67 protein-coding genes, 1 tRNA gene and 2 pseudogenes are annotated in these 82,587 nt (G+C 73.7%); 39 read left to right on the top strand and 31 right to left on the bottom strand.

Going from position 1 to position 82,587, the window contains the following annotated elements; translation table 11 throughout:
- Positions 1-68: 68 nt before the first annotated feature.
- From JN535_RS16595 to JN535_RS16610, 4 genes are all read left to right on the top strand, one after another.
- Complete coding sequence (locus tag JN535_RS16595) at positions 69-1,169, top strand: thiamine ABC transporter substrate-binding protein (protein ID WP_205206753.1); 1,101 nt, start codon at positions 69-71, stop codon at positions 1,167-1,169.
- Positions 1,170-1,290: 121 nt separating this feature from the next.
- Positions 1,291-3,006 (top strand): ABC transporter permease, encoded by a 1,716-nt coding sequence (locus JN535_RS16600; RefSeq protein ID WP_307868852.1) that lies wholly within the window; start codon positions 1,291-1,293, stop codon positions 3,004-3,006.
- Positions 3,006-4,100, top strand: coding sequence for an ABC transporter ATP-binding protein (locus tag JN535_RS16605; protein WP_445082671.1), 1,095 nt, complete (start codon positions 3,006-3,008; stop codon positions 4,098-4,100). Before JN535_RS16600 ends, JN535_RS16605 begins: the two co-directional genes overlap by 1 nt.
- Before the next feature lie 68 nt (positions 4,101-4,168).
- Positions 4,169-4,492, top strand: coding sequence for a DUF4235 domain-containing protein (locus tag JN535_RS16610; RefSeq protein ID WP_205206757.1), 324 nt, complete (start codon positions 4,169-4,171; stop codon positions 4,490-4,492).
- 3 nt (positions 4,493-4,495) lie between these two features.
- On the opposite strand, the gene JN535_RS16615 is transcribed toward JN535_RS16610, so the two are convergent.
- The gene (locus tag JN535_RS16615) at positions 4,496-5,128 is read right to left on the bottom strand and encodes a response regulator transcription factor (protein WP_205206759.1); all 633 of its coding nucleotides are present in this window, start codon (positions 5,126-5,128) and stop codon (positions 4,496-4,498) included.
- Between the two features lie 85 nt (positions 5,129-5,213).
- Positions 5,214-6,452 carry a sensor histidine kinase gene (locus JN535_RS16620; RefSeq protein WP_205206761.1) on the bottom strand — a complete coding sequence of 413 codons (1,239 nt, stop codon included), beginning with the start codon at positions 6,450-6,452 and terminating at the stop codon, positions 5,214-5,216.
- Between the two features lie 225 nt (positions 6,453-6,677).
- Between JN535_RS16620 and JN535_RS16625 the strand changes: the two genes are divergently transcribed.
- Positions 6,678-6,896 (top strand): hypothetical protein, encoded by a 219-nt coding sequence (locus JN535_RS16625; RefSeq protein WP_205206762.1) that lies wholly within the window; start codon positions 6,678-6,680, stop codon positions 6,894-6,896.
- A gap of 134 nt (positions 6,897-7,030) precedes the next feature.
- Here JN535_RS16625 and JN535_RS16630 read toward each other — a convergent pair whose 3' ends face one another.
- Positions 7,031-10,042, bottom strand: a complete 3,012-nt coding sequence (locus JN535_RS16630) for a CBM35 domain-containing protein (protein ID WP_205206764.1) — start codon at positions 10,040-10,042, stop codon at positions 7,031-7,033.
- 258 nt (positions 10,043-10,300) lie between these two features.
- Between JN535_RS16630 and JN535_RS16635 the strand changes: the two genes are divergently transcribed.
- A complete protein-coding gene (locus tag JN535_RS16635) occupies positions 10,301-10,924 on the top strand; it encodes a dihydrofolate reductase family protein (RefSeq protein WP_205206766.1) in 624 nt (207 codons plus the stop codon).
- A gap of 110 nt (positions 10,925-11,034) precedes the next feature.
- Positions 11,035-11,490, top strand: a complete 456-nt coding sequence (locus JN535_RS16640) for a hypothetical protein (protein ID WP_205206768.1) — start codon at positions 11,035-11,037, stop codon at positions 11,488-11,490.
- 93 nt (positions 11,491-11,583) lie between these two features.
- Here JN535_RS16640 and pgi read toward each other — a convergent pair whose 3' ends face one another.
- Positions 11,584-13,311, bottom strand: coding sequence for a glucose-6-phosphate isomerase (gene pgi / locus JN535_RS16645; protein WP_205206770.1), 1,728 nt, complete (start codon positions 13,309-13,311; stop codon positions 11,584-11,586).
- Positions 13,312-13,437: 126 nt separating this feature from the next.
- A complete protein-coding gene (locus JN535_RS16650; protein ID WP_205206772.1) occupies positions 13,438-14,313 on the bottom strand; it encodes an alpha/beta fold hydrolase in 876 nt (291 codons plus the stop codon).
- Positions 14,314-14,422: 109 nt separating this feature from the next.
- Here JN535_RS16650 and JN535_RS16655 point away from each other — a divergent pair, with 109 nt between their 5' ends.
- Both JN535_RS16655 and JN535_RS16660 read left to right on the top strand, forming a co-directional pair.
- Positions 14,423-15,058, top strand: coding sequence for a TetR/AcrR family transcriptional regulator (locus JN535_RS16655; RefSeq protein ID WP_205206774.1), 636 nt, complete (start codon positions 14,423-14,425; stop codon positions 15,056-15,058).
- A gap of 105 nt (positions 15,059-15,163) precedes the next feature.
- Positions 15,164-15,742, top strand: coding sequence for a dienelactone hydrolase family protein (locus JN535_RS16660; RefSeq protein WP_205206776.1), 579 nt, complete (start codon positions 15,164-15,166; stop codon positions 15,740-15,742).
- 28 nt (positions 15,743-15,770) lie between these two features.
- Here the strand turns inward: JN535_RS16660 and JN535_RS16665 are convergent, their stop codons facing one another.
- From JN535_RS16665 to JN535_RS16675, 3 genes are all read right to left on the bottom strand, one after another.
- Complete coding sequence (locus tag JN535_RS16665) at positions 15,771-16,964, bottom strand: GNAT family N-acetyltransferase (RefSeq protein ID WP_205206778.1); 1,194 nt, start codon at positions 16,962-16,964, stop codon at positions 15,771-15,773.
- Positions 16,961-18,145 (bottom strand): GNAT family N-acetyltransferase, encoded by a 1,185-nt coding sequence (locus JN535_RS16670; RefSeq protein ID WP_205206780.1) that lies wholly within the window; start codon positions 18,143-18,145, stop codon positions 16,961-16,963. Before JN535_RS16670 ends, JN535_RS16665 begins: the two co-directional genes overlap by 4 nt.
- Before the next feature lie 158 nt (positions 18,146-18,303).
- Positions 18,304-18,573 (bottom strand): GlsB/YeaQ/YmgE family stress response membrane protein, encoded by a 270-nt coding sequence (locus JN535_RS16675; protein WP_141388991.1) that lies wholly within the window; start codon positions 18,571-18,573, stop codon positions 18,304-18,306.
- Positions 18,574-18,746: 173 nt separating this feature from the next.
- On the opposite strand from JN535_RS16675, the gene JN535_RS16680 reads away from it, so the two are divergent.
- Positions 18,747-19,121: an RNA-binding S4 domain-containing protein gene (locus JN535_RS16680; protein ID WP_205206886.1), complete on the top strand. Its 375-nt coding sequence runs from the start codon at positions 18,747-18,749 to the stop codon at positions 19,119-19,121.
- Positions 19,122-19,210: 89 nt separating this feature from the next.
- Here the strand turns inward: JN535_RS16680 and JN535_RS16685 are convergent, their stop codons facing one another.
- The 4 genes from JN535_RS16685 to JN535_RS16700 form a co-directional block, all read right to left on the bottom strand.
- A complete protein-coding gene (locus JN535_RS16685; protein ID WP_205206782.1) occupies positions 19,211-20,152 on the bottom strand; it encodes a hypothetical protein in 942 nt (313 codons plus the stop codon).
- A 194-nt stretch (positions 20,153-20,346) separates the two neighbouring features.
- Positions 20,347-21,075 carry a lytic polysaccharide monooxygenase gene (locus JN535_RS16690; protein ID WP_205206784.1) on the bottom strand — a complete coding sequence of 243 codons (729 nt, stop codon included), beginning with the start codon at positions 21,073-21,075 and terminating at the stop codon, positions 20,347-20,349.
- A 230-nt stretch (positions 21,076-21,305) separates the two neighbouring features.
- The gene (locus JN535_RS16695) at positions 21,306-22,055 is read right to left on the bottom strand and encodes a lytic polysaccharide monooxygenase (RefSeq protein ID WP_205206786.1); all 750 of its coding nucleotides are present in this window, start codon (positions 22,053-22,055) and stop codon (positions 21,306-21,308) included.
- Positions 22,056-22,330: 275 nt separating this feature from the next.
- Complete coding sequence (locus JN535_RS16700; protein ID WP_205206788.1) at positions 22,331-22,909, bottom strand: 1-acyl-sn-glycerol-3-phosphate acyltransferase; 579 nt, start codon at positions 22,907-22,909, stop codon at positions 22,331-22,333.
- A gap of 151 nt (positions 22,910-23,060) precedes the next feature.
- Here JN535_RS16700 and JN535_RS16705 point away from each other — a divergent pair, with 151 nt between their 5' ends.
- The 3 genes from JN535_RS16705 to JN535_RS16715 are packed head-to-tail and all read left to right on the top strand — an operon-like array spanning position 23,061 to position 26,661.
- Positions 23,061-24,272 carry an ROK family transcriptional regulator gene (locus JN535_RS16705; RefSeq protein ID WP_205206790.1) on the top strand — a complete coding sequence of 404 codons (1,212 nt, stop codon included), beginning with the start codon at positions 23,061-23,063 and terminating at the stop codon, positions 24,270-24,272.
- Complete coding sequence (locus tag JN535_RS16710) at positions 24,269-25,219, top strand: polysaccharide deacetylase family protein (RefSeq protein ID WP_307868855.1); 951 nt, start codon at positions 24,269-24,271, stop codon at positions 25,217-25,219. Before JN535_RS16705 ends, JN535_RS16710 begins: the two co-directional genes overlap by 4 nt.
- Positions 25,216-26,661, top strand: coding sequence for an MFS transporter (locus JN535_RS16715; protein ID WP_307868857.1), 1,446 nt, complete (start codon positions 25,216-25,218; stop codon positions 26,659-26,661). Before JN535_RS16710 ends, JN535_RS16715 begins: the two co-directional genes overlap by 4 nt.
- 434 nt (positions 26,662-27,095) lie before the next feature.
- On the opposite strand, the gene JN535_RS16720 is transcribed toward JN535_RS16715, so the two are convergent.
- Positions 27,096-27,653 carry a MarR family winged helix-turn-helix transcriptional regulator gene (locus JN535_RS16720; protein WP_205206792.1) on the bottom strand — a complete coding sequence of 186 codons (558 nt, stop codon included), beginning with the start codon at positions 27,651-27,653 and terminating at the stop codon, positions 27,096-27,098.
- 91 nt (positions 27,654-27,744) lie between these two features.
- On the opposite strand from JN535_RS16720, the gene JN535_RS16725 reads away from it, so the two are divergent.
- Positions 27,745-28,695 carry an LLM class flavin-dependent oxidoreductase gene (locus tag JN535_RS16725; RefSeq protein ID WP_205206794.1) on the top strand — a complete coding sequence of 317 codons (951 nt, stop codon included), beginning with the start codon at positions 27,745-27,747 and terminating at the stop codon, positions 28,693-28,695.
- On the top strand, positions 28,692-31,019 hold the full coding sequence (locus tag JN535_RS16730) for an LLM class flavin-dependent oxidoreductase (protein ID WP_205206796.1): 2,328 nt from the start codon (positions 28,692-28,694) through the stop codon (positions 31,017-31,019). Before JN535_RS16725 ends, JN535_RS16730 begins: the two co-directional genes overlap by 4 nt.
- Positions 31,020-31,083: 64 nt before the next feature.
- On the opposite strand, the gene JN535_RS16735 is transcribed toward JN535_RS16730, so the two are convergent.
- Positions 31,084-32,271 (bottom strand): benzoate/H(+) symporter BenE family transporter, encoded by a 1,188-nt coding sequence (locus JN535_RS16735; protein WP_205206799.1) that lies wholly within the window; start codon positions 32,269-32,271, stop codon positions 31,084-31,086.
- A 90-nt stretch (positions 32,272-32,361) separates the two neighbouring features.
- Here JN535_RS16735 and JN535_RS16740 point away from each other — a divergent pair, with 90 nt between their 5' ends.
- Entirely contained in the window at positions 32,362-32,994 is a 633-nt protein-coding gene (locus tag JN535_RS16740) for a helix-turn-helix domain-containing protein (RefSeq protein ID WP_205206800.1), read from the top strand.
- Here the strand turns inward: JN535_RS16740 and JN535_RS16745 are convergent.
- From JN535_RS16745 to JN535_RS16755, 3 genes are all read right to left on the bottom strand, one after another.
- On the bottom strand, positions 32,991-34,283 hold the full coding sequence (locus JN535_RS16745; RefSeq protein ID WP_307868859.1) for a PrsW family intramembrane metalloprotease: 1,293 nt from the start codon (positions 34,281-34,283) through the stop codon (positions 32,991-32,993). The genes JN535_RS16740 and JN535_RS16745 overlap by 4 nt on opposite strands.
- A gap of 160 nt (positions 34,284-34,443) precedes the next feature.
- The gene (locus JN535_RS16750) at positions 34,444-34,863 is read right to left on the bottom strand and encodes a transferase (protein WP_205206801.1); all 420 of its coding nucleotides are present in this window, start codon (positions 34,861-34,863) and stop codon (positions 34,444-34,446) included.
- A gap of 255 nt (positions 34,864-35,118) precedes the next feature.
- A complete protein-coding gene (locus JN535_RS16755) occupies positions 35,119-36,120 on the bottom strand; it encodes a LacI family DNA-binding transcriptional regulator (RefSeq protein WP_205206803.1) in 1,002 nt (333 codons plus the stop codon).
- A gap of 268 nt (positions 36,121-36,388) precedes the next feature.
- On the opposite strand from JN535_RS16755, the gene JN535_RS16760 reads away from it, so the two are divergent.
- The 6 genes from JN535_RS16760 (at position 36,389) to aspA (ending at position 45,400) form a co-directional block, all read left to right on the top strand.
- Entirely contained in the window at positions 36,389-37,675 is a 1,287-nt protein-coding gene (locus JN535_RS16760; RefSeq protein WP_205206811.1) for an ABC transporter substrate-binding protein, read from the top strand.
- A gap of 8 nt (positions 37,676-37,683) precedes the next feature.
- A complete protein-coding gene (locus tag JN535_RS16765) occupies positions 37,684-38,703 on the top strand; it encodes a carbohydrate ABC transporter permease (protein ID WP_205206812.1) in 1,020 nt (339 codons plus the stop codon).
- The gene (locus tag JN535_RS16770; RefSeq protein WP_205206813.1) at positions 38,703-39,596 is read left to right on the top strand and encodes a carbohydrate ABC transporter permease; all 894 of its coding nucleotides are present in this window, start codon (positions 38,703-38,705) and stop codon (positions 39,594-39,596) included. Before JN535_RS16765 ends, JN535_RS16770 begins: the two co-directional genes overlap by 1 nt.
- 196 nt (positions 39,597-39,792) lie before the next feature.
- The gene (locus JN535_RS16775; protein WP_307868867.1) at positions 39,793-42,246 is read left to right on the top strand and encodes a beta-xylosidase/alpha-l-arabinosidase; all 2,454 of its coding nucleotides are present in this window, start codon (positions 39,793-39,795) and stop codon (positions 42,244-42,246) included.
- Positions 42,243-43,823 carry a glycoside hydrolase family 43 protein gene (locus JN535_RS16780; protein ID WP_205206814.1) on the top strand — a complete coding sequence of 527 codons (1,581 nt, stop codon included), beginning with the start codon at positions 42,243-42,245 and terminating at the stop codon, positions 43,821-43,823. The genes JN535_RS16775 and JN535_RS16780 overlap by 4 nt, the downstream gene beginning before the upstream one ends.
- A 47-nt stretch (positions 43,824-43,870) precedes the next feature.
- A complete protein-coding gene (aspA, locus tag JN535_RS16785; RefSeq protein ID WP_205206816.1) occupies positions 43,871-45,400 on the top strand; it encodes an aspartate ammonia-lyase in 1,530 nt (509 codons plus the stop codon).
- Positions 45,401-45,422: 22 nt separating this feature from the next.
- Here aspA and JN535_RS16790 read toward each other — a convergent pair whose 3' ends face one another.
- Positions 45,423-46,292 carry an META domain-containing protein gene (locus JN535_RS16790; RefSeq protein WP_205206818.1) on the bottom strand — a complete coding sequence of 290 codons (870 nt, stop codon included), beginning with the start codon at positions 46,290-46,292 and terminating at the stop codon, positions 45,423-45,425.
- 68 nt (positions 46,293-46,360) lie between these two features.
- Complete coding sequence (locus JN535_RS16795) at positions 46,361-46,915, bottom strand: TetR/AcrR family transcriptional regulator (RefSeq protein WP_205206820.1); 555 nt, start codon at positions 46,913-46,915, stop codon at positions 46,361-46,363.
- Positions 46,916-46,977: 62 nt separating this feature from the next.
- On the opposite strand from JN535_RS16795, the gene JN535_RS16800 reads away from it, so the two are divergent.
- Entirely contained in the window at positions 46,978-47,886 is a 909-nt protein-coding gene (locus JN535_RS16800; RefSeq protein ID WP_205206822.1) for an alpha/beta fold hydrolase, read from the top strand.
- Between the two features lie 11 nt (positions 47,887-47,897).
- On the opposite strand, the gene JN535_RS16805 is transcribed toward JN535_RS16800, so the two are convergent.
- Positions 47,898-49,154 carry an APC family permease gene (locus JN535_RS16805; protein ID WP_205206824.1) on the bottom strand — a complete coding sequence of 419 codons (1,257 nt, stop codon included), beginning with the start codon at positions 49,152-49,154 and terminating at the stop codon, positions 47,898-47,900.
- A gap of 176 nt (positions 49,155-49,330) precedes the next feature.
- Here JN535_RS16805 and JN535_RS16810 point away from each other — a divergent pair, with 176 nt between their 5' ends.
- The 6 genes from JN535_RS16810 (at position 49,331) to JN535_RS16835 (ending at position 55,038) form a co-directional block, all read left to right on the top strand.
- Positions 49,331-49,585 (top strand): hypothetical protein, encoded by a 255-nt coding sequence (locus JN535_RS16810; protein WP_205206825.1) that lies wholly within the window; start codon positions 49,331-49,333, stop codon positions 49,583-49,585.
- 87 nt (positions 49,586-49,672) lie between these two features.
- Entirely contained in the window at positions 49,673-50,620 is a 948-nt protein-coding gene (locus tag JN535_RS21300; protein ID WP_205206832.1) for a cold-shock protein, read from the top strand.
- Between the two features lie 171 nt (positions 50,621-50,791).
- Positions 50,792-52,675, top strand: a complete 1,884-nt coding sequence (dnaK, locus tag JN535_RS16820; RefSeq protein ID WP_205206842.1) for a molecular chaperone DnaK — start codon at positions 50,792-50,794, stop codon at positions 52,673-52,675.
- Positions 52,672-53,343 (top strand): nucleotide exchange factor GrpE, encoded by a 672-nt coding sequence (gene grpE, locus JN535_RS16825; RefSeq protein WP_205206844.1) that lies wholly within the window; start codon positions 52,672-52,674, stop codon positions 53,341-53,343. Before dnaK ends, grpE begins: the two co-directional genes overlap by 4 nt.
- 166 nt (positions 53,344-53,509) lie before the next feature.
- Entirely contained in the window at positions 53,510-54,496 is a 987-nt protein-coding gene (locus JN535_RS16830; RefSeq protein ID WP_205206846.1) for a DnaJ C-terminal domain-containing protein, read from the top strand.
- A 140-nt stretch (positions 54,497-54,636) separates the two neighbouring features.
- The gene (locus JN535_RS16835) at positions 54,637-55,038 is read left to right on the top strand and encodes a heat shock protein transcriptional repressor HspR (RefSeq protein WP_240201352.1); all 402 of its coding nucleotides are present in this window, start codon (positions 54,637-54,639) and stop codon (positions 55,036-55,038) included.
- A gap of 20 nt (positions 55,039-55,058) precedes the next feature.
- On the opposite strand, the gene JN535_RS16840 is transcribed toward JN535_RS16835, so the two are convergent.
- Complete coding sequence (locus tag JN535_RS16840) at positions 55,059-55,790, bottom strand: phosphotransferase (RefSeq protein WP_205206850.1); 732 nt, start codon at positions 55,788-55,790, stop codon at positions 55,059-55,061.
- A gap of 208 nt (positions 55,791-55,998) precedes the next feature.
- Between JN535_RS16840 and JN535_RS16845 the strand changes: the two genes are divergently transcribed.
- Positions 55,999-56,307 carry a DUF1540 domain-containing protein gene (locus JN535_RS16845; RefSeq protein WP_205206852.1) on the top strand — a complete coding sequence of 103 codons (309 nt, stop codon included), beginning with the start codon at positions 55,999-56,001 and terminating at the stop codon, positions 56,305-56,307.
- Between the two features lie 76 nt (positions 56,308-56,383).
- Here the strand turns inward: JN535_RS16845 and JN535_RS16850 are convergent, their stop codons facing one another.
- Positions 56,384-57,181: a hypothetical protein gene (locus JN535_RS16850; RefSeq protein ID WP_240201328.1), complete on the bottom strand. Its 798-nt coding sequence runs from the start codon at positions 57,179-57,181 to the stop codon at positions 56,384-56,386.
- A 175-nt stretch (positions 57,182-57,356) separates the two neighbouring features.
- Here JN535_RS16850 and JN535_RS16855 point away from each other — a divergent pair, with 175 nt between their 5' ends.
- Positions 57,357-62,618, top strand: coding sequence for a sigma-70 family RNA polymerase sigma factor (locus JN535_RS16855; protein ID WP_205206854.1), 5,262 nt, complete (start codon positions 57,357-57,359; stop codon positions 62,616-62,618).
- A 43-nt stretch (positions 62,619-62,661) separates the two neighbouring features.
- Here the strand turns inward: JN535_RS16855 and JN535_RS16860 are convergent, their stop codons facing one another.
- The 3 genes from JN535_RS16860 to upp all read right to left on the bottom strand — a co-directional run bounded on the left by JN535_RS16860 (position 62,662) and on the right by upp (position 65,193).
- Positions 62,662-63,384 carry an NAD(P)-binding oxidoreductase gene (locus tag JN535_RS16860; protein ID WP_205206855.1) on the bottom strand — a complete coding sequence of 241 codons (723 nt, stop codon included), beginning with the start codon at positions 63,382-63,384 and terminating at the stop codon, positions 62,662-62,664.
- A gap of 162 nt (positions 63,385-63,546) precedes the next feature.
- Positions 63,547-64,233, bottom strand: coding sequence for a winged helix-turn-helix domain-containing protein (locus tag JN535_RS16865; RefSeq protein ID WP_205206856.1), 687 nt, complete (start codon positions 64,231-64,233; stop codon positions 63,547-63,549).
- Between the two features lie 324 nt (positions 64,234-64,557).
- The gene (gene upp / locus JN535_RS16870; protein ID WP_205206857.1) at positions 64,558-65,193 is read right to left on the bottom strand and encodes a uracil phosphoribosyltransferase; all 636 of its coding nucleotides are present in this window, start codon (positions 65,191-65,193) and stop codon (positions 64,558-64,560) included.
- A 372-nt stretch (positions 65,194-65,565) separates the two neighbouring features.
- On the opposite strand from upp, the gene JN535_RS16875 reads away from it, so the two are divergent.
- On the top strand, positions 65,566-65,997 hold the full coding sequence (locus JN535_RS16875; RefSeq protein ID WP_205206896.1) for a nucleoside deaminase: 432 nt from the start codon (positions 65,566-65,568) through the stop codon (positions 65,995-65,997).
- A gap of 133 nt (positions 65,998-66,130) precedes the next feature.
- On the opposite strand, the gene JN535_RS16880 is transcribed toward JN535_RS16875, so the two are convergent.
- The 4 genes from JN535_RS16880 to JN535_RS16895 all read right to left on the bottom strand — a co-directional run bounded on the left by JN535_RS16880 (position 66,131) and on the right by JN535_RS16895 (position 71,527).
- Complete coding sequence (locus JN535_RS16880) at positions 66,131-66,955, bottom strand: NAD-dependent protein deacetylase (RefSeq protein ID WP_205206897.1); 825 nt, start codon at positions 66,953-66,955, stop codon at positions 66,131-66,133.
- Positions 66,956-67,857: 902 nt separating this feature from the next.
- Positions 67,858-69,909: a carbohydrate-binding domain-containing protein gene (locus JN535_RS16885; RefSeq protein ID WP_205206858.1), complete on the bottom strand. Its 2,052-nt coding sequence runs from the start codon at positions 69,907-69,909 to the stop codon at positions 67,858-67,860.
- On the bottom strand, positions 69,909-70,787 hold the full coding sequence (locus JN535_RS16890; protein WP_205206859.1) for a polyphosphate polymerase domain-containing protein: 879 nt from the start codon (positions 70,785-70,787) through the stop codon (positions 69,909-69,911). Before JN535_RS16890 ends, JN535_RS16885 begins: the two co-directional genes overlap by 1 nt.
- Entirely contained in the window at positions 70,784-71,527 is a 744-nt protein-coding gene (locus tag JN535_RS16895) for a DUF4956 domain-containing protein (RefSeq protein WP_205206860.1), read from the bottom strand. The genes JN535_RS16890 and JN535_RS16895 overlap by 4 nt, the downstream gene beginning before the upstream one ends.
- 231 nt (positions 71,528-71,758) lie before the next feature.
- Between JN535_RS16895 and JN535_RS16900 the strand changes: the two genes are divergently transcribed.
- The 3 genes from JN535_RS16900 to JN535_RS16910 all read left to right on the top strand — a co-directional run bounded on the left by JN535_RS16900 (position 71,759) and on the right by JN535_RS16910 (position 73,814).
- Positions 71,759-72,598, top strand: a complete 840-nt coding sequence (locus JN535_RS16900; protein WP_205206861.1) for a siderophore-interacting protein — start codon at positions 71,759-71,761, stop codon at positions 72,596-72,598.
- 8 nt (positions 72,599-72,606) lie between these two features.
- The gene (locus tag JN535_RS16905) at positions 72,607-73,626 is read left to right on the top strand and encodes an iron-siderophore ABC transporter substrate-binding protein (protein WP_205206863.1); all 1,020 of its coding nucleotides are present in this window, start codon (positions 72,607-72,609) and stop codon (positions 73,624-73,626) included.
- Between the two features lie 98 nt (positions 73,627-73,724).
- Positions 73,725-73,814: transfer RNA gene (locus JN535_RS16910), tRNA-Ser, on the top strand.
- A gap of 32 nt (positions 73,815-73,846) precedes the next feature.
- Here JN535_RS16910 and JN535_RS16915 read toward each other — a convergent pair.
- Positions 73,847-74,245 (bottom strand): annotated as a pseudogene (locus JN535_RS16915) (IS481 family transposase); the annotation flags it as partial.
- A 52-nt stretch (positions 74,246-74,297) separates the two neighbouring features.
- On the opposite strand from JN535_RS16915, the gene JN535_RS16920 reads away from it, so the two are divergent.
- Both JN535_RS16920 and JN535_RS16925 read left to right on the top strand, forming a co-directional pair.
- Positions 74,298-75,547, top strand: a protein-coding gene (locus JN535_RS16920; RefSeq protein ID WP_205206866.1) for an IS3 family transposase whose coding sequence is annotated in 2 segments (ribosomal slippage) — positions 74,298-74,580 and positions 74,580-75,547 — 1,251 coding nt in all. Because the reading frame shifts where the segments join, the coding sequence is not laid out codon by codon here.
- A 152-nt stretch (positions 75,548-75,699) separates the two neighbouring features.
- Positions 75,700-76,863 (top strand): annotated as a pseudogene (locus tag JN535_RS16925) (IS3 family transposase).
- Positions 76,864-76,904: 41 nt separating this feature from the next.
- On the opposite strand, the gene JN535_RS16930 reads toward JN535_RS16925, so the two are convergent.
- Positions 76,905-77,186 (bottom strand): hypothetical protein, encoded by a 282-nt coding sequence (locus tag JN535_RS16930; protein WP_205206868.1) that lies wholly within the window; start codon positions 77,184-77,186, stop codon positions 76,905-76,907.
- A 194-nt stretch (positions 77,187-77,380) separates the two neighbouring features.
- On the opposite strand from JN535_RS16930, the gene JN535_RS16935 reads away from it, so the two are divergent.
- Together JN535_RS16935 and JN535_RS16940 are read left to right on the top strand one after the other, a co-directional pair.
- Entirely contained in the window at positions 77,381-80,098 is a 2,718-nt protein-coding gene (locus JN535_RS16935; RefSeq protein ID WP_205206870.1) for an N-6 DNA methylase, read from the top strand.
- Positions 80,099-81,057: 959 nt separating this feature from the next.
- A complete protein-coding gene (locus tag JN535_RS16940; protein WP_205206872.1) occupies positions 81,058-82,104 on the top strand; it encodes a DNA sulfur modification protein DndB in 1,047 nt (348 codons plus the stop codon).
- The last annotated feature ends 483 nt before the right edge of the window (positions 82,105-82,587 follow it).

Genomic DNA, 82,587 nt, shown 5'->3' on the forward strand with positions numbered 1-82,587 from the left:
GTCTCCCGCGCTCGTCGCGGCTCGGTCGCGCGGCCGGTGGACCCCTCCTGAACGTCCTGGGAGGACACATGCAGCGCACGACCGCCCGCACCCACCGGGCCCGGTCCCTCGCCACCGGCGCGGGGACGACCCTCGCCCTCCTCGCGCTCGCCGCGTGCGGCGGCGGCGACACGACGTCAGGCTCGGGGGGCGACGACGCGTCGTCGGACGCCGGGGGCACGGTCACGCTGGTCACCCACGACTCCTTCGCCGTGAGCGACGAGGTCCTCGCCGCGTTCGAGAAGCAGAGCGGGCTCACCGTCGAGCAGGTCGCGCCCGGAGACGGTGGTGCGCTCGTCAACCAGCTGATCCTCACGAAGGACTCGCCGCTGGGCGACGTGGTGTTCGGGATCGACAACACGTTCGCGTCGCGCGCGATCGACGAGGGTGTGCTCGCGCCCTACACGCCCGAGGACCTGTCCGACTCGGCGGCCTCGTACGCCGTCGGCGACGGCGACGAGCTCACCGCGGTCGACCTCGGCGACGTGTGCGTCAACGTCGACCACGCGTGGTTCGCCGACGCGGGGATCCCCGAGCCCGTCACGCTCGAGGACCTGGCGAAGCCGGAGTACCGGGACCTCCTCGTCGTGACCAACCCCGCGACGTCGTCCCCGGGCCTCGCGTTCCTCCTCGCGACCGTCGGGGCGTTCGGCGAGGACGGCTTCGAGGACTACTGGGCCGACCTGCGCGCCAACGGCGTGAAGGTCGTCGACGGCTGGTCGGACGCGTACTACGTCGACTTCTCCGGCTCCGAGGGTGCCGGGCCGCGCCCGCTCGTGCTGTCGTACTCGACGTCGCCCGCGTTCACGCTCACCGAGGACGGCTCGGCGTCCACGACCGGCGCGCTGCTCGACACGTGCTTCCGCCAGGTCGAGTACGCGGGCGTGCTCGCGAACGCGAAGAACCCCGAGGGCGCGCAGCAGCTCCTCGACTTCCTCGTGAGCGAGGCGTTCCAGGCCGACGTGCCCGAGCAGATGTACATGTACCCCGCCGACGACTCCGTCGCGCTGCCCGACGGTTGGGCCGAGTTCGCGCCGCTCGCCGACGAGCCCTTCGAGGTCGCGCCCGCCGACATCGCGGCGCATCGCGACGAGTGGATCAAGGCATGGACGGCGACGGTCGTCGACTGACGCCCGTCGCCGGTCCGCTGGCGGGCATGACCACGCCTCTACCTCGCGAGGTAGAACCGTGGTCGCGCGGGGTAGAACCGTGGTCGCGCGGGGTAGAACCGTGGTCGCGCGAGGTAGAGCCGTGGTGAGGGGCCGGGCGACCTGGCGAGGCGGCGTCGGGCGCGGGGTGCTGTGGGGGATCGCGGCGGCGGTGCCGCTGGTGTTCCTCGGGGTGTTCTTCGCGTGGCCGGTGGTCACGCTCGTGGCGCGCGGGTTCGTCGGGGACGACGGCGCCCTCGACCTCTCGGGGTTCGCGGAGGTGTTCTCCGAGCCCCGCACGTGGCGGATCGTCGCGCTCACGCTCTGGCAGGCCGTGCTCGGCACGGCGCTGTCGCTGCTGCTCGGCGTGCCCGGCGCGTACGTGCTGTACCGGTGCCGGTTCCCCGGGCGGCGGGTCGTGCGCGCGCTCGTCACGGTGCCGTTCGTGCTGCCGACCGTCGTCGTCGGCGTCGCGTTCCGGTCGCTGCTCGTCCAGAGCGGCCCGCTCGGGTTCCTGCGGCTCGACGAGACGTTCGCGGCGATCGTCGTCGCGCTCGTGTTCTTCAACTACTCGGTCGTCGTGCGCACGGTCGGTGGGCTGTGGGAGCACCTCGACCCGCGCGCCGAGCAGGCGGCGCGCGCCCTCGGCGCGACGCCGTGGCGTGCGTTCCGCACGGTGACGCTCCCGGCGCTGACGCCCGCGATCGCGAGCGCCGCGTCGATCGTCTTCCTCTTCTGCGCGACGGCGTTCGGCGTCGTGCTCGTGCTCGGCGGCATCCGCTACGGGACGATCGAGACGGAGATCTGGATCCAGACCACGCAGTTCCTCGACCTGCGCACGGCCGCGGTGCTGTCGGTCGTGCAGCTCGTGGTCGTCGCGGCGGCGCTCACGGTGGCGAACCGCACGCGGGCCCGGCGCGAGCGCGCCCTGAACCTGTCGTCGTCGGCGTCGTCCGCGCACCCGCTGCGCCTGTGGCGCGACGGCCGCCCGACGGGCGACCTCGCCCCGGCGGCGCTCACGGCGGCCGTGGTCGTCGTGCTCGTCGGGCTGCCGCTCGGCACGCTCGTCGTGCGCTCGTTCCGCGTCCCGGGCGGCGCCTGGGGGCTCGACAACTACGCGAACCTCGGCACCACGGGCGGGCGCAACGCGCTGTCCGTCACCGTGTGGGAGGCGGCGGGCAACTCGTTGCGGACCGCCGCGCTCGCGACCGTGCTCGCCGTCGTGATCGGCGGGCTCGTCGCGCTCGTCGTGTCGCGCCGGCCGAGGTCCCGCGGCGGGCGGCGCGCGATCTCCGTGCTCGACTCCGTCTTCATGCTCCCGCTCGGGGTCTCCGCCGTGACGGTCGGCTTCGGGTTCCTCCTCACGCTCGACCGGCCGCTCGGCCTCGACGTCGACCTGCGCACGTCCGACCTGCTCGTGCCGATCGCGCAGGCGGTCGTCGCGATCCCGCTCGTCGTGCGCACGGTCCTGCCGACGCTGCGCGCGATCGACCCGCGCCTGCGCGAGGCCGCCGCGACCCTCGGCGCCGGCCCCGGCCGCGTGTTCCGCAGCGTCGACGGGCCCATCGCTGCGCGGTCGCTCGGCCTCGCGGTCGGGTTCGCGTTCGCGGTCTCGCTCGGGGAGTTCGGTGCGACGTCGTTCCTCGCCCGCCCGGACAGTGCGACGCTGCCGGTCGTGATCTTCCGGCTCATCGGGCGCCCGGGGGCCGAGAACTACGGCATGGCGCTCGCGGCGAGCGTCGTCCTCGCGCTGCTGACCGCGACCGTCATGCTGCTCGCCGAGCGGTTGCGCGGCGACCGACCCGGAGGAGAGTTCTGATGGTGCAGACCGATTCCGCCCCCGCGCGCACGGGCATGCCGGAGCAGTCGCGCCCCGGCACCGGGGAGGGCACCGGGCTCGCGGTGCGCGACGTCGTCGTGCGGTACGGCGGGCGCGGCGCCGGGGGAGCGCGCACGGACCCCGGCACGACGGCGGTCGCGGGCGTCACGCTCGACGTCGCACCCGGCGAGGTGCTCGCCCTGCTCGGGCCGAGCGGGTGCGGTAAGTCGAGCCTGCTGCGCGCCGTCGCGGGGCTCGAGCCCGTCGCGTCGGGCTCGGTCGCGTGGGACGGGCGCGACCTCGCGGGCGTCCCGGTGCACCGGCGCGGCTTCGGGCTCATGTTCCAGGAGGGCCAGCTCTTCCCGCACCGTGACGTCGCGGGGAACGTCGCCTACGGCATCGCGGGCCTGCCCCGCGCCGAGCGTGACGCGCGCGTGGCCGAGCTGCTCGACGTCGTCGGGCTCGCCGGGTACGAGCGCCGCGCCGTCGCGACGCTCAGCGGGGGAGAGCGCCAGCGCGTCGCGCTCGCGCGGTCGCTCGCGCCGCGGCCCCGGCTGCTCCTGCTCGACGAGCCGTTGTCCGCGCTCGACCGGGGGCTGCGCGAGCGCCTCGCGCTCGACCTGCGCGACGCTCTGCGGGCCACCGGGACGACGGCCGTCTTCGTCACCCACGACCACGACGAGGCGTTCACCGTCGCCGACCGCGTCGCCGTCATGGACGCCGGCCTGCTGCTCCAGGTCGCGCCGCCGGAGGACCTGTGGCGTGCGCCGACCTCGCGTCGGGTCGCCGAGTTCCTCGGGTACCAGGCGTTCGTCCCGCGTGGTGCCGGGGGCCTGCTCGCGATCGGCCCGCGCGGGCTGCGCCTTGCCCCCGGGGACGCCTCGGCGGACGGCACGTGGGGCGCGACGGTCGTCGGCAGCGTGTTCCGCCGCGGCGCGGTCGAGGTCACGGCGGACGTCGACCTCCCCGGGACCGACGGCGGCGCGCCCGCCCGGCTCGTGGCGCTCGCGGCCGGTGGCGACGCGGGCCCGAGGCCGGGCGACCGCGTGCGGGTCGTGGTCGACCCGGCGGGGTGCGCCGTCGTCCCGGCCTGACCGCCTCCGCGACGGCGCTCGCGGCCGTGCGACGGGCGAGAGAGCCGCAGCCGTCCTAGCGTCGAAGGATGAGCGACGACGTGACGGCGGGGACTCATCCCCCGGAGAAGACCGGCGGCAAGGCCGCGAAGATCCTCTACCGCCCGGTGGGGCTCGCCAGCTCGATCGTGGGTGGGCTCGTCGCGGGCCAGGTGTTCAAGCAGGTCTACAAGCGTGTCACCCCGGGGCACCGCTCCGACGCGCCCAAGCCGCTCGAGTCGGAGTACTCGCTGCGCGAGATCCTCGTCGCGGCGCTGATCCAGGGCGCGATCTTCGCCGCGGTGAAGGCGCTCATCGACCGCGGCGGGGCCCGGGCGTTCGAGCGCTGGACGGGGGAGTGGCCGGGCGACTGACGGTCAGTCGAGGCCGGCCGCGTGGACGAGCAGCGCGACCTGCGTCCGGTTCTCCAGGCCCAGCTTGAGCAGCACGTTCGACACGTGCGCCTTGACCGTCGGCACGCTGAGGAACAGGGCTGCCGCGATCTCGGCATTCGCCGCGCCGCGGCCGAGCTCGACGGCGACGTCCCGTTCCCGCCCGGTGAGCGCGTCGAGCGCCGCCCGCGCGCGGTCGCGCTCGCCGCCCGCGTCCGCGACCGAGGTCATGAGGCGCCGCGCGATCTCCGGTGACAGCACCGGCTCGCCGGCCGCCGCCGCGCGGACCGCCGCCACGATCCGCTCGGGCGGCATGTCCTTGAGCAGGTAGCCGGACGCCCCGGCGTGCAGGGCGCCGACGACCTCCTCGTCGCTGTCGAACGTCGTGAGCACGACGACGGCCGGTGCGCCCGCCCGCGACCGCACCCGCCGGGTCGCCTCGATCCCGTCGACCCGCGGCATGCGCAGGTCCATGAGCACGACGTCGGTCGGGTGCGCGTCGAGCACGGCCGTGACCTCGGCCCCGTCCGCGGCCTCGCCCACCACCTCGATGCCGTGCGCGCCGTCGAGCATGAGCCGCAGTCCCGCGCGGACGAGCGCGTCGTCGTCGACGATCACAAGCCGGGTCCGCGGCGCGTCGCCCCGGACCGCTCCGTCGTGCCGATCGCTCACGTGCGTGCCGCCCCGCGTCCACCCTGCTCGCTCACGTGTCCCACGGTAGCCGGACGTCGAGCACGAATCCCTCGTCCCGTGCCCCGGCGTCGAGGGTGCCGCCGAGCAGGTCGACGCGCTCGCGCAGCCCGACGAGCCCGGTACCGGTCCCTTCGCCGGTCGCCCCTCCCACGGCGCCGCCGACCGTCACGAGGCGCGGGCCGCCGTCGGACACCGTGACGCGCACCTCGCCGGCCCGCACGGCGACCCGCAGGGCGACGGGACCGCCCGGCGCGTGCCGGCGGGCGTTCGTCAGCCCCTCCTGCGCGACGCGGAACGCCGCGACCTCGACCGACCGCGGCACGTCCGCCGACCCCGACCGTTCGTAGACGACGTCGCCGCCCGCCTCGCGCGCCTCGGCGACGAGGCGGTCGAGGTCGTCGAGCGTGGGCTGGGGCGCGGGGGCACCGCCCTCGACGTCGTCGGGGTCCGCGCGCAGCACGCGCACGACGTCGCGCAGGTCGCCGAGCGCGGAGCTCACCGCGGCCCGGACCAGGCCCGCCGCGCGGGCGAGCCGCGCGGGGTCGGCGTCGGGGCGGTACTCGAGCGCGCAGGCCGTCGCGGCGAGGAGCGAGAGCCGGTGGGCGAGCGTGTCGTGCATCTCGCGGGCGATCCGCGTGCGCTCCGCGACCCGCGCCTCGGCGACGCGGCGCTCCTGCTCGGCCTCGGCGCGCCGGGCGCGGTCGCGCAGCGACCACATCAGCTGGGCCCGCGCCTGCCAGTACATCCCCCAGCCCAGCAGGGCCGCGTGCACCGCGAGGTCGCACAGGAGCCACCAGCCGAGCGGGAGCGCCTGCGGCCGCCGCAGCGCCTGCACGGCGTGGCCCAGGAAGCCGGCGACCGCGACCGGGACCGCCGTGCGCGCCGGGTACCAGCGCGCGACCTGCAGGGTCGCCACCGTCGAGGCGGGCGTCGCCGCGCCGGAGCACGCCGACAGCGACGCGAGGACCAGGGCGCCGAGCACCGGGGCGTCGCGCGGGGACCGCGACCAGAGCAGGGGGAGGGCCGCGAGGGCCAGGACCCCGACGGCGACGTCGAGCGCGGGCTGCGCGCCAGGCTCGTCCTGGCCGACGATCCCGGCCGTCGCGGCCGCGGTGAGCGCCGCCACGGCGAACCACGCGACGGCGAACGCCAACCACGGGACCAGCGGGCGGTCCCCGTCACGGCGGGCGGCGGCCGTCGCGAGGACGGGGCGCCCGGCGAGCGGAGGGCAGTCGGTCGGTGTGGTCATGCTCCGGACGCTAGGACGCGGCGTGGCGGGCGACCACCGACCAAGGTCGGGGGTCGAGGTCCGGCGGGAGGATCGGGGACGGGCGGGGGTCGGGACGGCCGTCGCCCTCCGGCCGGTGCGCAGGACGCGGCGTCGCCGCGAGCGTCAGAGACGTCGGCACCTCGCCGGCCGCGGCCCCATCCGCGTGAGCACGCGGCCCTCGTCGCGTGACGAAGGAGGAGTCCCATGCCCACGACGCCGACCGCCTCGAACGGCATCTCGAACGTCCCCCGCCACCCCGGCCCGTCCGTCGCGGCCGACGGGCCGCCGGTCCCGCGGGACGCCCGACTCCGCGTCCCCCGCTGGTCCGTGCCGCTCGTCGCCGCGGCCGTCGCCGCGGTGGTGCTCCTCGTCGTCGAGCACCTCGCCGTCGGCACGACCCTCGCGCTCGGCCTGCGCCGCTGACCCTCCCTGCCCCTGGCACCTCGGTCCAGCCGAGCACGACGTTGCTGTCGTGATCCGCCGGATGACGACAGCAACGTCGTGCTCGGCCGCGCGCCACGTCGTGGTTGAGCGTGCACGATCGCGAGCGGGTCGGGTCAGAAGCCCGAGTTGCCGCTCCCACGGTGCAGCGTGAAGCCCATGTCGTTGAGCAAGCCGCCGGAACCCGAACCCGACACCGTGGTGTTCGCGAACGACGCGCTGCCCGTCGCGTGGATCTCGATGCCGTGGGTCCCCGAGCCCGTGACGCTCACCCGGTCGAAGCTGACCTGCTGGATCGACTTCTGCCAGGACATGAGCACGCCCGCGTAGGTGCTGTCGACGATCTCGACGTCCCGGACCACGATCGGCGCGTCGATCGCGTGCACGTCCGCGTAGATCCACAGCGCGCCGAGCTCCGCGGGCCAGTTGGGCTCACGGCTGCCGGTCCGGACGAGCGTGTTGCGCTGGACCGTCGTCGTCCCGCTGAACGGCACCCCGAAGCGCGTGCTGATCGCGATGCCGGCGGCGGCGTTGACCGTGTCCGCCACGACGTTGTCCTCGACCCGGTTGCCCGTCCCGCCGTACACCGCGAGGCCGTTGGCGAGCGCCGGCGCCTGCACGGTGTTGAACGCGAACACGCTGTTCGTCACCGGGCCGCCGTCGGACCACATGGCGAGGGCGTCGTCGCCGGTGTTGCGGAACGTGGACTGCACGACGCGCGAGTTCGACACGTCGGTGCGGAAGTTCACGCCGTCCGCGTACGTGTCGCGCACGCGCAGCCCGACGGCGAGCACGTCCCTCGACCCCGGTCGCACCCACAGCGCGACCTTGGTGTGCTGGACCCACACGTTCTGGATCAGCGTGTCGCTCGCGAAGTCGCCCTCGATCGCGGCCTGCGAGTTCGCGTCGTCACGGACTGTCGCGTCCCCGAGGATCGCCAGGTCGGCGATCGTGACGCCACCGCCCGTCCCGTAGAAGCCACCCTTGGAGCCGGTGCCCTGGAGCACCGAGTGCCACGGTCCGGCGCCGAGCACGGTGACGCCCTGGACCTGGACCGCGTCGTTGACGTGGAACGTCCCCGCCGGGATCCACACGGGAACGCCGGTGCTCCTCGCCTCGGCGACGGCGGCCCGGATCGCGGCGGTGTCGTCCCCACCGCCCGACGTCGCGCCGTGCGTCGTGATCGACACGGCGCCCGCGGGCGGCGTGAGCGGATCGGGGACGACCTCCGCCTCGACGAGGTCGACGTCGACGTACGGGACGGTCGCCGTGTCCTTGCGCAGCATGATGACGGTGCCGGCCGGGTGGTCGCCGATCGCGACGCGGAGCTCGTCGTAGTAGCGGTGCGGGCTGCCGAGCGAGGGGTCGTCGTGGAACGGATACTCGCCGTAGACCCACGCGTGCTTCGAGGTGAGCGTCGCGTCGGTGACCTTGGTGCCGTTCGCGTAGATCCCGAGCGAGGAGGTGAGCCCGCCACCCGCCGGGGCGTCGGGGATCGAGTAGCGCAGCACGAGCCCGCTCGCGGGCTTGGTCAACGTGATGCTGACCTGCTCACCCGTCGCGTCGAGCCGCACCGCGCGGCGCCCGCTCGACTCGGCCTGGACGGTTCCGTACGTGCGCGACGCCGCGAGGACGCTGCCGCTCGTCGAGCCCGCCTCGGCCTCGTACTGGGTGTACGGGGTCGTGGCTCCGCGCTCCGCGAGCGCGCTCTCGCCGGTCGCGACGAGGCTGTCGACCGCGACGTCCGCGCCCGACGTCGTCGCGCGCAGGGCGACGGTGTTGACGCCCGCGCGCAGCGGCACGGCCGCGGTCGCCGTGCGCCACCCGGAGCCGGACGACAGGGCGACCGTCCCCTCGGTGCGGCCGTTCACCACGAGGCCGAGCGTCCGCGTCGACCCCGAGGTGTTCGCGAAGCGGACGGTGAGCGTCTGCGCCCCGGCCTCCTCCGCGGCCAGGGTCCGGACGACACGGGCACCCGCCGTCGTGAAGCCGGTCGCATACCCGTCGCCGGTGTAGCCGGCGACGGCCGTCGACGCCGTCACGCCACCCGCGAGGAAGGCGGCCTCCGCCTCACCCGCTCCGCCGGCCGGCGCCTCCGGCTCCTCGGGGTCCGTCCCCGCTGCCGTGACGGTCAGGTTGTCGAGGTTGGCGTTGCCGTCGTCCGCCGTGCCGTACGCGTACGAGATCGTGTGGTTGCCCGCGGCGAGGGTGACGCGCGTGGTGACGGTGCCCCAGGCCGCCCAGCCCGACGTCGGGGCGAGCGCGACCTGCTGGGCCGTGCCGCCGTCGACCTGCAGCGAGAACGTGCGGGGCGAGCCGGTCCCGTTCGCGTACCGCAGCGCGAGGTCGTACGACCCGGCGGACGCGGTCGCGACGGCGAACGTCACCGTCGCCGAGCCGCGGTTGGCGTCGGTGAAGCCGGCGACGAAGCCGGCGCCCGTGTACCCGGCGTGCTCGGTCGACACGACGGCGCCGCCGGAGAGCGCCGCCTGCTCCGCCTCGAACAACGGTCCTGCGCTCGCTCCGGAGCCGGGAGAGGGCGGCGTCACGTCGAGATGGTCCAGGTTGACGTTGCCGGAGTCCGGCGAGCCGAACCGGTACGCGACGGAGTGGCTCCCGGCGGTCAGCTCGACGCTCGTCGAGACCGTGCCCCAGGTGCCCCAGCCCGCGGTCGCGGGGAGCGTCACCTGGCGCGCGGCGCCGCCGTCGACGACGAGGCTCAGGGTCTTCGGCGCGGTCGTGCCGTTGGCGTAGCGCAGCGTGAGCGTGTGGCTCCCGGCGGAGCCGGCGGAGACCGCGAACGTGGTCGTGGCCGAACCCTTGTTGCCGTCGGTGTAGCCGCCGACGAAGCCGGCGCCGGTGTACCCGGCGTGGTCGCTCGCGACGACGGCTCCGCCGGACAGCGCCGCGGCCTCGGCCTCGTAGCGGGTAGGAGCGGCGCTCGCGGGTGCGACGACTGCGCCGAGCAGCGTCGCGACGAGTGCGCTCGTCGTCAGCGCGGCGAGCGCGCGGGCGAGGTGTCGGGGTGCTCGGCGACGGCGTCGACCGTCGTGCCCGGGGGGCGCGGCCGTCCGGATGGTGCGGGTCGGCGTCGGACGGGGTGCAGCGTGCTCGAGGATGAGTCGCACCGGGTGTCTGCTTCCTGTCGGGAGCCGCCCTCGTTGGCGGCTCGGGGCACCGCAGGCTTTCAGGGGCATCCGCACCGATGCCCGCGTCGACGCAGCGATTTAGCGTTAAACCTGCGGGATGATCATGAACCTACCACCGGATCGGAGGTCGTGACCAGTGCCGAGCCGACTCCCGGGGCTGCGTCCCGATGAGTTCCGGCCGGCTCCGCAGTCCATCCCGAACGTCGACCCCCACCATCCCGACCGGAAGGCCACCTCATGACCGCGAGGCTCGTGTCCACCCTGTTCCTCTCGCTCGACGGCGTCGCCGAGATCGACCCGGCCTGGCACTTCCCGTACTTCGACGACAACATGGCGGCCGCCGTCGACGAGGACTACCAGGACGTCGACGCGCTGCTGCTCGGGCGGGTCACGTACGACAGCTTCGTCGGCGCGTGGCCCGAGCGGGAGACCGCCGGGGGCGAGGACGCGTCGTTCGCCGCACGGCTGGGGGACATGCGCAAGATCGTCGCGACGCGCGGCGACCAGGACCTCGGGTGGCGGAACGTCGAGCGCGTCGACGGCGACCTCGTCGACGCCGTGCGCGCGCTCAAGGAGGAGCCAGGCCTGGGCAAGGTTCTCGTCGCCGGGTCGATCTCGGTCGTCCGCCAGCTCCTCGCCGCCGGGCTGCTCGACGAGCTGCGGCTGCTCGTCCACCCCGTCGCGGCGCGCACGGGCGAGCGCCTGTTCGACGAGGGCGAGCCGGTCTACCCGCTCACGCTCCTGCGCTCCGAGACGTTCCCGACGGGCGTCGTGCGCCTGGTCTACGCGCCCGCCGAGGCACCGGGCGAGGTCGCGTACGAGGACGTCGCGGGCACGGTGCCGTCCGGGAACGCGGACTGAGCCCCTGCCGACGCGGGGAGGGCGTACGCCTCGCCCTCGCGTCTCCGGCCCGCCCCGGTCACCTCCCGCGCGGGATGCAAGGACCCGCGACACCACGACACGGTGGGGGCATGAGGACGACGACGGCCGCGGTCGTGATCCCGGCGGTGCTGGGGCTCCTCGTCGTCGCGGGGTGCGCGACGACAGGCACGCCCGCGCCGGCCGACGACGCCTCCACGTCGCCGGGCGCCGACGTCGTGGGGGAGGCGGCCCCGCCGTCGGCGTTCGTCAACCGGGATCCGCTCGACTCCTGCGGTGACCTGCGGCTCGACCAAGGGGAGTCCGTCCCGGACGATGCCTACCGCTGCCTCGACGACGCTGCGGCGACGGGCGCGGAGCTCGTGGTCACGCTGCCGACGACGGAGGGCGACCCGATCGTGAACTACTACAGGGTCGGCCCGGGGATCGAGGGTCTCGAGATCTTCGTCGACGCGACCCGAGACACGTACGGCTCCGGGCAGTGGGCGCACCTGCGCTGCCCCGCCGCGGAGTCGGCGTCGGAGCCGGGGGAGTGCCGCGCGGCCTGAGCCCCGGAGAGGACGACCCTGCTCGCCCGCGAGGACGACATGGGGGACGTCATCCGGCGGATGACGTCCCCCTGTCGTGTTCGGCGGGTGCGGTCAGTTGCGCAGGTCGAGGTAGCGGTCGATGAGGGCGGCAGTGGACGGGTCCTGCGCGGCGAGCGCGTCCTCGTCGCCCGCGACGGCCGGCGCGATCTCGAGTGCGAGCTTCTTGCCGAGCTCGACGCCCCACTGGTCGAAGCTGTCGATGCCCCACACGACGCCCTGCACGAACGTGATGTGCTCGTAGAGCGCGATGAGCTGGCCCAGCACCGACGGCGTGAGCGCGGGCGCGAGGATCGACGTCGTCGGGCGGTTGCCCGGGAACGTGCGGGCGCTGACGAGGTGCTCCGCCGTTCCCTCCGCACGGACCTCGTCCGCCGTCTTGCCGAACGCGAGCGCCTTGGTCTGGGCGAAGAAGTTCGCGAGGAACAGCCCGTGGACGTCCGCGCCCGGCTGGACGGCGCCGCCGTCGCCGACCTCGTCCGTCAGCGGGTGCGCCGGGTTGGCGACGGCGATGAAGTCCGCCGGGATGAGCCGGGTGCCCTGGTGGATGAGCTGGTAGAACGCGTGCTGGCCGTTGGTGCCGGGCTCGCCCCAGAAGATCTCCCCCGTCTCCGTCGTCACGGGCGAGCCGTCCCAGCGCACGCGCTTGCCGTTGGACTCCATGGTGAGCTGCTGGAGGTACGCCGGGAAGCGGTGCAGGTACTGCGCGTAGGGCAGCACCGCGTGCGTGTGCGCGTCGAGGAAGTTGACGTACCACACGTTGAGCAGCGCCATGAGGACGGGCACGTTGCGCTCGAACGGCGTGCGGCGCACGTGCTCGTCGATCGCGTGGAAGCCCGCGAGCAGCTCGGCGAAGCGGTCCGGGCCGATCGCGATGGCGAGCGACGTCCCGATCGCCGAGTCCACGGAGTAGCGCCCACCGACCCAGTCCCAGAACCCGAACGCGTTCGCCGGGTCGATGCCGAACGCCGCGACCTTGTCGAGCGCGGTCGAGACGGCCACGAAGTGCTGCGCGACGGCGGCCTGCCGCGACTCGTCCGTGTCCTCGAGCGCGCCGACCGCCGCGAGCTCCGTCCACAGCCAGTCGCGCGCGAGGCGCGCGTTGGTCAGGGTCTCGAGCGTGCCGAACGTCTTCGACGCGACGATGAACAGCGTCGTGCGCGGGTCGAGGCCCGCCGTCTTCTCCGCGACGTCCGTCGGGTCGATGTTGGAGACGAACCGGACCTCGATGTCCTGGTGCTTGTAGGGCAGCAGCGCCTCGTACGCCATGACGGGGCCCAGGTCGGAGCCGCCGATGCCGATGTTCACGACCGTGCGCACGCGCTCGCCCGTGACGCCCGTCCACTCGCCCGAGCGGACCTTGTCCGCGAACGCGTAGACCTTGGCGAGCTCGGCGTGAACGTCCGCGTCGACGTCCTGGCCGTCGACGACGAGGTGCTCGTCGTCGCCGAGCGGGGTCGGTCGGCGCAGGGCGGTGTGCAGGACGGCGCGGTCCTCCGTGACGTTGATGTGCTCGCCCGTGAACATCGCCTCGAGGCGGTCGTCGAGGCGGACCTCCTCGGCGAGGCGCACGAGCAGCTCGAGCGTCTCGTCCGTGACGAGGTTCTTCGACAGGTCGACCGTGAGGTCGGCGGCCTGGTGCGTGAGGCGCCGGGCGCGGTCCGGGTCGGCCGCGAACCAGGTGCGCAGGTCCGGCTCCACGGTGTCGCGGTGCACGGTCAGCGCGGTCCAGGACGGGGTGGAGGTGGGGTCGATCGGCGGCGGCACGGGCTGCGAGGTCATGACCCCAAACTACTGACCGCCGTCGGCGCTCGCCCACCTCGACCGTCCCGCGGTCGATGGTCCGGTGGCCTGACGAACGGCCCCGTCGGTCCCTGGCGCCGGGTGGCGTGGTGCGGGCGAGGGTGCTCAGGCGGCGTCGTGACGGCGGAGGAACCCCTGGACGACCGGCAGGACGTGCTCCGGCAGCTGCCACAGGACGCCGTGCCCTCCACCCGCGACGAGCTCGACCTCCGCGTCCGGCACGTGGTCGAGCACGCGCCGAGCCGCCGCCCGCGGGTCGCCGAGCCGGGTCTCGGCGCCGAAGAACGCGAGCGTGGGGGTCGTGATCGCCGCGAGGCCCGCATCGTCGAGCGGGCTCGGCCAGGGCGTACGACGGCGGAAGCGCATCGCCGCGCGCGCGAGCGCCCGGTCCTCGGCGGTGGGCTCCGCGCCGGGGCTGAGCCACGCGTCGAGACGGGCGAACCGCCGCTCGGTGGGCCACAGCGAGGTGGTGACCATGCGCGCGAGCACCCTCGGCGACGGCTTGACGAGGGTCGTGATCCCCTCGCCGAGGGTGAGGCTCGCCAGCCGTTCCGGGGCACGTCCCCCGAGGAGGGCGGCGAACCAGGCGCCCTCCGAGTAGCCCAGGACGTGCGCGCGCTCGAGACCGAGCCCGTCGAGCAGCTGCTCGCCCCACGCGCCGTAGTCGGTCGGCCGGGTCAGCGGGGCGGTCTGCACGCTCCGCCCGGCGGTCCCGACGACGTCGGGTGCGTGGACGACGCGGTCCTCGGCCAGGCGTGCGACGACGGCGTGCCAGCTGAGGCCGGTGCCGAGAAGACCGTGCAGCAGCACGAGCGGGGTCCGCTCCCCGGTGCCGGACGTGCGGACGTGGGTGGTCCCGAACGCCGTGCCCACCTCGGTCTCGGTGGACGGGAGCGGCCAGCGGGTGGCCAGCTTCACGTACGCGCGCTCGTAGGCGCGCCGTGCGGCGTCGTCCCGGAACGCCCCGAGGGAGGTGGTCATGGTGGGCTCCTCGACGTAGTGATATGCCCGTACCATAATGGTGGTACGGGCATATCATCAAGCGGGTGGCGGAGCCGGGCCGGACCGGGAGCGCCGGAGGGGAGCAGGGATGCCGCGGCTGGTTGACCACGCGGAACGGCGCGAGCAGATCACCGACGCGGCGCGCCGCGTCATCGGACGGGAGGGGCTCGACGCCGCCACGTTCCAGGCGGTCGCGGCCGAGGCCGGCGTGTCGGTACGCCTGGTCCAGTACTACTTCGGCAACAAGGAGGGACTCCTCGCCGCGACGCACCGGGCGGTGATCGACGCCTCCGCCGCCCGCTTCGGCACCGGCGGGCCCGCACCCGGGCCGCCCCCTCCGCCGCGCGACGTGCTGCGGGGGGTCGTGGCGGGGCTCCTGCCGCTCGACGCCCAGCGACGGGAGGACGCCGTCGTGCTCGCCGCGTTCCATGCCGCCGCGCTGACCCGGGACGCCGCGGCACGGGAGGCGCTGCTGCCTGCGCCCCGCGCGCTCGTCGACGTCGTCGCCGCCCAGCTCGACCGGGCGCGCGGCGCCACCCCCACGGGGCGTGGCGAGCGAGACGTGGGGACGGGCCGGGACGCCGAGCTCGTGCTCGCGACCCTCGCGGGCCTCACGCAGTCGGTCGTGGCCGGCCACCTGGAGGCGGGGCAGGCGCTCGCCGTGGCCGATCGGCTGCTCGACCACCTGTTCGCCGCGCCGACGGGCGGGCCTACGCCGACGTGACCCCCGGGAGCGCGCGTGGGTGGCCGGGGCCACGATGGGCTCGGCGCGTCCACCGGCGCCCACCACGCCCGCCGCTCGCGGGCGTCCGAGTCCGAGGGAGGACCGATGGCTGAGGTAGTGCTGTTCCACCACGTGCAGGGGCTGACGGACGGCGTGCGCACGATCGCCGAGGCGCTGCGGGGCGCGGGGAACGTCGTGCACACGCCCGACCTGTTCGAGGGGCGCACGTTCGCGACCCTCGACGAGGGCATGGCGCACGTGCAGGAGCTGGGCTTCGGCACCGTCCTGGAGCGGGGACGGGCCGTCGCCGACGGCTACGACGCGAGCGTCGTCTATGCGGGGATCTCGCTCGGTGTCCTGCCCGCGCAAATGCTCGCCCAGACGCGCGCCGGCGCGAAGGGCGCGGTGCTGCTCGAGGCCTGCGTACCGGTCTCGGAGTTCGGCGAGGCCTGGCCCGACGCCGTCCCCGTGCAGGTGCACGGCATGGACGCCGACCCGTCGTTCGCGGGGGAGGGCGACCTCGACGCCGCGCGTGAGCTCGTGGACTCCACGCCCGACGCCGAGCTGTTCGTCTACCCCGGCGACCGGCACCTGTTCACCGACCCGAGCCTGTCGTCGTACGAGCCGGAGGCCGCCGCGCTCGTCACCGAGCGGGTGATCCGCTTCCTCGACGGCATCCGCTGAGCGGCCGACGTCGCGGCGGCCTCCGGGGTCAGGGGGTCGCGCCGGGTTGCTGTCCGGGCTCTCCGGCGGGTGCCGCGTCGAGCTCGAGCTGCCACTCGGCGTCGACGCTCGCGGGCGCGAAGCCGAGCGCGACGTTGATCGCGAGCATGTGCCCGTTCTCCTGCGCGTTCCACGTGTGGACCCGGCGCGACGACGGCCGCGCCCGCGCGAGCTCGTCGAGCACGGCGATCTTGACGAGCATCCCGAGGCTGCGGCCACGGTGCTCGCGGAGCACGAGCGTGTCCTCCTGGAACACGACCTCGGGCCGGTCGTGCGGGTACGCCACCATCGAGAACGCCGCGAGCGTGCCCGACGCCGCGTCCTCCGCCGCGGCGATGACGTAACCCTGGCCGCGGTCGTGGATCTCCCGGGACGCCGTCCGGACGCGCTGGGCGTCCCACGGGTCCTCCTCGAGGTCGAGGCCCCCGCTCGGGGCGTCCGTGCTCATGCGCGTCTCGAGCAGCGCGAACTGGTCGATCCACTTCTCGGGGACCTCGTCCGTCCACACGTGCACGCGGTAGCCGTCGGCCCGCTCCGTCGCAGCCGCGCGCAGCGGGTCGAGCACCGCGGGCGCGACCGGGAGGTCGAGCACCGAGTGGCGCACGACCTGCTCGAGCGTGAAGCCGCGGTGCAGCGCGAAGGCGGTCGCGTCGTCGTGCGCCGGGACGCGGCCGCTGCCCGTCGGGGCCTCCAGCGCGCCCGGCCCGGGCGGCGGCTCCGGCGCGAAGGACGAGTCCGACAGGACCACGCGCCGACCTTCCGCGCGCGCGACCTCCAGCGCCGCGTCCCACAGCGCGGAGCCGACGCCGCGGCGCCGGTGCGCGGGGTCCACGCCCACGTAGACGACCGCCACGTGCGTGTTGCCACGCTGCGGGAGCGCCACCATGGACCGCCCGACGACGTCCTCGGGCCGGGGCACCGCGCCGTGCGGGGCGTCGTCGAGCACCGCGACCCAGCGCAGCACGCGGCGGTAGCCGGCGCTCGCCACGGTGCCCGCGACGGTCGCCGCGTCCAGCGCGAGGTCCGTGTGTCCGTAGATCGCGCGGTCGATCGCGACGCCCACCCGGACCGTCCCGTCGACGGCCCAGGAGCCCGGTGCGTCGAGGCTCCCCGGGACGGGCTCGATGCGCACGCGCACGTCACGCGCGGCGGTGGTGGCGGGTCCCGCCTGCGGTGCGGTCACTCGCCGTCCTCGGGTGTCGTCCTGCGCTGCCACGCGGCCCACACGCCCGCGGGCCGGAACCCGAGAGCGACGTTGATCGCGAGCATGTGGTCGTTCTCCTGCGCGTTCCACGTGTGGACGCGTCGGGTCCTGGGGCGCTCGCGGGCGAGCGCGTCGAGGTTGGCCACCTTGACGAGCATCCCGAGGCGCCGTCCGCGGTGCTCACGGAGCACGAGGGTGTCCTCCTGGAACGCGACGTCGTCGCGGTCGCGCGGGTGCAGGAAGACGGTGAACGCGGCGAGCGTGCCGGTGGGCACGTGCTCCGCGGCGCTCAGGAGGAGGCCGTTCCGCTTCTCGGCCTGCTCGCCGACCCACGTGCGCACGCGGCGCACGTCCCACGGGTCCTCGCCGTACTCGACGCCTCCGGTGGGCGGGTCGGTGCTCATGCGGGTGAAGAGCACGGCCACCTGGTCGAGCCAGGCGTCGGGGACCTCGTCGGTCCAGGTGTGCACCCGGTAGTCGGCGCCGGCGTGCTCCCGGGCGTCGGCGCGGTGGGCGCCGAGAGTCTCGGGGACCACCGGGAGGTCCAGCACCGAGTGGCGTTCGACCTGCTCCAGGGCGTACCCGCGGGCGCCGAGGAAGCGCGGGCCGGGGGCGTCGGCGGGGACGCGGCCGGCGCCGGTCGTGGCGTCGAGCGCGCGCGGGCCGGGCGGCGGCTCGTCGCCGTGCGAGGTGTTCGCGAGGAGCACGGTACGGCCGGCGTCCACGGCGAGGCGCTCGGCGAGCGTGAGCAGCGCCGTCCCGATGCCGCGCCCGCGCTCCGTCGCACGCACGACGGCGAAGGTCTCGCTCAGGTGCTCGTTGCTCGTGGTGGGGTGGATCACGACCAGGTGAGCGACGACGTCGGGCACCGAGGGCGGGACGCCGTCGGCGAGCAGGGCGCGCGCAGCCGGGGAGCGCACGACGACGAAGCGGCGCTTGGCCGCGTACTCCTGGTGGTCCATGCCCGAGAGCACGTCCCGAGGCCGGAGCGCGAGGTCGTCGTAGCCGTGCACCTCGAGCTCGTGCTCGCGCTCGAGGTCGGCGACGGCGTGGTACGCCCACGCGTCGGGGGCGTCGAGCGACGAGGGGTGCGGGGCCTCGACGAGCGCGTACCCCGGCGGGACGGACACCTCGGGGGCGGTGCGGGCGACGCTGCTCATGCCGTCCAGCGTCGCCGCGCGGGCCGGGCTTGTCCACGGATTTCGCTCGCCGCCCGGCGCGGTGCCGGCCCGGGCGTCGTCGCCCGGCACGACGACGACCCGGGCTCCCGCAGGAGCCCGGGCCGTGGAGGCCTCCGGTCGAGGCGGTCGTGCGACGCCTACTTGCGCGCGGAGCGGCGCGAGATGGCGCCCCAGATGAGCAGCACGAGCAGCGAGCCGACGAAGGCCCAGAACCACGTGGTGAGCGAGAAGAACTCGTCGTTGGCGTCCGCGCCGAACAGCGCGCCGCCGATCCACCCGCCGAGGAGGGCTCCGAGCACGCCCACGATCAGCGTGACGATCCAGCCCCCGGCTGCCTTGCCCGGCAGGATGGCGCGTGCGATCGCGCCCATGATGAGGCCGATGAGGATCCACCCGATGAAGCTCATCCCTGTCTCCGTTCTCTGGGGGGACGAAACGGTCATACAGTCCAACTGCCCCGTATGCCTGTCTTCACGGTGGCACGGTGCGAGCCGGTTCGCACGCGGAAGCGGTGCTGCACGGGTCGTGGCGCCGCAGACGCCGTCGTGCGGACGCCGGTCGTTAGGCTCGAGGGATGGCGATGGCGGAAGCGACGAGCGCGCGCGTCGACAGCTGGCTCTGGGGCGTCCGGGTGTTCAAGAGCCGCTCGCAGGCGACCGCGGCGGTCAAGGCCGGCCACGTGCGGGTCAACGGCGAGCGCGCGAAGCCCGCGACGAGCGTCAAGGTCGGTGACCGCGTCGTCGTGCGCGGCGGCCCGGCGGAGCGGATCCTCGTGGTCCGCAAGGTGCTGGTCAAGCGCGTCTCGGCGGCGCTCGCCGCGGAGGCCGTCCTCGACCAGAGCCCGCCCCCGCCGCCCCGGGAGCTCACCGTCCGCGTCGCCGTCCGCGACCGCGGCGCCGGGCGCCCGACGAAGCGCGAGCGTCGCGACCTCGACCGTCTCCGGGGCCGCGGCTGACCCCGGTACACCGAGCGCTGCGTCTGCGCCCGAACGATGCGTTCACGGACGCAGCGCTCGAACGCAGACGCAGCACTCGACTGTCACCCTCAGTGCAGACCGGGGCGCGCGACCTGGGGCGCCGTCCTCAGGGCGGGGACCATCCGCCGGACGCGGTCGGCGACCTGCTGCTCGCTGCGCAGGTCAGGTGTGGTGACCCGCAGGATCCGCCAGCCCTCCTCCTCGATCGCCTCCTGCCGACGCTTCTCCCGGTAGAGGACTCTCGCCGGGTCGCCGCCGGCGAGCTCGCCGTACTTGACGAACCCGTCGAACTCGACGAGGAGCCGCCACTCGTCCCACCCCATGTCGGCCCGGAACGCGCCGAGGCGCGTGGCGACGACGAGCTGCGTCCGGGGCGCCGGGAGGCCGTGGCGCAGGATCGCGTACCGCGTGACCGACTCCCCGGGACTCTCTGCCCCGGCATCGGCGACGGCGAGCACCGCCCGGGCCCGCACCGCGCCACGGCTGCGTGCTTCGCGCGACCTGCGTCTCAGCTCCTCGGGGTCTGCTCCTCGTCGTAGCGCCGCGTCGGCGACGACGAGCCCGTCTCGCGCCGGGAGGACCCTCGCGCAGTCGAGCACGGTGCGCTCGAGCGTGGTCACGGGCAGACCGGAGACCTCGGTGAGGTCTTCGGGCACGACCGCGACGCGATGGCGGACCAGGTCGGACGCCCCGCCACGGCCCGGCACGTTGCGCTGCACCACGTGCACCTGCGCCGGTGCGCGCCAGAGGGGCAGCCCCCAGACGAGCGCCGCGGTGGGCCCGTAAAAGCAGAAGCTGCCCACGAGCTGGTGCGCGACGGCCTGGATCCGGGCCTCGGCGATCCGACGCTCCGCTCGGGCTGCGGGCAGGTGCCGGCGCGGGTCGGCACCGAGGAGGTAGGCACCGCGGCGGAGCCGGAACGCGGTGCCCGCGTCGAGCGCGGCGAGGATCTGAGGGCGCGGGACCTCGGCGGCGAGGACGGTGCGCGGGAGCGGCTCTGATGCGGTCACGAGCGGAACGATGGCAGCGCCGCCGCGGCGATGACGGGACTGCACGGAAGCCCTGTGGACAGAGCGGTCCTGTGGTCGGCGCAGACGGCCGGAGGTGGGCCGAACCGAGCCGGGAGCGAGAGATGCGTCAGCGGCCGACGGATGCGTTCGGGGACGCATCCGTCGGCCGCTGACGCAGCGTTCGGTGGGTCAGGTCAGCAGGGGCCGAGGTCCTTCCAGACGCCCCACTGGCCGCTCTGGGCCGGGTTCTCGCCGGTGGTCCACCACTTGGCCTGGTAGTTGCGGCCGTCGTGGGAGACGTTCGCGCCGCCGAGGTAGACCGAGCCGGCGGACCAGGCGGGGGCGGTGCACTCGCCGGGCTCGGGGTCGGTGGGCTCGGGGTCCGGGTCGCCCGGGTCGGTGCCACCGCTGCCGATCTTCAGGTCGACGCAGTTGTAGAACGCGTTCACGGTGTTCGACACGTTCCAGCGCGCGAGGATCGTGTGGTTGCCCTCGGGCAGGCCGGTCAGCGTGTGGGAGATGTTGCTCGGGGGCTGTGCGCCGCCCTGGTTGAACGTCTTGAACAGCACGCCGTCGACGAAGTACTCCCACGTGCTGGTGTTGTGCGCCGCGGTGAGGTTCCACTGGAACGTCACCGACGTGCCGGTCTGCGTGCGCGGCCACGGCTTGCTGTTGTCGTCGAGGATGCTGAAGCCGCTCCCGCCGGAACACTGCATCGAGCCCTTGGGGGCCTCGACGGACTGCGGCTCGTACTTGATGCTGCCGCAGTCGAACGACGTGGTGCCCTTCGCGCAGTGGTCCTGCCGGCTCGGCGGGGACGTGATCCAGCCGTGCGCGCTCGCGCTGGGCGCGATCGCCACGGGGGCGATGATCGCGACCGCGCCGACGACGGCCGCCAGGAGTACCGCTCTCAGTCTTCGCATGAGATGTCTCGCTCTCCATCCGGTGCTGCATGGGTCCTGCGGCGCGCTTCGTCGCGGGCCGCTCTCGGATCGGGCACGTTCGACGCTACGAAACGTGAGGAGTGCGGACAATCGGGCGAAGCCCGTACGTGCTTCCTCGTACCCGGCGTGCCGTCCGCTCCCGGGGACGCACGACGGCGGGTGCCTCGCCCGGAGGACGAGGACACCCGCCGTCGCGGGGGTTCAGCGGGTCAGCAGGCGCCGACCAGCTTCCACGGGCCCCACGCCTCGGCGCCCGGGACGTTGTTCAGCGTCCACCACTTCGCCTCGTAGATGTTGCCGTCGTGCGAGACCTTCGCCCCGCCGGTGTACGTCGCGGTCGACGACCACGCCGCGTCGGTGCACTCGCCCGGCTCGCCGCCGCCGGGGTTCTCACCGCCGGGGTTCTCCCCACCAGGGTTCTCGCCACCGGGGTTGGTCCCGTCCGCCGTGACCGTGAGGTCGACGCAGTTGTAGAACGCGTTCACCGTGTCCGCGACGCTCCAGCGCGCGAGGATCGTGTGCTCGCCCAGGGGCAGGCCCTTCAGGGTGTGCGAGATGTCCTTGGGGGGCTGCACGCCGCCGCCGTCGAACGACGCGAAGAGCTGGCCGTCGACGAAGTACTCCCACACGCTCGTCGCGTGGTTGGCGGTGAGCTTCCACTGGAAGGTCACGTCGCGGCCGGTGGTCGTGCGCGGCCAGGGCTTCGACTCGTCGTCGAGGATCGTGTAGCCGCTGCCGCCGGAGCACTTCATCGAGCCCTTGGGCGCCTCGACGGACTGCGGCTCGTACTTGAGGCCGCCGCAGTCGAAGGACGTGGCGCCGGTGGCGCACTGGTCCTGCCGGCTCGGGGGGGACGTGATCCAGCCGTGCGCCGAGGCGCTGGGGGCGATCGCGATCGGGGCGATGATCGCGGTCGCGCCCACGACGGCGGCGAGGAGCGCCGCGCGAAGTCGCTTCATGGGGGACTCGCTTCCTGTGTCGGGGAGGGCCGACACCGTGCGGAGCCCGCACCGTCGGCCGTGACGGGGTGGACCGTAGGCAGCCGCGCGACGTCCGCTCAACGACTACGCACGCCCGGCCTCGGGTACGGGAAGTCCCGTACTCAGACGGGTCGGTTCGCCGGGATCGTGCGCCTGCGACGGCGCTCCGCCCCCGTCGTACCCCGGTGCGGAGGGACGGCGAGCGGGTGAAAACATGTGGTGATCACGTAGGGCCCGCGGGTGGTGCACCGGTGTCAGGCGGCCGCGTCCTCCTCGCGCAGCCGCGGCTCGGTGCGCAGCGCCGGGCGGAGGCCCGACTTGTCGGCGTAGAACGCGCGGACGACGTCCATGTCGGCGCGCACGTCGCCCGTGAGCTCGATCGTCGGGCCGAGGCCGGTCGTCATGGTGGTGCGGTCGACGTACCCGAGGGTCACGGGCAGGTGCGCCTCGCGCGCGATCCGGTAGAAGCCCGACTTCCAGTACGACCCCGCGCCGCGCGTGCCCTCGGGCGTCACGACGAGAGAGAACACCTCGCCGGCCTGGAGGCGCGCGACGACGTCGGCCACGACCCGGCTCGGGTCGCGCCGGTCGACGGGGATGCCGCCCAGCGCGCGCATGAGCGGGCCTGCGGGGCCGGCGAACAGCGTGTGCTTGCCCAGCCAGCGCACCTGGACGCCCGTGCTCCACGCGATGGCGAGCATGAGGACGAAGTCCCAGTTCGACGTGTGCGGGGCGCCGACGAGGAGCGTCGGGCGGCGGGTGTCGTACGGCTCGGAACGCAGGGACCACCGACTGGTCGCCCAGTAGGCGCGGGCGAGGGCTCGGCGGATCACGACGCCACCGTACAGGGCCGTCCACAGGCGGCCGGTCGCCGTCGACAACCACAGGGAGCCCGGCTAGTCTCCGGGCGGGTAGGCAACCTCCCGCCCTACCTGCACGGCCCGGACATGTCGGCTCGACCACCCACTGCTCGACGGAGACCAGATGGACACCACTCCCGCCGGTACACCCGCCCTCCTGCGCACCCTGAACGCGCGTGCCGTGCTCGACGTTCTCGCCACGGGCGCGCAGGTCGCCCGGCCCGACGTCGTCGCGGCGACCGGGCTGTCCAAGACGACCGTGGCGCAGACGCTGCGTGCGCTCGAGGCGACGGGTGTCGTCACGCAGGCCGGGCTCGACCGCGACCGTCGCGGTCCGGCCGCGACGCTGTACCGCGTGGACCCCGACTACGCGTTCGGGCTGGGGGTCGACGTCGCACGCGACCGGGTGCGCGTCGCGCTCGTCGACGTCACGGGCTCGATCCGTGCCCGCGCGGAGCGTCGCGACGTCAAGCCCACGACGACGTCGCGTGCCCGCGCGGCCGCCGAGCTCGCGCGCGCGTGCGTCAGCGACGTCGCCGCCCGGCTCCCCGAGGGCACCGCGGTCGAGGTGACGCGCGCCTTCGCGGCGGTCCCGCTGATCGTCGGCTCGGACCGGCGGACCATCCGGCGCGTCCCCGGCTTCGAGAAGGGCGGGACCGACCTGGTCGAGGCCCTCGAGGACTCGCTGGGCTGCCCGGTCTCGCTCGAGAACGACCTCAACCTCGCGGCGCTCGCCGAGCAGCGCGACGGGGTCGCCACAGGCGTGAGCTCGTTCGCCGTGCTCGGCCTCGGCGACGGGTTCGGAGCGGGGCTGGTGCTCGACGGGAAGCTCCACCGCGGGTTCGCGGGCGGTGCGGGCGAGGTCTCGTTCCTGCCGCACCCCGCCCGGGCGCTGGGCTCCGAGACGTTGGGCGCGTCGTCGCTCGCGGTGCTCGCGAAGGAGCACGGCCTGCCCGACGACGTCACGGTCAAGGAGGTCGTCGACCGCGCCGAGCACGGCGACGGCGCCTCGAACGATGCGCTCGACGAGATCGCCGAGCGCATCGGGGTCGTCGCGGCGTCGGTCGCGCTCGTCGTCGAGCCCGAGCTGTTCGTCCTCACGAACCAGGCGGCCCGCGCTCCGATCTCGGACCGGGTGACGCGCTTCCTCACGGAGAAGATCGCCGTGCTCCCCATCCAGGTCGTGCCGTCGGAGCTCACGTGCGACGCCGTCGTCGTCGGCGCCGCACGCTCGGCGAGCGACGCGCTGCGCGACGAGGTGTTCCGTTCCGCGGCCGCCCACCCCGCGTCGGGCGAGGGCGACGCCGCGGACGAGCGCGAGGAGGCGGCGTCGTGACCGCCGCCGCACCGGGTGGGGGAGCACCGCCGTCGGACCTGGTCTCCCGGCTCGGCCTCGCCGCCGACGCGCGCGCGATCATCCTCAACGCCGACGACTACGGCATGTGCCGGGCGGCCAACCGCGCCGTCTCCGAGCTCCTGCTCGCGGGGCACATCGACTCCGCGACCCTGATGGTCCCGTGCGGGTGGGCGCCGGACGCGCTCGCCTTCGCGGCCGCGCACCCCGTCGACGTGGGGGTGCACCTCGTGCTGACGAGCGAGTGGACGCGGTACCGGTGGCGGCCGCTCACGGGGACGGGCACGTCCCTGGTCGACGACGCGGGCTACTTCCCGCGCGACGTGCTGTCCGTCGAGCGCCGGGCGCGCGTCGAGGACGTCGTCGCCGAGCTCACGGCCCAGCTCGACACGGCGCTCGCGGCCGGGGTCGACGTCTCCCACCTCGACAACCACATGGGCTCGGTCTACGGGCTCGAGACGGGGCGGTCGTTCCTGCCGCAGGTCTTCGAGCTCGCCGCGCGCTACCGCCTGCCGTTCCGGCTGCCCCGGACGACCGACGGGATGATGCTGCCCCCGGGCGACTTCCAGCCCCTGCTCGACGAGGCGACCGCCGCCGCCGACGCGCTCGGCGTCGTGCTGATCGACCGGCTCTGGACGCACGCGTTCGAGCTCGACGGCGCGGGGACGGTCGAGGAGGAGGACTACGAGGACGTCCGGGCCGACTTCCTCGACCTGCTGCGCCGCATCCCCTCCGGCGTGACGGAGGTCTACCTCCACCCGATGCTCGACGACGACGAGCTCGGTGACGTCGCCGACTACGGCGTGGCGAAGCGCGGCTTCGAGCGCCGCCTGCTCGCCGACCCGGCCGTGGCGGCCGTGATCGCCGAGGAAGGGCTCGTCCGCGTCGGCTGGCGGGACCTGCGCGCGGTGCAGCGGGGCGAGCGGTGAGCGCCCTCGGGACGCCGTCGGGCAGCGCGCCGACGGCGGGCCGCGGGCTCGTCGCCCGCATCCGGGACCGCCGGCTCGTCGGCACCCCCTCGCGCGCGCGAACGGTCGCGTACGGCGCGTCCGCGTTCCCGTCGAACCTGCTCATGCAGACGTTCTCGGCGTTCGTCGTCTACTTCTACGTCGACCACCTCGGCGTGCGCGCCGGCTGGGTCGCGGGCGCGATGGTCGCGCACGGCATCCTCAACGCCCTGCTCAACCCGCTCGTCGGCGCGGTCTCCGACCGGCGCCGCACGCGCTGGGGCCGGCGCGTCCCGTGGATCGTGCTCGGGATCGTCCCGCTCGTCGTCGCGTTCGCGCTCGTGTGGACGCCGCCCGCCGTGGGGCCGACCGGTCTCGTCGTGTGGTTCCTCGTCGTCGTGGCGCTGTTCGACGTCGCGTACGTCGTCGTCGCGCTCAACGTCTCGGCGCTCTTCCCCGAGATCTTCCGCACGACGGCCGAGCGCGCCCGCGGCAACACGCCGCGCCAGATCTTCGGCCTCGTCGGGATGATCCTGGGCACCGCGGGCGCGCCGCTGCTGTACGGCACGCTCGGGTGGACCTGGATGGCGCTCCTGCTCGCCGTCGTGAGCCTCGCGTTCTTCGTGTGGTCCCTCGCCGGCATGGTCGAGCGCCCCGTCGACGTCGCGGCGGTGCGCTCGCGCGAGGCCGGGGTCGGGCTGGGCGACCAGCTCCGGTACACGTTCGCCAACCGCGCGTTCGTCACCTACGTGCTCGGGTCGCTCCTGCTCCAGAGCACGACCGCCATCGTGCTCGCCGCGATCCCGTTCTACGTGCGCTACACGGTGGGCGGCGTCGAGGCCGACGCGACGCTGCTGCTCGCGCCGATCTTCGTCGCCGCGATCCCGTCGATCGTCGGGTGGTCGTGGGTCGTGCGGAAGATCGGCCCGCGTTCCGCCATGCTGTGGGTCGTCGCGGTGTACGGCCTCGCGACCTGCCTCTACCTCGTCCCCTCCACCGTCCTCGGCGCCGCGCTCGCGGGCCTCGCCGTGGGTGTCGGCGTCGCGGGGCTCATGCAGGTGCTCGAGGTCGCGCTCGCGCAGGTCATCGACGACGACGAGCGCCGCACGGGCCTGCGCCGCGAGGGGATGTACTTCGGCGCCAACGGGTTCGTCGTGCGCGGGTCCGTCATCGTCCAGGCCGTGCTCGTCGCGGGCGTGCTGTCGGCGAGCGGGTACGTCGAGGGGGCGGGCGACGTCGTGCAGCCGGACAGCGTCGCGACCGGCGTGCGCCTCCTCCTGGGCGGAGTCCCCGTCGTCCTCGCGACGCTCGCGTTCGTGTGCTTCTGGTTCTACCCCCTGCGCGGCCGCGACCCCGAGAACACCGACGCCGCCCTCACCGAGGCCGACGCCTCGCCCACCGCCGCGGACCCGCTACCGAGGTAGACCCCTGGTCTGCCGAGGTAGACCCCTGGTCGCGCGAGGTAGAGCCGCGGTTGCGCGAGGTAGAGCCGTGGTCCTAGTGCCGACGGCGCTCTGGTCACCTGGGGTGGTCGGGGTGGGTGGTGGTGCTGCGTCTACCATCCGCCGCTCGTTCCTCGCGGCTCCCGCCAGGCCCGACCACGACGCGGCACCACCACCCACCCCGACCGGCGTCGTCTCGCCGTGGTCGGTGCTCGCCCCGGCGACTGCCCGCGGTGCCAGGTTCGCCCTCGTCGCGCCGCTGGCCCGTGCCACCGCCGTGTCGCACCGCTTGATCGGGTGCGACTACGGCCCCCCTTCGGGTGACCAGGGTTCTACCTCGGCGGACCGCGGCTCTACCTTGGCGGACCGGGGTTCTACCTCGGCGGACCGGGGGTCTACGTCGGCGGAGCGCGGCTCTACCTCGTGCGGGTGCGGTTCTCGTTCGGCGGGGTGGTGCCAGCGAGGGTGTGCTCCGCGACGGTGCAGGGGTCGGTGGTGGCGTCGACGTCGCGGAGGTCGCACGCGACGCGGCGCATGAGCGTGCGGAAGATGCTGCGCTCGCCGGGCGAGAGCATGCCGAGGAGCTCCTCCTCGGCGTCGTGCACGGCGGTGGCCCACGCCGCGAGCCGACGGCGGCCCTCAGACGTCGCGACGACGCGGCGGGCGCGGCGGTCGGCGGGGTTCTGCCGGCGCTCGACGAGGCCCGCGGCGACGAGGTCGTCGACCAGGTAGGTCATGACGGTCCGGTCGATGCCGTGGTGCTCGGCGAGGGCGAGCTGGGTGGGGTGGTCGCCCTGCGCGACGGTGACGAGGACCTGGTAGCCGCGCGCGCCGTGCGGGACGTCGTCGAGCGCCTGCTCGACCGTCGCGCGATAGGCCCGCAGCAGCACGCCGAGGTGCCAGCCGAGGTCCTCGAGGCGACCCGGAAGCTCGGCCGGGGCCGTGGCGGCCGCTGTGGTCGTGGTCGTGCTCATCACGCCAGCCTACCGCCGGGAATGTGGTTGCACCATCTATCTGTTACAGATATGTTCTGCACGACAACGCATTCTGAGATCGCGAGGAGCCATGCCCGACTACGGCCACGACCTGCGCTTCGGGTCCTTCGTCACGCCCACCGCGGCGGCACCGCACCAGGTGGTCGCGCTCGCGCAGCTCTCCGAGGAGGTCGGCCTCGACCTCGTGACGTTCCAGGACCACCCGTACCAGGCGGCGTTCCTCGACACGTGGACGCTGATGTCCTGGGTCGCCGCGCGCACCGAGCGCATCCGGATCGCGGGCAACGTGCTCAACCTGCCGCTGCGCCCGCCGGCCGTGCTCGCTCGCGCCGTGGCGAGCCTCGACCGGCTCTCGGGCGGCCGCGTCGAGCTGGGCCTGGGCGCGGGCGGGTTCTGGGACCCGATCGTCGCGATGGGCGGGGAGCGCCTGACGCCGGGGGAGTCGGTCGACGCGCTCTCCGAGGGCATCGACATCATCCGCGGGCTGTGGGACACGTCCACGCGGGACCGCCTCGTCGCAGGCGGGACGCACCACCGCGTCGACGGCCCCAAGCGCGGCCCGGCCCCCGCGCACGACGTCGAGATCTGGGTCGGCGCGCTCAAGCCCCGCATGCTGCGCCTCGTCGGGGCGAAGGCCGACGGCTGGCTCCCCTCGCTCCCGTACCTGCAGAGCTTCGAGGCGCTGGCGAGGGGCAACGCGACGATCGACGACGCCGCCGAGGCCGCCGGCCGCGACCCGCGCGCCGTGCGTCGTCTCCTCAACGTCGGGGGCCGGTTCACCGCCGACGGCGGCGCCGGCTTCCTCCAGGGCTCGCCGCGGCAGTGGGCCGAGCAGGTGGCGGAGGTGACGATCGAGCACGGCGTCTCCACCTGGATCGTCATGGGCGACGACCCGACGACGCTCGCCGTCGTCGGGCAGGAGGTCGCGCCCGCGGCGCGCGAGCTCGTCGCGGCCGCGCGCGGCACCGCGCCCGGCGGCCCGGCGTCGGGCGTCACGGCGGACGGCGGGGTCCGCGCATGACCGACTACGGCCACCCCCTCCGGTTCGGTACCTTCGTCACGCCCTCGGCGCAGGACCCGGAGACGACGGTCGGGCTCGCGCGTCTCGCCGAAGACCTCGGCTACGACCTCGTGACGTTCCAGGACCACCCGTACCAGCCGCGCTTCCTCGACACGTGGACCCTGCTGTCGTACGTCGCGTCCGCGACGGAGCGCATCCACGTCGCGCCCGACGTCGTCAACGTCCCGATGCGTCAGCCGGCCGTGCTCGCGCGCGCGGCGGCGAGCCTCGACCTGCTGTCCGACGGCCGCGTCGACCTCGCGCTGGGTGCGGGCGCCTTCTGGGACGCCATGGTCTCGATGGGCGTCGAGCGGCTCAGCCCGGGCGAGTCGGTCGACGCGCTCGCCGAGGCGATCGAGGTGGTCCGGGCGATCTGGGGCGAGGACGGCGACGGCGAGCTGTTCGTCCCCGGTCGCCACCACCGGCTCGACGGCGCGACGCCCGGCCCCGGCACCACGCGCCGCATCCCCGTGTGGCTGGGCGCGCTCGGCCCGCGCATGCTGCGCCTCGTCGGCGAGAAGGCTGACGGCTGGCTCCCGTCGCTGGGCCGCGTCGGCCGGGACGGGTTGCGTGCGGGCAACGCGCGCATCGACGAGGCCGCGACCGCCGTCGGGCGCGACCCGCGGGAGATCACGCGTCTGCTCAACGTGTCGGGCACCTTCGAGGGCGACGGCGGCAGGGGCGGCCTGGGTGGTGCGCCCGACCTCGCCGGACCGCCCGAGGCCTGGGTCGAGCGGCTCGTGCCGCTCGTCCTGGAGGACGGCGTCTCGACGCTGATCCTCGCGACCGACGACGAGCGCACGACCCGCCGGTTCGCGGAGGAGGTCGCGCCCGCGCTGCGTGACGCCGTCGTCGCCGCGCGCGCGGAGCGCGGCACCGACACGTCCCGCGTCGTGCCGCTCGCGGTCCGCGCCGCGCGCCGCGACGGCATCGCGTACGACGACGTCCCCGCCGCGCTCGCCGAGCGCGCGGTCGAGCCGGGCGACGCCGAGTACGCGGGCGTGCGCTCGAACTACCTGCGCGGCGGCTCGCCGGGCCTCGTGCTCCGCCCGCGCGACACCGCGGAGGTCGTCGAGGCGCTCGCGTTCGCGCGCGCCCAGCCGGTGACGCGCGAGGTGCCGCTGTCCGTCCGTTCGGGCGGCCACGGCATCAGCGGGCGCTCGACGAACGACGGCGGGATCGTCCTCGACGTGGGAGCGCTCGACGCCGTCGAGGTGCTCGACGACGCGGAGCGCCTCGTGCGCGTCGGGCCCGGCGCGCGCTGGGGCGAGGTCGCGGCGGCGCTCGCGCCGCGCGGGTGGGCGATCACGTCGGGCGACTACGGCGGCGTGGGCGTGGGCGGGCTCGCGACCGCGGGCGGCATCGGGTTCCTCGGTCGTGCCCACGGCCTGACGATCGACCACGTGCGCGCCGTCGAGATCGTCCTGGCCGACGGCTCGGTCGTGCGCGCGAGCGCGGAGGAGAACCCGGACCTGTTCTGGGCCGTGCGCGGCGCCGGGGCGCAGGTCGGGATCGTCACCTCGTTCGAGCTCGTCGCCGACGAGGTCGCTGCGGTCGGGTTCGCGCAGATGGTGCACGAAGCCTCGGACCTCGCGGGGTTCCTCGAGCGCTGGGGCGCGACGGTCGAGGCGTCGCCGCGGGACACGACGAGCTTCCTCATCGTGGGCCGCCCGCGGCCGGGACAGCCGGTCGTCGCGCAGTCCATGACGATGGTCGACTCCGACGACCCGGACACCGTCCTCGCCCGGCTGCAGCCGTTCGCGGCGATCTCCCCGCTGCTCGCGCAGGCGACGGCGCAGATCGTGCCGTACGACGCCGTCGTCTCCGCGCCCGCGCCGGGTCCGCACGGCGGCCAGGGCGAGCCGGTGTCGCGGTCCGGGCTCCTGGAGCACCTGACGCCCGAGGCGTCCGCCCGGCTGGCAGGCCTCGTCGCGAGCGGGGACACGTACTTCTTCCAGATCCGCTCCACGGGCGGCGCGGCGTCGGACGTCCCCGCGGACGCGACGGCGTACGCGTACCGGTCGGCGAACTTCTCGGTCGTGGCGATGGGGGCGAGCCGCTCGCGGCTCGACGCCCGGTGGGACGCACTCGCCGACGTGTTCGAGGGCATGTACCTGAGCTTCGACACCGACCGTCGCCCCGACCGCCTGGCCGACGCGTTCCCGCCCGCGACGCTCGAGCGGCTGCGCGAGATCAAGCGCCGCGTCGACCCGACGAACGTCTTCCGCGACAACCTCCCCGTCCTCGGTCCAAACCCGCTCGAGCCGGCGGCATCCACGAGGTAGAGCCCTGGTCACGCGAGGTAGAGCCCTGGTCATGACCACGCCTCTACCTCGCGTGACCGGGGCTCTACCTCGCGACTTCGGGTGCCCGACGGCGCACGGTGAGCACCGCGTGGACGGCGAGCCCGGCGAGGATCGCCCAGAACGCGGCGCCGATGCCCCCGACGACGGTGCCGCTCGCCGCGACGAGAAAGGTCACGACGGCGGCCTCGCGCCCGCGCGGCTCGGCGACGGCTCCCGCGACCGCGGCGCCCAGCGTGCCGACGAGCGCGAGGCCGGCGGCCGCCTCGACGAGGCCCGAGGGCGCGGCGGCGACGAGCGCGGCGAGGCCCGCGGAACCGACGGCGAGCACGACGTACGCCCACCCGGCGGTGTGCGCGGCGAGCCACCGGCGCCGGGGGTCGGGGTGCGCCTCGGGCCCCGCGGCGAGCGCGGCGGAGATCGCGGCGAGGTTGATCGTGTGCCCGCCTGCCGTCGCGCCGGCGAGGGTCGCGAGCCCGGTGACGGTCATCGCCTCGCGCCAGGGCACGCGGTACCCGAACGACGCCATGACGGCGACGCCCGGGACGTTCTGCGACGCCATCGTCACGACGTAGAGCGGGACGGCGAGCCCGACCACCGCCTGCCACGAGAGCGCGGGTGCCGTGAGGTCGACGCGCGGGACGGCGTCGGACCACGCGAGCGTGCCCCCGTGCACGGCCTCGTACCCGACGATCGCGAGCGTCACCGCGAGCGCGGCGGGCGCCGCCCAGCGCGGCGCGACCCGCAGCAGCACGAGCCACGTGAGGATCACCGGCGCGACGAGCAGCGGCGTCGTGACGACCGCTCGCACGGGCGCGAGGCACAGCGTGAGGAGCACGCCGGCGAGCATCGCCTGCGCGATCGGGGTCGGGATGGCGGCGACGAGGTCGCCGAGTCGTGGCCAGAGCGCGGTGAGCAGCACGAGCCCGCCGACGACGCAGAACGCGCCGACCGCGGCGGGCCACCCGCCCGCGACGGCGCCCGTGCTCACGAGCAGCGCGGCACCGGGCGTGGACCACGCGAGCGTGAGCGGGGTGCGGTGCCTCGTCGTCAGCCAGAGGATGCCGACGGCCTGCGTGACGCAGAGCGCCAGGAGACCGGACGCGGCCTGGTCGGGGGTCGCGCCGACGGCACGCAGCCCGGCGAGCACGACGGCGAACGAGCTCGTGAAGCCGACGAGGGCGGTGACGAGCCCGGCGAGGACGGGGCGCAGGCGGTCCGAGGCGGGGTCCATGCTGCTCCTGGCGGGCGGCGAAGGAAGAGCGTTCTGTTCGTGGAACGGTATCAGAGGCCGGGCGACACGGGCGCCGGTAGGCTGCGGCGCGTGAGCGACGGGGCAGGGCGCGCGGGACGACGGCCGGACGGCGAACCCGGGGGAGCGCCCGGGCGCCCGTCCGAACGGACCGGGGACGGGACGCTCGCGGCGGTCGCCGCGCAGCTCCGGGCGCTGCGTGGCGAGCGCGGGCTCTCGCTCTCGGCGCTCGCCGCCGCCGCGGGCATCGGCAAGGGCTCGCTCTCCGAGATCGAGCACGGCGCGCGCAACCCCACGCTCGCGACGCTCTACGCGCTGGCCGGGGCCCTCGGCGTCCCGCTCGCGACGCTGCTCGCCGAGCGGGCCGGTACGGAGGTCTCGTCCGAGGGCGTCACCGCACGCCTGCTCGACGCGCACCACCTGCCGGGCGGCACCGCCGTCGAGGTCTACCACCTGCACCTCGAGGCGCACGCGGACCGGACGTCGCCGCCCCACGGACCGGGCGTCGTCGAGCACCTGCTCATCACGCGCGGCCGCCTGCGGGCCGGGCGCCGCGGCGCGGAGGCGGTCGTCGAGGAGGGCGACGAGCTGCGCTGGGTGTCCGACGCCGACCACTCCTACCGGGCGCTCGACGGCGCCCCGGTCGACGCCGTGCTCGTGATCCGGACGCCGCCGCGGTCCGCGGGCGGGCCGTCGTCGGCCTAGTAGGCGCCCTGGCCGGGCACCCACGCGTCGGACGTGAATCCGGACGGCGCACCCGGCGACCACGGTGCGGGCGGCGGTTGCGGCGTCCGGACCAGGAAGGCCTGGCGCGCCGTGAGCATGAGGTGCAGCAGCGCGCGGCGCTGACCCTCGACGCGCCACGCCTCGACCGCGCCGCGCGCGACCCGGTCGTGGAGCAGCGCGAGCTCCGTCGCCGCCTGCTGGTAGTCGCGCATGGCGTGGGCGGCGCCGGCGCCGCCGGTGCGCCGGGCCCAGTCGCGCGCCTGGCGTCGGGTCGCGAGCGTCGAGAGCATCGTGAGGTCCGCGGGCGTGACCAGGCCCGTCGGGACGTACGGGACGAGCTGGCGCCGGATCGTCGCGACCGTGCGGCGCCGGTCCTTGACGAGCAGCACGACCAGCGTGATCAGGACCCCGAGCCCCGCGAGGTAGGCGACCCCGAGCGCGAGCGTCCCGAAGCCGGTCGAGGCGTTCCACAGCATGTGGAGCGCGATCGCCGCCGCGAGGCCGCCGATCGGCGCGAGCACGCGGCGCGGGCCGGGCGGGCTCGTGGCCGCGCTCGCGACGCCGAGGCCCGTGAGCGCCGTGCACAGCGGGTGCAGCAGGGGGGTGACGAGCGCGCGCAGCACGAACGTCGGGCCGAGCGTGCCGTCCTGCGCCGCCATGATGAAGTACGTGACGTTCTCGACCGCCGCGAACCCGAGCGCCACCATCGCGGCGTAGATGACGCCGTCGGTCCAGCCGTCGATCTCGTGCCGGCGGAACCAGAGCATCCCGAACAGCACCGCGCCCTTGAGGACCTCCTCGACGAACGGCGCCCCGAACGACGCGACGACGTACCAGCCGACCTCCTCGCCGAACAGCGGTGCGGTGAGCAGCTCCAGCCCGAGCGTGTTGAGGATCCCCGCGACGAGGGTCGCGATGCCCGCACCCCACAGGAACGCCACGACGAGCGCGCTCGGCGGCTCCGGCTCGAGCCGGTCGAGCGCGAGCACGACCGGCAGCCAGATGCCGAGCGGCACGAGCGCGAGCAGGAGGCCGACCGTGAACGTCCCGACCCCGGACAGCGCCGCCAGCACGAGGCCCACGAGCAGGCACAGGCTCGCGACCGCGATCGTCACGATGATGCCGACGCGCGCCCGGCCCGGGGGGCGACCCTCCAGGACCGCGCGCGGGTCGAGCGGCACCGCGGCACCCGCAGGACCCTGCGGGTGGGGGTGCACCGGCTGCGGGTGCGGCGGAGGGGCGGCGGGCCCGTGCGGCGGGAAGGTCACGGTCGGTAAGGCTACGCACCCGGGCGCAGCGGGGAAAAGGCGTCCACCGCCGGCGGCGCCGACCCGGCGTCATGGGGACCGCGGCCGCCGAACCCGGGGATGTCGCCGGGCTCGGCGCGAGACGTGCCGACAACTCCGGGTTCGGCGGGCGGTGGGCGTGCTAGGCGGCGACGTCGTAGCCGGACCGGACGCCGCCCCGACGGCGCACGGTGGCGTCGTCGGGCACGATCTCGTCCGACGGGACGACGGCGCCGGGCTCCACGAGCACGCGCCGGCCGACGCGCGCGCCGCTGCCGACCCGGGCACGGTCGCCGACCCGGGTCTCGGGGGAGAGGCGCACGTTGTCGCCGATGCGGACGTCACGGCCGAGGACGACGTCGCGGTCGATCCAGCTCCCCTCGCCGAGCCGGCACCCGTGCCCGACGACGGCTCCCTTCTCGACGTACGTGCCCGACCCGACGGGGACGGACTCGGGGACGCGGGCGTGCGGCGACACGAGGCCGCCGCCGGTGTGGCGCTCGTAGTGCAGGATCTCGCCGTAGTCGTTCTCGACCTGGACGCGGCGTGCGAGGCGGGCCATGCGACCTCCTCAAGGTCTGTCGGCAGTGGTACTGCTGACATAACGTCGGGGAGGTGCCCAGGATTCCAGCCCCGCCGGCGCCGCGTTCGAACCGCGGTCGCGCGAGGCAGAGCCCTGGTCGCGCGAGGCAGAACCGCGGTTGCGCCGGGTAGAACCCTGGTCGCGCGACCACGGTTCTACCTCGGCGGACCAGGGGATTGCCTCGCGGGCCACGGTGTTCTTCCCCGGCGGCCGGGCGGCCCGGAGGTCGGAGCGTCAGAGGGGGCGCGTGGTGCCGCGGACGACGAGGGTCGTGGGGAGGCGGACGTGGGGTTCGCGGGTGTTGCCCTCGACGAGGTCGACGATCAGGCGCAGGGCCTCGGCGCCCATGCGGTGGATCGGCTGGTCGACGGTCGTGAGGGGCGGGGTCGTCAGCGCGGACTCGGGGATGTTGTCGAACCCGACGACGGAGACGTCGTCGGGCACGCGCAGGCCGAGCTCCGCGGCGACCTCCATGGTGCGGATGGCCGACAGGTCGTTCGCGGCGAAGATCGCGGTGGGGCGGTCGGGGAGCGAGAGCAGCTCGTGCGCGGGGGAGTCGGCGAGGTCGGGGCGGTAGCCGCCGACGCGGACGAGGTCGGGGTCGAACGGGACGCCGGCGTCGGCGAGCGCCTCGCGGTAGCCCTGCTCGCGCAGGCGCGCCGACTCGAGGTCGGGTCGCCCGGCGAGGAACCCGATGCGGCGGTGGCCGAGGGAGAGCAGGTGCTCGGTCGCGGCGCGCGCGCCGGCGAGGTTGTCGGAGTCGACGGTCGGCGGGCCCGAGGGGCCGCGGTGCGGGTCGACGGCGACGACGGGGATCGAGTTCCCTGGCGCGACGACGGTCGGCGTGACGAGGATGGCGCCGTCGATGAGGGTGCCGCCGAGGCGCGAGAGGTAGCGCTGCTCCCAGCCGACGCGGTCGTCGCGGCGCAGCCCGCCGGAGTAGGCGAGCAGCTCGTAGCCGGTGCCGTCGACGGCCTCGGAGATGCCCTTGAGCAGCTCGGTCGAGAAGGGCTCGAACTCGGCGACGAGGATGCCGATGACGTTGGTGCGGCGGCTGCGGAGGCTGCGCGCGACGATCGACGACTCGTACCCGAGCTGGTCGATGACCTCCTGGACGTGGCGGGAGGTCTCGAGGGCGACGCCGTAGCGGCCGTTGATCACCTTGGAGACCGTCGCGACCGAGACGCCGGCGGTGCGCGCGACGTCGCCGATCGTGACTCTTCCCGTGGAGCGCATGGGGAGACAGTAGCCCGTGCCGCGGCGCGTCGGCGGCGCCCCGCCGCGCGCCCCGTCCGGGGTGCGGCTGCGCCGACGGAGCATGCACGCACCCTCGCGCGCGCCCGCGCCGGCCGTCCGTGCCACATCGTGTGTAAAACGTTATCGATAACGATTGACACGACGCCCCTCCGTTTGCCAGAGTCGCGGTGGCGGCCCCGACGCGGAGGCGGCCCGGCGCGCTCGAGGCAGCGTGCGCCCTGTGCGACTCGACGAAGAGGACGGAACGATGAAGTCTCGGAAGCTCCTGGCGGCGACCGCCGTCGCGATGGCGGGCACGCTCGTGCTCTCGGCCTGCGGAGGCGGAGGCGACTCCGGCTCGGACGACGGCTCGGTCTCGATGACCTTCTGGCACAACTCCACGACCGGTCCCGGCATGGAGTACTGGAAGGCGACGGCCGAGGCGTTCGAGGACGAGAACCCCGGCGTGACGATCACGATCCAGTCGATCCAGAACGAGGACATGGACGGCAAGCTCCAGACCGCCCTGAACTCGGGCGACGCCCCCGACATCTTCATGGCGCGCGGCGGCGGCAAGCTCGCGGACGTCGTCGAGGCGGGTCAGGTCAAGGACCTGACCGACCTCATCGACCCGGCGGTCGAGGAGGCGGTCGGCGGGTCGCTGAGCGCGCTCTCGGTGGACGGCAAGGTCTACGGCATGCCGGTGTCGATCCTGCCCGGCGGCATGTTCTACAGCACCGACCTGTTCGACCAGGCCGGCATCACCGAGACCCCGGCGACGATCTCCGACCTCGAGGCGGCGACCGAGAAGCTCAAGGCCGCGGGCATCGCGCCCATCGCGCTCGGTGCCAAGGACGCGTGGCCCGCCGCGCACTGGTACTACTTCTTCGCGCTCCGGTACTGCTCCCAGGACGCGATGAACGAGGCTGCCGAGACGCGGACGTTCGACGACCCGTGCTGGCTCGACGCCGGCAACGCGCTCGAGGACTTCGCGGCGACGGAGCCGTTCAACGAGGGCTTCCTCACCACGTCCGCGCAGCAGGGGGCCGGCTCGTCGGCCGGCCTGCTGGCGAACCACCAGGCGTCGATGGAGCTCATGGGCGCGTGGGACCCGGGCGTCATCGCGTCCCTCACGCCGGACGAGCAGCCGCTGCCGGACCTGCAGTGGTTCCCGTTCCCCGAGGTCGAGGGCGGTGACGGCGAGCCCGGCGCGATGATGGGCGGCGTCGACGGCTACTCGTGCTACGTGGACGCCCCGGACGCGTGCGCCGACTTCCTCAACTTCGCCATGTCGAAGGAGTCGCAGGAGGCCTACGCCACCGCGTTCCAGACGCTGCCCGCGAGCAAGGAGGCGCAGGGCGCGGTCGTCGACCCGGCCCTCGTCTCGATCCTCGAGGCGTACAACGAGGCGCCGTACGTCTCCGTCTGGCTCGACACGCTCTACGGCCAGAACATCGGGAACGCGCTGAACACGGCCGTCGTCAACATGCTCGCCGGCCAGGGCACGCCCGAGGACATCGTCACCGCTGTCAACGACGCGGCCGCCAAGGAGTAGTCCCTTCCATGAACGTGTCCCAGGGCGAGATCTCGCCGAGCACGACGACGCCCGAGGACAGGGCCGGGGGCGGCGTGACGTCGCCCCCGGCCGCCCCGGTCGCCGCGCGGCGCCCCCCGCGCGGCGGCCGTTGGGTCCAGCGAGCGGAGATCGCGGTGCTCGCCGGGCCGGCGCTCGTCGTCTTCCTGACCTTCGTCATCGTCCCCGTGGTGATGGCGGCCTACTACGGGTTCTTCAAGTGGAAGGGCTTCGGGCCGCCGACGGACTTCGTCGGCCTCGAGAACTACCTCATCATCTTCCGCGACCCCGAGTTCCTCGCGGCGCTGCGGCACAACGCGTTCATCGTCGTGATGTCGCTCGTGCTCCAGGGCCCGGTCGCCGTGGTCGTGGCGCTCATGCTCAACCGGCGCATCCGCGGCCGCTCGCTGATCCGGGTGCTCGTGTTCGTGCCCTACGTGGTGTCCGAGGTGATCGTCGGGACGGGCTTCAGCCTCATGCTCGCGACGACGGGTGCCGTGAACGACCTGCTCCACAAGATCGGTCTCGGCTTCCTCGCGGTCGACTGGCTCGCCGACCCCGACGTCGCGATCTGGACCCTGCTGCTCATCATCACGTGGAAGTACATCGGCTTCGCCGTGATCCTCTTCCTCGCGGGTCTCCAGGGCATCCCCGACGAGCTGGGCGAGGCGGCCGCGATCGACGGCGCGTCGTACTGGAAGACGCAGCGCTACGTGACGCTCCCGCTGCTCGGCCCGACGGTCCGCATCTGGGCGTTCCTGTCGATCATCGGCTCGCTCCAGCTCTTCGACCTCGTCTACATCATCTGGGGCCAGTACGTGGCCTCGACGGCGGGGACCTCGACCATGGCGACCTACATGGTGGCGAACGGCCGCAACGCGGGGAACTACGGGTACGGCAGCGCGGTCGCCGTGGTGCTGTTCCTCATCTCGCTCGCGGTGGCGCTCGTCTACCAGCGGTACGTCCTGCGCCGCGACACCGAGGGCGCGATCACGGAAGGGAAGAAGTGATGGCCACCGTCACCGCCGCACCCGCGCCCGAGCGTGCCGCCGGCGTCCGGACGCCGAAGGAGCCGCGCGGCTCCGGCATCGGCCGGGGCGGCCCGCTGACCTACGTGGTCGCGTGGCTGCTCGTGGGCGTGTGCCTCGCCCCGATCGCGTACATCGTGGTCGGCGGGTTCCGGACGAACGCGCAGATCACCGCGGACCCGTCGGGCCTGCCCGACCCGTGGCAGATCGGGAACTACGTCAGCGTCCTGACGAGCTCGCTGTTCTGGCAGCAGCTCGGGAACTCGCTCGTGGCCGGGCTCCTCACGACCCTCGGTGTCGTCGTCCTCGGCCTCATGGCGAGCTACGTCATCGCGCGCTACTCGTTCGCCGGGCGCGGGGCGCTGTACGCGCTGTTCGCCGCGGGCCTCATGTTCCCCATGACCGTCGCGATCACCCCGCTGTACATCATGATCCGCTCGCTCGGGCTGATGAACTCCGTGGGCGGCCTGGTGCTGCCACAGATCGCGTTCGCCCTCCCGACGACGGTCATCATCCTCGTCCCGTTCCTGCGCGCCATCCCGCGCGAGATCGAGGAGGCGGCGTCGATCGACGGGGCGAGCCGGCTCGGCTTCTTCTTCCGCATGGTCGTGCCGCTGTCCCTGCCGGGCGTCATCACCGTGGGGATCCTCGCGTTCGTCGCGAGCTGGAACAGCTACATGCTCCCGCTCTTCATCCTCAACGACGAGACGTCGTACACGCTCCCGCTGGGCGTGCAGGCGTTCGCGTCGCAGTACTCCGTGGACACCGCCCGCGTGCTCGCCTTCACGTCCCTGTCGATGATCCCCGCGCTCGTCTTCTTCTCGCTGTTCGAGCGGCGCATCGTCGGCGGCCTGACCGGAGCCGTGAAGGGCTGACCGCCCGCCCGTCCGCGCACCCCGTCCCTGCCCCGCGCCGCGCGCGGGGCAGGGCCACCCATCGAAGGAGAACGGTCCCGTGACCGACGTCGTCCCTGCCGTCCCGACGGCACCCACCGGCTCCCCGGAGCCGGCCGTCCAGGCGCCGCGCAGCCCGCGCCCGGCACCTCCGCAGCCGCCCACGGTCTCGGAGCGCGTGCGCGCTCTGCACGCCCGCATGACGCTCGACGAGAAGCTCGCCCAGCTCGTGGGCTACTGGCTCGACCAGAACGGCACCGTCGCCCCGATGCAGTCGGAGATGACGGCGGGCCAGCAGGACGGCGGCCGGCTCGCCGAGATCACGCGGCACGGCATGGGGCACTACACGCGCGTCTACGGCACGCGGCCCGTCGAGCCCGCAGAGCGCGCCGCGTGGCTGTGGGCGGAGCAGCGCCGCCTCCAGGCGGAGACCCGCCTCGGGATCCCCGCGATCGTGCACGAGGAGTGCCTCACGGGCCTCGCCGCGTGGCGGGCCGCGACGTACCCGACGCCGCTCGCGTGGGGCGCGTCGTTCGACCCGGCGCTCGTCGAGGAGATGGCGCGCGAGGTCGGGGAGTCGATGCGCGCGCTCGGCGTGCACCAGGGCCTCGCGCCCGTGCTCGACGTCGTGCGCGACCCGCGCTGGGGCCGCGTCGACGAGTGCGTGGGCGAGGACCCGTACCTCGTGGGCACCGTCGGCACGGCGTACGTGCGCGGCCTCCAGGACGCGGGCGTGCACGCGACCCTCAAGCACTTCGTCGGGTACTCGGGCTCGCGCGCCGGTCGCAACCACGCGCCGGTGAGCGCGGGGCCGCGCGAGCTCGCGGACGTCTACCTCCCGCCGTTCGAGATGGCCGTGCGCGACGGCGGCGCGCGCTCGGTCATGGCGTCGTACGTCGACGTCGACGGCGTGCCGCTGCACGCCAGCCCCGAGTACCTCACCGAGATCCTGCGCGAGCGCTGGGGGTTCGACGGCGTCGTCGTCGCCGACTACTTCGGCGTCGCGTTCCTCGAGGTCATGCACCGCGTCGCGGCCGACCGCGGGGAGGCCGCGGCGCAGGCGCTGGAGGCCGGCCTCGACGTGGAGCTCCCCACGGGCGACGCCTACCTCGCGCCGCTCGCGGAGCGCGTGCGCTCGGGCGCCCTCGACGAGGCGTGGGTCGACCGCGCCGTCCTGCGCCTCCTCAACCAGAAGGAGGAGCTGGGCCTGCTCGACCCGACCGCCTACGCCGACGAGCCGCCGACGGCGGTCGACCTCGACACCCCGCAGCAGCGCGCGACCGCACGCCGCCTCGCGCAGGAGTCGCTCGTGCTGCTCGCGAACGACGGCGTGCTCCCGCTCGTGCGGCGAGGTCGTGCCCGCGCCGACAGCGCTGACGACGGGTCGCTCGCGCCCCGTCGCGTCGCCGTGGTCGGGCCCACCGCGGACTCGTCCGAGGCGCTCATGGGCTGCTACTCGTTCGTCAACCACGTGCTCGCGCACCACCCCGGCACCCCGGCGGGCATCGCGCTGCCGACGGTCCTCGAGTCGCTGCGCGACGCGCTCGCCCCGACCGGCGCCGAGGTGACGCACGCGGTCGGCTGCGCGGTCGACGGCTCCGACACCTCGGGGATCCCCGAGGCGGTGGACGTCGCGCGCGCCGCGGACGTCGCCGTGGTCGTCGTCGGCGACGAGGCGGGCCTGTTCGGGCGCGGCACGGTCGGCGAGGGCAACGACGTCGAGTCGCTCGAGCTCCCGGGCGTGCAGCGGCAGCTCGTCGAGGAGGTCGTCGCCACCGGGACGCCCGTCGTCCTGGTGCTGCTCACGGGCCGCCCGTACGCGATCGGCTGGGCCCTCGGGGACGGCGCCGCCGGCACGACCCCGACCCGGCCCGCCGCCGTCGTGCAGGGCTTCTTCCCCGGCGAGGAGGGTGGCCGCGCTGTGGCCGACGTGCTCGTCGGTGCCGTGAACCCGTCGGGTCGCCTGCCCGTGTCGCTGCCCCGCGCGGGCGGCGCGCAGCCCTACTCGTACCTGCACCCCGTCCTCGGCGGGCCGTCCGACGTGACGTCCACGGACCCCACGCCGGTGCGGCCGTTCGGGTTCGGGCTGTCGTACACGCAGTTCGCGTACGCAGACCTCGAGGTCGACGCGGAGGTCGCGGCGGGTGGGACGTTCCGCGCCGCGGTCACCGTGACCAACACGGGCGACGTCGCGGGGACGGACGTCGTGCAGCTCTACGCGCGCGACGTCGTGGGCTCCGTGCCGCGACCCGTCGCGCAGCTCCTCGGCTACGCGCGCGTCGACCTGGGCGCGGGCGAGTCGCGCCGCGTGACCTTCCGCGTCCCGACGACACGCCTCGCGTTCTCGGACCGCCGCCTCGTGCGCGTGGTCGAGCCGGGCGACGTCGAGGTGTGGGTCGGGGCGCACGCCGGCGCGGTCGACGCCGCGCCCGGCACCGGCGACCTCGGGTCGACGACCGGTGGCGCGATCGTCAACGAGTCGGCGCCGGCCGAGCGCAGGGTCGTGCCCGGTGCGGCCACGCCCCGCGCGACGCTCGCCGTCACCGGCTCGGTGCACGAGGTCACGGCCGCAGACGAGCGGCTCGTCGCGGTCGAGGTCTCCGAGCGGGTCGAGGCGGGGGAGCGCGCGTGACCCTCGTCCCGAACCCGATCCTGCCCGGCTGCTTCCCCGACCCCTCGGTCTGCCGCGTCGGCGACGACTTCTACCTCGTCACCTCGACGTTCGAGTACCTGCCCGGCCTGCCCGTGCTGCGCAGCCGCGACCTCGCGACGTGGGAGCACGTCGGCGACGTCGTCGACCGGTCGGGGCAGCTCGACTACGACGGCATCCGCTCGTCGGGCGGCCTGTACGCGCCGACGCTGCGCCACCACGACGGCACGTTCTGGCTCGTGTGCACGCTCGTGGACCCGGCCGACGACTCCCGCGGCGGCAACTTCGTCATGACGGCGACCGACCCGGCCGGGCCGTGGTCCGACCCGGTCTGGCTGCGCGACGAGGACGGCGAGCGGGTCGCCGGGATCGACCCGTCGATCTTCTTCGACGACGACGGTCGCGCGTGGCTGCACGGGACCCGGCTCGCGGCCGACCCGGAGTGGTTCCACCAGACCGAGGTGTGGGTGCGCGAGCTCGACCTCGCGACGCTCGCACTGGTCGGCCCGGAGCACGTCGTGTGGACGGGGGCCGTGCGCGGTGCCGTGTGGGCCGAGGGCCCGCACCTGTACAAGGTCGACGGCACGTACTACCTGCTCGCGGCCGAGGGCGGCACCGACTTCCACCACGCGGTGTCCGTCGCGCGCGCGTCGTCCGTGACCGGCCCGTACGAGGGCAACAAGGCCAACCCCGTGCTCACGCACCGGCACCTCGGGCGCGGCGCGGACGTCGTCGGCGTGGGCCACGCCGACCTCGTCGAGGCACCCGACGGCTCGTGGTGGGCCGTGCTGCTCGCCATGCGCGTCTACGGCGGCTATCACTACCCGCTCGGGCGCGAGACGTTCCTCGTCCCGGTCGTGTGGGAGGACGGCTGGCCCGTCCTCGCTCCCGGCGAGGGGCGCGTGCCCGACGTCGTGGAGGTCCCGTTCGCGAGCACGGCGCCCCGGCCGGCGGTCCAGGGCGGGGCGAGCGGCGTCGTCGGCCCGGACGACCCGCGCTGGTGCGCGGTGCGAGCCCTGCCCCGGGACGTCGCGACCCCGGCGGGCGAGGGCTGGGACCTCCCCGTGCGGCCCGCCACGCTCGCGGAGCAGACCGTGCCCGCGTTCCTCGGGGTCCGCCAGCAGCACCGGGACGTCGACGTGACCGTCACGCTGCGCGTGCCGGAGGTCGCGGGGGAGCGGGCGGGCGTCGTCGTACGCCAGTCCGAGCGGGACTACGTGCGGCTCCTTGTCGACGGCGGCCCGGGGGACGAGCGGCGCGTCGTCGCCGTGCACCGGCGCGGCGGCACGGACGCGGTGGTCGGGGAGACGACGGCGACCGCCGCGCAGGGGGAGGCGGTCGCCGTCGGGCTGCGCGTGCGGGGGCAGGACTACGGCCTCGTCGCGGGCCCGGTGGACGGGCCGCTCACCGAGGTCGCGACCGTCGACGGCCGCACGCTCGACAGCGCCGCGGCGGGCGGGTTCCTCGGGCTCTGGCTCGGGGTGCACGCGACGAGCGAGGGCCGGCCGACGACGTCCGTCGTGCGTGTGGAGCGGTTCGCCTACGAGCCCGTGGGCTGACGCGACGCCTGGCGTGCGGGACGGTCCGGCCGGGCTACGGTCGGGGCATGTCGAGCGAACGGACGCGCACCGAGGTGGACCTGCTGGGACCGAAGGAGGTGCCGGCCGACGCCTACTACGGCGTCCACACGGTGCGCGCCATGGAGAACTTCCGCATCTCCGGGACGACGGTCAGCGACGTCCCCGAGATGGTCCGGGGCATGGTCCTGGTCAAGAAGGCGTCCGCGCTCGCGAACCGCGAGCTGCGGACGATCCAGCGCGACATCGCCGACGCGATCGTCGCCGCGTGCGACCAGATCCTCGACCACGGCCGGTGCCTCGACCAGTTCCCCGTGGACGTGTTCCAGGGCGGCGCGGGGACGAGCGTCAACATGAACACCAACGAGGTGGTGGCCAACCTCGCGCTCGAGATCGCCGGGTTCGAGAAGGGCCGCTACGACGTCATCAACCCCAACGACCACGTCAACCGCTCGCAGTCGACCAACGACGCGTACCCCACGGGGTTCCGGCTCGCGGTGCACGAGCTCGTCGGTGCGCTCCAGGGCGAGGTCCGGCGGCTCGAGCGCGCGCTCGACGAGAAGGCGTCGGAGTTCGCCGACGTCCTGAAGATGGGCCGCACGCAGCTCCAGGACGCGGTCCCCATGAGCCTCGGCCAGGAGTTCGCGGGGTTCGCGGTGAACGTCGGCGAGGAGATCCGTCGGCTCGAGGTCGCGGGTGAGCTGCTGCTCGAGGTCAACCTCGGCGCGACGGCGATCGGCACCGGGCTCAACACGCCGCCCGGGTACCCGAAGGTCGCGACGCGACGCCTCGCCGAGGTCAGCGGTCTCCCGACCGTCCCGGCCGAGAACCTCGTCGAGGCGACGTACGACAACGGCGCCTACCTCGCGGTGCACTCCGCCCTCAAGCGGCTCGCGGCGAAGCTCTCGAAGATCTGCAACGACCTGCGCCTGCTCTCCTCCGGACCGCGCGCGGGGCTCGGCGAGATCAACCTGCCCGAGCTCCAGGCCGGGTCGTCGATCATGCCCGCCAAGGTGAACCCGGTGATCCCCGAGGTCGTCAACCAGGTGTGCTTCAAGGTCATGGGCAACGACGTGACCATCACGCACGCGGCCGAGGCGGGCCAGCTCCAGCTCAACGTCATGGAGCCGGGGCTCGCGCAGGCCATGTTCGAGTCGCTGCGCCTGCTGACCAACGCGTGCGTCGCGCTGCGCACCAAGTGCGTCACCGGAATCACCGCGAACGTCGAGGTGTGCCGCCGCCACGTGCTCGACTCGATCGGCATCGTCACGTACCTCAACGAGATCATCGGCCACCGCAACGGCGACCTCGTGGGCGCCGAGGCCGCCCGCACCGGTGCCTCGGTGCGCGACGTCGTCGTGGCGCGCGGGCTGCTCACGGCCGAGGAGGTCGACGCCGTGCTGACGACCGAGAACTTCCTGCGCCCGCGCTACACCGGCCGCTACTACGAGCCCGACGAGCGCGGCCTCCCCGAGCGCGGCGACGAGGGTGAGTCGTCGCGCGTCGTGGAGTCCGACGACGCCGTCGGCGCGCCGTCCGACCCGGAGCCCGAGGCCTGACGCCGAGGTCGACCCGCCGGTCTCATCCTCGGACGAGGCGGACGATCTCCGTGCCGTCGGCGTCGAGGAGCACGAGCCGGCCCCCGTCCGACGCGGCGCGGGCCGCACCGCTGACGGCCCCGGGCACTCCCGCCCCGTCGCACGCCATCAGGGTCTGCGGGCCGGCGGTGGCGAGCAGGCGACCGCCGTCGTCCAGGGCCCACGCGCCCCCGGCGCCGTTGCACCCGTCGGAGCCGGACCACGTCCCGTCCTCGTGGAAGACCACGTGGGGGTCGGTGGCGAAGGACCCCGACGGCTCCCAGCGCCCGACGACGTCCCGCACGGCGGCGGGCGCGAGGCCGTCCGGCAGCGGCGCGGGGTCGTCGAACGCCGCGCGCACGTCGTCGGTCACCTCGGGTGCTCGTGCGTCGTGCTCCGCGGCGTCGGGGATGGGGGCCGGGGCGCCGTCGACCCGCAGACCGGCGACGACGTCGCCGTCCGCGTCGAGCAGACGCCAGCCCTCGCCGGCGGGCTCGTAGGCGACGACCGCACGCAGCCACGGGACCTCGCGGATCCCGTCCGCGCCGCACGCCGCCACGGCGCCGTACGGGTCCGAGGCGACGAAGGCCCGGCCGGCCGCCTCCCAGCCGCCCTCCACGTACCCGTCGCAGCCGCCCCACAGCATGTACCGCCCGGCGTCGAGCCGCAGCCACGTGTCCGGGCCCTCCCCCTCCGCGCCCGAGACCCGCCACATCCCGACGAGGCCGACCGGGTCCGACCCGGCCCCGCCGTCACGCGGGCTGCCGACCGTCCCGCCGTCGGGAGCCGTGCAGGCCGCGGCAAGACCGGTGACGAGGAGGGCCGCGGCGGCGACCAGCGCTGCCGGCGCGCGCGTGGGCTCGTGTCCGGTCATGCCCCGATCATGTCCCCGGCCCTGCTCGTCTTGCAGCGGGTCCGCGGGGGAGCCCTTGTCGGGCGGGGTCACGACGCCGCGAGCGCGCGCACGGCACGTTCGACGGCGGGCCGCAGGTCGAGGCCGGGGTCGACGGTGAGGCGGTGCAGGAGCAGCCCGTCGCAGAGCCCCATGAGCGCCCGGGTCGCGGGCACCGGATCCGGGATGCCGACGGACACGACGATCCGCTCGGTCCATCGCTCGAACGCGTGGCGCTGCTGCCGCAGGGGCTCGCCGAGCTCGGCGTCGCCCGCGAGCTCGAGGAAGAGCGCGTAGCGCGCGCGGGTGCGCGTGGCGAACGGCCCCGCCTGCACCTCGGTCATGGCGCACAGGCCGTCGACGAGCCCGTCGACGCCGGCGATCTCCGGCATCGACCCCGGGTCGAAGTCGGCGCGCTCGCGCTCGGCGATCCAGTCGACGACGCCGGCGAGCAGGGCACGGCGGGTGCGGAACCAGTTCGACGTCGACCCCGGGGGGAGGCCGGCCCGCCGGTCCACCCGCGCGTGGCTCAGCGCGCGCACGCCGTCCGTGCCGAGCACCTCCACGGCCGCGTCGAGCGCCCGTTCCCGGGTGGCTGCGGCCATGGACTCCCTCCTTCGGCGGGTCTACTATGGACATAGTAGTCCGGCCGCACGAAGGAGTCGCCATGACGACGCCGCAGCCCCGCACCGCCCGTCCCGGCGACGTCGAGGGCTGGTCGCCGCCGCTCCCCGAGGCACCGGGCTTCCAGCATCTCGTCGTCGAGACCCCGGGCCTGCGCACGCACGTCGCGGCCCTCGGCACGGGGGACCCGGTCGTGCTGCTGCACGGCTTCCCCGAGCACTGGTGGCAGTGGCGCGCCGTCGCCCCGCTGATCGCCGCCGCGGGCCACCGCGTCCTGTGCCCCGACCTGCGCGGCGCGGGCTGGACCGTCGCCGACGACCCCCGGATCGACCGTGAGACCCGCCTGCACGACCTGCTGGCGCTCCTCGACGTCCTCGATGTCGAGCGCGCCGACGTCGTCTCCCACGACATGGGCGTCCTCACCGCGATGCAGCTCACCTACGACCACCCCGAGCGGGTGCGCACCGCGGTGCAGCTCTCGGTGCCGCCGGGCTTCTTCGCGTTCAGCCCGAGGCTGCTCCCCGCCTTCGAGCACCTGCCGCCGTTCGTCTGGCACCGCCCGGGCGCCTCGTTGCGCGGCACGTTCTCGGCCCGGTACGTGGCGCGCCCGATGTCCGAGGCGACGGTCGACGCGCACCTCGCCCCGTTCCGGCGCCCCGAGATCGACGCCGCGGTGCGGCCGCTCACCCGGCGCGTGGTCCTGGCCGAGGCGTGGCGCATGATGCGCGGGGTCTACCGCAGGCGGCGGCTCACCGTCCCGACGCTCGTCGTCTACGGGCGTCGCGACCACCCCACGACCGAGGAGCTCATGGGCCGCATCTGCCGCCACCCGGAGCGCTACGCCGACCGCGTCGAGTTCGCGTGGGTCGACGACGCGGCGCACTTCATCACGGACGACGCCCCGGAGGCCGTGGCCGAGCTCGCGCTCGACTGGTTCGAGCGCGCGGCCTGACGGGCACCCGGTCAGGGTCGGACGCGCACCGCCCGGAGCGCGACGCCGACGGCCAGCACCGCCGCCCCCGCCGCGACGCTGGCGAGCGGGAGCGTGACGACGAGCGCGACGCACCCGAGCGCGCCCAGCGCCTGCAGCGCGCGCGGGTACAGCCGGTGCGGTGCGGTCTGGCGCAGCGCGGACAGGTTCGCCACGAGGTAGTACACGAGCACCCCGAACGACGAGAACCCGATCGCTCCCCGCAGGTCCGTGGTGAGGACGAGCACCACGACGACTGCCCCGACAGCGAGCTCGGCCCGGTGCGGCACACCGTGCACGGGGTGGACGGCCGCGAACCACCCGGGCAGGTCGCCCGTGCGCGCCATCGCGAGCCCCGTCCGGCTCACGCCCGCGAGCAGGGCGAGCAGGGCACCGGCGCTCGCGGCGACGGCACCGACGCCCACGACCGGGCCGGCCCACGCCCACGACCCGCCCGCGACCGCGTCGGCCAACGGCGCCGCGGACGCCGCGAGCCCGCGCGGCCCCAGCACCGCGAGCAGGGCCACCGCCACGACGGCGTAGAGCACGACGACGGCCCCCAGCGACACCAGGACGGCGCGCGGGATCGTGCGGCGTGGGTCGCGTACCTCCTCGCCGAGCGTCGCGACGCGCGCGTACCCGGCGAAGGCGAAGAACAGCAGCCCCGCGGACTGCAGGACGCCGTACCAGCTGCCGTGCGCGCCGGCAGGGTCGAGCACCGCCGACCAGCGCGGCGCCGTACCCGCGAGGCTCGCGACGACGGCCGTCGCGATCGCGAGGAGGGCCACCGCGACGATCGCCCGGGCGACGCGTGCCGTCCGCGTCACGCCGCGGTAGCCCACGGCCGTGAGCACCACGACCGTGGCGGCGGCGACGGGGCGCTCCCACCCGGGCGGTGCGGCGTAGGCCGCCAGCACGAGCGCCATGGCCGCGCAGCTCGCCGTCTTGCCCACGACGAACCCCCACCCGGCGAGGTACCCCCACCAGGGGCCGAGGTGCTCGCGCCCGTACACGTACGTGCCGCCCGACGTGGGGTGCTGCGCCGCGAGCTGTGCGGACGACGTCGCGTTCGCGTACGCGACGACCGCCGCCAGGCCGAGCCCGACGAGCAGCCCCGTCCCCGCGGCGGCGGCGGCCGGGGCGAACGCGGAGAACACGCCCGCGCCGATCATGGACGCGAGCCCGACGACGACGGCGTCCGACGTGCCGAGGCGGCGCACGAGCGCGGGCTGGCCCGGTGGGGTGCTCATCCGCACAGCGTGCCAGGGCGAGGTGTCCGGAGGGTGTCCGACGGCCCGGTTCCTCCCGCCGGTCGTGCCCGGGGACGGGCGTCGCGACCCCGGTTGTGTGTCACGGTGGCCGACCTACCGTCGAGAAGGTACGCCGGCCGTCGACGAGGCCGGGTGAGACCTGAGGAGGACGGACCATGAGCGAGTCGCAGCCGGAGGGCGGCCGGGGCACCGGCGAGGAGCAGGACTGGCGGGGCGAGGACGAGGCCGTGCAGGGTGCCCCGGACATCGGGACGGCCGGTGCGTTCCCCGCGCTCGCCAACGACTCCCTGCCGAAGGACCCCGACGTCCCGACGGACGTCGACCCGGGCGACGAGCGGAGCTGGAGCGGCGACGACGTCGACGATCCGGGTGCGGATCCCCGCGCCGGCGCGTCCGGCACCGGCGGTTGAGGCCGGCCGAGCGGTCCTCCGGCGCTGGGCCGCGGCGCCGTCGGGGACACTAGGAGCAGCACTGTCTGTCGATGCAAGGAGTCCTAGGTGCCCCAGGGAACTGTCCGATGGTTCGACGCCGACCGAGGGTTCGGCTTCATCGACCTCGGGAACGAGGCCGAGGACCTGTTCGTCCACGCGTCCGAGATCGTCGGCGACGACGGGCCGAAGCAGCTGCGCGAGGGCCAGGTCGTCGAGTTCGAGGTGGGCGAGGGCGACCGTGGCCCGCAGGCGCGCCGCGTCCGCGTCACGGGCGACCGCGCCGCCGACGCGCCCCTGGGCGTGCTCGGCACCGTCGCCTGGTACGAGCCGACCAAGGGCTACGGGTTCGTCACCCCTGACGGCGGTAGCGCCGAGATCTTCCTGCACAGCTCGGCCATCGTCGGGGGCGGCGTCGTCACGGAGGGGCAGCGCGTGGCGTTCCTCGTCGTCGAGGGCGAGAAGGGGCCGCAGGCGGACCACCTCCTCCCGCTCGGGGCGGAGGCCGGACGGGCGGCGTCCGACGGCGCGGACGGCACGGTGTCCTGGTACGACGACGTCAAGGGCTTCGGGTTCATCGTTCCCGACGGCGGCGGCGACGACGTCTTCGTCCACGTCAGCGCGCTCGGCCACGGGCTGACCGAGCTCGCGGAGGGCGCTCGCGTGACGTACGACGTCGTGGAGGGCGACAAGGGACCGAACGCCCGCAACGTGCAGCTCGTCCGCGGCGCGGGAGGCGGGCGGCCGTCGGCTACCCGTGGGCGCCCCGACCGCCAGGGCCGCCCGGACCGCCCGGGCGGGTCCGGCCGGCCGGTGCGCGGAGGGGAGGGCACCGTCGCGCGCTACGACGCGGACCGGGGCTTCGGCTTCATCACGCCCGACGCCGGGGGCGAGGACCTGTTCGTGCACGTCTCGGTCGTGCGGGGCGACGAGGTGCTCGAGGAGGGCGACCGGGTCCGCTACGCGGTGCGCCAGAGCGACCGCGGGCCGCAGGCCGACCGCGTGGAGCTGCTCTGAGCGGGGAATAGTCCGCCCTCCGTGAAGGTTGAGCCAGGTGGACTCAAGTTCGGTCGGGCGAGGTTGCGCGAGCACCGTCCCCGTGCCTACCTTGAGTGAAGCAGACTCAACCCGGTGTGCCCGGGCGCGCGTGCGCCGTCGGGCACCCCATCCGCAACGGAGGCAGCACACATGGCACGAGCAGTCGGGATCGACCTGGGCACCACCAACTCGGTGGTCGCCGTCCTCGAGGGCGGAGAGCCCACCGTCATCGCGAACGCCGAGGGGTCGCGCACGACGCCGTCGGTGGTCGCCTTCTCCAAGACCGGCGAGGTCCTCGTCGGCGAGGTCGCCAAGCGCCAGGCGGTCACGAACGTCGACCGCACCATCAGCTCGGTGAAGCGCCACATGGGCACCGACTGGTCGGTGGAGATCGACGACAAGAAGTACACCGCGCAGGAGATCTCCGCGCGCATCCTCGGCAAGCTCAAGCGCGACGCCGAGGAGTACCTGGGCGAGCCCGTCACCGACGCGGTCGTCACCGTGCCGGCGTACTTCAACGACGCCGAGCGCCAGGCGACCAAGGACGCCGGGCAGATCGCGGGCCTCAACGTGACCCGCATCGTCAACGAGCCCACCGCGGCCGCGCTCGCGTACGGCCTGGAGAAGGGCAAGGAGGACGAGCTCATCCTCGTCTTCGACCTGGGCGGCGGCACGTTCGACGTCTCGCTCCTCGAGGTGGGCAAGGACGAGGACGACTTCTCCACGATCCAGGTCCGCGCGACCTCGGGCGACAACCGCCTGGGTGGTGACGACTGGGACAACCGCATCGTCGAGCACCTCATCAAGCAGGTGAAGAACAGCTCGGGCGTCGACCTGTCCAAGGACAAGATCGCGCTCCAGCGTCTGCGCGAGGCCGCCGAGCAGGCGAAGAAGGAGCTCTCGTCCGCGACGAGCACCAACGTCTCGATGCAGTACCTCTCGATGAGCGAGAACGGCCCGATCCACCTCGACGAGAAGCTCACGCGCGCGCAGTTCCAGCAGATGACGCAGGACCTGCTCGACCGGACGAAGGCCCCGTTCCACAAGGTCATCTCCGACGCGGGCGTCTCCGTCTCCGACATCGACCACGTCGTGCTCGTGGGTGGTTCCACCCGCATGCCGGCCGTGACCGACGTCGTCAAGGAGCTCACGGGCGGCAAGGAGCCCAACAAGGGCGTCAACCCGGACGAGGTCGTCGCCGTCGGCGCGGCGCTGCAGGCCGGCGTCATCTCCGGTGACCGCAAGGACGTCCTGCTCATCGACGTCACCCCGCTGTCCCTCGGCATCGAGACCAAGGGCGGCGTGATGACCAAGCTCATCGAGCGCAACACGGCCATCCCGACCAAGCGCAGCGAGATCTTCTCGACGGCCGAGGACAACCAGCCCTCGGTGCTCATCCAGGTGTTCCAGGGCGAGCGCGAGTTCGCGCGCGACAACAAGCCGCTCGGCACGTTCGAGCTCACCGGCATCGCGCCGGCCCCGCGCGGCGTGCCGCAGATCGAGGTCACCTTCGACATCGACGCGAACGGCATCGTCCACGTCGGCGCCAAGGACCGCGGCACCGGCAAGGAGCAGAAGATGACCATCACGGGCGGCTCGGCGCTGCCCAAGGAGGACATCGACCGCATGGTCAAGGAGGCCGAGGAGCACGCGGCCGAGGACAAGAAGCGTCGCGAGGAGGCGGAGACCCGCAACCAGGCCGAGGCGTTCGTGTACTCGACCGAGAAGCTCGTCTCCGAGAACAAGGAGAAGCTCCCCGCCGACGTCGTCACCGAGGTCGAGGCCGACATCGCGTCGGTCAAGTCCGCGCTCGAGGGCGAGGACGCCGACGCCGTGAAGACCGCGCACGAGAAGCTCGTCGCGTCCTCGCAGAAGATCGGCCAGGCGCTCTACGCCTCGGCCGAGCAGGAGCAGGCCGCCGGCAACCCCGGCGCCGCGCAGGACGACGCCACCGCTGCCGCGGGCGCGACGTCCGCTCCGGACGAGGACGTCGTCGACGCCGAGATCGTGGACGACGAGGACGACAAGAAGTGACGTCCCCCGAGAACCGGGGCCCCGAGGAGCAGGCCGGGCGCGAGCCCGGTCAGGGCCCCGAGGACAAGCCCTTCCAGTTCACCGACAAGCGCAAGGTCGACCCGGAGGCCGGCCGCCCGCGCGAGAGCGCGGACGCCGGGTCCGCCGGCGGCTCGGCGGGGGACGACTCACCGTCCTCGGCGACAGATCCGCTCGCGGGCCTCGACTTCGAGCCGTCCGACGAGGCTGAGGTCGACGCGGCCGTCCTGGCCGCGAAGGCCGAGGCCGCCGAGCACCTCGACGCGCTCCAGCGTGAGCGGGCGAGCTTCACCAACTACCGCAACCGGTCGCTGCGCGACCAGGAGGCCGCGCGCACGAAGGGGATCGAGGACGTGCTCACCGCGCTCCTCCCGGTCCTCGACGACATCGACCGCGCGCGGCAGCACGGCGAGCTGACGGGGCCGTTCGCGGCCATCTCCGACAAGCTCGACGCGTCGCTCGAGAAGTTCGGGATCGAGCGCTACGGCACGGTCGGGGACACGTTCGACCCCACCGTCCACGAGGCGCTCATGCACCAGCCCGACCCCGAGGCCACCGTCACCACGGTGAACCTCGTCATCGAGCCGGGCTACCGGATCGGGGACCGCGTCGTGCGCGCCGCGCGCGTCTCGGTCGTCGGCCCCGAGTAGGCGGGCCACCGGATCCCCCACGTGCCCCGACGGCGGGCGCACCTCCCGCGCGGGGGTGCGCCCCGCCGTCGGGCACGCGAGGATCGCAGCACCAGTACCCCCAGCACCCCGACGACCCCACGACACGAAGGACCAGGACCACGACCACCGACAGGAGGGAGGCGCCGTGACCGGACAGGACTGGATGGAGAAGGACTTCTACGCCGCGCTCGGCGTCCCCAAGGACGCCGACGACGCCACGATCAAGAAGGCCTACCGCAAGCTCGCGCGCCAGTACCACCCCGACCAGAACCCGGGAGACGCGAGCGCGGAGGCGAAGTTCAAGGAGATCGGCGAGGCGTACGCCGTCCTCTCGGACGCCAAGGAGCGCGAGCAGTACGACGCGATCCGGGCGATGGCCGGTGGTGGCGCGCGCTTCTCGGCCGGCCCCGGTGGTGCGGGCGGCGCGGGCTTCGAGGACGTGTTCGGCGGCATGTTCGGCGGCGGTGGCCCGGGCGGCGCCCGCGTGCGGTACTCGACCGGCGGCCAGGCTGGCGGCTTCGAGGACATCCTCGGCTCGATGTTCGGTGGCGCGGGAGCGCAGTTCGGCGGTGGCCCCCGTCCCCGGGCGGGGGCGGACATCGCCGCGGCGACGACCCTCCCGTTCCGGCAGGCGGTCGAGGGCTCGACCGTCACGTTCACCGTCGACGGCCGCACCGTCACGACGCGCATCCCGCCGGGCGTGCGCGACGGCCAGAAGATCCGGCTGCGCGGCAAGGGCCGCCCCGGCCTGGCCGGCGGACCCGACGGCGACCTCGTCGTCACGGTGCACGTCACCCCGCACCCCGTGTTCTCCCTCGACGGCACCAACCTCCGCGCGACCGTCCCCGTGACGTTCGCGGAGGCGGCGCTCGGGGCGACGATCAGCGTGCCGACGCTCGACGGGACGTCGGTCAAGGTCAAGGTCCCCGCCGGGACGCCGTCGGGCCGCACGCTGCGCGTCAAGGGCCGCGGGGTGCAGACCGCGAAGGCGACGGGCGACCTGCTCGTCACCGTGCAGGTCGCGGTGCCGCAGAAGCTCTCCAAGGCCGCGCGCGAGGCGGTCGAGACGTTCGCCGCCGAGACGGACGGCCAGGACGTGCGCGCCGACCTGGTCCGCCAGGCCGCGGAGTGAGGAGGGCCGCGATGGCCCAGCGGAAGACTCACCACCTCCCGGTCGACGACGACGCACGTGGTGCCGGGCGGGTGCCCGGGAGCGACGTCGACCAGGACGCCCCCGTCCTCGTCATCTCCCAGGCCGCGGCGCTCGCGGGCATGCACCCGCAGACGCTGCGCCAGTACGACCGCCTCGGCCTCGTGGTGCCGCGCCGCACGGCGGGCCGGGGGCGGCGCTACTCGCTGCGCGACGTCGCGAAGCTGCTCGAGGTGCAGCGGCTCAGCCACGACGAGGGCATCAACCTCGCGGGGATCCAGCGCATCCTCGCGCTCGAGACCCAGGTCGAGCGCCTGGAGCGCCGCATCGAGGCGCTCTCCGCGCGCGTCGAGCCGGGCGGCCGGGTGTTCGCGGCGGCGGCGAGCGGCGACGTCGTCGTCGTGCCGCGCGGGCGCAGCGTGCGCCGCGGGGTCGAGGAGGCGCTGCGCGAGACGCTCGTCGAGCACGGTGAGGCGCGCGCGCTCGTCATCTGGCGGCCCCGGCCGGACGACGCGGGGTCCTGACCCCGCGGTCCGCCCGCGTCTCAGCTCCGGCGCGCCTCGCGCGCCACGAGTGCCGCCGCGGCCGGGACGAGCGCGGCCTCCGAGGGGTCGAGGCCGGGGTCCGCGGCACGCGTCCGCGCCGCGGCGTCGAGATGCCGCAGGAGTGCCGGGTCGGCGAGGTGGAGGAACGCGTCCAGCAGGACCCGCGCGCCCGGAGCGAGCTCGTCGTCCTCGTCGGCGGCGACCTCCGCGAGGACGACGGCGGTCACGGCGAGGTCGAGTCCGGCCGGCCCGAGCCGGGCGTTCGTCCAGTGGAGAACTGCCGGACCGTCGGCCGTGAGCACGACGTGCGCCGGGTGCAGGCCCAGGTGGAGGATGCAGGGCTGCACGGCGGGGTCCGGGTCGTCGAGCGCCGCGAACGACGGCGCGGTGAGCGCGGCGTGGGCCGGCGCACCAGGTGCCGGGGGCGGGACGGCGTGCAGCGCGTCGTGCAGCGCCACGAGGGTCCGGGCACAGCCGGCCAGCGAGGTCCGGCCGCCGAGGATCGACTGCAGGAGCGTCGGCCCGCGCAGGAGCTCCATGGTGAGATCGCCGTCCGTCGCGCCGTCGACGCGCGGGGCGGGGAAGCCTGCGGCCCGCACGTGGCGCATGACCTCGGCCGTGCCGACCGTGTCGGCCCCCGAGCGCGAGCGACGGAGCACACGGTCGGCGCCGACGGCGTACAGGTCGGCGTCGGCACCCGAGAACAGCGGCGCGCCGAGCGAGGGGGCCATGAGCCGACGCTACGCCTTCTCTGCCCTCGTGACGAGGGCCCGGGCATCGGCCCTGGTCACGCATTTGCGAAAGAATGTCGTGCGCTAATTCCGTGCTATTCCTGCATTTCTTAGCAAGGCCTTCCTTGCTATACACGTCGGCATTCCAGGAATACCGTGGACACGGAAGCCCGGCCCCCGACGGGTCCTCGGAGAACAGGAGATCGCGATGAGCAGCCTCACGGAGATGCCCCAGGTCGTCGAGTGTTCCATCGACGGTTGCGGGTACAACCACGACCACGGGTGCCACGCCGGCGCGGTGACGATCGCCGGCCATGCGGGCGACGCGGAGTGCGCGACGTTCATCCCGCTCGGGACCAAGGGCGGCCTCGAGAAGGTGCTCGCGCACGTCGGGGCGTGCCAGCGCACCGAGTGCGTCCACAACGCGTCGCTCGAGTGCTCCGCCCCGTCGATCCGCGTGGGTGCCGGCGCGTCCGGCGAGGACAAGGCCGACTGCCTCACCTTCACCCCGCGCTGACGCCGCCGCACGACGACGCCCCCTGACACGCCCCGGACCGCGCGCTCGCCCGCGTGGCCGGGGCGTCGTCGTGCGGTCAGCGCTGGAGCGCGTCGAGGAGCTGGACGGCGGCGGAGTGGGTGCGGGGGAGCGGTTCGAGCCAGACGCGCGGCGGACGGCGCAGGATCGCCGTGACCCCCAGCGCGAGGCCCGTGCGCTCGATGTTGTGGCGGAGCACGGTGCGCAGCGTGTCGTCGTCGGCGCCGCGCTCCCCGAGGACCACGAAGAGCCCGTTGCCGAGGGACGCCATCGGATGGCCGTCGCCGAAGGTGTGCGTGAGCGCGCGGCCCATCGCCGCCGACCGCGCGAAGCGTTGCCACCCGGTGAGGTCGTCGAGCGCGACGTCGACCACGAGGAGCCCGTGCGTCCGGGTCGCGTCCCCACCCGCGCGCTGCGCGACGCCGTACGTCTCCCGGAGCCGGTGGACGAGGTACTGGGCCGTCGCCAGGCCCGACTCGGGGTCCATGACCTCGGGTGTCGTCGGCGTCGCCTCGTACCCCTCGGACCAGCCGACCGCGACCGCGCGCAGCAGCTCGACCACGGGCTCGCGGTCGTGCGTCCGGTACAGGCACACGACGTCGTCGATGGCCTCGCCGATCCCCACGCCGGCCTCGGCCCGCACCCTCCCGAGCCGCTCGGCGGCCGGTGTCCCGTCCCGTTCCTCGCACAGCGCCTCGACGAGCGCGTCGACGGCGGGGTGGTACCAGTCGCCCGGCCGCAGCCAGATGCTCGCCGCGCTCGCGTGACGCCAGCGTTCGCGCACGCTGTCGGGAGCGGGCACGGCGTACCCGTGGAGGTGGTCCATGTCGATGAGACGGGCGACCGGGCGATCCATGACGCGGATCGACGAAGAAGTTTCCGGGACGCCGCGTCCGGGATGAAAACGGGCGAACGGGGAGGACTCCGGCCGTTACCGTTCCGTCGTCGGAAGCCCCCTGCCCCGCCGTTGGACTGACGTCTACTATGGCCACCGTACGCCTCGGAGCGGGGCGGTCTCCGGGGCGGGTGACATGACGCAGGCGCAGGAACGGGTGTGGAGCGAGGCGTTCAGCGACGCCGAGCTCATCACGGCCGTGCGCGAGGGCGACACGAGCGCCTACGGGGTCCTCTACGAGCGGCACGCCGCGGCGGCCCGCACGGTCGCGCGCCAGTACGTCCGGTCCCCGGCCGACGCCGACGACGTCGTGTCCGACGCGTTCGCCCGGACGTTGTCCGTGCTGCAGGCCGGCGGCGGGCCCGACGTCACCTTCCGCGCCTATCTCTTCACCGTCGTCCGGCGCCTCTCCTACGACCTCGTCAACGGCGCCCGGCGCACCCAGCCCACCGACGACGAGCGCACGTTCGAGACCGCGTTCGGCCCCATGGCGTCCACCGAGGACCCGACGCTCGAGGGCTTCGAGCGCTCGACGGTCACGCGCGCCTACCAGGAGCTCCCCGAGCGCTGGCGTGCCGTCCTCTGGTACACGGAGGTCGAGAACCTGTCCCCGGCCGAGATCGCGCCGATCCTCGGACTCACCGCGAACGGCGTCTCGGCGCTCGCCTACCGGGCGCGCGAGGGGCTCCGCCAGGCGTACCTCCAGCAGCACCTGACCTCCGTGCCCGCCGAGGAGTGCCGCACGGTCAACGCGCTCCTCGGGTCGTACGTGCGCGGTGGGCTCGCCAAGCGCGAGACTGCACGCGTGGAGTCCCACCTCGACGGGTGCGCCGAGTGCCGCGCGCTCGTGCTCGAGCTGGGCGACGTGTCGCACGGCATGCGGGCCGTCATCGCGCCGCTCGTCCTCGGTGTCGGCGCGCTCGGCCTCGTCGGGACCGCCCTCCCGACTGCCGGGGGCGCGGCGGTCGCCGGCGGGGTCGGTGCCGCGCTGCAGGGCTCGTCGAGCGGCGGCGCGGGGTCCGCGGGCGGGTCCGGTGCCGCCGGCGGCTCGGGCGGGGCGGGGGCCGGAGCAGGTGCGGGCGGAGGTGCGGGCGCCGCCGGGACGAGCGCTGCCGGGACCGGCGTCGTCGGGGGTGCCGGCGCGGCGGCGGGCGCGGCCGGCGGAGCAGGCGGCGCGGCCGGAGCCGGCGCGGCTTCCGTGGGCGGCGCGGCGGCAGCGGCCGGCGGCGCCGCGGCAGGCAGCGGCGCGCTCGCCATGGCCGGAGCCGGGGGGCTCGTCGCCCTCGTCGCCTCGGCGCCGGTGGCGGTGGCCGCCGTCACCGTCGGCGTGCTCGCGGTCGCGGGGCTGGGAGTCGCGGGCGCGCTCGGGGCGTTCTCGCCCGACCCGGAACCGACGCCTACCTCGCAGTCCTCGCCGTCGTCGAGCGGCTCGCCCACGACGTCACCGACCTCCGAGGCGACCAGCGCGCCGACCGACCCGAGCGCGGACCCGACCGCACCGACCAACATCCCGACCGCGCCGACCGACGGCGCCACCGCCGGGACCGGTGACACGACCGGGGCCGGCGGCGGGTCGTCCACCGGCGGCACGACGCCGGTCGGCTCGACGCCCGGGACCACGACCCCGGGCGGGTCCACCGACCCCGGCACCGGCACGCCGGTGCCCACGGACCCGGGGACCGGGAACCCCGAGCCGACCGATCCCGGTCCCGGGACACCCGAGCCCGCGCCGGCGGCGCTCGAGCTGTCGCTCGCCCCCGTCACGCTCGCGGCACGCGTTCCTGCCGACCTCGTCATCACCGCGTCGAACACCGGCGGACGCGCGGCGGAGGAGGTGTTCGTCGACCTCACCCTCCCGGCGGGCGTGTCCACCCCCGGTTCCTCGCTCGTCGCGCGTGGCACTGCCGTCGGCGGACCGCTGTCGACGGCCTCGCTCCCGTGCGGCAGCGCGGTGCCCCAGGCGGACGGGACGAGCCAGGTCACGTGCTCGGTCGGAGTCCTCGCGCCGCGAGCGACGCAGGACCTCTCCGTGCAGGTGCGCGCCGACTCGGGCGGTGAGTACGCCTTCGCCGCGTCGCTGCGCGCCAAGGGCATCGAGCCGTCCCAGCGTTCGTTCCCGCCGACGCAGGTCTCCTACTGGGGCGCAGAGCTGCGGGTCACCGCGGAGCCCACGCTCGCGTTCGACAACCCGGGCGACGCGACGCTGCGGCTCTCCCTGCGCAACAGCGGCGACCAGCCTGCAGTGGAACCGCGCGTGACCGTCGACCTCCCGGACGGACTGAGCCTCGTCGGCGGAGGACCGGCGGGCTGGACCTGCGAGGCGGGCGACGGATCCGTGTCGTGCGCCTCGCCGCCGGGCACGACGCTCGCCCCGCGCGCCGGCGTGGACGTCCCGGTGCGTCTGCTCGCGGACCTCGAGACCGTCCCGGACGACTTTCCCGACCTCCAGGTCCGGGCGACGGCGGGCGACGCCCGCTCCGGCACCGCGTCCGTCGGCACGGACGTCGACGACCACTGGGCAGGCGCCGCCGACGGTCTGCGCGGGGAGGACGGGTCGCCCCGGGCCGTCGTGCCGCAGTGCACGGCGACCGAGGAGGGCGACGTCGCGTCACTCGTCGCGACGTACACCAACACCACCTCCTACGACGACCTCGACGTGACGGTCGAGGCGGCGGGCTCCCGCGCCACCACCCCCGCGGTCCGGTCCGGCCAGGAGGTGAAGGTCCGGGTCGACGACGGCGTGCGCTTCCCCGCCGGGCGTGCGGCCGTCGTGCTCTCGACGACCGTCGCGGGCGAGACGTTCGAGCACCGCCTCGACGCGGGGCCGTTCGACGCGCTCGACTGCTGGACCCCGCCGCCATGGCTCACGGCTGCGGACGTCCGGGTCGTCGCCGACAACGACCGCGGAACGGTCCGCTGGACGGCGAGCGTCACGAACAGCACCGGTGCCGGGCTGGACGTTCGTCTCCTGGCGCCGGGGACCGAGGGCTGGTCGAGCGTTCCGGACTCTGCGGAGATCGCCCCGCTGCTCGACGGCCGCACCGCTGACCTTGTCCTCGACACCGGCTCGGCCGTGACGCCCCAGGGCAACGCCGTCCTGCGCCAGTACCGCTGGCACCAGGACGCTGACGGCGACGGCAAGGGCTACCAGAGCCTCCTGCCCGTCCTCCTCGAGGAGCAGCGGATCGCACCCGCGGTCCCGGAACCGACGGTGGGCCAGTGCCGGTTCGACCCGGAGACGGATGCGTCGTGGGCCCCGGCGACGCTGTCCTACGACAACTCGGCGTCGACCCTGCCGGTGGTGTTCTCGGTCGACGGGCACGCCGGACTCTCGAAGACGGTCCCGGCGGGCGAGACGTCGGACGTCGAGCTGCCCCGAGCCGGCGCGGAGGCGGCCACGTACGTGGTGCGCGCCGACGGCCACGAGCTCGGGACGCGCACGGTCGGCGCCGTCGACTGCTTCCGGTGGTCGGTGACGGGAAGCGCGGCGACGCGCTGGTCCGCGCAGACCCGGTCGGTCGTCGTGCAGGGTGAGTTCCGCAACGGCCACGTGGCGACGGCACTGCGCGTGACCATGGACGGTGGCGAGCTCGGCGTGACGCAGGCCGTGGACGTCGCCCCGGGCGAGAGGGTGACGGTCGCGCTCGACACGGGATCGCGCGACGTCGCGGCCGGAGAGGTCGTCTTCCACGCGACGCGGCTCGACGGGTCGGCGGGGTCGCACTCCGTGACCGCGTCGTACGACGCGGTCCGGCACGTGCCCGCCGTGGACGTGCCGGTCGTCGGGAAGTGCCACCTCGACCCGAGGACCGAGCTGTCCTCCGCCGCGCTCTCGCTGCGCTACGACAACACGCGCTCGACCGTCCCCGTCGTCTTCTCGGTCGAGGGCCGCCAGGACCTGACGCGCACGGTCGCCGGTGGTCGTGCGGCGACCGTCGACGTCCCGGGCGGCGTGGCGCAGAGTGCCGTGACGTTCGCCGTGCTCGCCGACGGCGCCCCGCTCGCGAGCCACACCGTCGCGGGCGTCGACTGCTTCGACTGGAAGCAGGTCGCGCACGCGGCCGACGCCGAGACGTCCTGGGTGGTGGCGCCCGGGGCCGACGTCGGCACGTCCGTCGTGACGGGCACGTTCCGCAACCCGTACGCCGCGACGACGCTCCGCGTCGGGATGTCGACACCGCACGGCGACGCCGCCCCGAGCGAGGTCGCACCGGGTGCCGAGGCGACGTTCACCGTGGACGCGAAGGCCCTGTCCGTCCCGGCCGGGACGGCGACGTTCACGGTCGAGCGCGCGGCGCCGTCGGGCCCGGGCCGGGAGACGGTCGAGGCCCGCTACCGTGCCCTCGAGTACAGCCCGGAGTGGGCGCGGACCGCGACGGTCGACGCGCGCTGGCTGGACGGCTCGGTCAAGCTCGTCGGCACGTTCACCAACGACTCGCCCGAGGCGGTGGACGTCGTCATGTCCGCCGAGGGCTACGGGGAGTCGGAGCCCGCGCGCCAGGTCACGCCCGGCGCGACGGCCACGTTCGTGGTCGACACCCGCTCGCTCGACGTGAAGGCCGGGAAGGTCGTCTTCCGCCAGTCCCGCTCGGTCCTCGGCACGGCGTTCACGGACGCGGGGCTGACGGCGAGGTACCAGGGCGACGGCTACGAGCCCGACTGGAGCGCCACCCCGACGGTGGTCGCGCAGTGCGCCGCCGGGAGCGACGGCGTCGTCCTCACCGTGGGCCTGCGCAACGACTCGCCCGAGGCGATGCACGTCGTCGCGCGCACACCGTTCGGCGACCGCGACCTGGGCGACCTCGCCCCCGGGGCGAGCGTGAGCGCGACCGTCGCGGCGGGTGCTCTCTCGACCAAGGCCGGGACGGTCGAGCTCGAACTCTCGCGCACGGTGCTCGGGGTGTCGTTCACCGAGACGCTCTCGGAGCGCTTCGAGGCGTTCGACTGCACGGTCGAGGCGCCGACCGCGAGCCTCGTCCTCGGCGACCCGTACTACGACGCGCAGCGGGACCACTCCTACCGCGCCGTCTCCGTGCTGCTCGACAACTCGCGCTCGAACGTTCCCGTGACGTTCCGTGTCACGGGACAGGCCAAGGGCGAGTGGGTCGTCGGAGCGGGGGAGCGGCGCACCGAGAGCCTGGGCGAGGCGCCCTGGTCCGGCGCGACCTACGTCGTCCACGCGGGCAGGACGACCGAACAGCTCCGGGTCGAGGGCTTCACCGCGGCTCCCGCCTGCTACGCCGAGTGGGAGGCGGGCACCTGGTACGGCCGGTCCGCCGAGGTCTCCTACCGCGGCTGGAACTACGCGGCCCGGAACGACTACGCGCTCGTCCGTCCCGACGACCCGGTGCTGGGCTGGTTCTTCTGGGAGCGCGTGTCGCGCTGCGGCGAGGGCTGAGCCCCGGGTTCGACGCGTCGGGGCACGTCCCGGCGGCGCCGCGCTACGGCAGGACGTCCGCGAGCGCCTCGTCGACGGGGCGCTCGCCGCCCACGAGATCCAGCACGAGGCCCGCCGAGCGCGGTTCGTGGAGGACGGCGGCGAGGACGAGCGCGACGTCGTCGCGCGTCACGTCCGACCTCTCGCCCACGGCGGCCCCGGGCTTGCGTCGTTTGCCCCGCGGCTTGTCGCCGTCCCCGACGGGCGCGAGCGCGACGAGGCCGACGCCCGGCTCGTCCGTGAGGCGACCAGGTCGGACGATGGTCCACTGCAGGTCGGTCCGTGCGCGCAGGTCGTCCTCGGCCGCGGCCTTGGCGCGCAGGTACGCCCAGAACACCTCGTCGACGTCGTCGGGTCGCTCGTCGGCGCGCGCCGCCTCGACGCCGCGGGAGGAGACGAGGACGTAGCGTCCGACGCCCGCTCGCTCGGCGGCGTCGGCCAGCAGCGCCGCGCCCGCCCGGTCGACCGTGTCCTTGCGCGGTGCTCCGCTCCCTGGACCGGCGCCGGCCGCGAACACGACGGCGTCCACGCCTTCCAGCTCGAACGACACCGCGACCGCGTCGTCCTTCTCGAGGTCGATGAGCGCCACGTGCGCGCCGAGCTCGGTGAGGTCCGTGATCTGCGCGGCGGACCGCACGAAGGCGACGACGTCGTCTCCGCGCTCCACCAGGGTTCGGGCCAGGCGACGGCCGACCTGGCCGTGACCTCCCGCGATGACTGTGCGCATGGGCCGAACGTATCGCCGTGCGCGCGTCCGCGCCCGACGAAGCGGCGTCCTCCGGGCGGCGTCACCGGCGTGACGGCGGGCGTGCTCGCGCGGGGGTAGCGCTGCCGGGCGCGCGGTCCCCCACGTACCCCCACGTCGACCGCGGCCCGGCAGCGCTGGTCCTCAGGCGGCGTCCCCCGTGCCGCCGAGGACGACGGGGGTCTGCGGGTCGAACCGGTAGCCGAGCCCGCGGACCGTGGTGATGACGTGCTCCAGCCCGAGCTTCTCGCGCAGGCGACGCACGTGGACGTCGATGGTGCGGCTGCCCGCGGCGACCTCGTGGTCGGCCCACACGGTCTCGAGCAGCTCGGCCCGGGTCACGACGCGGTGCGCCGTGCGGGCGAGGTAGGACAGGAGCTCGAGCTCCCGGAACGTCAGGCGCGCGGAGCGACCCTCGACCGTGACGGTGCGGCCCGCGGGGTCGATGACGACGCGCGGCACGGGCGACAGCGTCGCGAGCCGCTCACGGAACGCCGCGATGTCCTGCACGGGCGACGACGTCGCGGTCGTGGGCTCGGCGAGCGCGAGGGCCGTGTACGTCTCGGCGCTCGGCAGCCAGTCGCGCGCGAGCTCGCCGAGCGCTTCCGCGAGCTCGACGAGCTGTGCCTGCGGCTGCTCGCCGGGCGCGGCGTCCACGCCGACGTAGAGCACGAAGCCGGGGTTGCGGCGGGGTGCGGCCGGTTCCGGCGGGGTCGCGCGGGCCGGTGCGACCGCGGTGTGCTGCGCGCCGGGGTGCTGCGGTGCGAGGGCCCGGGGCGCGGCGGTACGCGCGGAGGTGCGGCGGGCGGGACGGGTAGCGGTGAGCGTCATGGGTGGCTCCGGGTGCGTCGGGCCGACGCCAGCGCCGCGAAGCGGCGGGTCGGCAGGGGTCGAGGACTGAACCGAGGTGCGGGAGAGGGTTCAGGCCTGACAACAGACGCACATGACCGCGCCCGGGAGCGCGCCGGACGGCGCGCTGGCGGGACGGGTCGAGGTGCTCACGGGAGCGAGCATGGCAGCGCACCGCGTGGTGCGCCAAGAGGAGCCGGGGAACTTCTCAGCATGCGGACCTGCAATGTCTCGCGTTCCGGGCTCGGGCGTCGACGACGGACGCGCGACCCGGGCCGGTCGTGCGCGTCCGTGCAGGTGGGAGAGTCAGACGACGCCGTAGAGGCGGTCGCCGGCGTCGCCGAGGCCGGGGACGATGTACGCCTTCTCGTTGAGGCGCTCGTCGACGGCGGCGACCACGAGCTGGACGTCGACACGGTCGCCGACGGCATTCTCCAGCACCTGGATCCCCTCGGGCGCCGCCAGCAGGCAGACCGCCGTGACGTCCCGTGCCCCGCGCGCGAACACGTAGTCGATCGCGGCGACGAGCGTGCCGCCCGTCGCGAGCATCGGGTCGAGGAGGAACACGTGGCGTCCCGTGAGGTCGTCGGGGAGGCGGTTCGCGTAGGTGACGGCCTCGAGCGTCTGCTCGTCGCGCTGCATGCCGAGGAACCCGACCTCCGCCGTCGGCAGGAGGCGCGTCATCCCCTCGAGCATCCCGAGGCCCGCGCGCAGGATGGGGACGACGAGGGGGCGGGGCTCCGCGAGGCGCACGCCGACCGTGGTCGTCACGGGCGTCTCGATCTCGTGCGGCTCGACGCGCACGTCGCGCGTGGCCTCGTAGGCGAGGAGCGTGACCAGCTCGTCGACGAGGAGGCGGAACGTCGGGGACGCCGTCTCCTTGTTCCGCAGGACGGTCAGCTTGTGGGCCACGAGCGGGTGGTCGGCGACGTGCAGGCGCATGGCGACAACGGTATCCGACCGCGCGTGCCCCGTACCGCCCGGTAACCCGCCCGCGCCGCGCGAGTTGTCAGCGTCACGTCGGTCTATAGCCTGGTGAGGCGCTGACGGACCTCCGTACCACGAGCCGTCGGCACGTCGTCGCGGCATGGCGCGACGAGCCGCTGACACCTCGGAGGTCCCGTGCCCGACGACGTCGCTCACCCCGGCGACCCCGCCCACCGAGGCGAGGGGCCGACGCCGGGCACCGACGGGCCGGCCGGCACGACGGCGGGCGCCGGCTCCTCGGGACCGCGCGGGCTCGACCAGCCGTGGGCGGACGGGACGTTCCCGCCGGACACGGTCGCGGGGCGCCGCCAGGTCTGGGACGCGCTCATGGGACTCGCGCTGCACGAGGCGACCCACGCGCTCGCGAGCGACGACGTGCCCGTCGGTGCGCTCGTCGTCGGGCCGGACGGAAGACTGCTGGGCGTGGGGCGCAACCGGCGCGAGGAGACCGGCGACCCGACCGCGCACGCCGAGGTGCTCGCGCTGCGCCAGGCCGCCGCGACGCTCGGCGAGTGGCGGCTCGAGGGGTGCACGCTCGTCGTCACGCTCGAGCCGTGCGTCATGTGCGCCGGGGCGCTCGTCCTCGCACGCGTCGAGCGGCTCGTGCTCGGGGCGTGGGACCCCAAGGCCGGCGCGACGGGCTCGGTCTGGGACCTCGTGCGCGACCAGCGCGCCAACCACGCGGTCGAGGTCGTCGGCGGCGTCCGCGAGGACGAGTGCGGCCGCCTCCTGCGCGACTTCTTCGCCGCCCAGCGCTGACCCGCTGCTGGCGGCGGTCGCCGGACCGCCGGCGCCTGGCCGCGACGCCAGCGGCCGGCGACCCTGCACCCGGCCGAGCGCGACGTCGCTGTCGCTCTCGGCCGGATGACGACAGGCGACGCCGTGCTCGGCGTCAGCGGGCGAGGGCCGCGGCGAGCGTCGTGAGGGTCTCGGTGGTGCCGGCGTCGACCTTGAGCGTCGCGAGCGGGTCGCCGCGCGTCCAGCCGCGGTTGACGATGACGACCGGCTTCTCCTGCTTCGCCGCGTGGCGCACGAACCGCAGCCCGCTCATCACCGTCAGCGACGACCCCGCCACGAGCAGCGCGTCACCCTCGTCGACCATCGCGTACGCGCGGTCGACCCGCTCGCGCGGCACGTTCTCCCCGAAGTACACGATCTCCGGCTTGAGCACCCCGCCGCAGAACTCGCACGGCGCCGGGCGAAAGTGCGACGTCTGCTCGATGACGGCGTCCGCGTCCGGGGCGATCTCCACGTCCGCGACGTCGCCGATGCTCTCGACGAACCCCGGGTTGAGCTCCGTGAGCCGGTCCGCGAGGTGCTCGCGCGAGATGACGCGACCGCACTGGAGACAGATCACGCGGTCGTACCGGCCGTGCAGGTCGATGACGTTCCGGCTGCCCGCGTCCTCGTGCAGCAGGTCCACGTTCTGCGTGATCAGCCCCACGAGCACGCCCGCGTCCTCCAGCCGAGCCAGCGCGCGGTGGCCCGCGTTCGGCTGCGTGCGGTGCACGTGCTGCCAGCCCACGTGGTTGCGCGCCCAGTAGTGGCGGCGGAACGCCTCGTCCTGCACGAACTGCTGGTACGTCATCGGGTTGCGCGGCGGCGAGTCGGGGCCGCGGTAGTCCGGGATACCGGAGTCCGTCGAGAGCCCCGCCCCCGTCAGCGCCGTGATCCTCAGTCCGCGCAAGAGCTGCACGGCGTCCTCCGCCGTCCCCAGCGGCGGCTCCGGCTCCGTGCCCGACGGCGGCGGCTGGCTCGGGCGCCACGCGAGCCGCGACGTCAGGGTCGGGACGGCTGACGGCGGCAGGTCCGCGGAGGACGTCGCCACGTGCGCGGGGGACGCGGTCGAGGGTTCGGTGGAGTCGCTCGGGTACGGCGCGGTCGGGTCGGAGGGCACGTCTCCCACGGTACGACGGCCCGCGAGGTAGAGCCGTGGTTCTTGTGCTCGACGGCGCGTGGCTGGGTTGGGTGGTCGGGGTGGGTGGTGGTGCCGCGTCTACCATCCGCTGCTCGTTCCTCGCGGCTCCCCCCAGGCCCAGCCACGACGCGGCACCACCACCCACCCCGACCGGCGTCGTCTCACCCTGGTCGGTCCTCACCGTGGGCGACCGCCCGCGGGTGGGTTCGGCCCAGGCCGCGCGACCTCGCGCCCGGAACGGTTGCCGGTCGCGGCGCCGTCACGTCGAGCAGGTGATTCCGGCGCGTCCGGCGCCCGGGACGCGTCCTTGTCGCCTGCTCGACCCACCAGGACGGCCTGGTCGGCCTCGCGCCGAGCCGCCACGGGCACTCTGCTCCGGCGGGCAACCCGATGGTCGCGAGCGGCGACCGACGTCCCCGGGCGAGACGATCGCCAAGCGGTGGGGGTGGGCTCGGATGCGGAGGGGCGTCAGAGCGGCGCTCCTCGAACCGACGGCCGAGGGACCAGGGTGACGGCGCCGCAGCCCCGAGCACCGAGGCCACCCGCGCCGCGGACCCGACCCGCGGGCTTGAGACTCGAGGACGCGCCGCGGACCCGACTCCGCAAGGCTGAAGAGACGACCACGGTTCAGCGTCGGCGGGCAGCGTTCTGCCCGACGGCCTGTGGTGGCCGCCGGGCAGAGCGTTTCGGGCCTGGACGGGTCAGGACTCGGTGGTGCCGTCCTGGGTCGTGCCGTCCTGGGTGCCCGGGCGGCCCCCGCCGGTCCGGCCGCCCATGCCGCCGCCGGTCCACTCGCCCGCGACGGCGGTCACCGTGCCCGCGGGGGTGGTCACCGTGTAGGTCTCGCCGGCCGTCACGTCGGGTGTGGAGACGACGACGTTCGCGGTGTCCTTGGTGACCGCGTACTCCGTGAGGACGGTGCCGTCGGCGGTCGTGACGGTGACGGCGTCGCCGGCGCTCGCGGACACGTCCGCCGCGAGCCAGCCCTGCTCCGAGTCGGTCGACGGCACGACGACCATGCCCGCGCTGCCCGCCGCGACGAGCGAGCCGCCGCTGATCGTGAAGGTGCCGTTGACGTCCAGCGCGCCGTTGCCGTCGTTCGTCGGTCCCTGGACGACGATCTCGCCGCCCGTGACGGTGAGCGAGCCGTTCGAGTCGATCCCGTCGCCGCCGGCGTCGACGGTCAGCGTGCCGCCGGAGATCGTCAGCGTCGAGCCGTCGTCGGTGTCCATGCCGCCACCCATGCCGCCGCCCGCGCCACCGGGGCCGCCCTGGGGCATCTCCGTGCCGTCGGGGAGCTCGCCGCCCTGCGGGGGCTCCGACATCTGGCCGTCGGACGGCATCTCCGGCGGGGTGCCGCCGGCCGCGGCTCCGTCCGGGGGCTCGGGCATCGTGCCGTCCGCGGAAGCGCCGGGCGCGGCACCGTCGGGCGTCGAGTCGGCCGCGGCATCGCCGCCCGTCGAGCCGTCATCACTCGCCGTGCCGTCGGTGCCGGTCGACGTCTCGTCGGTCGTCGATCCCACGGTCGCATTGAGGCCGTCGTCGCTCGCCGTGACGTCGAGGTCGCCGCCGGAGATGGTGATGGCCGCGCCTTCGATCCCCTCGACGGACGTCGTGACGGTGAGGTCGCCGCCCGAGACGGTGACGTCGCCGTCCGCGTGCACGCCGTCGTCGCCCGACGACAGCTCGACCGTCCCGCCCGAGACGGACACGGCGCCGTTCGAGTGCAGCGCGTCGTCGGCGGCGCCGACCGTGACCGACGCGTCGTCACCGACCACGACGCCGACGTCGCCCTTGAGGCCCTTCGCGGAGGCGTCCTCGGCGACGGTCGCGCCGGCGCCGCCCGCGGCGGTCACGGCCAGCGTCCCGCCGGAGACGATGACGTCGGTGACCGCCTGCACGCCGTCGTCGCCCGACGCGACGGCGATCGACCCGCCGCGCACGTCGACGAACCCGAGGGTCTCGTCGCCGTCCTCGGTCGACTTGAGCCCGTCCTTCGCGGCGGTGACGTCGAGGGTGCCGCCCGTGACGACGAGGTAGTCCTTGCCGCGGATCCCGTCGTCGCCCGCGTCGACCGTCAGCTCGCCGCCCGCGACGACGAGGCCGTCCTTGGAGACGATGCCGTCGTTCCCGTGCGACGTGACGCTGAGCGCGCCGCTGCCGCCGATCACGAGGTCGGCCGTCGAGAACAGCGCGCCGTCGGGCTCGCCGTCGGCGTCCTGGGCGGAGTACGTCTCGGCGTCGGTGAGGCTGTTGGTCGAGCCGCCGGCGAGGATCACGGCGACCTTCTCCGCGTCCTGCACGTTCACGGCGGCGTTCGTCGTCGCGGTGATCTCCGCGCCGTCGAGGACGAGCTGGACCAGCCCGTCCTCCGCGGCGTCCACGACGACCTGCCCCTCCAGGGTGCCGCTCAGCACGTACGTGCCGGGGGCGGTGATCGTGACGGTCGAGCCGTCGACGGTCACGCCGTCGCCGTCCGTCGTCGCGGTGTCGTCGCTGAGCGCGACGGTCACGGCGGACTGCTCGTCGTACGCGAGGTCGGCGTCGTCCACCGTCACCTCGGCGTTGTCCGCGCGGGCCTCGTCGGGGGTCAGCCCGGCGACGGCGTCGGAGACGACGCTCGCGGTGGTCGCCGCGTTCGTGTCGGTCGAGGTGGTGCCGGTGGTCGCGCCGCTCCCCAGCACGGAGCAGCTCGCGAGGACGGCGGCCGCTGCGGCGGCGGTGAGAGTGGTCAGGGGTCGGCGGATGCGCATCAGAGGCTCCAGTCGTCGTGCCCGGGGGTGGTGCGGGCGGGGTGTGTGGTTCCGGCAGGCGCGGTGGCGCCGGGGGAGAGGTGGCGGCGGATCACGCGGCGCCACGGGCCGTCGGGCAGGTCCGGGCGCAGGAGCGCCAGGCCGGTGCCGTACTTGGAGATCCGCTCGGGCCGGTGGCCGTGCCGCCACAGCAGGCGGTCGAGGTCCGACGGCGTCGAGCCGCCCTTCGTCTCGACGACCACCAGGTGCGGGACCGTCCAGGTGAGGGGCGCGTGCGCGCCCGGCTGGTCGAGCTCCCACATGAGCCCGGTGTCGACGGTGGCGCGCGCGGCGCCGTCGGGCCGGGGGAGGAGGAGGGTCGTGCGGCGGTACCGCGAGACGAGGCCGGGGGCGAGCGCGTGCTCCGGGACGCCGTCGATCCCCTCGGCCGCGAGGGTCCGGCCGACGAACGTGCGGCCGGAGCCGAGCGCCGTGGGGCGCGCGTCGTGCGCGACCCGCTGCTTGAGCGTCGCGCCCCGCGCGGCGCGGGTCTTGACCTCGAGGAAGCTCGCGCCCGAGTCCAGGTAGGTGCGGGTGCGGACCTTGAACCGCCGACGGCGGCGCGTCGCCGTGAGGCGGAACGACGCGAGGTCGGGGGTGTCGAAGTACACCGACTCGTACGCCGAGCTGCGGGCGCCGTCGATCTCGAGGACGCGGGCGGGAGTCGTGCGGGCGAGCGCGTCGAGCACCGTCACCGCGTCGTCGACCGGGAGGACGTACTTGCGGTCGACCCGGGTGAGCAGCGCGGCAGCGTCCACGAGCTCGTCCAGGCCGACGCCGTCGAGCGGGTAGAGGACGGCGCGGACGCGGTCGTCGGCCGTCACGTTCCGGGGGCTCATGCGCGCACCTCGGTCCGCGCGGGCCGGCCCGCCGGCGCGGGCGTCGTGGCCGCTGCCGGGCTCGGCGGCGTCGGAGCGGTCGCCGGGGCGAACGACGCGAAGGGCGCCGCCTCGCGCGAGGCTCGGCGTGCGCGGTCGGGCACGGGGAGGGGCGCCGCGGCTGCCGGGGTGGGCACCGGCGTCGCCCGACGGCGGTCGCGGGGCTCGGTGTAGCGGACGTCCACCCAGGTGGTGTCGTTGACGAGGTCGAGGCGCTGGACGCTCACCCCGCGCACCTCGGCGCCGAGGAGCTCCTCGAGGTAGCGGGTGAGCTCGGCGCGGTCGGTGAGGGCGCGGTCGACGACGACGCTCTGGCTCCGCGCCCGGCGCAGGACCCGTGGGTGGTCGACGACGGCCATCACGCCGACGACGAGCGCCATGCCCGCGAGGGACAGCCAGCCGGTCGTGGCGCCGAGGCCGCCGAGGAGGCCGAGCGCGAGGGCCGCGAAGTAGTAGGCGACCTCGGTCTGCGACAGCTCGGTCGAGCGGAGCCGGATGATCGACAGGACGCCGAAGAGCCCGAGCCCCAGCCCGGCGCCGACGCTGCTCGTCGCGAGCGTCGCCGCGACCGCGAGCACCCCCACGTTGACGCCGAGGTAGGCGACGACGAGGTCACGCCGCCGGTGCCGGGGGAAGTAGAGGCCGAACGCGAGGACGGTGACCGCGACGAGGTCGACGAGGTACAGGACGGGCTGGGACACGAGGCCTCCGGGTGCCGGGGCGCTGGGCGCCGTGGTCGAGGACGTTCCCATTCCGCCGAGGGAGTCTGTGCGGTCGCTGTGGAGGGCACAGGGTGCGTGTGTGAGTCGCGTTCAGCCGGTCGTCAGCCCGCGTTCACCCGGTTCCCGCGGCCAGATGGCCGTGACGGGGGTCACGGCCGAGCACCCAGGCGGTGATGTTAGCCTCACCTAAGTCACCGACGAGAGGTTGTCATGTCGACCACCACCGCGCCCGCCCCGCGGCGCGCCCGCCCCCAGACGGTCCTCGAGGTCCTCGAGACCGCGTGGCTCTCCCCGCACCTCGTGCGCGTCGTGGCCGGGGGCGACGGGTTCGCCGCGTTCACCACGAACGAGCACACCGACAAGTACGTCAAGATCTTCTTCGCCAAGCCCGAGCTCGGCCTCGAGCCGCCCTACGACGTCGCGGCGCTGCGCGACTCGCTCGCGCCCGAGGACCTGCCCGTCACCCGCACGTACACCGTGCGGTGGGTCGACGAGGCGGCGCAGCGGCTCGCGATCGACTTCGTCGTGCACGGCGACGAGGGTCTGGCCGGGCCGTGGGCCGCGCGCGCGAAGCCTGGCGACCGTCTCGTCCTCGCCGGTCCCGGCGGCGGGTACGCGCCCGACCCGGCCGCCGACTGGCACCTGCTCGCCGGCGACGACTCCGCGCTCCCCGCGATCGCCGCCGCGCTCGAGGCCATGCCGCGCGACGCCGTCGGGCACGCCGTGCTGGAGGTCGGCACCGAGGCGGACCGCCTCCCGCTCGCGGCGCCCGACGGCGTCGAGGTCACCTGGGTGCTGCGCGGCGACGCGCCCGCCGGGACGACGACGCTGCTGCCCGACGCCGTCGCCGACCTCGCGTGGCGCGAGGGCCGCGTGCACGTCTTCGCGCACGGGGAACGCGAGGCCATGAAGGCTCTGCGCCGCGTGTTCGCGGAGCGCGGCGTCCCGCGCGCCGACCTGTCGCTCTCCGGCTACTGGGCCTACGGCCGCGCAGAGGACCGCTTCCAGGCGGAGAAGCGCGAGCCCGTCGGCCAGATCTTCGAGGACTGAGGAGTCCCATGCACCGCACCACCACGTTCCGCCGCGCGCTCGCGGCGACGTCCGCGCTCGCCGTCCTCGCGCTCGCCGCGTGCTCGTCCGGGGACGGCTCGGGCGACGACGCTCCGCCGTCGGGAAGCGCAGGCGCCGACGGCGCCGCGGACGCCTTCCCCGTGACCATCCCCACCGCGTTCGGGGACGTCGAGATCCCCGAGGAGCCGGAGCGCGTCGTCGCCCTCGGCTGGGGCGACGCCGAGACGGCGCTCGCGCTCGGCGTCCAGCCCGTCGGGGCGAGCGACTGGCTCGCGTTCGGCGGCGACGGCGTCGGCCCCTGGCTCGACGGCGCGTACGACGAGTCGCCCGAGATCATCGGGACGCTCGAGCCGTCGTACGAGCAGATCGCCGTCCTCGACCCCGACGTCATCCTCGACGTGAAGTCGTCAGGCGACCCCGAGCGGTACGAGCGGCTTTCCGAGATCGCCCCGACCGTCGCCATCCCCGAGGGCGGCGAGGCCTACCTCACGCCCATGGAGGACCAGGTCGGCATGATCGCGGCTGCCCTCGGGCGCAGCGAGGCCGGTGACGAGCTGCTCGCCGAGGTCGACGACGCGTTCGCCGCCGCGCGCGAGGAGCACCCCGAGTTCGCGGGCAAGACCGCCGTCATCGGGTCGTACTGGGCCGAGGGCTTCGGCGCCTACGTCTCGACCTCCAGCCGTGGCGAGTTCATGCAGGGCCTCGGGTTCGAGACCAAGCCCGAGATCGACGAGGCCGCCGGCGAAGAGTTCTCCGCGAACCTCGGCACCGAGAACGTCGACCTGCTCGACGCCGACCTCACCGTCATCCAGCCCATCGGCTTCACCGCCGCCGACGTCGAGGCGCTCCCGATATTCCAGACCGTGCCGTCCGTCGCCGACGGTCGCTACGTCGTGTTCGATGACAAGGACCTCTCCAACGCCTTTTCCCTCGGCACGCCCACGGCCGTGATCTACGCGATCGACAACGTCACGCCGCTGTTCGCCGACGCGCTCGGCGGGTCGTGACGCCGGGCCTCCGGGCGTCGGATCGGGCGGCCTGACCGGCCGATTCGGTGTCCGGGGGTCTGACCAGGTATCCTTCCTGGGCCGGGTTTCCCGGCGAAGGTAGCGTGTCCGAGCGGCCTAAGGAGCACGCCTCGAAAGCGTGTGTGGGTGAAAGTCCACCGTGGGTTCAAATCCCACCGCTACCGCCATCGATGTCTCACGACATCGCGGACAGCCGGACCTACGTTTTCGTAGGTCCGGCTTTTCGTTGTCTGGGGCCTGGTCGGCCGGTGGGTTGGTAGTCGCGTGCGGGGTCGAGGGTGAGCTCGCGCAGGATCTCGCCGGTGGCGCGGTCGATGATGCGGATGTCGAGGTCGTGGACCAGGAGCAGGACGTAGGTTCCGGCGTGGGTTCGGCCGATGCCGATGTGGTGCAGGCGGCTGGCGTGGCGCAGGGTGACGGTGCCGGTGGCCGAGATGCGGTCGGTGCGCACGCGGTCGTGGGTGTCGGTGGTTCGGTCGGTGCCGGGGCCGGCTTTGGGGCGCGCGGTGTAGGCGGTGGCCGGGGTCTGGCGGTGCGGTAGAGACCGGTGGGGTCGGTGGTGGTTGTAGTGGTCGATGAAGGTGTCGATCAGGGTTTGGTGAGTCACCCCGGCGTGTCCGGGGACCTGATTCCTTGGAAGGATGAAGGTCATGGCACGTCCCTCGAAGTACCCGCTGGAGTTGCGGGAGCGTGCGGTGCGAATGGTCGCTGAGGTGCGACCGAACTACGGCACGGAGTACGAGGCGATCCGCGAGGTCGCGCACAAGCTCGGGATCGGTTCGGCCGAGACGTTGCGGCAGTGGGTGCGCCGCGGGCAGGTCGATGCCGGTCAACGCCCCGGGATCACGTCCGAGGAGTCGGCGGAGATCAAGCGGTTGCGGCGCGAGAACGCTGAGCTGCGGCGGGCGAACGAGATCTTGAAAGCGGCGTCGGCTTTCTTCGCGGCCGAGCCAGGCCGGCCACAGACCAGGTAGTGACGTTCATCGAGGCGCACAAGGATCGCGCCGTGGGTGGTCTGCGTTGGGGAGTCGAGCCGATCATCGCTGTCCTGCGCGAGCAGGGCGTCCCGATCGCCCCGTCCACGTACTACGAGGCTCGAGGCCGTGCCCCCTCGCGCCGGGCGGTGCGCGATGAGCAGCTGCGCAAGGTCGTGTCCGAGGAGTGGTCCAAGCGCCAGGTCCTGGGTGCCAGGAAGCTGTGGCCGCGACTGCGCAGGGACGGGCACGACATCGCCCGGTGCACCGTGGAGCGCCTCATGGGCGAGCTCGGCATCACCGGGGTGGTGCGGGGCAAGGCGCGACGTGTGAGGCCACCGGGGCCGGCGGCGGTCCGTGCAGCCGACCTGGTGGACCGGCACTTCGCCGCGTTCGCGCCCAACACGTTGTGGGTCGCGGACTTCACCTACGTCCCGACCTGGTCGGGCATGGTCTACGTCGCGTTCGTGTTCGACGTCTACTCCCGCCGGATCCTGGGCTGGCGGGCAGCGACATCGATGCGGACCGACCTGGTGCTGGACTGCCTGGAGATGGCGCTGTGGACCCGGCGCACCGAGGGCGTAGTCGACCTGTCCGGGCTGGTCCACCACACAGACGCCGGCAGCCAGTACACCTCGATCGCGTTCACCGACCGCCTCATCGACCACGGCATCGACGCGTCGGTCGGGTCCGTCGGGGACGCGTACGACAACGCCCTGGCCGAGTCCCAGATCGGGCTCTACAAGACCGAGCTCATCCGCCCCGAAGGCCCCTGCAAGGGCCTCGACGACCTCGAGGCCGCCACCTTGGACTGGGTCCACTGGTTCAACACCGAGCGCACCCACGGATCCATCGACAACCTCACCCCGGTCGAAGCCGAAGCGGCCTACTACAGCCACCACCAACGCCAAGCCGACTCGGCTTGACGCACGAAACCCAGTCCCCGGACACGCCGGGGTGACTCACGGTGTTGCGGAAGGTGTCGAGCACGATCTGGGCGGTAGGGTCTGGGTCTGCTGCACGAGTAGGTGACACCTGATCTGTGGTGCCAGGAGGCACCGCTGTGAGGATGTCGAACGTGCCCAGATCCCATCCGAAGGAGTTCCGTGACGACGTCGTGGCCGTGGCTCGCCGCGGGGACGCTCCGATCGAGCAGATCGCGCGCGACTTCGGGATCTCCGAGTCGTGCCTGCGGAACTGGTTGCAGGCCGCGGGCGTCGGGGACGGCAACCGGCCCGGGACCACTGCCAGCGAGTCGGCCGAGCTGCGCGAGGCCCGCAAGCGGGTCCGGCTGCTGGAGCAGGAGAACGAGGTCCTGCGTCGCGCTGCGGCCTACTTCGCCCAGGCGCACCTGCCGGGAAAATGATCTACCCGCTCGTGCGTGAGCTCGCCGCTGACGGGGTTCCCGTCGCGGTGACGTGCCGGGTCCTGAAGCTCGCGAGACAGCCCTGCTACCGGTGGCTGGTGGCCCCGTTCACCGACCGCGACCTCGAGTAGGCGTGCTTGGCGAACGCGCTGTTCGACGCCCACGGCGACGACCACGAGTTCGGCCACCGCCTGCTCGGCGACGAGGCCCGCGAGGCCGGCCATCGGGCGTGCGACCGGACGGTGTGGCGGATCTGCCGGGACAACTCCTGGTGGTCGGTGTTCGGCAAGAAGCGGAGCAAGAACGCCAAAGCGGCCCGGCCCGCCGGCTCACGACGACCTCGTGCGCCGCGACTTCACCGCCACGGACCCGAACGAGCTGTGGCTGACCGACATCACCGAGCACCCCACGTCCGAGGGCAAGCTCTACCTCTGCGCGATCAAGGACGTGTACTCGGGCCGGATCGTCGGGTACTCGATCAGCGACCGGATGAAGTCCCGGATCGCGGTTGACGCTTTGGCCTCGGCGGTAGCCCGCCGCGGTGGAGACGTCGCCGGATGCGTCGTTCACAGCGACAGGGGGAGCCAGTTCCGGTCCCGGCGATTCCTGGCCGAGCTTCGCCGCCACGACCTTCTCGGGTCGATGGGGCAGGTCGCCTCCGCGGGCGACAACGCCGCCATGGAGAGCTTCTTCTCGCTGCTGCCGAAGAACGTCCTGGACCGGCGCAGGTGGGCCACCCGCCACGAGCTGCGCCTGGCGATCATCACCTGGATCGAACGGACCTACCACCGCCGCCGACGCCAGGTACGCCTCGGACGCCTGACACCCATCGAGTACGAGACGATCATGACCGCTCAGGTCGCACTCGCCGCCTGAGAGCCGCTGCCACCTATTCGCGCAGCAGACCCGCTCCGCGCTCAGGCGTCGCCGTGCTTCTCGAGGTAGGCGCGTGCCTCTTCGGCGTTCTGGAACGTCGTGCGGGCGGTGCGCTCGATGTAGGCCACCATGCTCTTGGAGAGGCCGACGTCGGCGGCGACCGAGCGGAGCGAGGCGCCCGGCGTCGCCAGCATCGCGAGCACCTCGGCGTCACGCTCGACGCGCGCCAGGCGATCCTGCTCAGCAGCTTCCTTCTGGCGCACGATCGCCGCGCGAGCCCGGTCGCGGTGGACCTCGTACTCGGAGCGACTGTCACTGGCCATGGCCCGACTGTACCGCCCGACCGTGCAATGCTCTGCACGAGGGAAGCCCTGTCTGGTTCGAACGTCCACTGAGCAGGCGGTTTGCTGGCTTTGGTGATCGCACGAACCTAAAGCGCGCTTCAGAGCCTGCTACTCTGACGCACAGCCACGCATGGGAGTGGCGAGCTCTGAAGTCAAAACCGGAGGCGTCGAAGTTGAAGATCCTGTCCCCTGACGTGGCACTGGCCCTCCCCGAGGTGGCTGAGTGCATCGCCCGTGGCTTCATCGAGGTCAAGGACGACCGCATCCACTACATGCTCAAGACCGAGCAGGACCACTCCTGGCTCGACCCCGAGGAGTGGGTGCGCTGCGCATCGATCGCCGCACTGATCGTGACGTACGGCTACCCGCCGCAGCGAATGCTCACCGAAGTCCTCATTCCGCGGAGGGTCCCAGGCGACTACGCGGACATCGTCGTCTTTCGCGATGACCGCTGCAAGGTTCCCTACCTCGTCGTGGAGAACAAGGCCGAAGCTCAAGGAGCGGCGGCGCGCAAGCAGGCGATCGAGCAGGCGATCGGCAACGCACATAGCCTCCGCGCTGTGCTCGCGCTCTACGACGGATACAGCGACTCGCTGCTCTTCGACACGAGCGGTGCGTACGGCGCCATGGAGCGCGAGGAGAACCGACGCGGCGACAGGACTCGGATCCCACGTCTGTACTCGGCCGACGCCCCGAAGTTTCGGTTCATTGCGAATGACCAGTCCGGGGACATCGCGCCGGCCGACGCACGCAAGCTCGAAACGAAGGTCCGTCGAACACATTCCCTCATTTGGGCCGGTGGCAAGCGCGACCCGCTCACGGCCTTCGATGAGTGGTCGAAGCTCTTGTTCGCGAAGGTCCATGACGAGCGCACCACGCCTAATGGGAAGCCCCGTCGCTTCCAGGTGGGATCGGGCGAGACTGACACGGCCGTCTCGAGCCGGATCCACGAGCTCTTCGCGGTGGCATGCAAGGAGGACACCTCGATCTTCCCACCGGGGCTCCGCATCAAGCTGCCGGACGACAAGATGCGGCAAATCGTGGAGACCCTGCAGGACATCAGCATCATCAGCACCGACGCGGACGTAATCGGCCAGGCCTTCGAGCGCTTCTTCGGCAGTGTGTTTCGTGGTGAGCTGGGCCAATACTTCACAATGCGTCAGATCTCTCGGTTCACTGTGGCGGCCGTCGGAGTTGACAACACCGACTACGTCATCGACCCGACTGCAGGAAGCGGTGGCTTCCTCCTCGAGGCTCTGCTCCAAGGGTGGCACCAGATCGAGCGCGACTTCAGTGGTCAGCAGGAGATCGATCGGAAGAAGTACGACTTCGCGATGAACCACGTGTACGGGATCGAAATCCATGAGGTCCTAGCGCGCATCCTCAAGATCAACCTTCTGCTGCACCACGATGGGCACACGAACATCGAAGGCGACCGCAGCTGCCTCGACACGGAGTTCGTGAACCCGCGCCTGCGCAACAAGTGGAAGGGGGGCTTCACCCGCGTCATCGGCAATCCGCCGTTCGGCGACACGGTACGCAGGGGCGACCGGGACCTCCTGGGCACCAATGAGCTCGAAACCTTCCAGGTCGCGGAAATGCGCTCGCAAGTGCCCAGCGAACACCTCATCTTGGAACGCGGAGTCGACATGCTCGGTCCCGACGGCAGGCTGGCATTCGTCTTGCCTGATGGAGTCTTCAACAACCAGGGTGAGCGGTCGAACTGCCCGCAGACGCGCCGCTTCCTCGCTCGGGCCGGGGTTATTGAGGCGATCATCTCGCTGCCCGACTACGCCTTCCGCAAGTCGGGAGCGCAGAACAAGACGTCGGTCCTAATTTTCCGAAAGTTCTCGGTGCCTGAGAAGCGCCTGTTCGAGAACGCTTTTCGGACCGAGTTCAACAAGAGTAAGGACGAGGATGCCGGGATCCTCGCGGGCCTGGACGCGCTCGACTACAGCGTCTTCCTCGCCGAGGCCAACTTCATCGGGTACACGACTACCGGTGTCGCGTCCGACAAGAATGAGCTCTTCAACCCAGACAACCTCGGCTTCGTCGCGGATAACCAAAACGGGACGATCCTTGGTGAGCTGCGCCGGTTCCGCGACAACCCGAAGGCATATGAAGGTTCACGCCTCCCAGACTGTATGGGAATCCGAGCAGCCGACATGTGGTCGGCCCACGGATCCCACCGGCTCGACCCCAAGTACTTCTTGTTCAAGCTCGAGGAGCGCACCATCACTCCAGACGGCTGGGTTCGCGAGCCGATCCGCAACGTCATGCGGCGCCGCGACGAGCTCGTGAGGCCTCAGACGAAGCCTGACGATCCGGTCGTAGTCCTCACCGTCTCCCAGACAGGAGAACTCCGGGCGCGCGAGGCCGGTAAGGGAAAGAACCCGCCGGAGTGGCAGGGCATGTACTTCGAGGACATGCCGACGAAGTGGTACGCCGCGCACACCAACGATGTGGTCTTCTCGGGCATTGACCTCTGGAAGGGCTGCATCTCGGTCGTTCCCGAGGAGTTCGACGGCGCTCTGGTCTCGAGTGAGTTCCCGGTCTACGAGATCACCGACGACCGCCTCGACCGCGACTTCGTGTCAACCTTGCTCCGCAGTCGGTACTACCGGCGGGCGTTCAGGGCTATCACGACTGGTCACAGCAACCGGCGCCGGACTCAGGTGGAGGACTTCGAGGCGCTGGAGATCTGCTTTCCTGCTGACTCGATCGAGCAGCGCCGGCTCGTCGCGGACGTGATCAAGGCGCGCCAGAAGCTCCGCGACGCCGACCGGTCGTTGAAGCAGGCCATGCTGGCGTTCAGCGACGTGATCGACAGTCGAGGCGATGAGGAGTACGAATACACCGACGACGAGGACGAGGCCGAGGCCGAGGCATGACTCTAGTGTGACTGGGTCCGTTCGGCAGCGTTCGCGAGATCGAGCCCGGTTACCCTCCATGCGAAGGGTCCCACCCGTAGATCCTGCGGTCGTGGGGCCCTTCGTCGTCTGCGTGCCGCAGCGCGTTTGCACCTTGCCTCCCACGAGCCGTCAACGGCAGGTGCTTCGACGCCCGGGCGACAGCTGATGGGTCGAGATTTGCAGGTCCCAGGTTCCACATGGAGTCCGCGTACGTGGTGCACCAGCCGCCCCGCAGGTTCCTTGAGCCTCAAGGTTTCCAGCTCGCCGGATCGCCGGCATGGCGAAGATGGGGCGCGCGATACGCAGACGCGGCGGATGCGAGCTTGGCGAGAGTAGGCACATGTCCGCACACCAAGCGGGTGAGGGCGCCCGGGTGAGCGTCGCCGCCGAACGGTTCAACCGCCGCTCATCGAAGCGCTGTACTGCCCCGACGCGCAGGAGCGATTCTGTACTCGGCCCGCAAGGGCTTCTTTGCCCGATGTCGGACTCTCGGGGCCGCGGACGCCCTTGACGACGAGGCGCGTCGGCGACAAGCTGAGCGGGCGGCCTCGCGGAAGCTCGAGGGCTTCTGTGCAAAGCTAAACCGGATCAGCGCGAAGCTTTGTTGACACGCCGGTACAGCTGGTGTAGGGTGTTAGCTTGAAGCGCGGCGGTCAGGCCGGGGACGGTGAGGGTCCAAACCTCGCCCACTGCCCGGGTGGACCGACGGCTCTACGGGGCAGCGGTCCCGGTAGGGGTCCAAACCCTGCCGTGGGGTCCCTCTGAGCAGGGCCGCCGCGCTTCAAGCTGACGATCACACCCACACGGGGTCCATACCTGTTGGGGCGCGAGCGCGGGGCAATGTGTTGATTGGGCGGTCCAAACGCCCTGGAGCATCCGCCCCGCACGAGCTACTCAGCTGGCCTCTCGGATTCCAGCAACCCGCAAGGAGCAGCATCATGATCGGTCTCAGTCTCCCCGCGCTGCGGGGTACCCAAGGTGGACGTGTCTTCTACCAGTGCATGGTGAAGAACAGCACTCTGAACACCTTCTTCACGGTCAACATGGAGCCCGCGGCGGATCGTTCGCAGCGCACGCTCGATCCCAAGCATGCGCGCGAGATCGCCGAGTATGTCGTGGACAACGCTGAGGGCTACCTGCTCGGTGCCATCACCTACGCGATGGACACCGAGGGCGCGTTCACGCCTAGTGACCTCGACCCGAGTATCGGCGTCCTCACCATCCCGATGTCCGCGAACATGCGGTCCCTCGATGGCCAGCACCGCCGCCAGGGCCTCAAGGAGGCCATCGATGAGGACCCGAGCATCGCTGAGGACTACACGTCGGTCCTCATCTATGTGGAGTCCGAGCTTCTTGAGCGCAAGCAGATGTTCAGTGACATGAACGCCACCCCCAAGGTGGTTGCCAAGGCCTTGAACGTCTCATACGACAACCGCGACCCGTATGCCCGCGCCGCGGTGCGCCTCGCGGAGGAGCACCCGATGCTCACCGGTCACGTCGAGATGGAGTCCGCCCGCGTCAAGGCGGCTTCGACCGACTACTTCTCCCTGGCCGGCGTCTACGAGGCCATCAAGCGCCTCGACCTGGGCCTGACCGTGCCGCGCGGCCGCCTGCCCAAGAAGGATGTTGACGACCTCGTCGACCTTGGGACCAACTTCTTCGACCTTCTCCAGGAGGCTCGAGCGGAGTTTACCAAGGCCGCCGGCATGACGGTCGGCGAGATGAAGGCGTACCGCGAGCAGACCATCCTGTTCTCCACCACGACCCTGCGCGCTCTGGCCGGCGCGGTCTACGAGGCGGCCCAGGAGAAGCAGATCAGCGATCTGACCGAGTTCGCCGATTCCCTTTCGAAGATCGACTTTTCGCCCGACGCCGCGATCTTCGTCAACGCCGGCTTCGTCTCCCCGGGCAAGACTACCCCCAACGCCCGCAACCAAGAGGTGCACGCCGCGACGATCGCCATCAAGGAGGAGCTAACCCGGTGACCTCGACAGTGTGGGGCCCCGTCTGCATCCGCGGGCGGGGCCACAACTGTGCGCAGTGAGCCTGGTCGTTGCCGCCTCTGACCATGTTGCACACCAGGCGCCGCGGGTACGCGTGAGGACTTTCCTTACTGACTCAAGCGCGCGGCTCCGCCGCGCGGGTCGGCCTCCCGGGCGGGGCCCCGCGCTCCGCTCGCAAGCTCGCTCCGCGCACCCCACCCGTCCGGCCTCCCCATCGATACGACGAAAGCCGGCCCCGAATCTGTCCGGAACCGCTCTCAGGCCCGACTGTGTCCCGGGCGCCACGGGCCGACTCCGTCGCGCGCCCCAACGCACACGCCTTCGCCACAAGTCCGCCGTTGTCCTGGTGCCGGCGAGCATGCGCACCGTGGACGGCTAGCTGTACTGACCGGGCACGTTGGTCGAGAGAGTGTGACGCGCTGATCTGAGTTGGTAGCGCGAGAGGGCCTCCCGCGGTGGAGTGGA

The organism is Cellulosimicrobium cellulans (assembly GCF_016921195.1).
Lineage (GTDB): Bacteria > Actinomycetota > Actinomycetes > Actinomycetales > Cellulomonadaceae > Cellulosimicrobium > Cellulosimicrobium cellulans_F.

Bases quoted from the DNA above. Each gene is read 5' to 3' on its own strand.
- JN535_RS16900 (WP_205206861.1), top strand. From the start codon at position 71,759: ATGTCGACCACCACCGCGCCCGCCCCGCGGCGCGCCCGCCCCCAGACG.
- JN535_RS16855 (WP_205206854.1), top strand. From the start codon at position 57,357: ATGACGCAGGCGCAGGAACGGGTGTGGAGCGAGGCGTTCAGCGACGCC.
- JN535_RS16680 (WP_205206886.1), top strand. From the start codon at position 18,747: ATGGCGGAAGCGACGAGCGCGCGCGTCGACAGCTGGCTCTGGGGCGTC.
- JN535_RS16760 (WP_205206811.1), top strand. From the start codon at position 36,389: ATGAAGTCTCGGAAGCTCCTGGCGGCGACCGCCGTCGCGATGGCGGGC.
- JN535_RS16705 (WP_205206790.1), top strand. From the start codon at position 23,061: ATGGACACCACTCCCGCCGGTACACCCGCCCTCCTGCGCACCCTGAAC.
- JN535_RS16755 (WP_205206803.1), bottom strand. From the start codon at position 36,120: ATGCGCTCCACGGGAAGAGTCACGATCGGCGACGTCGCGCGCACCGCC.
- JN535_RS16670 (WP_205206780.1), bottom strand. From the start codon at position 18,145: ATGAGCAGCGTCGCCCGCACCGCCCCCGAGGTGTCCGTCCCGCCGGGG.
- JN535_RS16690 (WP_205206784.1), bottom strand. From the start codon at position 21,075: ATGCGAAGACTGAGAGCGGTACTCCTGGCGGCCGTCGTCGGCGCGGTC.
- JN535_RS16930 (WP_205206868.1), bottom strand. From the start codon at position 77,186: ATGGCCAGTGACAGTCGCTCCGAGTACGAGGTCCACCGCGACCGGGCT.
- JN535_RS16625 (WP_205206762.1), top strand. From the start codon at position 6,678: ATGCCCACGACGCCGACCGCCTCGAACGGCATCTCGAACGTCCCCCGC.
- JN535_RS16620 (WP_205206761.1), bottom strand. From the start codon at position 6,452: ATGACCACACCGACCGACTGCCCTCCGCTCGCCGGGCGCCCCGTCCTC.
- JN535_RS16800 (WP_205206822.1), top strand. From the start codon at position 46,978: ATGACGACGCCGCAGCCCCGCACCGCCCGTCCCGGCGACGTCGAGGGC.
- JN535_RS16810 (WP_205206825.1), top strand. From the start codon at position 49,331: ATGAGCGAGTCGCAGCCGGAGGGCGGCCGGGGCACCGGCGAGGAGCAG.
- JN535_RS16725 (WP_205206794.1), top strand. From the start codon at position 27,745: ATGCCCGACTACGGCCACGACCTGCGCTTCGGGTCCTTCGTCACGCCC.
- JN535_RS16675 (WP_141388991.1), bottom strand. From the start codon at position 18,573: ATGAGCTTCATCGGGTGGATCCTCATCGGCCTCATCATGGGCGCGATC.
- JN535_RS16860 (WP_205206855.1), bottom strand. From the start codon at position 63,384: ATGCGCACAGTCATCGCGGGAGGTCACGGCCAGGTCGGCCGTCGCCTG.
- JN535_RS16720 (WP_205206792.1), bottom strand. From the start codon at position 27,653: ATGAGCACGACCACGACCACAGCGGCCGCCACGGCCCCGGCCGAGCTT.
- aspA (WP_205206816.1), top strand. From the start codon at position 43,871: ATGTCGAGCGAACGGACGCGCACCGAGGTGGACCTGCTGGGACCGAAG.
- JN535_RS16605 (WP_445082671.1), top strand. From the start codon at position 3,006: ATGGTGCAGACCGATTCCGCCCCCGCGCGCACGGGCATGCCGGAGCAG.
- JN535_RS16770 (WP_205206813.1), top strand. From the start codon at position 38,703: ATGGCCACCGTCACCGCCGCACCCGCGCCCGAGCGTGCCGCCGGCGTC.
- JN535_RS16730 (WP_205206796.1), top strand. From the start codon at position 28,692: ATGACCGACTACGGCCACCCCCTCCGGTTCGGTACCTTCGTCACGCCC.
- JN535_RS16660 (WP_205206776.1), top strand. From the start codon at position 15,164: ATGGCTGAGGTAGTGCTGTTCCACCACGTGCAGGGGCTGACGGACGGC.
- JN535_RS16885 (WP_205206858.1), bottom strand. From the start codon at position 69,909: ATGCGCATCCGCCGACCCCTGACCACTCTCACCGCCGCCGCAGCGGCC.
- JN535_RS16940 (WP_205206872.1), top strand. From the start codon at position 81,058: ATGATCGGTCTCAGTCTCCCCGCGCTGCGGGGTACCCAAGGTGGACGT.
- JN535_RS16805 (WP_205206824.1), bottom strand. From the start codon at position 49,154: ATGAGCACCCCACCGGGCCAGCCCGCGCTCGTGCGCCGCCTCGGCACG.
- JN535_RS16890 (WP_205206859.1), bottom strand. From the start codon at position 70,787: ATGAGCCCCCGGAACGTGACGGCCGACGACCGCGTCCGCGCCGTCCTC.
- JN535_RS16735 (WP_205206799.1), bottom strand. From the start codon at position 32,271: ATGGACCCCGCCTCGGACCGCCTGCGCCCCGTCCTCGCCGGGCTCGTC.
- JN535_RS16840 (WP_205206850.1), bottom strand. From the start codon at position 55,790: ATGGCCCCCTCGCTCGGCGCGCCGCTGTTCTCGGGTGCCGACGCCGAC.
- JN535_RS16905 (WP_205206863.1), top strand. From the start codon at position 72,607: ATGCACCGCACCACCACGTTCCGCCGCGCGCTCGCGGCGACGTCCGCG.
- JN535_RS16865 (WP_205206856.1), bottom strand. From the start codon at position 64,233: ATGACGCTCACCGCTACCCGTCCCGCCCGCCGCACCTCCGCGCGTACC.
- JN535_RS16750 (WP_205206801.1), bottom strand. From the start codon at position 34,863: ATGGCCCGCCTCGCACGCCGCGTCCAGGTCGAGAACGACTACGGCGAG.
- JN535_RS16835 (WP_240201352.1), top strand. From the start codon at position 54,637: ATGCACCCGCAGACGCTGCGCCAGTACGACCGCCTCGGCCTCGTGGTG.
- JN535_RS16695 (WP_205206786.1), bottom strand. From the start codon at position 22,055: ATGAAGCGACTTCGCGCGGCGCTCCTCGCCGCCGTCGTGGGCGCGACC.
- JN535_RS16595 (WP_205206753.1), top strand. From the start codon at position 69: ATGCAGCGCACGACCGCCCGCACCCACCGGGCCCGGTCCCTCGCCACC.
- JN535_RS16850 (WP_240201328.1), bottom strand. From the start codon at position 57,181: ATGGATCGCCCGGTCGCCCGTCTCATCGACATGGACCACCTCCACGGG.
- JN535_RS16610 (WP_205206757.1), top strand. From the start codon at position 4,169: ATGAGCGACGACGTGACGGCGGGGACTCATCCCCCGGAGAAGACCGGC.
- JN535_RS16655 (WP_205206774.1), top strand. From the start codon at position 14,423: ATGCCGCGGCTGGTTGACCACGCGGAACGGCGCGAGCAGATCACCGAC.
- JN535_RS16845 (WP_205206852.1), top strand. From the start codon at position 55,999: ATGAGCAGCCTCACGGAGATGCCCCAGGTCGTCGAGTGTTCCATCGAC.
- JN535_RS16765 (WP_205206812.1), top strand. From the start codon at position 37,684: ATGAACGTGTCCCAGGGCGAGATCTCGCCGAGCACGACGACGCCCGAG.
- pgi (WP_205206770.1), bottom strand. From the start codon at position 13,311: ATGACCTCGCAGCCCGTGCCGCCGCCGATCGACCCCACCTCCACCCCG.
- JN535_RS16795 (WP_205206820.1), bottom strand. From the start codon at position 46,915: ATGGCCGCAGCCACCCGGGAACGGGCGCTCGACGCGGCCGTGGAGGTG.
- dnaK (WP_205206842.1), top strand. From the start codon at position 50,792: ATGGCACGAGCAGTCGGGATCGACCTGGGCACCACCAACTCGGTGGTC.
- JN535_RS16790 (WP_205206818.1), bottom strand. From the start codon at position 46,292: ATGACCGGACACGAGCCCACGCGCGCGCCGGCAGCGCTGGTCGCCGCC.
- JN535_RS16650 (WP_205206772.1), bottom strand. From the start codon at position 14,313: ATGACCACCTCCCTCGGGGCGTTCCGGGACGACGCCGCACGGCGCGCC.
- upp (WP_205206857.1), bottom strand. From the start codon at position 65,193: ATGCGCCTGCACGTCGCCGACCACCCGCTCGTGGCCCACAAGCTGACC.
- JN535_RS16875 (WP_205206896.1), top strand. From the start codon at position 65,566: ATGGGACTCGCGCTGCACGAGGCGACCCACGCGCTCGCGAGCGACGAC.
- JN535_RS16640 (WP_205206768.1), top strand. From the start codon at position 11,035: ATGAGGACGACGACGGCCGCGGTCGTGATCCCGGCGGTGCTGGGGCTC.
- JN535_RS16635 (WP_205206766.1), top strand. From the start codon at position 10,301: ATGACCGCGAGGCTCGTGTCCACCCTGTTCCTCTCGCTCGACGGCGTC.